This is a genomic window from Agrobacterium leguminum, from assembly GCF_005144435.2.
GTDB classification, from domain to species: Bacteria; Pseudomonadota; Alphaproteobacteria; order Rhizobiales; family Rhizobiaceae; genus Agrobacterium; species Agrobacterium leguminum.
In genome coordinates this window covers 2027608-2140494 of the sequence record NZ_CP120211.1, presented here as the reverse complement: position 1 = coordinate 2140494, position 112887 = coordinate 2027608, and the positions used below count along the sequence as shown (strand labels likewise).

Genomic DNA, 112887 nt, shown 5'->3' with positions numbered 1-112887 from the left:
CTTACCCTTCGCGATCCACAGCAACACTTCCGATTCCCGCGCGGTGAGGGAAAAATGCTCGCGCAGCAGGTGGTCGCCGGATTTCTCATTGGCGGCGGTGAGGCGGAAGAGGAATTCATCCGGCCCCATGGCGCCGAGGAAGGACAGCTGCAGGGCGGGCCGCCCGGCCTCGGTGATCGTCAGCGGCACGTCGCGGCCGGTTTCCGCCGCCGCCCGTTCTGCGAGCCAGCGGCCGATATGGCTGGTGACGATTTCCATGCCGTCGTCGCGGCCGGTGGCGGCGTTGACGAGGCGCGTCGCCTGCGGTGTCGACCAGTGGATGGCGCCATTGGCGCGCACGGCAAGCAGGTGGCGGCCAGCGGCATCGAGCGCGACGCGGGCGCTTTGCGCCGAGCGGGCATTGGAGAGATGGACGCGGATGCGGGCGCGCAGCTCGTCGATGTTGATCGGCTTGGTCAGATAATCGACACCGCCGGATTCGAGCGCCCGCACCACATGTTCGGTCTCGGTCAGCCCGGTCATGAAGATGACGGGCACCTGCGCCACCGCCGCATTGGCCTTCAGGCGGCGGCAGGTCTCGAAACCGTCCATGGCCGGCATGACGGCGTCGAGCAGGATGATATCCGGCGTGATGCGTTCGGCAATGTTGAGCGCGGCCTGGCCGGAGGTGGCGATGAGGGCGGAAAAGCCTGACTGTTCCAGCGCGTCGGTGAGGAACCCCAGTGCTTCCGGGCTGTCATCCACCAGCAATACGATGTCTCTCGGGGCTGCCGCCGCCTGACCGCTCATGCCTTGCCGTCTCCCGTGTCGTTATCCGCAAACCGTTTGAGAAAATGCGCGTAACCGGCCAGATCGAAGGCCTGCACATAGGTGCCGAGCTCCTGCGTGAAGGGCAGGTTTTCCGTGTTGCGGGCAAGATCGGCGAGTTTCGCCTCGATGCCGCGTATGTAGCCTATTTCGCCGAGCCGCTGCAAATCCTGAATGTGGATTGCACCGGGATGGACGATCTGCGCCACGGGCGCTGGCGATGGCGGAGGCGGCATATCCGCCTCGTAGATCCATTTGAGGCCGAGATGCACGGCAAGCCTGTCGCAAAGCTGGCGGATATCGACAGGCTTGGCGATGGCGTCGTTGTGGTTGTCTTCTCCAGCACCCGCCACTGTCCCGTCGCCGATATTGGCCGAGAGCATGATGAGCGGTGCAGTCTGGCCGGCTTCACGCAGTTTCGTCACAAGCTGCCAGCCGGTCATGCCGGGCATGGAAATATCGATGAGAAAGAGGTCGGGCTTCACGCCTTCGATGAGCGTCAGGCATTCCGGCCCGCTTTGCGCCGTCAGCACCACGAAATCCAGCGGCGAAAGCACCTGCCGCATCAGCTCGCGATGATCCTCATTGTCATCGACCACGACGATGGTACGGCGCGGGCCGGAATAGGAGCGGATGGTTTTTTCCGCCGCCGGCGCCGTGCTTGGCCGGTGCACGGCAGAGAGCATGAGGCGGACGCGGAAGGTGGAACCCTCATCCTTTGCGCTGGAAACGGAAATTTCGCCGCCGAGCGTGTTGGTGAGGAGCCTTGTGATGGTGAGGCCAAGGCCGAGGCCCGGCATGGGGCGCACGCTGTCTGCCTCGCCGCGCTGGAAGGGCTCGTAGATGCGGGCGAGGTCTTTTTCGGCAATGCCGCGGCCGGTATCGGAGACGGTGAAACTCGCCACCTGGCTGCGATAACCGACATCGAAGGTGACGGCGCCCTCATCGGTGAATTTGATGGCGTTGGAGATGAGGTTGACGAGGATCTGGCGCAGCCGCTTTTCATCGGTGCGGACATATTGCGGCAGGGCGCGGGAGCGGTCATGGCGGAACTCCAGCCCCTTGGCCTGCGCCTGCGGGCGGAACATGTCGACGATCTGGTCGAGGAAATCCTGAATATTGATCTCGTTGGAATAGACCTGCAGACGCCCCGCCTCGATCTTGGAAATATCGAGAAGCCCGTCGATCAGGCCCGATAGGTGATCGGCCGAGCGGCGGATGACCTTGATCGCCGATTGCCGTGGCGGGGGAATGGTATCGTCGCGCTCGAGAATCTGGGCATAACCCAGAACGGCATTGAGCGGCGTACGCAATTCATGGCTGAGGCCGACGACATACCGGCTCTTGGCGCGGTTGGCGGCCTCCGCCGTTTCCTTGGCGTCCTGAAGCGCGGCGTCGGTCTTCTTGTGGGCGGCGATTTCCTTGAGCAGCAATGTGTTCTGGCGGGAGGATTCCTCTTCCGCCACCACCCGGCTGTCATGGGCAAGCACGAGGAACCAGCAGACGATGCCGGCAATGACGGCGAAGACGAAAAACACGATGAGGATGGTGCGGTTCACCACATCGGCCGTTTCCGGCGAAGCGGTGCCGACCTGATGGGCGATCATCGCCAATATGCCGCCGATGGCGGTGACGGCAATCGCCGCCGCCATGCCGTAGCGTCCGAGCCGGGTGGCAAGCTTCGCCACCAGCTGATCCGGCAGGAAGGATTTCGCGACGGTGGCGACCTGATAGTTGAGCTTGGCCTTCGGCTTGCACATGTCATGGCAGCGGCTGTCCAGCGAGCAGCAGAGCGAACAGATCGGTGCGGCATAGGCGGGACACCAGGCCATGTCCTCCGGCTCGAAAGGGTGCTCGCAGATGGAGCAGGTGATGCTGCTTTCCTCACGCCACTTCTGGCGCGGCTTGCGGGCGAGATAAAATTTGCCCTTCGTGCCCCATGCAATCAGCGGCGAGGCGATGAAAGCGACGATCAGCGTCAGATAGGGCGCGAGCGATGCGGCGAGCGGTCCGAAGGCGCCGAAATGCGCCATCAGCGCGATGGTCGCCGAAAGCGCCATGGAGCCGACGCCGACGGGGTTGATATCGTAAAGATGGGCGCGCTTGAATTCGATGCCGGGCGGAGCAAGGCCGAGCGGCTTGTTGATGAAGAGATCGGCGGAAATGGTGCAGAGCCACGCCATTGCGATGATGGAGAAGATGCCGAGCGTTTCTTCCAGCAGCCGGTAAATGCCGAGCTCCATCAGAAGCAGCGCGATCGCCACGTTGAAAACCAGCCAGACGACGCGGCCGGGGTGGCTGTGGGTAAGCCGCGAGAAGAAGTTCGACCATGCGAGCGAACCCGCATAGGCGTTCATGACGTTGATCTTCAGCTGCGAGACGACCACGAAGGCGACCATCAGCAACATGGCCGCCGTCTCGTTGGGGATCATGTAACCGAAGGCGGTGAGATACATCTGCGCCGGATCGGCGGCGCGATCCACCGAGACGCCGGAGCTGAAGGTGAGCACCACGAGGAAGGAGCCGGCGAGCAGCTTCGGCACGCCGACGACGACCCAGCCCGAGCCCGCCAGGAAAACCGCGATGCGATGGCGCAGGCGACTCTGCCCTTCGGCCGGCAGGAAGCGCAGGAAGTCCACCTGTTCGCCGATCTGCGACATCAGCGCCAGAATGACGGCGGAGGCCGCGCCGAATTCCACGAGGTTGAAATCCGCGACCGTTCCCGGCGGGCCGGAGGCGTGATGAATGCCGGCAAAGGCGCGCCACAGATCGTATTTTTCCCAGTCCATCAAGGCGATGAACACGAAAGGCAGGACGTTGAGGATGATCCAGAAGGGCTGGGTGACGATCTGGAAACGGCTGATGAGCCGCACGCCGTGGGTGACGAGCGGAATGACCATAACGGCCGAGATGATGTAGCCGATCCACAGCGGAATGCCGAGCGCCAGTTCCAGCGCGCCGGACATGATCGACGCCTCGATGGCAAAGAGCATGAAGGTGAAGGCGGCATAGATCAGCGAGGTGATGGTGGAGCCGATATAACCGAAGCTCGCGCCGCGCGTCAGAAGATCGATGTCGACGCCATGGCGGATGGCGTAACGGCTGATCGGCAGGCCGACGGCCAGCATGGCGATGGCGGCGACGAGGATGGCGTAAAAGGCGTTGGTGGTGCCGTAGGAGAGCGTGATGGCCCCGCCGATGGCTTCCAGCGCCAGAAAGGAAATCGCGCCGATGGCGGTGTGGGAAATGCGGTTGGAGGAAAATTGCCGGGCGCTCTTGGCGGTGAAGCGCAGCGCATAATCTTCCAGCGTCTGGTTGGCGACCCAGCGGTTATATTCGCGCCTGACGGGGATGATGCGTTGCCGTGCGGCCATGCCTATCTAGCGCCTTTCCGCAACGGGCCTCTCACAGCCGCACCGACATGCCGCCATCCACCGTCAGCACATGGCCGTTGACGAAGGAGGCCGCGTCGCTCGCCAGAAACAGGGCAGCACCGGCAATCTCATCTGGCCGGCCCCAGCGCTCCAGCGGCACCCGCAGCTTGGCGAAGGCCACCATCTCAGGATTTTCGGCAAGGGCGGCATTGGTTTCGGTGGCGAACATGCCGGGTGCGATGGCGTTGCTGGTAATGCCGCGCGCGCCATATTCCACGGCAATGGCGCGCATCAGCCCGGTCAGCCCCTGTTTGGCGACGGGATAGATCGCGTCCCCCGGCCGGACGATGTGGCCGAGAATGGAGGTGATGGTGATGATGCGGCCGTAACCATTGGCGTTCATGGCCTCCGCCGCATCCCGCGACAGCGAGATGGAGGAGGTAAGATCGGTGCGGATCAATTCCAGCACGTCCTCGTCGCTGAATTCGGCAAGCGGGCGGCGGTCGCGCGCGCCGACATTGTTGACGAGGATATCGAGGTGGCCGAACTCGTCCATGATACGGCGGACGAGGGCGCTGCCGGCTGCGGTATCGGCAATATCGAAGGCAGCGTAATCGGCCTTGCCGCCAGCCTTGCGCAACGTGTCGACCGCCTGTTCCAGCGTTTCGGCATTGCGGCCGGTCAGCCACACATGCGCGCCCGCTTCGGCAAAGGCGCTGGCAATTTCAAAACCGAGGCCGCGGCCGCTGCCGGTGATGATGGCCGTGCGGTTTTCGAGAGAGAATTTCTGGAGAATGCCCATCGCTCACCTTCTTGCTTTAGAGCGTCGGACCGAAAACGACGGTGCGGTTTTCGGAAAATCCGAGGCTGTTGGTCAAAGCCACGCCGCTTGTTTGAGCTTGCGTATGGGAAGACTATGCCGTGTGCGGCGCTCGGCGAAAGGTCGCCTGACCGGCCCGGCCGTTCGGTGGACAGAAAAATGGCGTCGCCCGGTTGCGGGCGACGCCATGTCTTGGCTTATCAGGCAGCAGCCGACTTTGCGAGCGGCACTTCTGCGATCGTCTTCAGAACGACGGAAGCGATCTGGTAAGGGCAGCCCTGCGAGTTCGGACGACGGTCTTCGAGGTAACCCTTGTAACCGTTGTTGACGAAGGAATGCGGAACGCGGATCGAGGCGCCACGGTCGGCAACGCCGTAGGAGAACTTGTTCCACGGAGCGGTTTCGTGCTTGCCGGTCAGGCGCAGGTGGTTGTCCGGACCGTAAACGTCGATGTGCTCTTTCCAGTTCTTGGCGAAAGCGGCCATGAGGGCTTCGAAATAGTCCTTGCCGCCAACTTCGCGCATGAACTTGGTGGAGAAGTTGCAATGCATGCCCGAACCGTTCCAGTCGGTATCGCCGAGCGGCTTGCAATGGAATTCGACGTCGATGCCGTACTGTTCGCAAAGACGAAGGAGCAGGTAACGGGCGATCCAGATCTGGTCGGCGGCGCGCTTGGAGCCCTTGCCGAATACCTGGAATTCCCACTGGCCCTTGGCCACTTCGGCGTTGATGCCTTCGTGGTTGATGCCGGCTTCGAGGCAGAGGTCGAGGTGCTCTTCAACGATTTCGCGGGCAACCGAACCGACATTCTTGAAGCCGACGCCGGTGTAATAAGGACCCTGCGGAGCCGGGTAACCCTGTTCCGGGAAGCCGAGCGGGCGGCCGTCCTGGTAGAAGAAATATTCCTGTTCGAAGCCGAACCATGCGTCCTCGTCGTCGAGGATGGTTGCGCGGCTGTTCGAAGCATGCGGGGTGACGCCATCGGGCATCATGACTTCGCACATGACGAGTGCACCGTTGGAGCGGGCCGGGTCGGGATAGATCGCGACGGGCTTCAGCACGCAATCCGACGAGTGGCCTTCGGCCTGCTGCGTGGACGAGCCATCAAAGCCCCAAAGCGGCAGCTGCTCGAGTGTGGGGAATTCGTCGAATTCCTTGATCTGGGTCTTGCCGCGCAGGTTGGGGACCGGCTTGTATCCGTCCAGCCAGATGTACTCGAGTTTGAACTTAGTCATTACGAACCTCTCATAGGTAACAATGCGAAGCCTTGAGGCCTCCCGTGGCTTTGGCCACCGAAGCGCATTCGCGTTCAAGGGCTGACCCCTTAGATGCATGCCGCGTGCCAGATTGGCGATATCAGGCGATTTTTTCGAAAAATCTTTCAGGGGCCCTGTCGCGCAGGAGCCTGGATATTGCGCAGGGCTGGTTCTGCTGCACTGCGGCGGGCAAATTCACCCCTCATGTTTCATCATTGAATCCTGATAGATAGCCGGCGTCTCCAGGCGAAATGCCCTGCTGCGGTGCAATGATTTCGGTTGCGCGCGAGGGATTGGCATTTGCCCCAAAAACCGGCGCTTTCGGAATGGTTTTTCTTGTAGATGAGACGATTAATGCCTATATTTTTCGCAAGGTGATTTTTTTTTAATCAAACGGAGCGAATCTGGCCTTTGCGGGTTAGCTCCAGACATAAAGTGCTTCGATGCAAACAAAGTGAGATGATCGAAATGGCAACTGGCATTCATCGCGAGACGGCAACGATCTATCAATTCCCGGTCGGCGGGCGTGCGGGTCTTTCCAAGTTCCGCAACAGCAGCCTCAGCGACCTCGAGCGTCAGGCGCAGGAGCCGCATATCGATTTCGGTTCGTGGTATCACGACGATGCGATCCGCGACGAAGAGCGGAACGATAAGCCGCATTCCTGATGTGAGGCCGTGCCGTGCATTTCTTCTCCCCGCCGGGGAGAAGGTGGCCCGAAGGGTCGGATGAGGGGGCAACCCCTCCGTATATCGCGGCGCTCGCCCCCTCATCCCGCTGCCGCGGACTTCTCCCCCTCGGGGAGAAGAAACAAGCTGAGGCCTCCTGCTTCACAGACAAGCCCCTTCAGGTTCAGCTTATTCCCAAACACCCCCCTGCATCTTTCGCCACCCCGCCTACGTCAATTGACGTATACGGTTTCGCTCTCACGAGATCGATAGTCCCTTCCAGCAGCGGCCGCAGATGCCGCTGAGCCTCCACGAGAGGCCAAACAAGGAGAGGGGTTCTTCCGATGATATTCCGCAAGACGCTTAGTGCCGCGCTGCTTGGCGCGATCCTGTCCACCACCGCCTTCCATGGCGCTTTTGCCGCGGACGACACCATCAAGGTCGGCGTGCTGCATTCGCTGTCCGGCACCATGGCCATTTCAGAAACGACGCTGAAGGACGCCATGCTGATGCTCATCGACGAGCAGAACAAGAAGGGCGGCGTGCTCGGCAAGAAACTCGAAGCCGTGGTGGTCGATCCGGCTTCCGACTGGCCGCTTTTCGCCGAAAAGGCCCGCCAGCTGATTTCGCAGGACAAGGTCGCCGCCGTTTTCGGCTGCTGGACGTCGTCCTCGCGCAAATCCGTGCTGCCGGTCTTCGAGGAACTCAATTCCATCCTGTTTTATCCGGTTCAGTACGAGGGTGAAGAATCCTCGCGCAACATCTTCTACACGGGTGCTGCGCCGAACCAGCAGGCCATTCCGGCCGTAGACTACCTCGCCAATACCGAAGGCGTCGAGCGCTGGGTTCTGGCCGGCACGGACTATGTCTATCCGCAGACCACCAACAAGATCCTGAAGGCCTACCTGATGTCGAAGGGCGTCAAGGAAGAGGACATCATGATCAACTACACGCCGTTCGGTCATTCCGACTGGCAGACGATCGTGTCCGACATCAAGAAGTTCGGCTCGGCCGGCAAGAAGACCGCCGTGGTTTCCACCATCAACGGCGACGCCAACGTGCCTTTCTACAAGGAACTGGCGAACCAGGGCATCAAGGCTGAAGACATTCCCGTCGTCGCCTTCTCCGTCGGTGAAGAAGAGCTTGCCGGTCTCGATACCGCACCGCTGGTCGGCCACCTTGCCGCCTGGAATTACTTCCAGTCCGTCGATGCGCCGGTCAATGCCGAATTCATCAAGACCTGGCATGCCTTTACCAAGAACGACAAGCGCGTGACCAACGACCCGATGGAAGCCGCCTATATCGGCTTCAACGCCTGGGTAAAGGCCGTCGAATCCGCCGGCACCACCGATACGGACAAGGTTCTCGACTCGATCATCGGCGTTTCGGTGCCGAACCTTTCGGGCGGTTACTCCACCGTCATGCCGAACCACCACATCACCAAGCCGGTGCTGATCGGCGAAATCCAGGCCGACGGCCAGTTCGAAATCGTGCAGCAGACGCCGCAGGTCGTGGGTGACGAGTGGTCGGATTATCTGCCGGATTCGAAGGATCTGATCTCGGACTGGCGGAAGCCGATGTCTTGCGGCAACTTCAATGTGGCCAGTGGGAAGTGCGGCGGCAAGGGTAGCTGATTAGCGAGGTGGGTGCCGCTCCCGTTGTTGGGGGCGGTTTTATCATTGGAAACTGAACAAGCATGCCCCCCTCTGCCCTGCCGGGCATCTCCCCCACAGGTGGGGAGATCGACTCGTGGCAAGGCCTCGCATTTCTCGTTTGTCGAGATAGAGCGATGCGGGTGCGTCTTGCCGATCTCCCTCCTTGTGGGGGAGATGCCCGGCAGGGCAGAGGGGGTAAACCACATACTCAAGTGGCATTACCCACAAACGCCCTGTCGTAAAACGCCCAAGGAACCCGACATGACGATCCGATCTTTTCTCGGAGCCATCTTCCTCTGGCTCACCCTGGGGATCGCAGCCCAATCCTTCGCGCAAAGCGAGCCGAAGGCGCTGGTCGACCAGCTCGGCACGGCGGATTTCAAGCAGGCCGAAGTGCTGATCGGGCAGATCGCCGCCACGGGCGATGCGCGTGTCGTGCCGGCGCTCGAGGCTTTTGCGGCGGGCGATCTTTACGTGCGCAAGGCCGACAATCTGGTGTTCATGACGAAACCGGCAGGTTCCAATTTTACGCTGATCGACCCGCTGACGGGCGAAAGTGCGGGTGAAGCGCCGAAGGCGGCTGTCAACAAGATCAAGGTCAACAATAATCTGCGCCGGGTCATTCGCGCCGCACTTGGCGGTCTGACCCTGCTCAGCCCGGAAAAATCCGTGCGGCTTTCCGCGGCAGACGCGGTTCTAAAAGCGCCGAGCGCCGAAAATCTCGAATTGCTGGAAGCGGCCATCGCCAAGGAGGCCGATACTGAGGTGCGGACCCGGATGGAGGAGGCGCGGGCTGTTTCGCTGCTCTCCTCCGAACGGTCGCTCGAACAGAAAAAAGAGGCAATCGCCACCATCAAGAGCCTTGGCGGGCGCGATGCCATCGGCATTCTGATGGCGGCCTCATCGTCGGTGGATCAGAGCCTGAAACCGGATATCGACAGCGCCATATCGAGCATCGAAAGCTCCCTTGCCTTCTGGGACTATGCGCAGAATGTCTGGTACGGCCTGTCGCTCGGTTCCGTGCTTTTGCTCGCCGCCATCGGCCTTGCCATCACCTTCGGTGTGATGGGCATCATCAACATGGCGCATGGCGAGATGGTGATGATCGGCGCCTATTCCACCTTCATGGTGCAGGAGGTGATCCGCACGCATTTCCCCGGCCTGTTCGACTGGTCGCTCGCCATCGCTCTGCCCGCTGCCTTTCTGGTGACGGCCTTCGTCGGCCTCGTGATGGAGCGCGGCGTCATTCGTTTCCTTTACGGGCGGCCGCTCGAAACGCTTCTCGCCACCTGGGGCATCTCGCTCATCCTGCAACAGGGTGTGCGCTCCATCTTCGGCCCCACCAACCGGGAAGTCGGCAGCCCGAGCTGGATGTCCGGCTCCTTCAGCGTCGGTTATCTCAATTTCACCTGGAACCGGGTGTGGATCGTCTGCTTCTCGCTTTCGGTGTTCTTCGCGCTGCTGGTGCTGCTGAAACGCTCCGCTTTTGGCCTGCAGATGCGCGCCGTGACGCAGAACCGCCGCATGGCCTCCTCCATGGGCATTCGCACCCCCTGGGTGGATGCCTTCACCTTCGCGCTCGGCTCGGGCGTCGCCGGTCTTGCCGGCGTGGCGCTGTCGCAGATCGACAATGTCTCGCCCAATCTCGGCCAGAGCTACATCATCGACAGTTTCATGGTGGTGGTGTTCGGCGGTGTCGGCAATCTCTGGGGAACGCTGGTTGGCGCCCTGTCTCTCGGCGTGCTCAACAAGTTCCTCGAGCCGACGGTCGGCGCCGTGCTCGGCAAGATCCTCGTGCTCGTTCTCATCATCCTGTTCATCCAGAAGCGGCCGCGCGGTCTCTTCGCACTCAAGGGAAGGGCGATCGAAGCATGATTACCGGCTTCCTCCTGCGCGCGCTCGACCGCCGCATCTCCATCGCCATCGGCATCATTCTGGCCATCGCCGTGCTGGTGCCGGCCTCCAACCTGCTGCTGCCGGCCGACAGCGCGTTCCGCATTCCGACCTATATCATGTCGATGCTGGGCAAATATCTCGCCTATGCGCTGCTGGCGCTAGCGCTCGATCTCGTCTGGGGTTATTGCGGCATTCTCTCGCTCGGCCATGCCGCCTTCTTCGCGCTCGGCGGTTATGCCATGGGCATGTATCTGATGCGGCAGATCGGCACGCGCGGGGTTTATGGCCATCCGGTGCTGCCTGATTTCATGGTGTTCCTCAACTGGAAGGAACTGCCGTGGTTCTGGCAGGGTTTCGACATGTTCTGGTTTGCGGCGCTGATGGTGCTGGTCGTGCCGGGGCTGCTCGCCTTCGTGTTCGGCTGGTTCGCCTTCCGCTCGCGTGTCAACGGCGTTTATCTCTCCATCATCACCCAGGCCATGACCTACGCCCTGCTGCTCGCCTTCTTCCGCAACGACATGGGTTTCGGTGGCAATAATGGTCTCACCGATTTCAAGGATATTCTCGGCTTCTCGGTGCAGGCGGATGGCACGCGCGCCGTGCTGTTCGCCATGACGGCGGTGATGCTGGCGCTCTCGCTGCTGATCGCCTCCGGCATCGTCAATTCCAAATTCGGCAAGGTGCTGGTGGGCGTGCGCGATGCCGAAAGCCGGGTGCGTTTCCTTGGCTTCAGGGTGGAAAACATCAAGCTCTTCACCTTCGTCGTGTCGGCCATGATGGCGGGCATTGCCGGTGCGCTGTTCGTGCCGCAGGTAGGCATCATCAATCCCGGCGAATTTTCCCCCGCCAACTCCATCGAAGTGGTGGTGTGGACGGCCGTGGGCGGGCGCGGCACGCTGATCGGGCCGATTATCGGTGCGCTGCTCGTCAACGGCGGAAAAAGCTATTTCACCGGCGCTTTCCCCGAATTCTGGCTGTTTGCGCTGGGCGGGCTGTTCATCGCGGTGACGCTATTCTTCCCCAAGGGCATCGTCGGCACGCTGCAACACTATCTGGCCCGGCGGCGCGAAAAGCGGGTCGCGCTTGCGGCAGGCGACGTCCAGCCGGGCAATGACAGCGGCTCGACAGTGGCGCAACAGGCGGCGGAGTGAGGCGGACATGAACACAGTTTCCGAAAACAGAACGAAAAGCCTGCTTTATCTCGACGGCGTCTCGGTGTCCTTCGATGGTTTCAGGGCGCTCAATTCCCTCTCCTTCGTGGTGGAACCCGGTGAGCTGCGCGCTATCATCGGCCCGAACGGTGCGGGCAAAACGACGATGATGGACATCATCACCGGCAAGACAAGGCCGGATACGGGCACGGTGCTGTTCGAAGACAGCATCGACCTCACCAAAAAGGACGAGGCGGACATCGCCCAGCTCGGCATAGGGCGAAAGTTCCAGAAACCGACGGTGTTCGAAAGCCATACCGTATGGGACAATCTGGAACTGGCGCTCAACCGCAAGCGCGGCGTGTTCGCGACGCTGTTTTACCGGCTGACGGAGGAAGACAAGGCCCGCATCGAGGAAATCCTCGCCACTGTGCGCCTCGGCCACCGCCGCGGCGATCTCGCCGCCAACCTCTCGCACGGCCAGAAACAATGGCTGGAAATCGGCATGCTGCTGGCGCAGGAGCCGAAGCTGCTTTTGGTGGATGAGCCGGTGGCCGGCATGACGGATGCGGAAACCGCTGAAACCGCCGTGCTTTTGAAGGAAATCGCCAAGACCCGTTCGGTTGTGGTGGTGGAACACGACATGGGTTTCATCCGCGAACTGGGGGTGAAGGTGACGTGTCTTGCCGAAGGCTCGGTGCTGGCGGAGGGATCGATCGATTTTGTGTCGAACGATCCGAAGGTGATCGAGAATTATCTGGGGCGGTGATGGAAGCGTCTGCGTTCGCCATACCCCCCTCTGCCCTGCCGGGCATCTCCCCCTCAAGGGGGGAGATCAGATGCCGCACCCGCCCGTTCCATGGGCAGAGTTTTCGCCGCTTGCCGATCTCCCCCCTTGAGGGGGAGATGCCCGGCAGGGCAGAGGGGGGTAGCGCCTCCCACCAATGCGCCAATGGAGTTTCACCATGCTGAACGTCGACAACATCAACCTCCATTACGGCGCGGCGCAGGCCTTGCGCGGCGTTTCGCTGACGGCGGAGATGGGCAAGATCACCTGTGTCCTCGGCCGCAACGGGGTGGGCAAAAGCTCGCTGCTGCGGGCCGTTACCGGCCAGCACGCCATCAGTGCCGGGACGATCAGCTTTGAAGGGGCGGCGCTGGATGGGCTGGCGCCTTACCACCGGGCCAAGCGCGGTGTCGGCTACGTGCCGCAGGGGCGAGAAATCTTTCCGCTGCTCAGCGTGCAGGAGAATCTCGAAAGCGGCTATGCGCCGCTGCCGCGTAAGGAACGGTTCATTCCCGACGATATTTTCAGCCTGTTTCCGGTGCTGCAATCCATGCTGGGAAGGCGCGGCGGCGATCTTTCCGGCGGCCAGCAGCAGCAGCTCGCCATCGGCCGGGCGCTGGTGACGCGACCGAAGATCCTCGTTCTCGACGAGCCGACCGAGGGCATTCAGCCGTCGATCATCAAGGATATCGGCCGGGCGATCAAATATCTGCGCGATTCCACCGGCATGGCGATCCTGCTGGTCGAGCAATATCTGGATTTCTGCCGCGAGCTTGCCGATTACGTCTACATCATGGACCGGGGCGAAATCGTGCATCAGGGGCTGGCCGAAACGCTGGATACACCGGAAGCGCGGCGTCACCTGACAGTATAAATCGAGACTAAAACCTTTGCGCGCCGATCACGGCGTGCAAACGGCCGATTAATATTTTGAAAGCCTATGCGCCTCGACATGGCTTTCATGCGTAATTTTAGCATTTCATTGAATAATTGCCTGTGATATTGGCAGCGCAAATGCTGCATGCGAGACACAGGAAAAGTCTATTCGCACGCCGCGACAGTTGATCCCTTACATTCCACGCACGTCCGACGTATCGTCGGGAAAACCGTGCCCAATAAAGGCGTGTCAATGCATCAAGACTTTGCCATTGGCCGGACCGCCCGGCTGTTCCGCTCCGCCCGCACCCTGTTTCTGGGTCTTGCGATGTGCGCGAGCGCCGGTGTCGCAGCGTCGGCATCGACCTGCGGTCAGTTGCCCGGACCCGGCATGGAACCGGGCAGGCATGATTTTTCCATTCTCTCCAACGGTGAAAAACGCGACGGCGTCTATTTTGTTCCCTCGGCCTATGATGGAAAAAAGCCGCTGCCTGTCGTGTTCGATTTCCATGGCTCCAACAGCAATCCGCATGGCCAGCTGAACCGCAGCGGCTGGGACAAGCTGGCTGAGCGTGACGGTCTGGTGGTGGTGGCGCTGGCCGGCAGCCTGAACGGCGAATTGCCGGGCACCCATGCCTGGAATGTTCCCGGTGTTACCAAGCGTCCGGGCGGGCTGGACGAGGTCGGCTTCATTCGCGATGCCATCACCATGGTGAAGGGCAAGTTCTGCGTGGATGAGGAGCGTTTTTACGGTTCCGGTTATTCCGGCGGCGGGCGCATGCTGTCGCAATTCATCTGCAATGGCAGCGCGGATTTCACCGCTGCCGGTTTCGTCGCCTCACTGCGCGCGGGTTATCCGCTGGAGACCGAGGGCAAATGGGCACCGGATGCGGCAAGCTGCACGCCGGCGCGGCCGATGTCCATCATCGCCTTTGCCGGACTGAAGGATCCCGCCAACCCCTATCAGGGCGGCGGCAAATCCTATTGGCAATATGGCGGCGAGACGGCGCTGAAGCGCTGGGCCGAGATGGACGGCTGCAAGGGCGCCGCCAAAAGCAAGGTGGGCGAAAGTTTCACGGTCAATTCCTACGATGTCTGCAAGGCTGGCGCACGCATTCAGTCCTATGTCATCAACGACTGGGACCACGCCTGGCCGCGCGCCACCATGAAGGCGGAAGTGCTGGCCGCGAGCGCCGTCGTCACCCGCAAGCCGGGCGGCGAACAGACGCCGAAGGCGGAACCGGCCGTGGAGCGCAAGATGCCCACAGGCGAAGTGACGCGCACGGTTGATGCGGCCGAAAGAATGTGGGATTTCTTCCGCAATACGGAAGGGCAGCTGGTCGTGGATGCCGTCGTCAAGAAGGATTGCGGCGCAAAGGCCTCATCCGCTTCCGCAACCGCTTCGGAGACCGCGTGCAGCCAGAACAGCAAGCCATCGGCCCTTCCGGTCGCCAAGACGCTCAACCTGTCCGGCAGCAGCGCGCCCGTGGCAGAGGACGCATTGTAACCAAAGCGGTTGAAGGGCGCAGCCGGCTGGAGGAACTGTTCCAGGAAGGCTGCGCCAAAATCCGTCTACCGGAAACCTTTTCAAACGAAGCCGAAGCCATTCTCATCAATTCCTCGGGCGGTCTGACCGGCGGAGACGAACTCGAATGGCAGGCGGTTGCCGGCGCCGGCACCTCGCTGGTGGTAACCACGCAGGCCTGCGAGAAGGTCTACAAGGCATCCTCCGGAACCGCCACCGTTACCGCCCGCGTTTCCGCCGGGCCGGGCGCCAGATTGCACTGGCTGCCGCAGGAAACCATCCTTTTCGACCGGGCGTCGCTGACCCGCCGGCTGGAAGCCGATCTCGACCAATCTTCCGAATTCATCGCCATCGAAGCCGTGCTGCTCGGCCGCCAGGCCATGGGCGAGGCGATGGCGTATGGCCTTTTCCGCGACCGCTGGCGCATTCGCCACGGGGGTAAGCTGGTTCATGCCGAAGAGCTTCTGCTGGAAGGCGAGGTAGCGGCGCTGACCGCGAAACCGGCGGTGCTGGCCGGTCAGGTCGCCTTTGCGACGCTGCTTTATATCGGGCCTCTGGCCGAGGCGCTTCTGCCTAAAATCCGGGCTATTGCCGGGGAAAGCGGCGGTGCCAGCGAATGGCAGGGCAAGCTTGTCGTTCGGGTCTCTGCTGAAGATGGTTTCTCCTTGAGAAAATTGCTTTTTCCGATCATTTCGCTCTTGCGAAACGGCGCGCCAGTGCCGAAAGTCTGGAATCTGTAAACCCTTCGGATCGTCGGCAACCGACGTCCTTCGGGGGTCTGTCAAACAAGTCGAATTTGGCCCCGGAAACGCTTTGATTTGCGGGGCAGGTGCGAAAGCTGCGGGACCACGATGAACCTTAGCCCAAGAGAAAAAGACAAGCTGCTGATTTCCATGGCCGCCATGGTGGCGCGCCGCCGGCTGGAACGCGGCGTGAAGCTGAACTATCCCGAAGCGATTGCGCTGATTACCGATTTCGTGGTCGAGGGCGCCCGCGACGGCCGCGCCGTGGCCGAGCTGATGGAAGCTGGCGCGCATGTCATCTCCCGCCATCAGGTGATGGAAGGTGTGGCCGAGATGATCCACGATGTGCAGGTGGAAGCGACGTTTCCCGATGGCACCAAGCTGGTGACCGTTCACGAACCGATACGGTGAGGGGGCGAATATGGCGTTGGAGCTTCGGCCCAATTGCGAATGCTGCGACCGCGATCTTGCCCCCGACAGCCGGGATGCGATGATCTGCTCGTTCGAATGTACCTTCTGCGTCGATTGCGTAACGGATGTGCTTCACGGCGCCTGCCCGAATTGCGGTGGTGAGCTGGTTCGCAGGCCCATTCGCCCGGCGGCGAAACTCGTCAATAATCCCGCGTCGACACGGCGCGTCCTGAAGGCTGAAGGCTGCACGGCGGCCAACGCTGCCTGAGACAAAAGGGGAAATACCATGAAACCAGGCGAAATCATTGCCGCAGAGGGCAGCATCGAACTCAATGCCGGCCAGCCGACCGTGACCATCGAAGTCGCCAATTCGGGCGACCGGCCGGTGCAGGTGGGCAGCCACTATCATTTCTTCGAGACCAATGCGGGTCTCCTGTTCGACCGCGACAAGGCGCGCGGCATGCGCCTCGATATTCCCGCCGGCACGGCGGTTCGTTTCGAACCCGGCCAGAAACGGGAAGTGACGCTGGTGCCGCTTTCCGGCAAGCGCGAGGTTTACGGTTTCCGTCAACAGGTCATGGGGAGGTTATGAAATGGCGACGGCGCATTATCATGGAAGCTGCCAGTGCGGCGATGTGAGCTTCGAGGTCGATGCCGATCTCGACCATACCGTCATCTGCAATTGCTCGCGCTGCAAGCGTCTCGGTTCCACGCTCGCCTTTGCGCCGCGTGAGAAATTCACGCTGCTTTCCGGCGAGGACAAGCTGGCGGAATATCTCTTCAACAAACACAAGATCCATCATCTTTTCTGCTCCACCTGCGGCATCGAGAGCTTTGCTTATGCTGACGGGCCGGATGGAACGCCGATGGTGGCGGTCAATGCCAATTGTCTCGATGGTGTCGATCCCCGGGCGTTGAAGCCGCAGGCTTTCGATGGCGCGGCGGCCTGAGCGATGGAGATGAGCCGAAAAAACGTCCTTATGGCGGCCGTGCTGTTCAGTGCGACCGCCGGCCTGTCCATGCCGGCCGCCGCACAGGGCGAGCCGGATTGCAAGGCCCCGCAGACACAGGCGGACATGACCATCTGCGCCGGCAAGGATTACGAAAAGGCCGACAAGCAGCTCAACGCCGAATATCAGAAGCTGCGCAAGCTGCTCACCGAGCGCGACAAGACGGCGGATGCAGATGGCAAGGGTGCGACCGACGCGCTGGTGACTGCCCAGCGCGCCTGGGTGGCGTTTCGTGACGCCAATTGCGCGCTTTCAGGCTTTCAGGCCCGCGGCGGCTCGATGGAACCGATGTTGATTTCCTCCTGCCTTGCCGAGATGAGCGGCAAGCGGGCGGAAGAGCTGCGTCAGTTGTCGGAAGGTTTCTGAACGCATGGGGCGGCGCATCACGATCGTTGGAAACGGGGAGCTGCCGCCGGGTGCTGCTGATTTCATCGATTGTTCCGATATCGTCATCCGCTTCAATGATTGCCGGTCGCTGGGGCCGGGCGGCACACGCACCGATGTGGTGGCGGTGTGCAATACCGGGCGGCCGGGCCGCGAAATGGCGGAAGGGACAGACTGGCGCGAGAGCGACGGCGTGCGGCAGGCCTCCGCCATCTGGTCGGTGCGCGATCCCGCAAAATTTTCCGAAATGGAACCGGATATCCGCGCACGCTGGCCGGAACTGACCGATTTCTGCGCCGATTATACCGCCGGCTTTGCCGCCATCGCACGAGAAGCCGGCAAGGGGCACATCGTCATCCCGCGCAGTGTGCATGAAAGGCTCGATGCCGCGCTCGAAGCCTATGCGCCCATGCCCTATGTCTGCCCCAGCACCGGCCTTTTCGCCATCGCCCATGTTCTTGAGAGCGTGAGCGACGATGGCGACGAGGTGGCGATTGCCGGTTTCGGTCATCAGGGCTGGAGTGGCCATCCATTTACCGCCGAACAACAGCTGGTCGAAGCCCTCGCGGGCGAGGGCCGGCTGACACGAATTTCTCCCACATCGATTTTCTCCGCGTCCGAAGGAGCCTGAGCCCATGCCCTACAAGATTTCCCGCGCCGCCTATGCCGGCATGTTCGGCCCGACCGTTGGCGACAAGGTGCGTCTTGCCGATACCGAACTCTTCATCGAGATCGAGAAGGACCACACGATCTATGGCGAGGAAGTGAAATTCGGCGGCGGCAAGGTCATTCGCGACGGCATGGGCCAAAGCCAGGCGACGCGGGCCGAAGGCGCGGTCGATACCGTCATCACCAATGTGGTGATCGTCGACCATAGCGGCATCTACAAGGCGGATGTGGGCCTGAAGAACGGGCGCATCCACGCCATCGGCAAGGCTGGCAATCCCGATACGCAACCGGGCGTGACGATTATCGTCGGCCCCTCGACGGAGGCGATTGCCGGCGAGGGCAGGATACTGACGGCCGGCGGCATGGATGCGCATATCCATTACATCTGCCCGCAGCAGATCGAAGAAGCGCTGATGAGCGGCATTACCTGCATGCTGGGCGGCGGTTCCGGCCCGGCCCATGGCACGCTCGCCACCACCTGCACCGGTGCCTGGCACATCGAGCGGATGATCGAAAGCTTCGATGCCTTCCCGATGAATCTTGGGCTCGCGGGCAAGGGCAATGCCTCGCTGCCGGCCCCTCTGGAGGAAATGATCCTTGCCGGCGCGTCGTCGCTGAAGCTGCATGAGGACTGGGGCACGACGCCGGCCGCCATCGACAATTGCCTGACGGTGGCCGATCAATACGATGTGCAGGTGATGATCCACACCGATACGCTGAATGAAAGCGGTTTCGTGGAAGATACGGTCGCCGCCATCAAGGGCCGCACCATCCATGCCTTCCATACCGAAGGGGCGGGCGGCGGGCACGCGCCCGATATCATCAAGGTCTGCGGCAATCCCAACGTCATTCCGTCTTCCACCAACCCGACACGGCCCTATACCGTCAATACGCTTGCCGAACATCTGGACATGCTGATGGTGTGCCATCACCTGTCGCCGTCCATTCCTGAAGATATCGCCTTTGCCGAAAGCCGCATCCGCAAGGAAACCATCGCGGCGGAGGATATTCTTCACGATATCGGCGCGTTTTCGATCATATCTTCCGACAGCCAGGCCATGGGCCGCGTCGGCGAAGTGGCGATCCGCACATGGCAGACGGCCGACAAGATGAAGCGCCAGCGCGGCCGCCTGAAGGAAGAGACCGGCGAAAACGACAATTTCCGTGTCCGCCGCTATATCGCCAAGTATACGATCAACCCGGCCATCGCCCAGGGTGTCAGCCACGAGATCGGCTCCGTCGAAGTCGGCAAGCGCGCCGATCTGGTGTTGTGGAACCCGGCCTTTTTCGGCGTGAAGCCGGAGATGGTGCTGCTCGGCGGCTCGATTGCCGCCGCTCCGATGGGCGATCCGAATGCTTCCATTCCCACGCCGCAGCCGATGCATTATCGGCCGATGTTCGCCGCTTATGGCAAGCTGCGCACCAATTCCTCGGTCACTTTCGTGTCGCAGGCGTCGCTGGATGCCGGCCTTGCCCAGCGCCTCGGCGTCGCCAAGAAGCTGCTGCCGGTGAAGAATGTGCGCGGCGGCATCTCCAAGGCGTCGATGATCCACAACTCGCTCACCCCACATATCGAGGTCGATCCGGAAACCTACGAAGTGCGGGCGGATGGCGAGCTTCTGACCTGCGAACCGGCAACGGTGCTGCCGATGGCGCAGCGTTATTTCCTGTTCTGACGGCATTTCGTGTTGAGACTTCTCACAAGGCGGATCGGCGGCGGCATGCTGCTGATCCTCCTGTTGCTTCTGCTCGGTACTGTCGTGCCGCGCCCGTTTTTCGCCGGGGATGTGAGCGACGGCGTGGTGGGTCGCGAAATCCTGCTGTTATCCAACCCGATTCACACCGATATCGCCCTGCCGGTTGACGACGATCTGCGGCGGGACTTTTCCGAATTGCAGGAGGGCGGCATTGCCGTCAACCATCCGGCGGCGGCCTATCTGGTGTTCGGCTGGGGCGGCCGGTCGTTTTACACCGAAACACCCACCTGGGCCGATCTGAAACCCATGCCGGTCCTGCGTTCGCTGACGCTCGACCGGTCGGTGATGCATGTGGATGTGACGGGGGATTTTCCCGCCGATCTTGCCGGGGTAAAGCGCCTTCGCATTTCCGAAGCGGGCTATCGGCGCCTCGTAGCCGCCATTCGCGCAAGCTTCCTGCGGGACGATGACGGGGGCGGGCCCGGGGGCAAGGTGCGGCTGATACCCGGCGTTTCTTATGGTCTGACGGATGCGTTTTTCGAGGCCAATGGCCGGTTCAACGCCCTTGTCGGCTGCAACACATGGTCGGCCGCCATGTTGCGAGAGGCCGGCATTCGCACCGGCTGGTGGACACCGTTGCCGCCATTTCTGCGCTGGTCGGTGGCGCTGCATAATTGATCCTCGCAAGCCGCGGTTTTCCTCCGGCAAAGCCTATTTTTATGCTGCACCGCAGCGCGTCTTGCGCTATGGAAACGGCAAAAGAATTCCGCGCGGATCGATCCCAAGCGATCCTCGTAAAACGCCAGAACAGGAGACAAGACATGCTCGGCAAAAAAGTGCCCGCCGTAACCTTCCGCACGCGCGTTCGCGATGAGGCCGTCGGTGGCCCCAACCCGTTCCGTTGGCAGGACATGACCTCCGACGATTATTTCAAGGGCAAGAAGGTCGTCCTGTTTTCGCTGCCCGGCGCCTTCACGCCGACATGCTCGACCTACCAGCTTCCCGATTTCGAAAAGCTGGCGGGTGAGTTCCGCGCGCTCGGCGTCGATGACATCTATTGCCTGTCGGTCAATGACGCCTTCGTCATGAATGCCTGGGCAAAGGGCCAGAACCTTGAAAACGTCAAGGTCATTCCGGATGGTTCGGGTGAGTTCACCCGCAAGATGGGCATGCTGGTCGCCAAGGACAATCTCGGTTTCGGCATGCGCTCCTGGCGTTACGCCGCCGTCGTCAACGATGGCGTCGTCGAGCAGTGGTTCGAGGAAGAAGGCTATTCGGACAATTGCGAATCCGACCCCTATGGCGTTTCCGCGCCGCAGAACATTCTGGAAAACCTGAAGGCCCGCGCTGCGGCCTGATTTTGGTTTTGCGATTTTACGAAGGCCCGGCCGCAATGCCGGGCTTTTTCGTTTTCTGGGACGTGATTGTCTTTCGCGATGCCGCCTCATCCGCACATCGTCATCCCGGACTACTCTCACGGCGCAGACGCGCCGTGGCTGGATGCCGGATCCAGTCCGGCATGACGGAGGAGAAGTTGCCGGACGCCTCAAGTCTTTACGCCGGCAATGCCGGCCTTTTTCATACCTTGCATTCATTCACCTTGAAATCACCCCGCCTATCCGGCAAAAATCGGACCCCCAAGACTGTTTCTGAAACGGATCATCCCATGCTGCGCGTCACCTCCTATCATCCGGCCGGAACTCCTGCCGACGAAGCTTCCGGTTATGTCACCCTGGCGCATGACCAGCGGCATCTGCGCCGCAAGCTGCTGCATCTGCAAAATGACGAGATGGTGATGCTGGACCTGAAGGAAGCCGTGCTGTTTGCCCATGGCGATCTTCTGGTGGTGGAGAACGGCGACCTGATCGAGGTTCGCGCAGCGGATGAAAAGCTGTTCGAAATCAAGGCGAAGGACCGTCTTCACCTGATCGAGTTAGCCTGGCATCTGGGCAACCGCCACCTTTCCGCGCAGATCGAGGAAGAGCGTATTCTCATCCTGCGCGACCATGTCATTCGCGCCATGCTGGAAGGTCTGGGCGCCACCGTGCGTGAGGTGGAAGAGCCATTCCAGCCGGCCCGCGGCGCTTACCACGCCCATGGCGGCCATTCCCATGGTCATGACCACGGGCATCACCATCACGATCACGGTTGAGCCGTGAGCGAAGATCGCGGCGTTGCCGCGCTGCTGCGGCTCATGGCCTGGCTGTCGCCGGCCTTTCCCGTCGGTGGTTTTTCCTATTCCGGCGGGCTTGAAAAGGCGGTGGAGGATCGGCGCGTCGGCGATGCGGCGGCCCTGCGCGACTGGCTCGAAACGCTGCTGCGCCACGGCAGCCTGTGGAACGATGTGGTGTTTCTGGCGCATGCCTGGCGCAGCGCCGGGGACGCGGCCATCTTGAGCGAAACGGCCGATCTGGCGCGGGCGCTGGCCGGTTCGGCGGAGCGATACCGCGAGACGGTGCTTCTGGGCGATGCTTTCGTTGCCGCCGCCGGGGCATGGCCGCATGCGGTTCTGGACCTGCTGCCGAAAGACGTTCCCTATCCCATCGCCGTCGGGGCGGTCGCTTCCGGCCATGCGGTGCCGCTCAGGGAAACGATTGCCGCCTTTTTGCATGCCGGGGCCTCGCAGATCGTTTCAGCGGGCATCCGCCTCGGGGTCGCGGGACAGAAGGATGGCGTTACCATTCTGGCCGCAAGCGAGGCGATCATCACGGCGATGGCGGCGCGGGCGATGCAATCCACGCTCGACGATCTCGGCAGCGCGACGATCATCGCCGATACGGCAGCCATGCGCCATGAAACGCAGGGCACGCGGCTTTTCCGCTCCTGATCGCGCTGCATGACGATCGTATTGAACGAGCGGATGCCGCTTGTTTCTTCTCCCCGCCGGGGAGAAGAAACTCGCGGCACGATCCTTGCATATATTGAAGCGTCCCGCTGAGGGACTATGTGAAACAAGACCAAAGCATATCGAAGGGAACAGAGTGATGAAATCGGGTAATGGGCCGCTGCGCGTCGGCATTGGCGGGCCGGTCGGTTCGGGCAAGACGGCGCTGACGGAGAAGCTCTGCAAGGCGATGAGCGCGGATTATTCCGTCGCGGTCGTCACCAACGATATCTACACCAAGGAAGATGCCGAGGCGCTGGTGCGCATGCAGGCACTGCCGTCCGAGCGTATCGTCGGGGTCGAGACGGGCGGTTGCCCGCATACGGCCATTCGTGAGGATGCGACGATCAATCTGCAGGCGATAGCCGGACTCAATGCGCGCTTTCCCGATCTCGATGTGGTCTTCATCGAATCCGGCGGCGACAATCTTGCCGCGACCTTTTCGCCCGATCTGGCCGATATCACCATCTATGTCATCTCCGTCTGCCAGGGCGAGGAAATTCCGCGCAAGGGCGGGCCGGGCATCACCCGCTCGGACCTGCTGGTCATCAACAAGAAGGACCTTGCGCCCTATGTCGGTGCTGACCTCACCGTCATGGACAGCGATGCGACCCGCATGCGCAACGCCATGCCTTTCGTGTTCACCGACATGAAACGCGGCGATGGCGTGGAGCGCATCGTCGGTTTCCTGAAAGAGCAGGGCGGTCTCTGACATATGGCTATCTCCCGCCGTTTCGGCGCTTACGAGGTTTCCCGTTTTGTCGACGGTGTCTACAAGGCGCCGGTCGGCCATCTCATCCACGGTCAGGGCGCCGAAGCGCTGGCTGCGACCCTTGTCAACCATCAGGGCGAAACGGTGGATATGGACGTCAACTGCTTTGCGCTGTCCGGGCCTGAGGGCATCTGGCTGATCGATGCCGGTTGCGGCACGGCCTGGGGTGCAGCCTATGGCCATGCCCGCGCGGCGATGATCGCCGCCGGGATTCAGCCAGCCGATGTGAGGCGCGTCATCCTCACCCATATTCATGGCGACCATGCGCTTGGCCTCATCGACAGTGACCAGCCTTATTTTCCCAATGCCGACATATGGGTTCCCGAGGCCGATCTCGGCTTTTTCAGCAGCGCGGAGGCGCGCAAGAGCCTGCCGCCAGCCCGGCAGGGCGGTTTCGACCTTGCCGCGCGGCTGCTCGACATTTGCGGCCCGATGCTGCGGCCGATCCCCATGGGCGCGGTCGCCGAGGGTATCGAGGCAGTCGCCATGCCCGGCCATACGCCGGGGCACACCGGTTATCTGATCGGCAACGGCGACGAGCGGCTGTTATTATGGGGCGATGTGCTGCATGTCAGCGCGTTGCAGGTGAAGGATCCCGGCGTCGGTTTTGTCTACGATATCGATTCCGCGCTTGCTTATGAAACACGCCTCAAGGCGCTGGCCGAGGCCGCCGATCATGGCTGGCTGGTTTCCGGCGGTCATCTCGGCGGATTTTTCCGTGTCGAGCAGCACGGCGACAGCTTCCGCTTCGTGCCGCAACCGGACTGATTTTCCGATTTCGGACATGCAGAAGGGCGGAATGCCTGATGGCATCCCGCCCTTCATCCTCTCCCGGTATCTTCAGATCTGCTTCAATGCGGCGACGTCATTGACCTGCACGATGCGTCCGCGCACGGTAACGCCAGCCTTTTTGAGTGCCGAAAAGGCGCGCGACAGCGCTTCCGGCGCGAGGCCGAGCTTGCCGGCGAGCAAGCTTTTCTGGAACGGCAGCCGTAGCGAAAAGGATGTCGCGTCGCGCGGGCCCTGATTGATGAGGTAATGGGCGACACGTTGCGGCGCCGTCTGCAGCCGGTCGTTGGCAATGCAGTCCATCGTGGCCAGCAGGCTGTTGGACAGGCAGCGCATGACGGCCTTGGCGATTGCCGGCTCCTGATCGATCAGGCTGCGGATTCTCGTGAGTTCGAACCGCGCCACGGTGCAGCTTTCCGCCGCCTGCGCGCTGTAGCGATAGGTATCGCTGCCGAAAATCAGGCATTCATTGAAGGTATCGCCGGGGCCGCTGACGCGCACATCCGCCTCGCGCCCATGCCGGTCGAGCCGGTAAAGCCTGATATAACCCGACAGCACGCAGTAGAAATGCTGCGCCGCTTCGCCTTCCTTGAAGAGCACATGGCGGGCGTTCACATTGGTGATGGTCGCCGCCTCCATCAGCTTCAATGCCGCCGCATCATCCGCTATCCCGATCAAGGGTGCACGCAGCAGAATGTTCCTGTCCCTGTTGCTCAGCTTCACGGTCTTGTTCACGTCCATCCGGCTCCCGCTCATACCTTTTGCCGGGCTGTCCGAAGCGATACGAAACCGGGGATGTTCGTGTTCCCGCACGCCTATCTGAAAAGAGCTCATCGCATTATCCTTCGACCGGCAATTCCCGATGCGAGGGAGATTAACAGTTCACCTGGAAAGCGAATTGATTTCGATCAAACAGGATTGCAGTCGTTACGGGGAGGAAATGGTTCGTCCATTCGTGCTTCAAAGCACGGTGGAGCAGATGGAGCGGTCGAGTGCCACATATTTCTTCTCCCCGAGGGGGAGAAGGTCGCGGCAGCGGGATGAGGGGGCGAGGGTTGAGATGTTCGGAGAAGGTGCCCCCTCATCCGACCCTTCGGGCCACCTTCTCCCCGGCGGGGAGAAGAAACAGGCGGCGACGTTTTGCTCTTTAAACATTCCCCAAAAGAAAACGCCGGGCACAGGGCCCGGCGTCTCAATCGTTATTCTGCGAGCTTCACTCCGCAGCAAGCGGCGGCAGCCGCAATATGTTGCTGCCCTTGTCCGCGGCCTTGTCGCCGGTGCCCTTTTCCATGCTGGCGACGCGTGCCTCCAGCGAGGAAAGCGCCAGGCTGTTTTCGCGGGCGATCTCCGAGAGTTTTTCGTTGGAGAGGGCCTCTTCCTCCTCTTCCTTCTTGCCGACGAAGCGGCCGAAGAGGTGGGCGAGCAGGCGCGACAGGTCGTCCATGATGAGGAAGAAGGCCGGCACCACGATGAGCGACAGCACCGTCGAGACGATGATGCCGCCGATCACCGCAATCGCCATCGGCGCGCGGAACGAACCGCCTTCGCCGACGCCGAGCGCGGAGGGCAACATGCCCGCCGACATGGCGATGGAGGTCATGATGATCGGGCGGGCGCGCTTGCGGCCGGCCTCGACCATGGCATGCACCCGTTCCATGCCGTGACGGCGCATTTCGATGGCGAAATCCACCAGCAGGATGGCGTTCTTCGTCACGATGCCCATCAGCATCAGGATGCCGATGAGAACGGGCATGGACAGCGCGTTCTGCGTGATGATGAGCGCGACCGCCACGCCGCCGATGGCAAGCGGCAGCGAGAACAGGATGGTGAAGGGCTGGATGACATCCTTGAACAGCAGGATGAGCACCACCAGCACCAGCATCAGACCGAGCAGCATGGCGTTGACGAAGCCCTGCTGCATTTCGCCCTGCACCTTGGCGTCGCCGCTTTCGGCAAGGCGAACGCTCGCCGGCAGGTCGGTTTCCGACACGATGCGCTTGAACTCCGCCGTCGAGGTGTCGAGCGCCGTGCCGAAGGGCACGTCGGAGCCGATGGAGACGACGCGGTTGCGGTCGTTGCGCTTGATAGAGCTTGGACCTTCCGAATAGTCGATATCGGCAACGCTATAGAGCGGCACCAGCGACCCGGAGGCGGTCTTGATCTTCAGCGCGCGGATGGTGGCGAGATCGCGGCGGGTATCGAGCGACGCCTGCACGCGGATCGGAATCTGCCGGTCATCCAGCGAAATCTTCGTCAGCTGCGCATCGATATCGCCGATGGTGGCGACACGCACGGTCTGCGAAATCTGCTGCGGCGTGATGCCGAGACGGGCGATTTCATCCTTGCGCGGGCGGATTTGCAGTTCGGGGCGGGGCAATGCACCTTCCGAGCTGACATTGGCAAGGATGGGCGAAGCGCGCAGGCGGCTTTCGAGAATACCGACGGCGTCGTTCAGATCCTTCTCGTTCGTCGAGAGGAAGTTGAAGGAGAGCTCGCGTTCCGCACGGTCGTTCAGCTTGATGATGCGGACATCCGGAATGCCGCGCACCTGCGCGAAAATATCCCGTTCCACATCCCATTGCGGACGTATGCGACCCTTTTCCTCCACCTTCGGCAAGTATTGGCCGATGAGCGGAATGGAGCCCAGCCCCTTGTTGACCACCAGCTTGAGCAGCGAATGGTCGATGTGCTGGAGGATGACGTTGACGGTGGCGCGGCGAAGCTCCAGATCGCCCTTGGGCGAAGCGCCGCCGAGGATGAAGACGCTTTCGACGCCGTTGATGTCACGCAGGGCATGATAAATCTGCGTCGTCGTGCGGTCGGTTTCGTCGAGCGTCGCATTGGGCGGCAGTTCCACCGAAAGCGTCACGCGTGAGGCGTCGTCCGGCGGCAGGAAGCTCCCCGGAACGCCGGCAAGCAGAATGACGGAAGCGACGAGGAAGCCAATGGCGCCGAGCAGCGTCAGATAGCGCGCCCACCACTTGCGGGTGGTGGCGGTCACCATGCGCGTATAGGCCTTCATCAGCCGGCTGTCATTGTCGTGGTGATCGTCCATCGCATCTTCGGCGCGCATTAGATAGGCCGCCATCAACGGTGTGATGAGACGGGCCACGGCGAGCGAGAAGAACACCGAGAAGGCGACGGTGAGGCCGAACTGGATGAAGTACTGGCCGGGAATACCGGGCATGAACGACACCGGCACGAAGACCGCGATGATGGTGAAGCTGGTGGCGATGACGGCAAGGCCGATTTCATCCGCCGCTTCGAGTGCCGCCCGATAGGGCGTCTTGCCCATCTTGATATGGCGGGCGATATTCTCGATTTCCACGATGGCGTCGTCCACGAGAATACCCGTGGCGAGCGTCAGGGCGAGGAAGCTGACGAGGTTGAGCGAGAAGCCCATGATATCCATGATCCAGAAGGTCGGGATCGCGGAAAGCGGCAGCGCCACGGCGGCAATCAGGGTCGCGCGCCAGTTGCGCAGGAAGAGCAGGACGACGATGACGGCGAGGATCGCGCCTTCGATCAGCGTGTCGAGCGCGGCCTTGTAGTTGCCATAGGTGAAATAGACGGCGTCATCGACCATTTCGATCGACACATCCGGATGATTCTTGCGCACCTCATCGAGGCTTGCCGCCACGGTTTCGGCGACCGATACCTCGCTCGCGCCCTTGGAGCGGAACACCGCGAAGGTGACGGCGGGGTTGCCGTTGAAGCGCGAGAAGGATTTCTGTTCCTGATAGGTGTCGGTGACCGTGCCGAGCTCGGAAAGCTTGACGAAACGGCCGTTGGAAAGCGCAATCGTGGTGTTGGCGAGCTGGCTCACATCGCGCGTGTCGCCGAGCGTGCGGATGGTCTGCTCGTTGCCGCCGACCTGGCCGCGGCCGGAGCCGAGATCGATATTGGTGCCGCGCAGCTGGCTGTTCACCTCGGTTGCGGTGATGCCATAGGCGTCGAGCTTTTCGGGGCTCAGCGAAACGCGCACCTCGCGGTCCGCGCCGCCGTAGCGGTCGACCTTGCCGATGCCGGACTGGCCCTGGAGCGAACGCTTGATCGTGTCATCCACGAACCAGGACAGTTCTTCCAGCGTCATGTTGGGCGAGGAGACGGCGAAGGTCTGGATCGCCTGTCCCTCGACGTCGATCTTGCTGACGACAGGCACTTCGATATCGGCGGGCAGGTCGCTGCGGATCTTGTCGATGGCGTCCTTGGTGTCCTGAACCGCCTCTTCCGTCGGCTTTTCGATGCGGAAGACAACCGTTGTCGTCGACTGTCCGTCGACCACGGTGGACTGGATTTCGTCGACGCCGCTGATGGCGGCGACGGCGTCCTCGATCTCCTTCGTCACCTGCATTTCCAGCTCGGACGGCGAAGCGCCGCTCTGGGTGACCGTGACGGCCACGACGGGAACGTCGATGTTCGGAAAACGGGTGATGGGCAGGGTGTTGAACGCCTGCATGCCGAGGATCATCAAAAGCGCGAAGCCGAGCAGCGGCGCAATCGGGTTACGGATTGACCATGCGGAAAAGTTCATCTCATTCCCTCAGTCAGTTGGACGCAGCCGTCTGGGCTTCCACCGGTCTTATCCGGTCACCATCACGCACGAATGCTCCAGCTTTCTCGACAACCTTGTCTCCAGCGGCAAGACCGCTGACAATCTCGATAAAACCGCCGTCTTCGATGCCGGTCTCGATCTTCACCTGCTTGACGACGTCGCCTTCCACCTTGCGGGTGGTCGAGCCTTCACGCCCGGAGGTGACGGCCGACAGCGGCAAAGCGAGCGCATTCGTCTCCTCGACGATGATCGCCGCGCTGGCATACATGCCGGAACGCGCCGGGCTGTCGGTCGGCAGAACCACATGCACGGAGCCGAGGCGCGTCGTCGGGTCGACGGTGGGTGAAACGAGGCGCACCTTGCCTTCTATTTTCTCAGCTCCGCCGGCAACCGTCAAATAGGCTTTCTGGCCTGCCTTGACCTTCTGGATATCGGTCTCGGAGAGATCGGCGACGAGTTCTATCGCGCCGTCCTTGATGACGGTGAACAGCGGATTGCCCGCACCGCTGGCGATTGCGCCAACCTTGGCGTTCTTGGCGGATACGATGCCGGCGACCGGGGTTTTCACGCCGGTGCGCGTCAGCTTCAGATCGATGTCGTCGATCTGCGCATCGACGACCTTGATGTCGGCTTCGCCGGCGGAAACGGCCTGTTTGGCCGCATCGAGGCGGGCCTGCGCCACCTGAGCGGCCGCTTCGGTCTTTTCCGTCTCGGAGACGGAGCCGGAGCCGCTCTGGCCGAGCTTGGCGGCGCGGTCGCGCTGGCGAAGGGCGTCATTGAGATTGGCCTGCGCTTCCAGCACCTGCGCCTTCGACTGGGTGACGGAGGCTTCGGCCTTGGCCTTGTTGGCCTCAAGCTGGCTCTTTTGCAGCACGAGGCTGTCGGAGGACAGCACGGCCAGAACCGCATTCGCTTCCACCCGGTCGCCGATATCGGCATTCAGCGTGTCGATGGACAGGCCGTCGACCAGCGGCTGGACGTAAATCTCGTCCACGGGGCGGATCGTGCCGGTGGCGATGATGCGGTCCACGAGATCGCGTTTTGCCGCATGGGCGACGATGATGGAAGGCAGGTTCTGCTGTTTGACCGGCGCCTGCGCCTCTCCCTCGGCGGCTGCGGAGAGGGGAAGCGCCGTTGCGGAAAGAAGAAGGAATACAAAGCGGTTAAACGTGACTTTATGCTGCATGTGTCTTGGCTCGCGCAATATCCGATCGCATGTCCTGCAGCCCCAGGGCTCTTTTTTAAAAGGTCATGCGATAGCGAATGTGAAACAAGGGATCACAATACTTCCTTTTCGATCCTCCCGATTCAAACGCCCCTCAACGCGAATCTTAAGCACCTTTGCCCTGTGCTTATTTTACAAGATCAAATTTGGCAGTCTTGTGGGCGGGACTGTAATTCTTGTTGTCGTACAAATCAATCCGCATAGCCGCGATGGTTGATATACATTTTTGTATAGGTCGAGATATTGTAATTCGTCAAATGGGTTACCAGTGGAGTGTCCGGCTGGCTGCATGTTCGCATTGTTCGTAAAGTTTCGCAAAATCTGTGCGTTTTGGCAAAACGTATCATCCGCACACCGTCACCCCGGACGAGATCCGGGGTCCAGCGCGATCAAGTCCTTGATCGCGAGAGACTCTTATAACGGCGCAGACGCGCCGTGGCTGGATGCCGGATCTAGTCCGGCATGACGGAGGAGAGGTTTTAAATTTTCTTCGTGAATCCGAACGCGCGGAAATACCGCGCGTTCGGTGATTTGGCGGTCGGTCCGATTATTTCAGCGCCGCATCGGTGATTTCGGTGGTGTAGGCGCCTGTCGGTTCCTTGGTGATGACCGGATCGGAGCCGCCGCCCAGCAGCGTCTTGACCGTGCGGTCATAGTCCGCCTTGTCGAGCGCACCCTTCGAGCCGGCGGTGAGTTTTGCCACTTCGCCCATCATGCGCTTCTGGTGTTTTTCGGTCTGGGCGCCGGAGGCGTCGTTTTCGAGAACGATATCGGCGGCATCGTCCGGGTTTTCTTCCGCCCATTTCCAGCCCTTCATGGAAGCGCGGACGAATTTGACCATGTCTTCCTTGAACTTGGCGTCCTTCAGCTTGTCTTCCAGAACGTAAAGCCCGTCTTCCAGCGTCGCCACGCCTTCCGCCTCGTATTTGAAGGTGACGAGTTCCTCCGGCTTGATGCCAGCATCGATGACCTGCCAATATTCATTATAGGTCATGGTGGAAATGCAGGCGGCCTGCTTTTGCAGCAGCGGATCGACATTGAAGCCCTGTTTCAGAACAGTCACGCCGTCCGCCCCGCCGGTGGTCGGGATTTTCAGGTGCGCCATCCAGGACAGGAACGGATATTCATTGCCGAAGAACCAGACGCCCAGCGTCTTGCCCTTGAAATCTTCCGGCTTGGTGATTCCGGTTTCTTTCAGGCAGGTCAGCATCATGCCGGAGGTCTTGAACGGCTGGGCGATATTGACCAGCGGCACGCCTTTTTCGCGGGTGGCGAGTGCGGATGGCATCCAGTCGACGATGACGTCAGCACCGCCGCCGGCCAGAACCTGCGCGGGTGCAATGTCCGGGCCGCCGGGCTTGATATCGACATCGAGGCCTTCGGCTTCGTAGAAACCCTTGTCCTTGGCGACGTAATATCCGGCGAATTGCGCCTGGGTGACCCATTTGAGTTGAAGGGTAATCTTGTCGGCGGCCTGCGCTCCGAATGCGGTCAGGAGTGACGCGCCGGCAAGAAGCATGGATGCAAGTTTCATTTTCATCGCTGTTCCCTTTTTCGTTATTACGTTCGTCCCCCACGGACGGACGGATGCCAGAAGGTGACGGCCCGCTCCGCGAGCGCCACGAGACCATAAAAACCGGAGCCGGCGAGCGCGGCGACCGCGATTTCGGCCCAGACCATATCGACATTGCTGCGGCCCATTTCCGCCGAGATGCGGAAACCCATGCCAACGATTGGCGTGCCGAAGAATTCCGCGACGATGGCGCCGATCAGCGCCAGCGTGGAATTGATCTTCAGCGCGTTGAAGATGAAGGGCCAGGCGGCGGGCAGGCGCAGTTTCAGCAATGTCTGCCACCAGCCGGCGGCATAGGTGCGCATCAGGTCGCGTTCCATGTGGCTGGAAGCGGCAAGCCCCTGCACCGTGTTCACCAGCATGGGGAAGAAGGTCATGATGACGACGACGGCGACTTTCGACTGCCAGTCGAAGCCGAACCACATGACCATGATGGGGGCGATGCCGACGACAGGCAGAGCGGAGACGAAATTGCCGATGGGCAGCAGCCCGCGCTGGAGGAAAGGCGACCGGTCGATGAGAATGGCGACGGCAAAGCCGAGGCCGCAGCCGAGCACATAACCCGTCAGTACCGATTTGATGAAGGTCTGGCGGAAATCTGCCCAGAGGATCGGCAGGGAGCCCGCGAGCCGCGCGAGGATGGCGCTCGGAGCCGGCAGCAGGATGGGCGGCACGGAAAAACCTCGCACCACGCCTTCCCAGAGCGCGAGGATGGCCAGCCCGAAGAGGAGCGGCACGGCGATGCGGCCGATACGTTTTGCCGCTGGCGTGGAGACGTGGCGGCGCACCAGCCATTCGTTGAAGGCCCAGGCGGCAAGCCAGAACAGGATCGCGCCGAAAAACCAGCCGGGATGGGTCATGGCCGGGCTCCCATTCTCTTGAGGACGGCGGCATGGGCGATGCCGATGATGGACACCAGCAGCGCTGCCACCCCGGCGGCCATGAACAGCGCCGCCCATATCTGCACCGTCTGGCCGTAATAGGAGCCGGAAAGCAGGCGCGCGCCGAGCCCGGCAACGGCGCCCGTCGGCAATTCACCGACGATGGCGCCGACCAGCGCGATGGCGACGGCGATCTTCAGCGAGGTGAAGAGATAGGGCAGCGCTGCGGGCCAGCGCAGCTTCCAAAATATCTGGCCGGGTGAGGCATTATAGGTGTGCATCAGGTCGAGCTGGATGGTTTCCGGGCTTCTGAGACCCTTCACCATGCCGACGACGATGGGGAAGAAGGAAAGATAGGTCGAGATCAGCGCCTTCGGCAGCAGCCCGGAAATGCCGATGGAGTTCAGGACGACGATGATCATCGGTGCGACGGCGAGGATCGGGATCGTCTGGCTGGCGATGATCCACGGCATGACGGAGCGGTCCATGGCGCGGTTATGCACGATGGCGACGGCAAGCAGGATGCCGAGTACCGCGCCGATGGCGAAACCGAGCAAGGTGGCCGAGAGCGTGACGCCGGCGTGATAAATGAGGCTGCGCTTGGAGGTGATGGCCTTGTTGACGGTGGTGTCCCACAGTTCGGCGGCAATCTGGTGCGGGGCGGGGAGAACCGGGCGTTCCTGCGCGAAGGTTTGCGGCAGGAGTTCGAAGAAGCCCGGTGTTTGACCGGCGCGGGTGGCCTGATCGCGGGCGAAGGGCATGTTGAGGTAGACGACCGCGAGGTGCCAGAGGATGAGGATGGCGAGGAGGACGGTGAGGATGGGGAGGATGCGGTGGCGGAGGAGGGTCATGGGTTTTCGCTCCGTCGCTCACTGCGAGGGTGCGGCTTACCCCCCTCTGCCCTGCCGGGCATCTCCCCCTCAAGGGGGGAGATCGACTCGTGGTTGGGTCTCGCCCATCTCAGCGTTTGCGAATGGAGAGGTGGTAGGGCCTCCTGCCGATCTCCCCCCTTGAGGGGGAGATGCCCGGCAGGGCAGAGGGGGGTGAAGCTTGCGATGACCTCACCCCTCATAGCTATGCCCCGCCTTCAGCCCCTCACGCACCCGATGCGCAATCGCCAGAAATTCCGGTGTCTCGCGAATCTCGAGCGGCCTTTCCCGTGGAAGGGTGGATGTGATCACATCCGTCACCCGGCCCGGCCGGGGCGACATCACGACGATCTTGGTCGAAAGATACACCGCTTCGGGAATGGAATGGGTGACGAAGCAGATGGTCTTGCCGGTCGTATCCCAGAGTTTCAGCAGCTGTTCGTTGAGGTGATCGCGAACGATCTCGTCCAGTGCGCCGAAGGGCTCGTCCATCAATAGCAGGTCGGCATCGAAGGCGAGCGCGCGGGCGATGGAGGCGCGCTGCTGCATGCCGCCGGAAAGCTGCCAGGGATATTTCTTGCCGAAACCGTTGAGGTTGACGAGATCGAGCGTGCGCTCGATGCGCTCGCGCTGCTCGGCCTTGGTATAACCCATGATTTCGAGCGGTAGCGCAATGTTCTTTTCGATGCTGCGCCATGGATAAAGGGCGGCGGCCTGAAAAACGTAACCGTAAGAGCGGTCCCGGCGGGCGTTTTCCGGCGTCGTGCCGTTGACGGTGATGTCGCCGGATGTGTGTTTTTCCAGATCGGCGATGACCCGAAGAAAGGTGGTCTTGCCGCAGCCGGAAGGGCCGATGAAGGAGACGAAATCGCCCTTGCCGACCTCCAGGTCGACATTGGAGAGTGCGTGCACCGGGCCATCGCCCGTTTCAAAGGTGAGGCCGAGATTTCTGGCGGAAACGACGGAATAGGGGGATGCCTGGTTCATCTGGGCTTGGTTTCGCTTTCCGTCAGGGCCGCGCGCGCCAGCGGCAGCATTTGGGTTTCCGTAAGCCTTGCGATCGTTACGCCGGGGTGGCGGTCGAGATCGAGCCAGCGCACTTCCTCTATTTCCGCCTGTGGGGCGACATCGGCATGAAGCCTCGCGATGAATGTATGGGCGACGACGTCGGCCCCCGTCTCATTGGCGGCCTCCTCGCGAAAGACGCCTTCATAACGGGCGGCATTTTCGGGCAGCGTCAGGCCGATTTCCTCGGCAAGTTCGCGGTGAAGCGCCTGTTCCGGCGTTTCGCCCGGATCGATCTTGCCGCCCGGCTGCATGAATTGCGTGGTCCCGCGCTTGCGCACGACAAGCATTTGTCGCCGCTCATTGAGGAGAACGGCTGCGGCGATGACGATTTCGCGTTTCGGCCCGGCGCTCACGGTCATACACCCGATGCCGGAATGCCGCTGCGCTCCACCCTGCGCGGCGCGACGAGTTCCTTCCAGGTGGAGAGCGCCCGGCTGACGGCCGGATAAGGATCGCGGGCGATGAACTGGCCGTGGCCCGGCTGCGTTTCGATGGTGGCCTCCTCGATGCTGACGAGACCGCGCGACAGGGTGTAGCGCGGCAGGCCTTTGACCTTCTGCCCTTCGAACACGTTATAATCGATGGCCGATTGCTGACTCGCCACGCTGATGGTCTTTTCCAGCGCCGGATCCCAGACGACGATATCGGCATCGCTGCCGACGAGGATCGCGCCCTTTCTGGGGTAGATGTTGAGGATCTTGGCGATGTTGGTGGAGGTGACGGCGACGAATTCGTTCATCGTCAGGCGGCCGGTCGCCACGCCATGGGTCCAGAGCAGCGGCATGCGATCTTCCAGCCCGCCGGTGCCGTTCGGAATCCTGCGGAAATCGCCAAGGCCGAAACGTTTCTGCTCGGTGGTGAAGGCGCAATGGTCGGTCGCCACGCATTGCAGCGAGCCGGAGGCGAGACCCGCCCAGAGGCTGTCCTGATGCTGCCGGTTGCGGAAGGGCGGCGACATCACCCGGCGGGCGGCGTGATCCCAGTCGGGATTGGCATATTCGCTTTCATCGAGGATCAGGTGCTGGATCAGCGGTTCGCCATAGACCCGCATGCCGTTTTGCCGGGCGCGGCGGATTGCTTCATGCGCCTGCTCACAGGAGGTGTGGACGACATAAAGCGGCGCACCCGCCATATCGGCGATGATGATGGCGCGGTTGGTCGCCTCACCCTCCACCGAGGGCGGCCGCGAATAGGCATGCGCCTCCGGCCCGACATTGCCTTCCGCCATCAGTTTTTCCTGCATCTGCGCGACGATATCGCCGTTTTCCGCATGCACGAAGGGAATGGCGCCCAGTTCGGCGCAGCGCGAGAAGGAGGCGAACATCTCGTCGTCATTCACCATCAAGGCGCCCTTATAGGCCATGAAGTGCTTGAAGGAGTTGATGCCCTTTTCCCGAACCACCGTCTTCATCTCGTTGAAGACCTGCTCGCCCCACCAGGTGACGGCCATGTGGAAGGAATAATCGCAATTGGCGCGCGTCGCCTTGTTGTCCCATCGCTGCAGGGCATCGAGAAGCGACTGGCCGGGCTCCGGCAGGCAGAAATCCACCACCATGGTGGTGCCGCCGGCAAGCGCCGCGCGCGTGCCGCTCTCGAAGTCATCGGCGGAATAGGTGCCCATGAAGGGCATTTCCAGATGCACATGCGGATCGATGCCGCCGGGCATGACGTAACATCCGGTGGCATCGAGTACCGTGCCGCCCGTCAGGTCGGGCCCGATCTCGGTGATCCTGCCGCCTTCGATCTTCACATCGGCCTTATAGGTGAGGTCGGCGGTGACGATGGTGCCGTTCTTGATGATGGTGGCGGTCATTCCACGATCTCCGCAGTCTCAAGCACCGCATGCAGCAGCACGTCGCAGCCGGCGGCGGCCCATTCCGGCGAAATTTCCTCGGCTTCGTTGTGGGAAAGCCCGTCCACGCAGGGGCAGAAGATCATGGTGGAGGGTGCGACCCGTGCCGTCCAGCAGGCATCGTGGCCGGCGCCGGAGATGATGTCCATGTGGCTATAGCCGAGTTTTTCGGCGGCAGAGCGCACGCGGCCGACCAGAACGGGGTCGAAGGTGACAGGATCGAAATGGCCGATGGCCTCGATCGAGCAGCCGACGCCGAGTTCTTCGGCGATCTGCGGCACTTCGCGCTCGAAGATGGCGCGCATGCTGTCGAGTTTCGCCTGTGAGGGGGTTCTAAGGTCGATGGTGAAGACCACCTTGCCGGGCAGCACGTTGCGGGAATTGGGTGTGAAGATCATCTGGCCGACGCCGGCAACGGCGCCCGGCTGGTGGGCCATGGCCACCTCCTGCACCTTTTCGAGAATGCGGGCGGCGGCGAGGCCGGCATTGACGCGCATGGCCATCGGGGTGGAGCCGGTATGGGCTTCCTTGCCGGTCAGCGTCACTTCCAGCCACCACAGGCCCTGGCAATGGGTGACGACGCCGATCTGTTTGCTTTCGGCCTCAAGGATCGGCCCCTGTTCGATGTGATATTCGAAATAGGCGTGCATCCTGCGTGCGCCCACCTCTTCCTCGCCCAGCCAGCCGATGCGCTTCAGCTCTTCGCCATAGGTCTTGCCGTCGGTATCGGTGCGGCTATAGGCATAATCGAGATTGTGAATGCCGGCGAAGACGCCGGAGGCCAGCATGGCCGGCGCAAAGCGCGCGCCTTCCTCGTTTGACCAGTTGGTGACGGTGATCGGGTGTTTGGTTTTGATGTTCAAGTCATTCAGGCTGCGCACCACCTCCAGCCCGGCCAGCACGCCGAGCACGCCATCGAATTTGCCGCCGGTCGGCTGGGTGTCGAGGTGGCTGCCGATATAAACGGGAAGCGCGTCCGGGTCCTCGCCGGGGCGGGTGGCGAACATGGTGCCCATGCGGTCGACGCCCATCGTCAGCCCCGCCGCTTCACACCAGCGCTGGAACAGGCTGCGGCCTTCCGCATCCTCATCCGTCAGCGTGCGGCGATTATTGCCGCCGGCAATGCCGGGGCCGATCTTCGCCATATCCATCAGACTGTCCCACAGACGGTCGCCATTGACCGTCAAGTTCTTACCCGCCGCCATGAAGTGTCGTCCTCACCTGTTTTGTTTTTATCGAAGCAAAGCTTGTGCCGTTCCCTTTTTTGCCGGTTAAGATAACAGCCATTGCCTTGTGATGGCGATGGGGGATAAATTGACCGGCTGGTAAACATTGCAAATTCGCGGTGGCGTCAGCAAGGGATTTTCGTGACGAATCGCAGTAATTTTGCCTAAACTGTACGCGTAGATTATTTTTTAAGCATACTGTAACGGCAATTGCATCGAAAAGAAACAGAGAGCTGAGAATGGCCATACCGCGCGCAGCGAAAACACAGAAGCGGACCCGCATTCAGGAAGAAAAGCAGGAAGCGATTCTTGAAGCCGCGCTCAGTGTTTTTTCCACAAACGGGTTTCGCGGCTCCACCATCGATCAGATCGCCGAGGCGGCCGGCATGTCGAAACCGAACGTGCTTTATTATTTCCGCACCAAGGAGGCGATGCATCGCGCGCTGATCGAGCGGGTGCTGGACACATGGCTCGACCCGCTGCGCGCTTTCGATGCCGAGGGCAATCCTGAAAGCGAGATTCGCTCCTATATTCGTCGAAAGCTGGAAATGTCGCGCGATTTCCCGCGTGAAAGCCGCCTGTTCGCCAATGAGATCCTGCAGGGCGCGCCGCATATCGAAGATGAGCTGAAGGGGCCGCTGAAACAACTGGTGGATGAAAAGGCCGAGGTGATCCGCGCCTGGGTGAAGGCCGGGCGGATGGCCAAATGCGATCCCTATCATCTTATTTTTTCCATCTGGTCGACCACCCAGCATTATGCGGATTTCGATGTGCAGGTGAGGGCGGTGCTGGGCGAGAAGAATGGCGGCGAGGGTCGTTTTGAGGATGCGGCCCGGCATCTTGAGCAGCTTTTTATGGGCGGATTGCGGATAAACGGCTGAACGGAACCGTTCTCGCGAATATGTGATCGATTCTTTATGTCAAAACATGAGGAAAATTATCACCTTTATACTTTACTCCAAAACTCATCTTTATTATGGTGCCGGCATCCCGAACGTCCGGGGCATTGAAAAATCAACCGGCAGGTGAGGGAATGGCACGTAAGGAAAAGAAGAAGGCCGAACGCGGCGGCAAGCAGGGCAAGGGCGCGCCACAGACCGAAAAGGACGTGGCCGAACAGCAGCTTTCCGGTCCGAAAAGCTTTCTTTATGTCGGCGGCCGTGACTGTCAGGTTGCGCATCTTCGCCAGATCGCCAGCAATTTCGGCGCGGAGCTCATTCATCACGATGGCGGCCTGCGTGAAGCCGTCTCGCGCATCGATACCGTGCTGCCCTCCGTCGACTGCGTTTTCTGCCCGATCGACTGTATCAGCCACGATGCGTGTCTGCGGGTGAAGTCCGGTTGCAAGAAATTCGGCAAGACGTTCATTCCGCTGCGCAACGGCAGCAAATCCAGTCTGGAGCGGGCGCTGCAGACCATGAATGAACGGACCTCCAGCGATGAGCGACGAGCGCAATAATTTTAAGGGTGAAGAGCCGGCGGCGGAAGCCTGCCGTGTGGAACTGCACAAGATGGCCGAGCAGGCTGCCGATCCGGCCCTGACGGATATCTATGAAATCATCGGTGAACGCGAAAGGCGCAACCGCCTTGCCAGAAGCGGCGGCAATGTCGTGACCTTTCCCTATCTGCGCACCCGCCAGCCCGGTGAAACGCCGTCCTTCGAAATCGGCGCGGCGGCCGAAGAGGGCCGCAATATCCTCTCGTTTCGCTGGACGCGGCGTAAGGGCTAAAGCTGAAGCATTTCCAGTCAAAGTGCGATGCGGTTTTGCGTCCGGAAAATGCGTAAAACAAAGAGGCAGGGCATATCCAACGGTTCGGTTTAAACCGGACGCGCTCTAGCCCTTCGGCTTCAGAAACGCTCCGGCGCACAGCACCAGCCATCCGGCAATCATGCCGAGGCCGCCCGTGGGTGCGGCGTAGGGAAACAGGCTGTGGCCGGAAAAATGCCGGGTGACGAGATCGCCGACAAAGACCGCGGTGCCGAGGCCGAGGATCAGGCCTGCCGGAATGGCGGTTCTGATGCGATCCGCGCCGATATGGAGCGCCACCAGCACCGGCGCATGCGCCAGCGCCATGGCCGAAGCATTGCCGAGCATATAGGTTTCGCCGGTATGGGTGGCGGCGGCTGCAAGCATCACACCGGCCGCGCCCAGCAGGCCGCCCAGCAACAGAATGAAGGCCCGCAATCTGTCGCGGGGCAGGCTTGCGATGGTCGCGCTCTGCGTGGTCATTGGCTGTCCGCCTCCTGGTTCTGCATGTGAAAGGCCAGCCGCTCCACCGGTGTCCAGATGATCTCGCGCAGCTTCGGATTTTCGATGGTCTCATCCATGGCGCGGCGGAAGCAGAGCAGCCATTCATCCCGCTCGGCGGGGCCGATGGGGGCGACGAAATGGCGCCGCCGCAACATCGGATGGCCGTGTTTCTCGACATAAACGGGCGGTCCGCCAAGATATCCCGTCAGATAATCGTAAAACTTCGCCTCGCTGCCGGAAAGGTCGGCGGGATGGATGGCGCGGCATCGCGCCGCTTCCGGCAGGGTATCCATCAATTCGTAGAAGCGCCGGGTCAGCGTCCTGACGGTCGCATCGCCACCGATCGCTTCATAAAGGGTAATGGTCTCGCCGCTCATAATCCGCCTCTCGTGGCCCTCCGGTCCTTATCGCTCCATGGAGCCGGAAGAGCAACAGGGTACGGGCGGGGTGCGACATTTGGGACCGGTCAAAGAGGCCAGATGCCGGGCAAGCCCGGCATCGCGCAAAGCGTCACCCAAAATTGCGGATGAGATCGAGTCCCTTGTTCAGAAGCGTTTCGGCCTCATCCTGATTGGCGGCTTCGACGTAGCAGCGCATTTCGGGAGCATTTCCGGAAGGGCGGAAATGGATGGTGCTGCCATCGGTGAGCGCGACGCGCAGGCCGTCGATGTCGCTCAGCGCCTTCACGGTGCCGACCGGTGCGAGGAAGGCCTCGAGATTGCTGCGCGAGGCGCGCAGATGCGTCATCAGGGCGGCGCTCTTTTCCTGCGCGAAATTTTCCAGGCGGTCGGCGGCGGCGACCGGCAGGTTATAGGCGGCGGCGATCTGCGACAGCGACTTTTTCTGTTCTGCCGAGAGAAGCAGCACGGCGAGAACCGGCAGGAAGCTGTCACGCGTCGGCAGCGGCGAAAGCGCCCTGCCGTTAAGTGTGAAGGCGGAGGCCGTCAGCAGACCGCCATTGGCCTCGAAGCCCATGACGCCGTTCTTGCCGGCGGCGAGCGCCTCAGCCATGCCCGCGATCACGAAGGGGGAGCCGACTTTGGTGCGGATGACGTCGAACGAACCGCTCGCCTCGATGCCGGAATTGGAGGTGACGGGGGTGACGACCACGCCGGCGCCGAGGAAATTGGCGGTGATCAGGCCGATGAGGTCGCCGCGCAGCGGCACGCCGTTTTCATCGGTCAGCAGGGGACGGTCGCCGTCGCCATCGGCGGAAACGATGGCGTCGAGACCGTGCTCCGGCGACCATTTTTTGAGAAGGGCCAGCGTTTCCGGCGAGACCGCTTCGGTATCGACAGGGATGAAGGTTTCGGAGCGGCCGAGCGGAACGACATCCGCACCATAATGGGCGAGAACGTCGACAAAGAGATCGCGCGCCACCGTGCTGTGCTGGTAAACGCCGATCTTGAGGCCGGAAAGCGCCTTTTCCGGCAGCAGCGCGATGTTGCGCTCGTAGAAAAGTTCGGCTGCGGTGGCGGAATGGTCTTCGGCGGTCGCCGCCTCGTCGCTGATGCCTTCCGCTTCGATTTCGGCGGCAAGAGCGGCAATCGCCGTCTCGTCCTGCTTGTCGATTTCACCGTCCGGGCGGTAGAACTTGATGCCGTTGCGGTCGGCCGGGATATGCGAGCCGGTGATCATCAGCGCGCCGGCCTTCAGCGACAGGCCATAAAGCGCCAGCGCCGGTGTCGGCACCGTGCCGCAATCGAACGGGGTCAGGCCGGCTTTTTTGAGCGCGGCGATGCAGGTGGCGGAAACATCCGGGCTCGAATCGCGGAAATCGCGGCCGACGAGAATGGGATCGCCCGCCTTTGCCTGGCCCGATGTGAGAAGGTGCCTCGCAAATGCCGTGGCATAAACGGCCGAGGCTTTTCCTTTCAGATCGACGGAGAGGCCGCGAAGGCCGCTCGTTCCAAATTTCAGGCTCATTCCAAACTCCGTTTCGATAAAATCTTTGAGGGTCAAATGGATAATGCAAAAATATAACGGTTGAAAGAACCGTATCGATCCATTCGAGTCAATCATCCCTTTCAACGTGGCCGCGAATAGGCGATGATGGCGGGACTGATGCGGGTAACCTAAAATTCACCCGTCATATTTAAACTTGTCCGTCGATAGCGGCTCTGGCGACGATGGGAACCCTCTGTTGCCGGCCTTTTTGTGGTTCGTTCGAGTTGGATTGGCTGATGTACAGGCTTCAAAAGGCGGGACATAAGCAGGCACGTCCGCTCGATGAAAAAACGGCGCCTGCCGCGAGAACCCATGGTTCCCTGCTGGACGATCTGGTGGATGAGGACGAGGTTTTCGAGCGCACGGTGCTGAAGGAGCATCTGGAGCCGAAACCGGCGAAGACTGTCGCCGAGCCGGCCGCGGCCGAGACGCCGGTGAAGGCGGCTTCGCCGAGCGGCAGTCTGGCGGCTGCGCTGCCGGGCCTGAAACATATCGACAGGATCGGTGTGGATGACGTCATCCTCTGGCTTCGCAAAGGCATCGTCTGGATCGTGCTGGCAATCGTTCTCTGCGTCGCCGGCGCGCTGACCTATGCCTCTATGACGCCGCCGCGCTACAAGGCCTATACGGATATCGTCGTCAATCCCTCCAACCTGAACGTCGTCAATGACGGGGTGTTTTCGCCCAACCAGCAGCGCGACACGCAAATCCTCGAGGTGGAAAGCAAGCTGCGCACCATCACCTCGCGCAACGTGCTGGCGCGGGTGGTGGACGAGCTGAAGCTCGACAAGGACGCCGAATTCATCAGCCCGCCGCCGCTCGCCCGGCTGAAGGCGATGTTCTCATCGAAACCGGAAGATGACGACAACCGGGTCGGCGCGCTTCGTTCGCTCGGCGACCGGGTGGCGGCGGAACGCGACCCGCGCTCCTTTGTCGTGACGCTTTCGGTCTGGACCAATGATGCCGAAAAATCCGTGACTGTCTCCAAGGCCATCGTGAAGGCTTTCGAAAGCGAACTGTTCCAGACAAACTCCGACAGCAGTCAACGCGTCGTTGACGATCTCAGGAAGCGGCTCGAGGAAATGCGCGAGAATGTGACCGCCGCCGAAAAGCGCGTGGCCGATTTCCGCCGCGAGAACGGCCTGCAGGAAAATAACGGCCAGCTCGTCAGCAATCTGGCTTCCGGTGAGCTGAACGCTCAGGTGCTTGCGACCCAGCAGCGTCTCATTCAGGAAGAATCGCGCCTCAAGCAGATGGAAGCGGCGATTGCGCAGAACCGCACCCAGAGCGACGCCATATTCGACAGCCAAACGATGAATACGATCCGCGCGCAATACAGCACGCTGCAACAGCAGATCGGTGCGATGACACTGACCTATGGCGCGCGCCATCCGCGTCTTGCGACCGCGGGTGCGGAGCGGGCGATGCTCGAACAGGGAATGGCGGATGAGGCGCGGCGTATCCTTCAAGCGGCAAAGATCAATGTCGCGGAGGCGCGCTCCTCACTCGATGCCCTGCGGCTGAAAGCGGTGGCGGAACGCGCCAATGTCTTTACCGACAATGAGGCGCAGGTGCGGCTGCGTGATCTCGATCGTGACGCCCGCTCGGCGGCGGCGATCTATGAGACTTATCTCACCCGCTCGCGCCAGCTTGCCGAACAGCAGTCGATCGATTCCACCAATGTGCGGGTGATTTCGCAGCCGGTTGCGCCCAATTCTAGAAGCTGGCCGCCGGGCAAGCTGACGTTCCTGATTGCCGGCGGCATGGGCGGCCTGTTCCTTGGTCTGGCAATTGCCGTGGCGCTCGGCCTCTGGGGTTATCTTCGCCGGGACGATCACGCGGATGGCGCGGCGCGGTAAGACAAAGCGGCTGCGCGTCGCCTTATTCTTCCGAAATCAGACCGTCATAAACCTCGAGCAGCGCGGCGGCGATGGCCGCGCCCAGCGCATTGCCGGCATCGCGAATGCCCGCCTCGTCGCCGTCGCGAACCGAAATGGCAAGATCGGACGCCTCGTTGGCGACGATTTCTTTCGCCCGTTCTATCGCCCAGAGGCCGAAATCGCCGCGATTGTCGATCGAGATTGTTTCCATGGCCGGAGCCCTTCCGTGGTTTGATTTCCGCGTCCCTTAACCCATCGGCTGGAAAACCGGAATAGGCGGAAAATGTGGCGCACAACCTTCAGGCGTGTAAAATGCCTGCCGCATACGGGGATTTATAAAAATATTAATGATAGTTCTTCGTAGTGTTTGAAGCCTTATACCCTAAGCATAAGCGTGAATATAACAATGAAACGATGCCTATCTTGGACACCGGACAGATTATGACAGGGAGAGAGATGCCGGATGCGGAGGGGACTGGTCAGGTCTGGCCGGTTATTCCGCTTGCGGCGTTGCCCATTACCGACGCGACCATCGACGAAACCGCGCGGGATTTCATCCTGCGCGCGACGACGGCGCGTGCGGCCGGTGCAAGACCGTTTTATTCGACATCGGCAAACGGTCAGGTCATCGCGCTATGCCATCATGACCGGGAATTCGACGCCATGCTGCGGCAGGCGGACCAGATTCATGCGGACGGCATGTCGCTGGTGATCTTTTCCCGCAAATTCTGCCCGAAGGCATTGAGAGAACGGGTTGCGACCACGGATCTCGTTCATGCGGTTGCGAAGCGCGCCGAAGAGACGGGCAGCCGGTTCTATTTCCTCGGCGGCTCCGAAGAGGTGAACCGCGCGGCGGTCGAAGAAATGCAGCGGCTTTATCCGCGCCTTATATTTGCGGGGCGGCGCAACGGTTATTTCAGCCGGGCCGAGGAAGAGCCGATCCTCGCCGATATTGCGGCATCCGGGACGGATATTCTCTGGGTGGGCTTCGGCATACCGCTGGAGCAGCGTTTCGTCTCGCGCAATCTGGACAGGCTTTCCGGCATCGCCGTGATCAAGACCTGCGGCGGCCTTTTCGATTTCCTCGCCGGCAAGAACAGCCGGGCGCCGCAATGGATGCAGGATATGGGGCTGGAATGGCTCTACCGGGCGATGCTCGAGCCGAAGCGGCTCGGAAAACGTTACCTGCTGACCAATCCGATCGCCATATATTCGCTGCTGAAGTATCGCTTCGGGGCTTCGGGGCAAGGTCGCTAGATCATCGCGACAAGCTGCTGCTGCGCGAAGAATAAAGCGCGCCTGCGCCTCCTGCCCGACAATATAAGATTTTCCTAACTTATTGAATGGATGCGCTGCGTCGCTGAAATCCGTTGCAACTGCGAACATCTGCGCTACACTGCATCAATATTACAAATTTATTCGAATCATAGATTTAGTGAGGCCACCAATGGTGATTACGTCCATTTCTCTTTTCATATATGGAATTGGCACCGTTACCTCTCTCGCCATGACCTATATCGAAGGCGCCCGCCGCGACAAGGACTGGGATTTTTATCGCGTCACCGGGATTGTCCTTTGTTTCTTCTGGCCGGTGCTCGTGCCGCTCCTCGTCCTCGCGACGGCCTTGTCGTCGTTCGGTTTCCAGAAACGGTTCACGAATACGATCTCGCTCGGCAGGCAAAAAACCCTTAGCTGAGCCGAAGCTATCCTGCTTCAGCTCTTCTTCGCCGGCGCCTTGTAGGGCGTGAGCGTAATGCCGAGGCTTGCCATCACGCGGCCGATGGACATCAGCGGCGGATGCGTTGCTGGCAGCAGGGTTCCGGTTTTCACGAAGGCGGAAACGGCGCGGACAAGAGACAGGCACAGGCTGACGGCGTTTTTGGCGGCAAGCAGCAGCCCACCCTTCAGGCCGGGGCGTCGGGCGCGGTCGATGCTGTAATTGATGATGCCGGTTCGGAGCGAGCGCTCCATGATCCAGCGCGGCGCCATGCGGTTTTCCGGCACATATTCAATGATGAGGGCTTGCGCATTCCAGGCGAATTTGAAACCTGCCTTGCGGCAGCGGGTGAAGAAATCCATGTCGCCGCCGCCGAGGAAGTTGAAGCGCACGTCGAATTCCGGTTTCGCCAGCGTCTCGAAAACCCGCCGTGAGATCAGGCAATTGCCCGATCCGTGGATTTGCTCGACGGGGCCGGTCGGCGCTTCGATGGAGCCGAACAGCGGATGTGAGAGAACCGCCTTCGAAGCCGGCGCGTCGAATTCCCGGTTGACCGGGCCGCCGACGATATCGACGCCGAAGGATTTTGCCGCCGAAACCATTTCGGCAAGCCAGACGGGGGAGGCGGCCTCGTCGTCATCGATCATCAGGAACCACTCAGCCGAAGCATAGCTTTGCCGGGCGGTGCGGAAGGCGGTGTTGATGGCGTAACAATTGCCCTGCGTCGGTTCGACCAATGCCTCGCCGGCCATGCCGCTTTCGGCGAAAAAGGCGCGCGCGACCGCAAGACCCGCCTGGCCCGCGCCGTCATTATCGACCACGACGATGGCGAAGGGAAAATCGACCTTCTGGGCCGCGAGCGATCGAAGCGTCTTTTTCAGGCCTTCCGGCCGGCGGAAACTCGGAATGCACACCACCGCTTCCGGCATGATCTCGGACATGGAAACTCCTAAATTCCGGCAAGCGCTGCGGCGGAAAAAACGACGGCCCTGAGGCTCTGGCGCGGGCGATTGAGGAAGGTATCGGCCAGCGCCGAAAAGGCCTCGCGGTAGCGGCGGGCGCGGAAGGCCTGCGCCACGGTATAGGCATTCATGTGGTTTTCGGACCGGCGGCGAAGCCGCCGCAACTCCGGCGGCGAAACGGCAGCGACGATGGCCGGGTCGGAAAACACGGCCTCGATTGCCGGTTCGCAATCCCGGAAGGTCAAAAGCCGGTTCATCATCACGCTCGTTCTGTGCACGCGGTAATCCAGCACATGGCAGCCGGGCAGGTAAACGAAACGGCCGGCGGCGGCGAGCCTGCACCAGCCATACCAGTCTTCTGCATAACGCAAAGTCTCGTCGAAACCGCCGAATTCCTGAAAGATGCGGGTCCTGACCAGCATGATGCCGCCATTGACGATGAAGTTGCCGCCGAGCAGCGGCTGGAGAATGAAACCATCGGGTTTTTCCCGGCGGCGAATGAGATTGCGCCGGCCGATCTTGACGCCGTTTTCATCGATGCGCTCGTAATCGCCATAAACGGCGACGACATCCGGCCCGGAAATGCCGGCGCAAAGGGCCGCGATGGCGCCCGGTTTCAGGCGATCGTCGGCATCGAGAAACATCGTCCATTCGCCGCGCGCCTGCGACAGGCCGAAATTGCGCACGGCGGAAACGCCCTGCCTTCCCTGCGGCCGGGCCAGCAATTTGACGCGAGGGTCGGAAAAACCTTCCACCTTTTGTGCGGTGGTGTCGGTGGAGCCGTCATCGACCACCAGTACTTCGCCGATGGTCTCGCCCTGCAGCAACACGCTTTCGATCGCTTCCACGATGTAACGCTCGCCATTGCGAACGGGAATGACAATCGAAACGGAAACCAAGACTTCAAACTCCATGCGGCGTGGGCCAAGAATTCGCACAGCGAAGTTACTACCGCATTAAGCGGGTCTGGCCAATTATGACGTGGTATAACGTCGGTTAACCTTGCAAATCTTTAATATCCTTTTCCTATGATCGGAATGTTATGTTTTGGGAATAAAGGTTGCGGAGGCGGGTACATGCGGATCGGGCGGCGGAATTTTATGGGCGGTGCGGCAAGCGCTGGCCTGCTGCATGCCTTGGCCGGCCCGGCCTTTGCCGCGCAGAAGAAAGCGGCGAGCAAAACCGCCCCTTATGGCGCGGCCGTTTACCTGCCGGATCTCACCGCCGATAGCCGCATCGGCGAGGCGGTGGTGAAATATTGCTCGCGCATCACCCCCGTTACCGAAATGAAATGGGAGGTGCTGCGGCCTTCGGCGGAGGCGTTCGATTTCGCCGCTGCCGATGCAATCGCCAATTTCGTCCGTCAGCACAAGCTTTCCATGCACGGCCATCCGCTGATCTGGTATGCCTCCAATGCGCCCTGGCTTGCGAGCATCGGCGGCGGCGTGAAGGTCGAGAAGCTGATGGAGACCCATATCGTCACGGTGATGGAGCGTTATAAGGACGTGATCCATAGCTGGGACGTGGTCAATGAGCCGATCCCCGACGTGCCGGGCAATGTGCGCGCGCGGCGCGATGCCTGGTATTACGGCGCCGGGCCGGACGCCATCAAGAAGGCTTTCGAGATCGCCCATGCCGTCGATCCGAAGGCGCAGCTCGTGCTCAACGAATATGACGTGGAATTTGCCGCCGAGAAATCGCCGGCCAAGCGCGCGGCCTTCCGTAATCTCATTCTCGAACTGCTGGAGAAGGGCGCGCCGATCAACGCCGTCGGCCTGCAGGGGCATTTGCGCGGCGGCTGGCCGATCGCCAAGGACGAGCTTGCCGCCTTCACGACGGAAATGCGCAGTTACGGTCTTGCCGTTCTGGTGACGGAGCTGGATGTGATGGACCAGACGTTGCCCGCGCCGGAAGCCGAACGCGATATGCTGATCAACGGCCAGGTCCGCGAATTTCTGGAGGCGGCTTCCGCGGGCGGCGCGCTTTCCTCCATCACCACATGGGGCATCTCGGATCAATATAGCTGGATCCGCTGGGCCTATCCGCGCCGGGACGGCACCGCCAACCGGCCGCTACCGCTGGACTGGAGTTTCAACCAAAAACCCATGATGGCCATCATCAATGAATTCCGGAACCGTGGTGCATGACTATGAATGCTGAAATGCCGCTTCCTCCCGTGCAAAAGGCGCTGCAAATCAACCTGCACCCCTTCGATGCCCCGCATGCGGCCCTGACCCTGCCGCATCAGCTCAGGGTCTGGGGCGGACAGGTGGACCGCATTCTTCTCACCGTCGATACGGGCCAGGTGGGGGCCGGCCGCTACAAGGGCAACGGTTTCGATGCGGCGCGCCAGCGTCTCTTCGACATGCTGGAGGAAATGCAGACCAATTATCCGCATCTGCATGTGGATGTCGTCGATTACAGCGATGCGGCGCGCAGCGCCGTGTCGGAAACCTTCTTTCCCCGCTCGCCGATCCCCTATCCCGCCAAGGCTTTCGATGGCGGGCCTTTCCATGTCTATTTCTACGGGCTGAAACGCGCCAATGCCCGTTATGTGCTGCATATGGACAGCGACATGATGTTCGGCGGCGGCAGCCAGAGCTGGTTCGGCGAGGCCATCGCGCTCCAGAAGGCCAATCCGGATGCGCTGTGCATCACGCCCTTTTCCGGGCCGCCGACGGTGCGCGGCGATCTGGATATTTCCCGCCATGTCGGCATGCCCGGCGTGAAGAACATACCTGCGCCGCGCAAGCTGCCGTCGCGCATTCCCACTTGGCGTTTCGCCACCGTTTCCACCCGGCTTTTCATGATCGACATGGAACGCTTTGCGAAACGCATCGGGTCGCTGGAACTGCTCAAACCCGATGTCAAACGGCGCATCCGCTCCTATGCCTATAACCAGCAGCCCGTCTCGATGCCCGCCGAGGAGGTGCTGAGCACGAACATGATGCGCACGGGTGTTTATCGTCTCGATTTTCTCGGCACGGGCAAGGGCATGTATTCACTGCATCCGCCCTATCGCTCGCCGGAATTTTATGCCGCGCTCGCCTCCATCGTCGAGCGCATCGAAAAGGGCGATATTCCGGAAGGCCAGCTCGGCGATTTCGATATTAACGGGTCGATGGTGGACTGGACCAGCGCGCTGGCGGCCAAGACGCGCTCCAAACGTTATGCGAAAGCGCTGCGGCATCTCATCTCGGCCAATGTCGGGCGGTTCAGCAAGGCTTGAGGGTCTCGATCCGTCTTCCGTCGTGAGGCGGGGCGGGGGCTCAATAGTCGGTGATGAGCTTGCTCCAGCTCTCCGAGCACAGTCCGCCAATATAGATGTCGCCGGCCAGCGCCCTTTCCCGCAGGGCGTCATCGCGCGTCGCCATGCAGAAATAGCCGTCATGGCGGAAGCTCATGTGGTTCTGGCGGTAAAGCGCGTTGATGAGAAAGGGCTGCGCCATGCCGGTGACATGGGCATAGTTCTCGTCATCGAAATGGCGGAACAGGGTGTTGAGCACATCGTTTTCGCAACCGGCATCGCAGACGAGATTGAGCACATAGGCCGTTCTCCCCCGCTGGCCGAAAAACAGCGCAGCACCCATGGCATGGCCTTCGGCATTCTCGATCAACACGCCCTTCAGTTCGCCGAGACTTTCATTGGCCCTGCTCATCTCTATCAGCCAGTGGAATTCCTCGTGAGACCATTCCGGGCGGATGGAAAAACGCTCGATCATCGCGAGCGCCCTGCGGCGGAAGGTTTCGTAATCCACGGTTTTCACCGTAGCGCCGGCGGCCTCCTGCGGTCTCAGACCCTTTTTCCACCGTCGCAGGATTCCATCCACAAATCCGAGCGCGGTGAGCGCCAGCGTGGTTTTGGCCAGTTTGGAACGGCGCGGCATGCGCAGCGCGATGGTGCAGAAGGGCTTGAGCGCCTTGTGCCATTGCAGGCTTTCAATCGGCAACATGTTGCCGCCGGTTGCCACCCAGTGATCGGCGCTGACGGGTGAAGCCGTATCCGAGAACAACATGTCGTGTTTGGAGGCCCGCATGCCGCGGGACAGACGCGCCGCGCCAAGCGCGCCGCGTTTCCCGTCCGATGCGAAGGCGCAGAGCAGCCGTGCGGTAATGGTTTTTCCATTCGCAACGAAGCGCATGGGCACGGCGAGAATGACGCTGGTGACCCCGTTCTCCCCGGCATCGTAGACAACGCTGCCGTTTTCCGGACTGAAGGCGGGACTGCCGAAAAACAGTTTTTCGATATAGGAGCCGAAATCGAAGTTCCGCTCCTGCCCGGTCTTCCTGAAAGCGCTGTTGAGCACGGCCTCGACAGCCGGAACGTCTTCCCTGCGCATGGGGCGGATGCCGGACACACCGATTTGAACCGGGCGTTGTGTCAAGTGACCGCTATCGCCATCGTCCATATGGGTGTGTATCGGAACGTCCACCGTCGGCCCCCACCTTTTGTGCATTGACGAAATCAACCATAGGCAGCGTATATTTGAATGTATTAATATAGATATAAAACCTGCAATCCGGTGGGATCGAAAGTATCGGATTTGGAATAAATCATATTAATATCAATATATTAATCTGTATCAAGCGTATCGGTTGAGGTTAACAAAATACGCTCAAGCAAGCAACCTTTGGATGAAATATGGATAAATTTTTGTAGGCGATTTTTTGGGGTCTCGCGTCAATTTTGGCAAGCTTCCGTCTTGTCCTTTGTCTCCGGGCTCCGATTTCCCGAGGAAAAGCGCACAATCGCGGTGCTATTTTCCCGTGCATCATGGATAACTAAAAATAGGATTTGCGCGGACCATCCCGGTGGAGGACGAGGTGGAGGCGGAACAGGAGAGACCCGGCGGCGGAGCAGGCATCGCCCCGACGTCCTTGCAAGGGCGTTCGCTCCAGATGATATTTTGAAATGATTTTTCGTCATAAATATGTAAAAGAGCCGATTGTTGCGCGCGTCTGCGGCTATTTTCGCTAAACATGCGCGGCTCAAGTCTTTGTTATTGTGCACGTCGCACCGCGAAACCCCGGCTATTGGCGCGGCGGCACTGAAAAAACAGATCGGCTAGGTCAATCGATGGCAGATACAGGCGCCTGCGCGCTCGAGGCGGATGACATCCACAAGAGCTTCGGCACGCATGAAGTTTTGAAGGGCGTTTCGCTGCAAGCCCACAAGGGCGATGTCATCTCGATCATCGGGTCCTCCGGTTCCGGCAAAAGCACCTTTCTGCGCTGCATGAATTTTCTCGAAACGCCGGATCGCGGCCGCGTCATCGTCAATGGCGAGGAAATCGCCACAAAAACCGGCCGGGACGGCAAGGCCGTGCCGAAAAGCTGGCGGCAGGTGGAAAAACTGCGCACCGGCCTTGGCATGGTGTTCCAGAATTTCAATCTCTGGGCCCATCGCACCGTTCTCGAAAACGTCATCGAGGCGCCCGTTCATGTTCTCGGCGTCAGGCGGCAGGAGGCGGTCGAAAAGGCCGAAGCCCTGCTGAACAAGGTTGGGCTTTATGACAAGAAAAACGCCTATCCGGCATTCCTGTCCGGCGGGCAGCAGCAACGCGCCGCCATTGCGCGTGCTCTGTGCATGGAGCCGGCGGTGATGCTGTTCGACGAGCCCACTTCGGCGCTCGATCCGGAACTGGTGGGCGAGGTGCTGAAGGTCATCCGCGATCTGGCCGAGGAAGGCCGCACCATGCTGCTCGTTACCCACGAAATGCGCTTTGCGCGCGATGTATCCTCGCAGGTCGTGTTTCTGCATCAGGGCCGGGTGGAGGAGGCGGGGCCGCCGGCGCAGGTGTTCGGAAACCCCTTGAGCGCCCGTTGCCGGGAATTCACCGGCGCGCTCGCCAATTGACCCTTTTGCCTGACAGTCCGTTTTAACAGGAGAGACTTGAATGAAATTCTTCGCCACGCTGCTTGCCGGAACGGCATTTGCGTTTTCCGCCTTCACCGCCAGCGCCGAGGTGCGCTTCGGCATCATGAACGAGGCCTACCCACCCTTCTTCGCCAAGGATGCCAGCGGCAAATGGCAGGGCTGGGAAATCGACCTCATGGACGCCGTCTGCGCGGAAATGAAGGAAAAATGCTCGATCGTGGAGCTCTCCTGGGATGGCCTCATCCCGGCGCTGCAGACGAAGAAATTCGACGTTATCTGGTCGTCCATGTCGAACACGGAAGAGCGTCAGAAGATCATCGATTTCACCGATAAATATTACAACACGCCGAGCAAGCTGATCGGCGCCAAGGGCGAAAAGGCGGGTGCGACGGCCGAGGACGTCAAGGGCAAGACCATCGGCATTCAGGTGGCCACCATCCAGTCCGAATATTACAAGAAATATTTCGCCGGTGTCGCCGATGAGAAGACCTATCAGACGCTGGACGAGGCGTTTCAGGATCTCGCGGCCGGCCGTATCGACTACGTCTTCGGCGACTCCATCGTTCTCGACGCTTTCGTGAAGAGCGATGCGGGCAAGGATTGCTGCGCCGACATGGGCGATGTCGCCGACGACAAGGAAATCCTCGGTCTCGGCGTTTCGGGCGGCCTGCGCAAGGAAGACACCGAACTCAAGGCCAAGCTGAATGCGGCAATCGCCGCCGTGCGCGCCAGCGGCAAATATGACGAGATCACCAGGAAGTACTTCAGCTTCAATATTTACGGGCAGTAATTCGGTCTGATCGGTCACGCATATGGCAAGCCTTGAAACCACGTTGCAACTTCTGTCTCCCTATCCTCCGGGATGGGGCGGCACCCTGTTGAAGGGTGCGGCATCGACGCTTGCCATTTCCGCCGGCGCCTATCTGATCGGCCTTGCCATCGGCATGGCCGGGGCGCTCGGCAAGCTTTCGGGCAACAGGCCTCTAGGCCTGCTGCTCAACCTCTATACCACTGCGATCCGCGCCGTTCCCGAGCTGATCCTTATCGTCGGGCTTTATTATGCCGGGACTGACGGCCTCAACCGGCTGCTGCTGCTGGCCGGCATGCCGCCGCTGGAGGTGAACGGTTTCGTCGCCGCCGTTGCGGTTCTGGGTTTCGTGCAGGGCGCCTATATGACCGAGGTGCTGCGCGGGGCGATCCTTGCCATTCCGAGCGGGCAGATCGAGGCGGCGCGCGCCTTCGGCATGTCGCCGGCCTTACGTTTCCGCCGGGTGGTCTTGCCGGCGCTTTTGCCGAACGCCTTGCCGGGGCTCGGCAATCTCTGGCTTGCGGTGACCAAGGACAGCGCCCTGGTGGCGGTCGTCGGTTATCAGGAACTGGCGCTGGCGACGCGTCTCGCCGGTGCCAGCACCAAGCAATATTTCCTGTTCTTCCTTGCCGCCGCCCTGCTTTACCTCGCCATCACGCTTGTTTCGAACCTCGTTTTTTCGCTGATCGAGCGCCGCGTGCGGCGCGGCCAGCCGGCCCTGGCCTGAGGAGGGAACGGCATGGATTTTTCATGGGTCGCGAAATATTGGCCGCTGCTTCTTTCGGGTGCATGGCAGACGGTGGCGCTGCTCGTCATCTCCGTCAGCATCGGGTTTCTTCTGGCCATCGGGCTTGCGTTTGCGCAGGTGAGCGGCGGGCGGATGACGAAAATCCTGGCGCGGGCCTATTGCACCTTCTTCCGGGGCACGCCGCTGCTCATCCAGCTCTGGCTGCTTTATTACGGCGTCGGCTCGCTTCTGCCGATGATCCCCGGCCTGCGCCAGAGCTTCATGTGGCCGGTGCTGCGCGAAGGGTTCTTCTTTGCGGCCGTCAGCTTCACGCTGAATTATGCGGCCTATGAGGCGGAAGTTCTGCGCGGCGCGCTGCTGGCGGTGCCGAAAGGCGAGCTGGAGGCGGGCAGGGCGTTCGGCATGGGCCGTTTCACCCTCATTCGCCGCATCTGGCTGCCGCGCGCGATCCGCATCGCGCTGCCGACCATTGCCGGCGAGGTGGTGATGCAGCTGAAGGCCACGCCGCTTGCTTTCACCGTGACGGTGATGGACCTCTACGCCGTCGCCTACAAGGTGCGGCAGGATACGCTTCTGGTCTATGAACCGCTGATCGTCGTCACCGTCTTTTATCTCATTCTCACCGCCATCATCGCCCGCTGTTTCGGCCTTGTCGAACAGCAGGTGCCGGTCAGGCGATAAACATTCAGGGAGTATGACCATGAGCACAATCCGTATCCTCGACGGCGGCATGAGCCGCGAATTGCAGCGGCTCGGGGCCGAGCTGAAACAGCCGGAATGGTCGGCGCTGGCGCTTATCGACGCGCCCGAGATCGTGCGGCAGGTGCATGCGGAATTCATCGAAGCCGGCGCCGATGTCGTCACCACCAATTCTTATGCGCTGGTGCCCTTCCACATCGGCGAAGAGCGTTTCCAGAAGGATGGCGCATCGCTGATCGCCCTTTCGGGCAGGCTGGCGCGCGAAGCGGCGGATGCTTCCGGCCGCAGGGTGCTGGTGGCGGGTTCGCTGCCGCCGATTTTCGGTTCCTATGAGCCGCAGAATTTCGATGCCACGCGGGTGCAGGCTTATCTGAAGGTGCTGGTCGACAATCTCGCGCCTCATGTCGATGTCTGGCTCGGTGAGACCCTCAGTCTGATCGCCGAGGGCGAAGCGGTGCGCGAGGCCGTTGCCGCGACCGGCAAACCGTTCTGGATTTCCTTCACGCTCAACGACGATGCGGCTGCGGCCGGCGGTGAGCCCGCGCTTCGCTCCGGTGAAACGGTCAGGGCCGCCGCCGAATGGGCGGCGCAATCGGGTGCCGCCGCCCTTCTGTTCAATTGCAGCAAGCCGGAAGTCATGAAGGCTGCCGTCGAGACGGCCGCCGCCGTCTTTGCGGAAAAGGCTGTGTCGCTGGAAATCGGCGTCTATGCCAATGCCTTTGAAGGCGAGCAGGGCGATTCCGCCGCCAATGAAGGGCTGCATGGCACGCGCGCCGATCTGACCGGCGATGTCTATTCCCGTTTTGCCTGCTCCTGGGCGGATGCGGGCGCGACCATGATCGGCGGCTGCTGCGGCATTGGTGCGGCGCATATCCACAAGGTTGCGACAGCGCTGCGACGCGCGGCGGCCTGAAGCGCCCCACGCCACTGCAAGAGACGGATGCGGCAGGTTTTGAACCTGCCGCTTTTTTTATGCGCAGCTATTGACCTCAACTATAGTTGAGGAATTATCAGGACATGGAACACACTGTTGAAGGACGTTCCATGAGCGACAATACACTTTCCATCCGCATCATCTTCGGCAGCGCCCGCAATCCGCGCTTCTGCGATGTCATCGGCAAATGGCTACTGGAGCGGCTCGACGCCCGGCCGGGACTGGAGCTTGCGGTCATCGACCCGCGCGAACTCGATTTGCCGCAGGACCACGCGCCCGAGGGCGCCGCGGTGCGGGAGCTTCGGCAAAGCCTCGATGGCGCCGATGCCTTCATCGTCGTCACGCCGGAATATAACCGCAGTTACCCCGGCGCGCTGAAGGTGCTGATCGATTCCGCCTATGACGAATGGGGCGCCAAACCGGTGGCTTTCGTATCCTATGGCGGGATTTCCGGCGGCCTGCGCGCCGCCGAGCAGCTTCGTCCCGTCTTTGCGGAACTGCATGCGGTGACGATCCGCGATGTCGTCAGCTTCGCCAATCCCTGGGATCGTGTCGATGCCGCCGGCCAGTTCGACGCCGGCGCGCCGGCTGCGGGCGCGCTGGAGACGATGATGAACAAGCTTGGTTGGTGGGCGCGGGCGCTGAAACAGGCGCGGTCCGTAACGCCTTACAAGGGGGCGTGAGAATGGCCGAAAAATCCTTCGCCTTGAAAGTGACGCTGCTGTTCGTCGCCACGCTCACCATCATGGCCGGAACCACGGTCGCACCTTCGCTGCCGGCCATCGAGCAGACTTTCCTGTCGACGCCGCATGTGGATATCATGAGCCGCATGGTGCTGACGCTGCCCTCGGTCTTCGTGGCTTTCTGCGCGCCCATTGCCGGGGTGCTGGCGGATCGCTTCGGCCGCAAGCGGTTGCTGCTCGGCGCGATCCTGCTCTACAGCCTTTCCGGCATGTCCGGCCTTTTTGCCGAAAGTCTTACCGGCCTGCTCGTCGGGCGCGCCTTTCTGGGGCTGGCGATCGGCGCCATCATGACGATCGGCACGGCGCTGGTGGGCGATTATTTCGAAGGCCCGGCTCGGGAGCGTTATCTCGGCCTGCAACAGGCCTTTACCCAGATTGGCGGCGTGGTTTTTGTAGTGGCGGGCGGTTTGCTGGCGGATCTGCACTGGCGCGCGCCCTTCGCGGTCTATGCCGTCGCCCTGCTCATTCTGCCGGCGGCCCTGTTCTTTCTGACGGAACCGGTGAGGAGCGACAGCCGTATAAAAGCCGGCGGCGAACAGGACTTTGCGGTCAACTGGCTGCTGGTGGGTGTGCTGGCGTTGGCAGTATTCCTCGTCAATGCCCTGTTTTACACCATTCCCTCGCAATTGCCGTTCTTCCTGCGGGAGCTCGGAGTGTTTTCCGGCAGCATTGCGGGATACGCCATCGGCATTTTCAATCTGGCCGGGGCGCTGGCGGCGCTCAATTTCGGGCGATTGCGGGCAAGGGCCAGCGTGACCGCCATCATTGCCGCCGGGCTGGTGTCGATGGCGACGGGCTTTGCGCTGCTCGCCATGGCCGAAGGGCTGGTCGCCATGCTGTCATCGCTTGCGGTGGTGGGATTTGGCCTTGGCGTGGTGATGCCGGGCATCATGTCCACCACCATCATGCTGGCGCCGCTCGGACTGCACGGGCGTATCGCCGGCATCGTGACCGCTTCGATGTTTCTCGGGCATTTCATCTCGCCGCTGGCAAGCCAGCCATGGATTGCCCGCTTCGGTTTTGCCGCCGCCTATCGCGACATCGCCATGATATTCGCCGCCATGGCCGGACTGGCCGTCATGGCCGCCATCTTGCAGCGATGGATGGCCACGCGAAGGGCGCGGCCCTTTGCGCCGGGCGGTTGACGACCGGTCTCCGGGGCCAAAAAACACCCGTGCTTTGCCCGCCGTGGCGTGAAGGAATTGTAAAGTTTTTGACTATAATCATTTTATTGGAAAATAAACCGGGAGCGACGGCTGAAAATTCGCTCGCTTCCGCTTTTTTTCAGGGAATTTGGCCTGGCGTTTCCGCCTGCTGGCGGGCCACCGCGCCAACCGTGGTGAGCGGCCTCCCCGTATTGGAAGGGACAGGCGGTTTTCTGCGGCGCATGCATGATGCAGATGCGGCCAGAGCCTATGATGCGGCTAGCGAAGTCTCGATGATCGGGGCGTTCGACGTGCAATGTCAGTCTTGCCGAACACCTCCGGCACGGGGAAGGAGCGGTTTTTTTCAATGACGTGAGGCTTTCCGTGTCTTTTCTTCAAAACGCCAGTATCCGCACCAAAATCCTGTCGCTCATTCTTCCGCTCTGCATCGTCGGCCTTGGCGCCACGGCTTACATGGCCACCCACTACAAGCAAGCGGACACGGCCTACTCGTTTTTTATCGCCAATGACAACGCCGCTCTGGTGGAGCTTTCCCGTGCGAACCGTAACCTGCAGGCCATGGCCTATGGCGCCTATCAGGTCATGGCTTATGACGCCGGCAATCCTGACTTCAAGGTCGTCAAACATGAATATGAGACGGACCGGACGGCGTTGATATCGCGCCTGAAAGGGGTCAAAACCATTTTCCCGGAGGAAGCTCCGGCGCTGGACAAGCTGTTGAGCCAGGCTCAGGGCATTATCGCCTTGACCGACAAGGCCGTGGAATTCGGTTCGGCCAACCGTAATGCGGAATCCGCCGCCGAACTTCTGAAGGCCGACATCGTGATCCGCTCGACCGGAAACGAAATCGCCGCCCTCCTGGAAAAGCTTTCCAAGGGCGTCGTCGAAGGAAGCGACGAGCTGACGGACCAGACCAATTCCACCATCTTCACCTCGCTGGTGGTTGTCGGCATCGCTTTTGCGGTCGGCATCATTCTGGCGCTGTTCGTGGCGTCCCGTGGCATCACCACCCCTATCGCCCGCCTGCGCGAGCGGATGGTGTCGCTTGCCGGCGGCGAGACGGCAGCGGAAATCGACGGCATGGCGCGCCGGGATGAAGTGGGCCAGATGGCGAAGGCCGTGCAGGTCTTCCGCGAAAACGCCATCGAGCGCATTCGTCTCGAACAGGAAACCGAAGCCAATCGCAGCCTCTCGGAGAAAGACCGGATGGAGCGCGAACAGCAGAAGGCAAGGGAAGCGGCCGACGTCAAGTTCGCCGTCGACAATCTCGCAGCCGGTCTCTCCAAGCTTTCGGAAGGCGATGTTTCCTATCGCATCGGCCAGCCGTTCACCGCCACGCTCGACGCTGTTCGTAACGATTTCAACATGTCCGCCGAAAAGCTGCAGGCGGCCCTGACCAAGGTGGCCCAGAACGCCAGCGGCATCGGCGCGGGTGCGGACGAGATCAAATCGGCCGCCGACGATCTGGCCAAGCGCACCGAGCAGCAGGCTGCGGCTGTCGAAGAAACCGCCGCCGCTCTGGAAGAAATCACCACGACGGTCAGGGATTCCACCAAGCGTGCGCAGGAGGCGGGCCTGATCGTCAGCCGTGCCAAGGCGGGCGCCGAACAATCCGGCGAGGTGGTGCGCCGCGCCGTGGTCGCCATGGAGCAGATTGCGAAATCCGCCAATGAGATCAGCAATATCATCGGCGTCATCGACGAGATCGCCTTCCAGACCAACCTTCTGGCGTTGAATGCCGGCGTGGAAGCTGCCCGTGCGGGCGAGGCCGGCAAGGGTTTTGCCGTCGTCGCACAGGAAGTGCGCGAGCTTGCCCAGCGCTCCGCCCATGCCGCCAAGGAGATCAAGGCGCTGATCAACACCTCGAACGATCAGGTGCAGCAGGGCGTTCAGCTTGTGGGCGACACCGGCAAGGCGCTGGCGACCATCGTTTCGGAAGTGCAGGAAATCAACCGGCACGTCGTCTCCATCGTGGAGGCCGCGCAGGAACAGTCTTCCGGCCTGCAGCAGATCAATACGGCGGTCAACCAGATGGATCAGGACACGCAGAAAAATGCGGCCATGGTGGAAGAAACCAATGCCGCAAGCCACAGCCTCGCCAAGGAAGTGGCGTCGCTCAACCAGCTGCTCTCCCAGTTCAGGCTTGCTGACGGCGCCTATCAGCCAAAGAGCCAGCCTGCACCGGTCCGCGGCGCCGGTGGCAGCGACAAATATGTCGCCTCTCCGGTCCGCGCGCTGGGACGCAAGATCGCCTCGGCGTTTTCGGGCAACGCTGCTGTGGATACGGCAAAGGGCGACTGGCAGGAGTTCTGAGCGGCGATCCGCTTCCAGCATGCGTTTCGGCGGGGAGGCATCCCCGCCGGCGTTCAACGACGATGTGGTGCAATCGAAAGCCGTTCTGGCAAAATCGATGTCCACCGTGCGAAACGTAACATCTTCGCGACGGCTATATCATCCGCATCGGCAACCATCACCATGGGGTTCCCCGACACCGGTTCACGCGCGAAAACATCCATCTGATGAAATCTGAACTTTCCGCTGCCCGACCGGCGGGCGCTTACGGGCCGCTGGGGCCCTTTTCCTTCTTCGCCTGATCGTGATGCCACTTGATGGCGAAGAACATGCCCGTGCCCAACACGATAATCTTGAACGGAAAGAAGACCAAGGGGAACAAATCTACCCAATCCCATTCCATCATTTGAGTATTTCCAGTCTGTTACTTGATACAATCTATCGAGGATAGGGCTACCTCAAAACGGCTGCTTCAACAACGCCAATTCATGCCATCGGGCAGGGGCCTTTTGACGCAGCCCCAGCCGGATCGTTTCATCCGGCGCTCTCAATGTTACCCGCGAAACCGCAGGGTCTCGACGAACAGGCTGAAGGCGGCGGATGGATGCCGCCGGTGGGGATAATAGAGGTGATAGCCCGGCAGGTCGGGCGTGAACTTGCCGAGCACCCGCATCAGTCGGCCAGCATCCAGATGCGGCTGAACCTGATCGAGCGGCAGATAGGCGAGGCCGTGCCCGTCGAGTGTCGCGTCCAGAATAAGGTCGATGGTGTTGAGGACCAGAGGTCCGTCGATGCGAACGCGCGTCTCCCGGCCGCCGGGTGTGAGACGCCAGCCGTTCAGCGTGCCGGATGTCGGCAGACGCAGATTGATCGCACGATGATCGACGAGTTGCGATGGCGACGTTGGCGCCGGATGTTTCAGAAAGTAATCGGGTGAACCGGCAATCGCCATCGGCGTGTCCGGTCCGATGCGCATAGCGATCATGTCCTTCGCAATGTCGCCGCCGAGCCTGACACCCGCGTCGAAGCGGTCGGCAACGACATCGGCCAGACCGTAGTCGATGGTGATCTCCACCTTGATGTCGGGATTGTCCGGCAACAGCCGCTTCATTGCCGGAACGATGATTGTCTTGGCCGCGTGCTCCACGGTGGTGATGCGGATCGTGCCAGACGGTCGATCCCGCAGATCGCCGAGCGACGCGACGGCCACATCGAGATCGTGCAGCATGGGACCGAGCGTCGCGATCAGTCGCTCGCCCGCTTCGGTCGGCGCGACGCTCCGTGTCGTGCGCGACAAGAGCCGCACACCCAGCCTTTCCTCGATCCGCCGCACGATCTGGCTGAGGGCGGACTGCGCCATGCCGAGACGCGCCGCCGCCTTGGTGAAGCTGCGCTCCTCGGCGACGACGACGAACGCCGTCAGATCGGCAATCTCATCCCGCCTCATTCATCACTCCAGTGATAGGCCCAATATGAATTCCTTGTCTAATCGACACAATCTTTCTGACGTAGATTACCTCCATCGGCAAGCGGATACCCGGAAAGAATTTCAAACGGCCGCTGGCTCAACAGAAGGAGACTGGAAATGGGCAAGATCAGCTTCAGCAATTCGAACAACCCGACCATCGTCATGTCGGCCGTGATCAATTTCCCCGAAGGTTTCGATGAAACGAAAACCTGGCCGGCTATCGTCGTTTCGCATCCCGGCGGCGGCGTGAAGGAGCAGACCGCTGGCACCTACGCCAGCAAGCTCGCCGAACAGGGTTTCGTCACCATCGCCTTCGACCGCTCCTATCAGGGCGAGAGCGGCGGCGAACCGCGCCAGCTCGAAAATCCCTATGTCAGCACCGAGGATATCAGCGCCGTCATCGATTATCTGACCACGCTGCCTTACGTCGCGAAGGATCGGATCGGCGCGATGGGCATCTGCGCCGGTGCGGGCTACACCGCCAATGCCGCCATTCAGGATCGCCGCATCAAGGCGGTCGGCACGGTGAGCGCGGTCAATATCGGTTCGATGTTCCGCAATGGCTGGGAAAACACCGTCAGGTCTATCGACGCGCTGCCCTATGTCGAGGCGGGATCGAACGCCCGCACGACGGACGCCGCAGGCAAGGGTTACGCCACCATGCCGCTCGCGCCGCTGACCGAAAAGGACGCGCCGAACGAAGAGCTGCGGCAGGCCTGGGAATATTACCACACGCCGCGCGCCGAGTGCGCGACCGCGCCGGGCTTCGCAACGCTGCGCAGCCTCAATCAGATCATCACCTACGATGCCTATCACATGGCCGACGTTTATCTGACGCAGCCGATCCAGATCGTCGCCGGCAGCGTGGCGGGCAGCAAGTGGATGAGCGACGACCTCTTCGACCGTGCTGCGAGCACGGACAAGGCGTTTCACATCGTCGAAGGGGCCAATCACATGGACCTCTATGACGGACAGACATTCGTCGATGAGGCGGTTTCGGTTCTGGCGCCGTTCTTCAAGGCGAAGCTCTCCGCCAACGCCACGGCTGCGCAGGCCGCCGAGTGACGAAACTGGCGTGCATCGGGACGGGCTTACCCCCCGATGCCGCCCTCACCGAGAGGAAACGATCATGGAATCCGTGAAAATCCAGAACCGCGACATGGCCTGGCACATCGCCGCCAATATCCAGTTCCCGCCGAATTTCGATGCAGCCAGGAGCTGGCCGACGATCATCGCCGTTCATCCATTCGGAAGCTGCAAGGAGCAGACTTCAGGCAATGTCTACGGCAAGGCGCTCGCCGAACAGGGCTTTGTCGTCATTGCCTATGACGCGAGCTTCCAGGGCGAATCCGGCGGTGAGCCGCGCTGGATCGAGGATCCGACCCAGCGGGTCGAGGACATCAGCCACGTTATCGACTATGCGGTTACACTGCCCTATGTCGACGCCGACCGGATCGGCGTGATCGGCATCTGCGGCGGCGGTGGCTATGTGTTGAACGCCACGCTGACCGAAAAGCGCATCAAGGCCGTCGTCGCGATCACCCCGGTCAATATCGGCCGGCTGTTCCGCGAGGGCTTCAGCAATTACGATCCGCTCGGAGCGCTTGAAGCGATGGCGGCGCAGCGAACCAAGGAAGCGCGCGGCGGCGAATTGCAGGTCAACGAACTTCTCCCCGCCAGCCCCGATGCGGCGCGGGCCGCTGGCCTTACCGAACGCGACGTGTTCGAGGCGACCGACTACTACAAGACGCCGCGCGGCCAGCAGCCCGGCGGCTGGACGCGCATGCTGTTCAGCCATGCCCAGAACACGCTCGGTTGGGACGCCTTCGCCTTTGCCGAGATGCTGATGACCCAACCGATGATGGTGGTGATCGGCCAGAAGGTCGGCGCCTTTGGCGCCTATCGTGACGGGATGGAAATCTACGGCCGTGCCACAGCCTCAAGGGACCGGCAGATCGTCTCGCTGGAGAACTGGTCTCACTACGATCTTTACGACAAGCCCGAGCCCGTCGACCTCGCACTGCAAAAGCTGGTGCCGTTCTTCAAGACGCATCTGAACGGGGCGGCAGGGCAATGACCAAAACTCTCATTCTGGGGGCGAGCGGCCAAATCGCTCGCCACGTCGTTCAGGATATTGCGGGCGATGATGGTATCGGCATGACACTGTTCATGCGCGATGTCGGCCAATCCTCGTGTCAGCGCACCGGTACGGCTTGGTCTTGCCGGCGCGGTCCGCTGCCATACCTGCGTCTGAAAAGCTTGATCAGCGGCCGTTCGAACAGGAAATGCGCAAAGACCGACACCGTCAGCGCAACGACGATGATGACGACCCCTGCGAGAAGTCCAGGCGCCAGTATCTTATGGACGATTGAAATCACCAGGCCATGCAGAAGATAAAGGGCGTAGGATGAATCCCCGACAATCTCGATGGGTTTAAACAGGCGTTTTGGCCACAATCCGGCGTTCTCAAGCCACACGCATCCGGCCACAAGGAAAAAGGCAGGCACGCCCCACGTCATCAGGCGCAGCATTCCGGATTGCTCGCTTATCAGGGCTGCGGCAACGAAACCCGTCAATGACACGACAAGCGCAGCGATACCCGCTTGCATTCCCTGGAACATGAAGCGCGACAGCAGGAGGCCGCCAAGAAATTCCAGCAAAAGCGGCGATGTCCAGGTCTGCATGAAGGGGGATTGCCAGTTGAAAACCTGTCCTGCCAAAGCCATGGCGGACAGGATGCCGACCGTCACAGCCAGCGGCGCGCGCAAAGCAAGTCCAAGCGCGAAGACAATATAGAAGAACATTTCCAGATTTAGGGTCCAGCCCACGACCAACAGGGGAACCACCTCGCCGTTGTCGCCTGCATATGGAATAAAAAACAGCGATTTCCATAAATGTTCGAGCGTGAAGGTGAAGGTTGAGAAAACGCCCGCCATCGCACCGACACACATTACCAGGGTCACGGCCCAGTATAGGGGCACAATACGGACCAGCCTATGATATAAAAACGCTCCCGGCCCCGCCGTTGCCGCGAACGATCCCATGATGAGGCCGGAGATGACAAAAAAGACATCCACACCGGCCGCTCCAATCGTAAACGGTTCGCCGATTATATGAAACAGCAAGACCGAAAACGCCGCGAGCGCCCTCAGAGACTGGATGGAATAAACCTTTTGCATTGCCACTCCTGAAGTACTCAACCGTTCACGTCCTTCGCTTCAAGTGCAGACAGAGGCAACGCGGCGCATCATGTCGAAAAAGTCACCGGATTGTCGTAGTTACGATGCTCACAAGAATTTATGATGTATACGTTCAAAAAATACCTAAAATCTGAAGAGCACGTGATTAGAGTTGTTCTTCCTGGATACAGCCATCGCACATGCAATTGAATAAACGTACCGGTCATGGACGTTTATATGCCGCGACATAGTCGATTTTGACAGTGTTGGGATAATCTGCGGGATCTGGTGTCCCCGGCCAATCGCGTCCCACCGACGGGTCGTCGAGTTGAGTTGCCCCACATATTCAAGAATGTCGGTTTCGCCTCCGCAGGGCCAGTACATGCCGCAGGTTCCCCAAGTCTCGAATGAAAGCAGCCTCTAGTTGAAATTCAATAAGCCCGAACTGGTATCTTCCAGTCAAGTGATGAGTTGGGAGTTCGTCGCAAAGGCTCCGCTTTTTATCTAGAGGCCCCAAAAGGGCTAACTCGACTCCTGATCCGCACACTGTTTGATTGCAAGAAAGCGCCTGCTTCTCCGCTTACGCTCCTTTCTTTCATGAAGGCATTGCTATTCATCCGTGCATTCGGAATAACTAAAAAATAGGATTTTGGCGGGATATTCATGTTACCGGAATGAAGCATCGGGTACGATGTGGCACGCATGAAAAAAGACAGAGAAGCCCCCCTTATGGCTGCAGCGCACGAAGAACAGGCGCGTGGATATTGGCGGAATACACTGTTCTATGTGACGTTCCTTTATTTCACGGTCGGCTTCTCGCCCTATGTTTCGCTTTCCTCGACCTATCAGGGCTCCGCCATGGCGGCTGGGTCCAACCTGCTGAACCAGCTCACCGCGATCATTCTGCTTTTCAGTTTCATGGTATTCATGGCGAGGGAACGTTCGCTTTCCCTCGCCTTCACGCCGCGTCTGCTGATGGCGGCGATTTTCGGCTGGTTTGTCTTCACCTCGCTGGTGGGCGAGGCGCCGGCGTTTTCGCTGCGGCGGCTTGCCATGTGCGCCATCATCTGTGTGCTTGCCGGCGGCTTTCTGCAATTGCCACGCACGGAGCGGCATTTCACCACGCTGCTTGCCGGGTGCGTGATGATTATCCTGTTTCTGTGTTACTTCGGCGTCATCGTCCTGCCGTCGCGATCTATCCATCAGGCAAGCGACGCGCTGGAGCCGCTTCTGGCGGGTAACTGGCGCGGGGTTTTCCAGCACAAGAACGAGGCTGCCTCGGTCATGGCGGTGCTGATTATCGTGGCGATTTATCTCTGCCGGCGCTGGTCCTTCGTCGGCGGCCTGCTGGTGCTGCTGTTATCGCTGTTCTTCCTGATCAAGTCAGGCGGCAAGACGGTGCTCGGCCTGATGCCGATCGTCGTCGCGTCGGGCTGGTTTATCGTGCACTGGCCCCAGTGGCGTTATGTGGTCTTGGCCCTGCTTCTGTTGGTCTTCACCGTCGTGACCGTCGGCACCACGGTCGACCCGGTGTTTTCGCAGATGCTGACGAGGATGGGTGTCGATGCCAGCTTTACGGGCAGAACCGATATCTGGGTCGTCGCCATCGATTACATCCGCAAAAGTCCGATCCTCGGATATGGCTATCAGGCCTTTTGGCGCAGCGACGCCCTGATGTCGAGCTTCACCGAAAACAATAGCTGGGCGACGACCGCGCCGGCTTCCCACAGTGGCTATTTCGACCTGCTGCTTGCAGGCGGCATCCCAGGCCTTGGGCTAGTGCTGATGTGGATTTGCCTGCTGCCGCTTCACTATCTCGGCAAAATGGATGACACCACGCGCAATAGCCCGCTGACGCGGCTTTATGTCGGCGTCTGGCTTTATGTTCTACTCTACGGCTTTCTGGAAACGCTATTCTTGCTCAGCTCGGGCTTCGTCTGGTTTTTTCTCCTCGTGGCGGTAATGGGCCTGCATCTGCAGGCGAACGCCAGCCTTGCCGAAGACGAGGTGGAGGCGAAACCTGTCCTGACCGGCAGCGACGCGGTTATGTAATTAAAAGCTTGATTCAATGTCGCCTGGATCACGCGGCGCGGCTTCGAGCAGATGCGACCCATCGGCTGTGTCGAGCGCGAGCGCGTACAGTAAATGTGCGATCGGCGATGTTGCCTGAAGCCATATGACGATGTCTGAAATTGCTTATACCATGGCCTCAGAAGCGTTGGCCTCCAAGCGTATCGAAGAGCAAGCTGCTCAAGGCTTCATGCTTGGTTACTCGAAAATCAATAGATAGTTGATTTCTGCGTCGACACATAAGCGCGGATTCGTGATCCCTGAAGACATTAGATTTTTTCGCGCTACCCGCACTCATAAAGCCGGATTGTGAAACCATAAACGCGGACTAAGAGAGATCCAGAACCCATAAGTGCGGATTCGGCATTTCGCCCTCGAATCGCAGGGTTTTCTTTCAAAAGGGTGATCCAATCAGGGGGAGCAATCAAGTCCCGACGGAGGGGGCCGAGGGGTTGGCAACCGAAGCTAGCCGAGCCCTGTTACGCTGACTACGGATCCAATCAGACTGGAATGGGGATCAAATCAATATCGCCGAACCCTCTGAGCCAAAGCCGTTTGAAACCGAGTTTCGCCAAATCGACGTTAATTTCCGACGTGAACGGCCCCAGGTAAGTCGCGGCATCGAAGCCTGTGAATCCTACATTGGCGGCCTTCATCGCCTTGAAGACTTTGCAGACTGCCGAAACGGATACGGGCAACAGATCAAGGTAGACTTGATGCGAGGGGTAACGCTCCCGCGACGCCCGCTCACGAATGTTTGGTAGGGCCAGTCCCTCGTTTATCAGCTTGAAACGCTTCTCCGCTCTACTGCTGTTGCCGAAGGTATCGAGAAACGGTGAGCCGACCGCGGGATCCAGACGTGAGTCCAAGTCATCTAGCCGCACGTAATGCGACATCATAATCGCACCGCCGTGGGTAGTTGGGTGACTTGCAAGCAGAAACGACGCGCCGCCCCATCGTTGCAGTCCGTCTTGAATATGCAGGCGATGGTTAAGTGTGCGAAAAAGCGGGTGGTTGCGGTGATGGATTGCATTCCGGATCGCGATCAGAAGCGAAGTGTCGGCATGATCGAAGTACGGAAAGAGATCCTTCGACACGTCGTAGAGGGTGTGAAATGTCTCCAGCTTCATTTCGAATGCGCGATCCACATTGTCGATCGCTTCCTCTCGGTCGACTTTGAATATCCCTGGAAAGTGCAGGGTCGTTTCGCCGAATATGCGCATGGAGTTTGCAAGGTTACTAATCGCACCCTCGATGATGCTATTCTCGGTCAAAGCTGCCTCATCCATTTTACCGGCCGCTCGGATTCTCCCAACTAGGCTCGAATCCTTGAAGGCCTGCGTCGCATTTCCAGCGATACCCGGATGGATCCCTCGCCGGCGCAAATGCACTAAATGATCATCTATCGGGTTCTGGGCGGAACTTCCATAGGTGCCGATAGGACGCTCGGTGTGTCTTGGCTCATACCCATAATCCCGCTTCGCCTTATGTGGCGAGTTAGAAGAAGATTCATGCTGATGTCGGGAAGGGAAGCGGGCAACTTGTCTGTCGATATTTACCTGCCGTGATTCATCTGGGTCGCAACGCCCGAAGCAAAGGAAGCATAATAGCCTATCGGATTGTCCCTGCTGACGAGTCCATGCTTGCAGAGATCGAAGCTTGGTTGGACATAGAGGAAGCCAACTACCAGCGGGCGTCTCAAGAATGGGAAGAGGCAGATTATGAGGGCAAGGCACCCGTGCGCGGTTTCCGGTGCAACTGGGACTCTGCCGTCAAGGGATGGAGAATGATTTTAGTGGCGCACCCGACAGGATTCGAACCTGTGACCTTTGGAATCGGAATCCAACACTCTATCCAGCTGAGCTACGGGTGCAGCGGTCACGCTTGAATCGCGTGCAGCGGTTGGTTCATACCCCAGCTTTGTTTTCGCATCAATGTCTAAAAATCAGAGATTTGCGAAACGTTGCCTGTTTTTGGGCGGAGCCCGGCGTGGGGGCTGTTTTGGGGTGGTCGCGGGTCTTTCAGCGGTGGCAGGGCGATGCGTCGTTTGACGTATTGTCTTTTTGCCGCAATAGGGTTTCCCTTATAAGTAGTATGTTATTCCCGGGTCGGGCCGCTGTTTTGCCGCTTTCACGAAGAGACGGTCGGATGAGGGCAACGCCTTTCAAATACGGCGCGGGACGCGATTTTATCCCCTCAAAATTGGCGGGTAAATAGTCATACTTTTTTCGTTCGCCGGGTGGCGATCCGGAGTCCGGGTTTGCTTTGCCGGCGATTAACTGTCAAATTATTATACAATATTAGTATCATCTACATTTATTTGGGATACAGTTTCGTGACGTTGTCGGTTATGATTTCGACAAGGTAAAGGAACGAATCAGGCGGGGGATCGGATGGCTTTGCGATTGGCACACAGCAACGGGCCGCGGACGGAAAAGGCCGAAAGCGGCAGCGCGGAAGCGGCGCATATCACGGCTATCGACTATGGGTTGCTGACGACTGCGATCAGCTATCATTTGCGGCACTCGCAACTTGCCGTGGCAAACGGTTTTGCCGATGTGCTGGCGGAGCAGGGATTGCGGCCGGCCGATTTTTCCGTTCTCGTCATCGTCGGCGGCAATCCGGGCCTCAAGCAGAGCGATGTGGCGGAAGCGCTCGGCATACAGCGCGCCAATTTCGTCGCCATCGTCGACAGCATGGAAGAGAAGGGACTGCTCGTCCGCCGCAAATCGGAAGAGGACAGGCGCGTTCATTTCCTCGACATGACGGAGGAGGGCAGCAGCCTTCTCGACCGGCTTTCCAACACCTGGCGGGATCGTGAGGAAAAGCTGATCGACAGGATCGGCGGCAAGAAGGCCCGCGATCAGCTTCTGGCGCTGCTCGGACGCCTGCGCGACTGACCTTCGGCGAGAGCGGGGGCAATCCAGGCACAGGCCGCCGCAGGGTGCTGCCTGTGACGCAGATGTTGCGTCTTGCCATTGCCTTCGGCACCGGCGACGGTCTTCCTGCGCGGGTCTTTCACGCCAGCCTGATCGGCAGCGGGGCTGAATTGCGTTGCAATTTTCCTGTGAAACCGCCAAGACGCATAAGCATCTTCACGCCTTTGGGTGTGGAACCGCAATCATGCGATCGACTGGAAAGGCCCGGGACGGGAACGCCATGCTGAATATCGATACGAGTCATCCGCTTTATCGTCCCCTGTGGGTCCGGTTGCTCATCGTCGGCTTTTGCGCCGCATGGGCCGTCATCGAATTCGTCAATCGCGAGTTTTTCTGGGGAACCATCGTTGCCGGCATCGGCGCCTATGCGGCGTATGAATTGCTGCTGAAGTTCAAACCCGCAGGCGATGCTCCCAAAAGCGGAAATGGCGCGGATGAGCCTGCCGCCGAAAGCGCGCCCACCGACAAGAACGATGCGGGCTGAAGCGCCGCCTGTCTTTCGTTTCATGTATTTTGCGAGATAAGGCCGTCCGGCACTTTTACCGGAAATGCTCCCGCGCCCGCAGCATCCGTATCGCCTGGTCGATCAGGAGATTGGCCGCTGTCATGCGCAGCGTCGCGTTGTGCCGGAACTGCGGTTTCACCCGGTCGGGATGATTGAGGCGGGCAAAGGCGCGGCGCTTTTCCGCAAGCGTTGCGGCCGTGTCGGTGTCGTGGATCGCCAGTTCCGCCGAAACATCGGCAAGCGACGTCTTTTCGAGATGGGCCGGCATCGGTTCCGGTTCGGGCTTCGGCTCCGGTTCGGGCGGTGGCGCGGGGTCGGCCAGGAAGGCGAGATAGGCATCGAGATTGCCGTTCGCGGGCGGCGGCGTTTCAATATGTGTATCGATGACGAAGCCCGAGCTGAAACCGGCAATGCGGTGACCGGCGGGCGGTGGCGGCTCCGCGCCTTCCTCTTCCGTTTCTTTTTCGTGTTTCAGCCTGTCGACGACCGACTGGAAAACGGATTGTCCGAAGAGCATGCGGCTTTTCCCTCGCCGGTCTGACTATCCGGCCTTTATGGATCATGAAGGTGGTGTCTGGCTTGCCGCCGTCACGGGCCGGTCAGCTTGCGGCTTTCATCCAGAACCAGATCGTAAAGCAGGCGGGCGCTGGGCGGCAAAACACGGCCCTTGGTCGTAATGATGCTGTATGGCTTTACGACGAGTTCGAAATCCGTCGGCAATATCCGGGTTCGGCCGATATCGGCCTGCTGGCCGGCAACGAATTCGGCCATGTCCTGCGCGATTGGGGCGATGGCATCCGTGTTGCAGACTAGCGCAAGGGTGAGCACCACGGATGGTGTGTTGATGACGTTGCGCGGCATGGCGACGCCGTGGGTGAGGAACACATCCTCCATGGTTCTGCGCAAGAGCGCGCCGGGCGGCTGGAAGACCCAGTCGTAACCGGAGAGATCCTGCAGTGTCACGGGCTCGCCGCGAAGCAGCGGGTGGCCTTCGCGCACCACGAGACAGGCGCGCTCTATGCCGATTTCATGGATGGAAAAGAGGCCGGGATCGAAATCGTCCGGTATCCGGCCGATGATGAAATCGTGCCGGGCCGCCAGCAGTTCGCGGGCCAGCACGTTGCTGCTTTCCACCTGCACGTTGATTTCGATGCCGGGATAGGTGTCCATGGCGCGCCTGATGGCGGGAACCACGAGGCTGATCGCCGGCGCGGTGACGGCGCCGATATAGACCGAGCCGCCGCTGCCGGATTTCATCTGGTTCAGCTCGCGGCTCGCCTCGCGCAGTTCCAGCAATATGGTGCGCGCCCGCCGCGCCAGCGCCTCGCCGAATTTCGTCAGCACCACGCCGCGCGAGGCTCGCTGACAAAGGGGTGATTTGACGATCGCCTCCATTTCCGAGAGCATGCGCGAGGCTGCGGGCTGCGTCATGTTCATGGCGGCGGCGGCCGCGCTGACCTGCCCGTGCTCCTCGATCATGACCAGCATGCGCAGGTGGCTCATCTTCAATCCGGCCCGCAGCAAAGGGTTGTCCTCAAAGACGAAAAGGGCATCCGTTGTTTGCGCCTGCTCATACACTTTTTGGTTGTTCATCCGTGGTTTTATACCCCTCATCGGTTTTTGTATCGATTTAATATATCATAATTGATATATGGAAACTGATTTATTCTATTTGACAGTTATATGGATTCAGAACAATTTGCGGAATGCCGGGGAGGAGCGGCAGCTGTTCTGTTTCGCAATTGCGAAATCGGAGTGAGCGCAATGCGGCTTCTTCCTCTGACGGCATGAATTTCATGGTGCACCGCAGCACGCGGGCTCCAGAGAAGGGCTCAAGGGAGAGAGTTAATGAAGTCCATTATTTCGCTGATGGCAGCTTGTGCCATCGGTGCTGCTTCTTTCGCAGTGCCGGCTTTCGCACAGGACAAGGGTTCCGTTGGTATCGCCATGCCGACCAAGTCGTCCGCACGCTGGATCGACGACGGCAACAACATCGTGAAGCAGCTTCAGGAAGCCGGTTACACGACCGACCTGCAATATGCCGATGACGATATTCCGAACCAGCTTTCCCAGATCGAAAACATGGTCACCAAGGGCGTCAAGGTCCTGGTGATCGCATCGATCGACGGCACGACGCTGTCGGACGTCCTGAAGCAGGCCGGCGAGCAGGGCATCAAGGTCATCGCTTATGACCGCCTGATCCGCAACAGCGGCGACGTCAGCTACTACGCCACCTTCGACAACTTCCAGGTTGGCGTTCTGCAGGCGACTTCGATCGTCGACAAGCTCGGCCTGAAGGATGGCAAGGGCCCGTTCAACATCGAGCTCTTCGGCGGCTCCCCGGACGACAACAACGCCTTCTTCTTCTATGACGGCGCGATGTCGGTTCTGCAGCCTTACATCGACAGCGGCAAGCTCGTCGTGAAGTCCGGCCAGACCGGCATGGACAAGGTCGGTACGCTGCGTTGGGACCCGGCAACGGCCCAGGCCCGCATGGACAACCTGCTGTCGGCCTATTACACCGACGCCAAGGTTGACGCCGTTCTGTCGCCTTACGACGGTCTCTCCATCGGCATCATCTCCTCGCTGAAGGGCGTTGGTTATGGCACGAAGGACCAGCCGCTGCCGGTCGTTTCCGGTCAGGACGCTGAAGTTCCTTCCGTCAAGTCGATCATTGCCGGCGAACAGTATTCCACCATCTTCAAGGACACCCGCGAACTCGCCAAGGTGACCGTGAACATGGTCAACGCCGTTCTGCAGGGCAAGGAGCCGGAAGTGAACGACACCAAGACCTATGAAAATGGTGTCAAGGTCGTTCCGTCCTACCTGCTGAAGCCGGTTGCAGTGACCAAGGAGAACTACAAGCAGGTTCTCGTCGATGGCGGTTACTACAAGGAAGACCAGCTGAAATAAGCTCGACACACATGCGGGGATGGCTTGGCGTCATCCCCGTTTTTCCATAAAAATAAAAACGCCGGAATTAATCGGGCGCTGGATTGCGATATGGCCAATACCATTCTCGAAATGCGGAACATCACCAAGACGTTTCCGGGCGTGAAAGCGCTTGAGAACGTCAACCTCAAGGTTAAAGAGGGTGAGATCCACGCACTCGTCGGTGAGAACGGCGCGGGGAAGTCGACCTTGATGAAGGTCCTTTCCGGTGTTTACCCCGCCGGCACCTATGAGGGCGAAATCCACTATGAAGGCGCTGTGCGGAATTTTCGCGCCATCAACGACAGTGAAGATATTGGTATCATCATCATTCACCAGGAGCTGGCGCTTGTGCCGCTTCTGTCGATTGCGGAAAACATCTTCCTTGGCAACGAGGTCGCTTCGAGCGGCGTCATCAGCTGGCAGCAGACCTTCAACCGTACCCGCGAACTTTTAAAGAAGGTGGGCCTGAAGGAATCGCCGGAGACGCTGATCACCGATATCGGTGTGGGCAAGCAGCAGCTGGTCGAAATCGCCAAGGCGCTGTCGAAGAGCGTGAAGCTGCTCATCCTCGATGAGCCGACGGCTTCGCTCAACGAAAGCGATTCCGAGGCGCTGCTGAACCTGCTGATGGAATTCCGCAAGCAGGGCATGACCTCGATCATCATCACCCACAAGCTGAACGAAGTGCGCAAGGTGGCCGACCAGATCACCGTTTTGCGCGACGGCATGACGGTGAAGACGCTCGACTGTCATCAGGAAGAAATCAGCGAGGATGTCATCATCCGCAACATGGTGGGGCGCGATCTCGAGGATCGTTATCCGCCGCGCGACGTGCCGATCGGCGAGACCATTCTCGAAGTGAAGAACTGGAACGCCTATCACCAGCAGCACCGCGACCGCCAGGTTCTGCACGATATCAACGTTACCGTGCGCAAGGGCGAAGTCGTCGGCATTGCCGGTCTGATGGGTGCCGGGCGCACCGAATTCGCCATGAGCGTGTTCGGCAAGTCCTATGGCCACAAGATCAGCGGCGAAGTGCTGATCGACGGCAAGCCGGTCGATGTCAGCACCGTGCGCAAGGCCATCGATGCCGGTCTGGCCTATGTCACGGAAGACCGCAAGCATCTCGGTCTCGTGCTCAACGACAATATTCTGCACAATACCACGCTTGCCAATTTGGCCGGCGTGTCGAGTGCCAGCATCATCGACGATATCAAGGAAATGAAGGTAGCGAGCGATTTTCGCACGCGCCTGCGCATCCGCTCGTCGGGGATTTTTCAGGAAACGGTCAATCTTTCGGGCGGCAACCAGCAGAAGGTCGTGCTCTCCAAGTGGCTGTTCTCCAATCCCGACGTGCTGATCCTCGATGAACCGACCCGCGGTATCGATGTCGGCGCGAAATACGAAATCTACACCATCATCAACCAGCTCGCTGCCGACGGCAAAGGCGTTCTGATGATCTCATCGGAAATGCCCGAACTGCTCGGCAATTGCGACCGCATCTACGTCATGAACGAAGGCCGCATCGTCGCTGAATTGCCGAAGGGAGAGGCGAGCCAGGAAAGCATCATGCGCGCTATCATGCGCTCAGGGGAGAAGAACTCATGAGTTCGGCAAACACAACAAACGAAGAAAGTAACGTCATCTCGGTCGGGTCGTATATTCGCTCCAATATCCGCGAATACGGCATGCTGATCGCGCTCGTCGCCATCATGGTTTTCTTCCAGTTCTACACCGGCGGCATCCTGTTTCGCCCTGTGAACCTGACCAACCTCATCCTGCAGAACTCGTTCATCGTCATCATGGCGCTGGGCATGCTGCTCGTCATCGTGGCCGGGCATATCGACCTTTCGGTCGGCTCCATCGTCGCCTTCGTCGGCGCGATAGCGGCCATATTGACCGTGCAATGGGGCATGAACCCGTTCCTTGCGGCGCTGATTTGTCTCGTTATCGGCGGCATCATCGGTGCTGCACAGGGTTACTGGATCGCCTATCACCGCATTCCGTCGTTCATTGTGACGCTGGCGGGCATGCTGGTGTTCCGCGGCCTGACGCTGTTCGTGCTCGGCGGCAAGAACATCGGTCCGTTCCCGACCGATTTCCAGATCATCAGCACCGGCTTCCTGCCCGATATCGGCGGCATTGAAGGTCTCAACACCACCTCGATGATCCTGACGGTACTGATTACCGTCGTGCTGTTCTATCTCGCATGGCGCCGTCGCGTCGTGAATGTGAAGCACGGTATCGATGTCGAGCCTTTCGGTTTCTTCATCGCCCAGAACGTGCTGATCTCGGCCGCGATCCTGTTCCTCGGCTACCAGCTTTCCACCTATCGCGGCCTGCCCAACGTGCTGATCGTGATGCTTGTTCTCGTTGCGCTCTACAGCTTCGTGACCCGCCGCACCACCATCGGCCGTCGCATCTACGCCATGGGCGGCAATGAAAAGGCGACCAAGCTTTCCGGCATCAATACCGAGCGCCTGAGCTTCCTCACCTTCGTCAACATGGGCGTGCTGGCCGGTCTTGCCGGCATGATCATCGCGACACGCCTCAACTCGGCGACGCCGAAGGCGGGTGTGGGCTTCGAGCTTGACGTTATCGCGGCCTGCTTCATCGGCGGCGCTTCGGCATCCGGCGGCGTGGGCAAGATCACCGGCGCGGTCATCGGCGCCTTCATCATGGGTGTCATGAACAACGGCATGTCGATCGTCGGCCTCGGCATCGACTTCCAGCAGATGGTCAAGGGCCTCGTGCTGCTCGCCGCCGTGTTCTTCGACGTTTACAACAAGAACAAGGGCTGATTGCCCAACCCACATAGCAAGTCAAAAAAGTGGCCGGTTTCCGGCCACTTTCATAAGATGCAGGCGTTATGCGCCGCGTAGAAGAGATAAAGGCGCGTTGCGCCGGAGGAAGGAAATCCCGTGCTTATTTCACAGATCAAGGATGCCAGTGGCAAGATCACCGTAGCCGTTCGCGAAGAAGGCGGACAGGCGCACGCCGTCAAGGGTGCGGCGTCGGTTTATGCGCTTGCCATGGAAGCCGCCAATGGCGGCAAGAGCCTTGCCGATGTCATTTCCGCTTATGGTCTTGGCGATGCCGTCGATCTCGAAAAGGCCTATGCCGAAGGTCGTTTCCTGCCGCCGATCACCCATCCCGATCCGGCGCATCTGCATCTGACCGGCACGGGCCTTACCCATCTGGGTTCGGCCGCGACCCGCGACAGCATGCACAAGAAGACCACGGAAGCGGCGGAAGAAAGCCTGACGGACTCCATGAAGATGTTCCGCATGGGTCTCGAAAACGGCAAGCCCAAGGCCGGTGAAAAGGGCGTTCAGCCCGAGTGGTTCTACAAGGGCAACGGCCATGTGGCGGCAGCACCGGGCGCGGCGCTCACCTCTCCGTCCTTCGCGCTCGATGGCGGCGAAGAGCCTGAGATGGCTGGCATCTACGTGATCTCCGATAAGGGCGAAGCGGTGCGCATCGGTTTTGCCGTTTCGAACGAGTTTTCCGATCACGTCACCGAGCGGATCAACTATCTCTACCTCGCCCATTCCAAGCTGCGCCCGGCAAGCTTCGGCCCGGAAATCCGCGTCGGCGCCCCGCCGTCGGATATTCGTGGCACCTCGCGCATCCGCCGCGGCGACAAGGTTATCTTCGAAAAGCCGTTCGTTTCGGGCGAGGACAACATGTCCCACACCTTCGCGAACCTCGAATATCACCACTTCAAATACGGCCTGTTCCGCGCGCCCGGCGACGTGCATGTGCACATGTTCGGCACTGCGACGCTTTCCTTCGCAGAAGGCATCAAGCCGGAAGCGGGCGACGTCTTCGAGATCGAAGCCGCCGGCTTCGGCCTGCCGCTGAAGAACCCGCTGGCCGTGGATTCGGAAGAAGAGATCACCGTTCGCCAGATCTGATCTGCGGACTGCGCGTGAAAAATGGTCGGGGGTGGGTCATCCCTCCCTCGACGTCATCCTCGGGCTTGTCCCGAGGATCTGCGACCTAGTGATTTTACGCGACCTGGATAGATCGTCGGGACGAGCCCGAGGATGACGCCAGATGATAGCTCTTTCATCCCGTTATCCCTTTGTGTGTCGGGCAACTTTCAGGCGCTTGCCTCACCCGAACCCCCACAGCTTGCCTTCCCCAACCTCCACCGAATTACCAGCGGGATCGCGGATATATACGGAATAGCTGTCATTCGGCCAGCGGTGATAATGTTCGATGGGAATTCCGAGCGCTTCGAAGTGCGCCTTCCAGCCGTCCACCCCCGACTTGTCCCTGGCGTAAAAGCAGAAATGACCTTGCCCCACCGCACCGTGGCGGGGGATCGGATTGTCGGGGTCGGCCCGGCGGGATTGCTCGGGGTCGAAGAGCAGCAGCATCTGCTGCCCGCATCGGAAGAAGATGAATTGCCCCGGCAGCTTGCGCACCACTTCCAGCCCGAAAACATCCCGGTAAAAGGCTTCGGCGGCGTCGAGATCGTCGGTGTAGAGCGCGGTTTCCATAATGGCGGTTGGCGGTTGCATGGTTCCTCCCGGCGGTTCAGGGGTTTCCGGCGGCGGATCGCGGCGGAAACCTATTTGTCTGTTGTGTAGGTCAGCACCGTCAGGTCGTGTTTGCCGACGCCACGTTCCAGAACGGTCCAGCCGCAGTTGACATAATAGGCTTCGAGACCCCGTTGGCAGCAGAGATAGCTGGTCTCGTGGCCAAGTTCGGCTGCCCTTTGCGTCGCGGCCTGCATCAAGGCTCGCGCCACGCCCGAGCGCCGGCGGTCTTCTTCCACCCACAGGGCTGCGACCCAGGGCAGATATTGCGGACGCTCTTCCAGATCGCAATGGATGAGGAAGGCGGAGCCGACATAATCGCCGCCGTCATGGGCGACGAAGCCGGTAGGCAACGTATGAGGGTTGGTCATGTCCTTCAGGTGATCGGCGACGTCGCCTACCTGAAGGCCGCTATCCTGCCACCATGCCGTCCAGACCCGTTCGGCGATGACGGGTCCATGCGACTGGCAGTCGCGATAGTCGGAAATGCTGTACAAGGCCGTCTCCCGGCCGGCTTTCCTCCCGCAGGCTGAAGCCGGATCATGCTTTCAAATCGATGCGGGGATTAAACCGGGTGGGACGGGGTTTCGCAACCGTCAAGTTGTCGCGCCGGATCAGGGTTTCGTTGCCGTCACATGCAGCCATGCGGTCGGGAGCTGGTCGTAACCGCTGCCCTGCCGCGCTTCGATCTCCACCGCCGCCCAGTCAAACCGTCCGTAAACGTCTTCCAGCCAGGGCTTCGAAGGGTAATTATAATAACGGCCGAACATGTCGCGGCCTTCCGCTTCTCCGGCCTTGAAGCTGGCATAAAAGACGCCGCCCTTCCTCAGCGCGGTGTGGATGCGGCCGATAATGCCCGGCAGGGCAGGGCGAGGCACATGCAGCAGGCAGGCATTGGCCCAGACGCCGTCATATCGCGCACTCTCATCGATATCCTCGAACAGCAATGTCCGGACGGGAATGCCGAGTCGGGCTTGCGCCGCTTTGGCGATTTCAGGCGTTCCGTCGGTGGGGTGGACATCGTAACCGGCGGCCAGCATGAATTCGCTGTCCTGTCCACCGCCGCATCCCAGTTCGAGAATGCTTGCACCCTCTTGTAGCCGCGCCAGGAATGTTTCCAGATGCGGGCGATCCGCCGCCTGCCCGCGCGACGTGTAGGCCGCGGCGTTACCCGTATAAAAGCCGATTGTGTCGTCGTCCCTGCCGGCCATCGTCTCAGCTTTGCGACTGGCTCTGGCCCTGCGATTGCTGCACGGTGACCGACACATTCAGGGTCTCACCGGCCGGGCCGATCCGCATGCCCGATATCGGCGCGCAATCGCGGTAGCAGAGGCCCGATGCGATGCGGACATAGCGGTCGTCGGGGCAGATATTGTTGGCGGCGTCGAAGCCCACCCAGCCCAGCCCCTGAAGATGGACTTCGGCCCAGGCATGGGTGGCCGTCTGTTCCTCCACCTCTTCCATCATCAGATAACCGGAAACGTAACGGGCGGGCAGGCCCATCAGCCGGGCAGCGGAAATCAGGATATGGGCGTGGTCCTGGCAGACGCCCTTGCCCGCTTCCAGCGCCGTTTCCGCGGTGGTTTCGATATCGGTCGCGCCCGGCACATACTCCACCTTGCGGTGAATATTTTCCATGAGGTCGTGCAGGCGGGCCAGCTCGCTGTCGCCGGCGCTCACCTTCACCAGTTCGCGCACGAGCTTTCCCGGTTTGGTGCGCGGCGTCTCGCGCAGGAAAAGCCACAGCGGCGCATTGCCGATGTGGTAACCGAACACGCCGGCCTTGTCCTCGGTGTTTACGGTGCCGCTCGCCACCACCTTCACCCGCTGCTGCGGGCCTTCCGTTTCCACCAGCGCAACGCGGTTGCCGAAATGGTCGTCATAGGTCACTTCGACGGTGGCGCCATCGACCGAGACATCCCAGTTCTCCACCGTCTGGCCCGGGCCGGTCTGCGGCGTCAGGCGCAGCCGCTGCAACGCATAGGGCATCGGCTCGTCATAGACATATTCCGTCGTATGGGTGATTTTCAGACGCATAAGCTGTCCCCGTCCACGCGCTTATTGATAGAAGCGGTAGCCTTCCGTGATTTCCTGTCCCAATTGTCCGTTGCGGTTGACAAATCTCTCAAGAAATTCGTGCAAGCCTTCATCCATCACCCGGCTGATGGTGGTCGCGCGCAGGCTGTCGCGAATGCTCTCGGCCGTGTCGTGCGCCTTGTGCCTCTCGCTGTAATCCTCGGCGATGTAATTGAGGTTGCTGGCGATCTTTTCATAACAATAGGCCAGCGAGCGCGGCATGCGGCCATTGAGAATGAGAAAGTCGGCAATGTTGGAGGGCTTGTATTCCGCATCGTAGACCCAGCCATAGGAGCGGTGCGCCGAGACCGAACGCAGGATGGATTCCCACTGCGCATTGTCGAGCGAGGAGCCGACATGCGCCACCGCCGGCAGCAGCACGTAATATTTCACGTCCAGAATGCGGGCGGTGTTATCGGCGCGCTCGATGAAGGTGCCGATGCGGGAGAAATTATAGAGATCGTTGCGCAGCATCGAACCGTGGAAGGCGCCGCGCACCAGACCGGCGCGATGCTTGATGACATCGATGGTCTGCGGCAGTTCGGCATGATTGAGCTTGCGGCCGAGGATGTTTTTCAGCTCGATCCAGAATTCGTTGGTGGCTTCCCATGTCTCGCGCGTCAGCGCCGTGCGGACCATGCGGGCATTGTTGCGGCCTGCCTCGATGCACGACATGACGCTGGACGGGTTTGCCTTGTCCCGCAGGAGGTAATCGATCGCATTGGCTGCCGTTACCTTCTCGCGCGTTTCGAGAAAGGCTTCATGAACGCCCGCACTTTGCAACACGCCGTCCCAGTCCTCATCGCCGCTGCCGCTGCGCGTCAATGAAACGCGCAGGCCCGCATCGATCAGCCGGGCGATGTTTTCAGCGCGCTCGATGTACCGGAACATCCAGTAGAGCCCGTTTGCCGTTCTGCCCAGCATGGCTTAATCCTCCAGTACCCAGGTATCCTTGGTGCCGCCGCCCTGGCTGGAATTGACCACCAGCGAGCCCTTTTTCAGCGCCACGCGGGTCAGGCCGCCGGGAATGATCTGCACCTTGTCCGAGACGAGCACATAGGGGCGCAGATCGACATGGCGCGGCGCGATGCCGTTCTTCACCATGATCGGCACGGTGGACAGCGACAGCGTCGGCTGCGCGATGTAATTGGCGGGACGGGCTTTGAGCTTTTCCGCAAACAGCGCCCGTTCGCGTTTCGTCGCCGTGGGGCCGACCAGCATGCCGTAACCGCCCGAACCGTGAACTTCCTTGACGACGAGGTCGGCGAGGTTGTCCAGCACGTATTTCAGGCTGTCCGGCTCCGAACAGCGCCAGGTCGGCACGTTTTCCAGAAGCGGCTTGCGGCCGGTATAGAACTCGACGATTTCGGGCATGTAGGAATAGATCGCCTTGTCGTCGGAAATGCCGGTGCCCGGGGCATTGGCGATGGTGATGTTGCCGGCGCGGTAGACATCCATGATGCCGGGAACGCCAAGCGCCGAATCCGGCCGGAAGGTCAGCGGGTCGAGGAAGTCGTCATCGACGCGACGGTAAAGCACGTCGATGGCCTCATAGCCACGTGTCGTGCGCATCTTCACCTTGCCGTCCATGACGCGAAGGTCGGAACCTTCCACCAGCTCCACGCCCATCATGTCGGCGAGGAAGGAATGTTCGTAATAGGCGGAATTATAGATGCCGGGGGTCAGCACCGCGACGCGTGGTTTGCCGGTGCAGCCGGGCGGGGCGAGCGAAGCAAGCGACTGGCGCAGCAGATAGGGGTAATCCTCCACCCGCCGCACGCGGTTTTCGTGGAAGAGTTCCGGGAACATCTGCATCATCGTCTCGCGGTTTTCCAGCATGTAGCTGACACCTGACGGCGTGCGGGCATTGTCCTCCAGAACGTAGAACTGGTCTTCGCCGGTGCGGACGATATCCGTGCCGACAATATGGGTGTAGACGCCGCCGGGCGGGGTGAAACCGATCATTTCCGGCAGGAAGGCTTCGTTTTTCTCGATGATTTCGCGGGGGATGCGGCCGGCGCGGATGATTTCCTGTTTGTGGTAGATATCGTCGAGGAAAGCATTGAGGGCGAGGACGCGCTGTTCGATGCCCTGGGCCAGTTTGCGCCACTCCCGTCCGGAGATGATGCGCGGGATGATATCGAAGGGGATCAGTTTTTCTGAACTGTCGGCGTGGCCGTAGACTGCGAAAGTAATACCGGTTTTTCGAAAGATGTTTTCCGCGTCTTTTGATTTCTGGATCAGGTGCGCCCTGTCCTGTCGGCTGTACCACTCGTTATAGTTTTCATATGGGCTTCGCGGCGTGTCGTCCGCATTTATCATTTCGTCAAATGCCAACTTCGATGTCCCCTTTTTTGCCATATGAATACAACGCCAAATGCAATGCAAGAACTATGCGGAGCTCCTTGCGAAGATTTTTCACCACTCTAGAGTTTTAAAAAAGAAGCGTTTTTTCGGTTTCAGCCTATAAATGCGGCATTGGCAAATTGGTTGCGCGCGGATGAGGCGCGTATTGGGGTGACGGTGCTGTGTGCGCCGTGGGCGAATGCATAAATTTTAGTCGGTCGCTTTCGGTTGATGAATATCGGGCGTCGCATCAGAAAATCTGAAAGATGCGATCACGAAAACGCCTTTGACCTTTCGTCGGGATGCGGATACCGCCTTGCTGAATGCCCGGTTCGATCTTTCGCCGGTTTGCGTGAAGCCGCAGAAATATCAATTCGCCGCCTTTCCCGCACCGTGTCCGGTTACGGGCATCGTGCGGCACAGGGGATGTTCCCATGTCGCTCGACCGTCTGGCTCCGGCCATCTTCGTCTTTCTCTGGTCGACCGGCTGGGTCACCGCCAAATATGCGGTCTATTATACCGGACCGCTGACCTTTCTCTGTCTGCGCTATCTGCTGGCGGGGGCGTTGCTGTGGGCGATCTGCCGCTTTTCCTCCATCCAGTGGCCTGAGCGGCGTGCCGATCTCTTCCGGGCGATCCTGTCCGGCGTCTTCCTGCACGGTCTTTATCTCGGCATGATCTGGTGGGCGATAGGGCAGGGTGTGCCGGCGGCGATCGGCGGCATCATCGCCGGTCTGCAGCCGCTGATGACGGCGGTGGCCGCCCGCTACATGATCGGCGAAAGGATCTCGTCCTTGCAGCGCGCCGGCCTGCTCATCGGCTTTGCCGGCATCGCCATTGCCGTGCTGCCGAAGGTCATGGCCACCGGTGCTGTCGGCCTGTCGGTGCCGCTCTACGCCGTGGCGGTGAATGTGCTGGGCATGACTTCGGTTACCTATGGCACGCTCTACCAGAAGAAATATGTCCATGGCGGAAACATCATGGCGGTGGCCACGCTGCAATATGTCGGTGCGCTGCTGGTCACCGTGCCCTTCGCGCTTCTGCTGGAGGATGGGCATGTGGACTGGAGCCTCGGCCTTGCCGCCACGCTCGCCTGGTCGGTGGGTGCGATCTCCATCGGCGCCGTGGCGTTGCTTCTTTATCTCATCCGGCGCGGGCAGGTCTCGCGGGCCGCCTCGCTGATCTATCTCGTGCCGCCGCTTGCGGCGGTGGAAGCAGCACTGCTTTTTGGGGAAACGCTGACACCCGCCATGATTGCCGGCACCGTTCTGGCGGTGACGGGGGTTTATCTCGCCAATCGCAGACCTGCCGCAGCGGTTGTCGCACGTTAGAGCGTTTTCGCTTTTCTTCGCGTAGCGAAAGCGCTCTAACTCTTTGTTTTGCTGCGTTTCCGGACGGAAAACCGGGCTCCACTTTTCCTGGAAATGCTCTAATTACCACAACCTCATATTAGGGGTTTGTTAACCATAAAATTATACCTCTCGTTAATCCAAAGATTTGGCGGGGGTTACATGTCTATTTCACGTCGTGGTGTTCTGTTCGGATTGCCGCTGTTTCTGGCTGGCTGCGCGAATACCGGCATCGGCCAGCAGAGGCTGAATTATGCGGCAAAGCCGGAGGAGAAATTCCCGCTTCCCGCCATGCATCTCGACAAGGTCAAGCCGGAACTGCGCCGGCAGGAAGTCACCTACGATACCAGGCACCCGGCCGGAACGGTTGTGGTGGATACGCCGGCGCGGCGGCTTTATTACGTTATGGGCGATGGTCGCGCCATGCGTTACGGCGTCGGTGTCGGCCGGCAGGGTCTTGCGCTGAAGGGCGATGCCTATATCGGCCGCAAGGCGGAATGGCCGTCCTGGACGCCGACCGCGAACATGATGCGCCGCGATCCGCGCAATCTGAAATTCGCCGGCGGTATGGCGGGCGGCCCGAACAATCCGCTCGGCGCACGCGCGCTCTATCTCTATCGCGGCGGCAACGACACCATGTTCCGTCTGCACGGCACCAACCAGCCGCAATCCATCGGCCACGCCATGTCGAGCGGCTGCATCCGCATGCTGAACCACGACATCATCGATCTTTACAGCCGCGTGCCGGTCGGTTCGAAGGTCGTCGTCTTGCAGGCGTGAGGAAGAGGCGGATTTTTCCGCCTTTGCCACGCCAGAAAATGCTTGTATCCTTGAGTTGATTTTTTCGGCAGACGGTCAATTTTATGCTTGAAAATCAACCATGTGTAGAATGCCTCCCTTTCTGTATTTAAGGGAGTTCTGCTATATCGGAAACGTGATTTCCGGTGTTCGAGACGTGTATCCATAAAGGCATAAATGCACTGTATCGAGCGCGGCACCACTTCAACGGGGACACATGAACATGGCAACTTTCGACTCTCTCTCCCGCTATCGCCCGCAGGCACTCGGGGCGCTGCGCATCATGACGGCGCTGCTTTTTATGGCGCATGGAACGCAGAAGCTGTTCGGCTTTCCGGCATCGCAGATGGAAGGCTCGCTGCCGACCCTGATGCTTGTAGCCGCACTGCTGGAATTCGTCGGCGGCATTCTCGTGCTGATCGGCCTGTTCACGCGTCCCGTCGCCTTCATCCTGTCCGGCCAGATGGCGGTCGCCTATTTTATGGCGCATGCGCCGAGCAATTTCTTCCCGACCCTGAACGGTGGTGATGCCGCCATCCTGTTCTGCTTCATCTTCCTCTATCTGTTCGTTGCCGGTCCGGGCGCCTTCTCGGTGGATGAGCGCCGGGCCTGATTGCCCGACCCGTCATCGATCTCTTTTGCAGAAGCTCCGCATGGTCACGCCGTGCGGAGCTTTTTTTAGAGAATGATTGAAACTTCGGCCGTGGCCGAAGCATAGATGCTTGTTTTCGGGTTAAGAACGGGTCATCCTGAACGCAGTTGGAAAATCGATCCGTGACCTCCCAGAACCCCATCGCCCGCGAATTGCTGTTTCTCGCCCTGTTGTCCACGCTGTGGGCCGCATCCTATACTTTCATCAAGATCGGGGTGGAGACGATACCGCCGATCACCTTCATCGCATCGAGAACCCTGATCGCCGGTCTGCTGCTCTTTGCGGTGATCCGGCTGCGCGGGCTACGCCTGCCCACGGATTTGGCGACGTGGCGGCTGTTCTTCATTCAGGCCTGCATCAACAGCGTTCTGCCCTTCACGCTGATCGCCTGGGCGGAACAGAGCATCGATGCCGGTCTTGCCGTCATTCTCAATGCAACGACACCGATCTTCACCTTTCTTCTCACCGCACTCGTTATCCGGCACGAGCCGGTCAGCGGGCGCAAGCTGTTCGGCACCATTGCCGGCATGACGGGTGTGTGCCTCATCATCGGCGTCGAAGCGCTGAGCGGCGCGGGCGAGGCGATATGGAGCCAGCTCGCCGTGCTGACGGCGGCTTTCTCCTATGCCTGCGCGGCCATTTTCAGTAAAAATTTCAAAGGGCTCGATCCGATCATGCCGGCCGCCGGCTCGCTTATCTGTGGCGCTGTTTTCCTGTTGCCCGTGAGCCTGATCGTCGACCGGCCCTGGACATTGTCGCCTTCGGCGGCGTCACTGACGGCGCTCCTGTGCCTCAGCGTGTTTTCGACCGCGCTCGCCTTCATGATCTATTTCCGGCTGATGCAGACGCTGGGCTCCGTCGGCACCACCTCGCAGGCCTATCTCAGGGTGCCGGTCGGCGTCGCCATCGGCATGGCGTTTCTGGGGGAAATGCCGACGCCTGCCATGTGGGTCGGTCTCGTCTGCGTCATTGCCGGCGTGTTGGCCATGACCCTGCCGTCACGGCGTCGTCCGGTCGCGCAGGGTGGGTGAGGGGAAAGCAAAGCCCCGCTGGCCGGCTGTGGCTGCGGGGCTTGATTATTGGCGAGCGCGTGCCGCTTGTTTCTTCTCCTCGCCGGGGAGAAGGTCGCGGCAGCGGGATGAGGGGGCAAGGGTGGTGAGATACGGCAACGTTACCCCCTCATCCGACCCTTCGGGCCACCTTCTCCCCGGCGGGGAGAAGAAACGCCCGGCAATGCCGGGCGTCCTTAATCCACTCAGTGCAACTTAGCGGTTGCGGCCACGATGACCGTTGCCGGAAGCGCGCTTTTCCTGGCCGTTGCCGCCGGCAGGGGCGTGGCGGTTGGCGCCGCTGCCGCCGGGCTTGCGGGCCGGGCGGCGGTGCTTGCGCGGGCCGGCCGGGCGGCCAGCGTCGCCTTCAGCCTGCTTGACGCGCTTGAAGTCGGAGGTGACTTCCAGATCGTTGTCCGCGTCGCGCGGAGCATGGTGGCGCGACGGGCGGGATTCGCCGTTGTGACGTCCGCCTTCGCGGGGACCGCGCTGATGGCCGCCATTGTTGTTGCGGCCGCCGCGGTTGTTGTTGGGGCGCGTTGGGCTCGCAAGACCGGCCGGGCGTTCGCCGGAGGCGACCGGAATATCGATCTTCATCAGCTTTTCGATGTCGTGCAGCAGGCGGGTTTCGTCCGGTGCGCAAAACGCAATGGCGATGCCGTCGCGGCCGGCGCGGGCGGTACGGCCGATGCGGTGAACATAGGCGTCGGGCACTTCCGGCAGATCATAGTTGAAGACGTGCGTTACGGCCGGAATGTCGATGCCGCGGGCAGCGACGTCGGTTGCCACCAGCACCTTGATCTCGCCGTCCTTGAAGCCCTTGAGAGCGCGCTCGCGCTGGCCCTGGCTCTTGTTGCCGTGGATGGAGGCGACCTTGAAGCCGATATGTTCGAGATGCTTGTAAAGCTTCTCGGCACCGTGCTTGGTGCGCAGGAACACGATGGCGCGGCCATCCGGGTTTTCGTTGAGCGACTTCTTCAGAAGCTCGGTCTTGTCGTTCTTGCCGGCGACGAAGTGAACATATTGCTCCACCTTGTCGGCTGCCTTGCCGGGCGGGGTCACTTCCACCTTGAGCGGATCGGTCAGGTAGCTGTGGGCCAGATCGGCGATCGCCTTCGGCATGGTGGCCGAGAAGAGCAGCGTCTGGCGCTTGGCCGGCACCATCTTCGAAATCTTGCGCAGATCGTGGATGAAGCCGAGGTCGAGCATCTGGTCCGCTTCATCGAGCACCAGATAGGTGACCTTGGAGAGCGAGATGGCGTTGCGGGCGATGAGGTCCAGCAGGCGGCCGGGGGTCGCCACCAGAATGTCCGTGCCCTTTTCGAGCTGGAGCTGCTGCTTGTTGATCGATGCGCCGCCAACCACCTGGTTGATGCGCAGCGGCGTCTTCTTCACGAAGGAGCGCAGGTTTTCGCCGATCTGGTTCACCAGCTCGCGCGTGGGGGCGAGGATGAGCGTGCGGCAGGTGCGGTTTGCCGGGCGGTCCGCCTGCTTCATCAGCATTTCGATGATGGGCAGGCCGAAAGCGGCGGTCTTGCCGGTGCCGGTCTGTGCGAGGCCGATCAGGTCACGGCCTTCGAGCAGCAGCGGAATGGCCTTTGCCTGAATGGGAGTAGGGGTCGTATAGCCAAGCTGGGTAACGCTGGCCACGATCTTTTCGGAGAGGCCGAGTTCGCTAAAACTGGTCAATATAATGCCTTTCGGGGCGCCAAAAACCAATCGTCCGGAACAGGGCTGCTGTCCGGCGGTTTCGGCGTCAAGAACCCCGCGTGAATTGGGAACTTGTGGGTTGGAATAACTTTCTGCGCATCAGTGCGGCACATGCCGTCTTCTGTATTCTTTGCGCTTTTCCTTCATGCGGGCCAGATTCCTTTTTTAAGGACGTCTTTCCGGTCATACGCTGCAGCTCACGCGGCTGCCGAAGGTGAAAGCTTGAGGGCCATGTGGGCGTTTTGCGCGTCAAAGTCAAGCGATAGTTTTGTAACGCCGCCGCTTGAGGGCGCATGGCAGCCATGCGCACCGGTAGCCGGCGATTGCGGGGACGGTGCGGGTGCCAGCGAAGAATTATGGTTAAAAAAGGGTAACGGCACGCTCGGATACATAGCAAAGATCGATTTTCTCACATAACGTTTTTTGCGACGGCGTCCGGAAATATTTGATTCGATAGGAATGGACTGCAAGGTGTGGAGTATCGATTGACCGAAGGCTGCGGGTTGCTGGAAAAGGCTTGCAGGGCCGTGGCTGCCCTGGACCTGCCCGCGTGCATCAAGGACAGCGAACTTCGCTATATCGCGGTCAATTCCGCCTATGCCCGGATCATGGGGCGTCCGTCCGGGGCATTCAAAGGACACACCAGCTTTTCCCTTTCCGCCGATATTCGCGATGCCGAGCGTGAGGACAGGGAGCGCCGTTCGCTGGTCTTCGCCACGGATGAGATGATTGCCTGCCATGGTGGGGGCGCGTCCGGGCCATACACGCTTCGCTGCGAACGTTTCACCGGTGACGACGGCAATCTGTTCCTGTTCGAAGCGTTCGAGGATATGCCGTCCGCCGCCGTGGAGGTTTTTCCGCAAGCCGACAGCGCTTCGGACCTGCTGTTCGGCAGCGGCGTGATCGATCTCGTCGATGCGGGTATCGTGATTTATGACCGCGAAAACCGGCTGGTCTACTGCAATACCCGCTTCAGGGAATTCTACAGTGCGCTCGGTGTCGACCTGAAGGCCGGCGTCCCGCTCGAGACGCTGATGAGGGCGATTTATTTTTCGAGCGGCTACCGCGATGCGAAGGACGGCGATCCGGCGTTCGAAGGGTGGATGCAGGAGCAGCTACGGGATTTTTCACTGCCCTATCTCGAAAGGGTGGAGCAGTTTGCCGATGGCCGCTGGGTGCGCATGGTCAACAAGCGGCTGGAAAACGGCATGCTGGTGGGGCTGCGGGTGGATGTCACCGAGTTCAAGGCGCATGAGACGCTTCTGAGCACGCAGATCCGCGAGACCTGGCTTCTGCGCGCCGCGCTTGAGCAATTGCCGGTCGGCGTGTTCCTGAGAGATCAGGACAGGCGGCTGACCTTTGCCAATGCGGCCTATGAGAAATTTCTGGGCGGCAGCCTCGCCGACCATATCGGCAAGACCGAATGCGAGATGTTTCCGGAGGAGGGCCCGCAGTTCCAGCGGGAAAACGAGCATATTCTGCAAACCGGGGAAGCCATTGAAAAGACCGGAAGCGTTCCGCTTTCGGATGGCGGCGCCATTCCCGTCATCACAAGGCTCGGCCGGGTCGCGACGCCGGACGACGACTATTATCTGGTGGGCTCGGTCACCGATGCCAGCCTGCTGCAGGACCGGGAAAAGGCGCTGATCGCCGCGCAGGCCGAGGCTGAGGCGCTGCACCGTCAGCTCGAAGCGGTTCTCCATGCCCTGCCGGTGGGCGTGCTGCTGCTCAGCGCCGATCTCGTCATCGAATATGTCAATCCGTTCTTTTATGAGGTCTGGGGCGAGATCGGCGGCGAGAAGTCGCTTGTCGGCAAAAGTTATCGCGAATTCATGGAGATGAATTTCGACAGCGGCCTTTATGACTATGGCGACAGGCCTTTCGATGAGGTCTATGGCGAGCGGGTGCAGCGGCTTCTGAAGGAGGAGGTCTTTGCGCCCCGCGAGGTGCGCAGCAAAAGCGGCAAGGTCACGGTCATTTCGAAAACCCGGCTCGAAGGCGGGAAAATCCTCAGCACCTATGCCGACGTCACCGATGTGCGCATGCGCGACGTTGAGATCAGCAAGGCGAAGGCCGAACTGGAGCGGGTCGGCGAATATATGCAGGGCGCTACCCGCGCCATGGCGCAGGGGCTGGTGCTGGTCGAGCAGGGCACCATCATCATGTCCAACGAGGCGATGGCGCGTATGTTCGACGTGCCGCCGCATCTTCTGGAAAAGGGTTGCAACTGGTCGGGTTTCTTCGCCCATTGCGCCGGGCGCGGCGATTTCGGCACGGCCGGGGAGGCTTCCGAGACGCTGCGCGCCTGGAGGGAGAATATCGCCGCCAACCGGCCGTTTTCCTGGCTCATCCATGTCGCCGGCAAAAGCTGGCTCAATCTGGAGGCCACCAACAGTTCCGGCAATTACTGGCTCATCATCGTCACCGATGTGACCGAGATGAAGCTGCGTGAAGAGGAATTGCAGCGGCTGCTATCGCGTGCGGAAGCGGCGGATCGGGCCAAATCGGAATTCCTGGCCAATATGAGCCATGAAATCCGCACACCGATGAACGGCGTTCTCGGCATGGCGGAGCTTCTGGCCAAGTCCAATCTCGATACGCGCCAGAAGACCTTCACCGATATCATCGTCAAATCCGGTAATGCGCTTCTGACGATCATCAACGACATTCTCGATTTCTCGAAGATCGAGGCCGGGCAGATGAGGCTGCGCAGCGTGCCCTTCGATCCGGCGGAGGCGGTCGAGGATGTGGTGTCGCTGCTGTCCTCGGCGGCGCTTGAGAAGGACATAGAGCTGATCGTCCGGATCGATGCTTCCGTCTTCGGCAAGGTCATCGGCGATGCCGGCCGCTTTCGGCAGATCGTCACCAATATCGTTGGAAACGCCGTCAAGTTCACGGAAATGGGGCATGTGCTGGTCGAGCTTTCGGCGCGTTCGGCGGAAGCTTCCGAGGCCATCCTGTCGCTGCGTGTCGAAGACAGCGGCATCGGCATTCCGGCCGACAAGCTCGAAACCATCTTCGACAAGTTCAGCCAGGTCGACGGCTCCGCCACGCGCCGGCACGAGGGAACGGGGCTGGGGCTGGCGATCACGGTCGGTCTCGTCGGCCTGTTCGACGGCGCGATCAAGGTCGTCAGCGATGTCGGCAGGGGATCGACCTTCGAGGTCAATATTCCGTTTCAGGTGACCGAGAGACAGCGCGACCTTCCGCTTCTTTCCGTGGCGATCGACGATATCCGCGTGCTCGTCATCGACGATAACGACGTCAATCGCCGCATATTGACGGAGCAGTTGCGCAGTTGGGGCATAGACGGCCACGCGGTGGAGGATGGGCCTTCCGGCATCGCCGTGCTTGAGGAGGCGGCGTCGCTCGGTTTTTCCATCGACGCCATCGTTCTCGATTATCATATGCCTGTGATGAACGGGCTGGATGTGGTGGAGCGAATCCGGGCGGATGCGCGCTTTGACGACATTGCCATTGTTTTCCTGACCTCCATGGATGTCGTCGGCGACGAGACGCTGTTCACCGATCTCAATGTGCAGGCGCATCTGATGAAGCCGGCGCGGGCACGGCTCCTGCGCTCCACGCTGTTCGATGTGGTAAGGGATGTGCGGCTGAAACGCGCCCGGCAAGCGCCGGTCCCGCGTGAAGGTCGCCGTGATGGCGCCGTCCGGCCGGAAAAAGGCTCCGCCGAAAGAAAGCAGCGCGATGCCGCATCGACGGCGGTGCCGGCGCGGCACCGGCCCAGCCTTGTCGATGTGCTGGTGGCCGAGGACAATGACGTCAATCAGATTGTCTTCACCCAGATATTGCAGCAGGCGGGTCTGCGCTTTTTGATCGTCGGCAATGGCAAGAAAGCCGTGCAGGCATGGCAGGAGAACAATCCCGCCATCATCCTGATGGATGTCTCGATGCCGGTCATGAACGGACATCAGGCGACGCAGGCCATCCGCGCCGCGGAGCAGACCGCCGCCGACGGCCGGCATGTGCCGATCATCGGCGTTACCGCCCATACGCAGGAGGCGGATCGGGAACTATGCCTGGAGGCGGGCATGGATGATTATCTGTCGAAGCCCATCAGCCCGGAAACGCTCGAAGACAAGATCGCGCAATGGCTGGGCGAAAACATGCCGCGCCGCGACGTGCCGGGCGTGTGACTATCCGCAGCGACTGCGGGTCTCCGAATTGCTTCAGCCGGAGCGCTATTTCCATGACGCATTTTCAGACGCAAAACCGCTTCACAGTTTTGCTGAAAATGCTTTGGTCCCGCAGAGCATTTCCCGCTTTCCGGCAAAACCTTTCCGGCGTTCCAGCTCAAAACCGGCGGCGATGAGGTTGCGGCGAACGAAGCCGGCGGCGGCATAGGTGGCGAATGTGCCGCCCGGCGCCGTCTTTGCGAAAAGCGCCTGCATGATTTCCAGCGACCACATGTCCGGATTGCGCGCGGGTGCGAAGCCATCGAGAAACCAGGCGTCGAAACTTTCCTCGCTTGCGGAAATGCCGGCGAGCGCCTCGCCGCAAACCACTGTCAGGCGCGTTTCGTCATCGAGCTGGATTTCGACCCGTCCTTTCGGCTCGGCGGGCCAGAGGGCGGTGAGCGCCTTGCGTTCGGCATCCACTTCCGGCCAGCGGGAAAGAGCCCGGTCGATTTCCTCCGCCTTCATCGGATAGAGTTCGAAGGAGATGAAATGTAGTCTGGAGCGGCCGTTGCGCATCTCTTTCCATTGGCGCCATGTCTCGCAGAGGTTAAGCCCGGTGCCGAAGCCCAGTTCGCCGATGCGGAAGGCGCCCTCCCGTTCGAGCCAACGCTCTGGCAGGCCGTTTCCGGAGAGGAAGACATGTCCGCATTCCAGCCGGCCATCCGTCTGGCAATAAAAATGGTCGTCAAAGGCCAGTGAATAGGGCATATCCCCGTCACGCCAGTCGAGCGCGGTGACTTCCCCGGCCGGTGAACCGGCCGCTGCGCCGGTCTCTGTGATATTTTCGTTGGAATGTTTCATGGCTAAAGCCGATAATCCCGCTTTCGAACAGGGTCAATCTCCAAGATTGCCGGCCTCCGTGCCGCTTCTCATCGTCGGCGGCGGCATCATGGGGCTGTGGGCCGCTGTCAAGGCGGAACGGCTCGGCATCGATACATTGCTGGTGGAGGCGGATCACCCCGGCGGCGGCGCCAGCGGCGGGCTGCTGGGCGCGTTGATGCCGCATATGCCGGACCGCTGGTCGGACAAGAAGCAGTTCCAGTTCGATGCCCTCGTTGCGCTGGAAAATGAGATTGCCGGGCTGGAGGCGGAGACCGGGCTTTCCGCCGGCTATCGCCGTTCCGGCCGTATCATTCCGCTGCCGAAGCCGCATCTGCGCGCCATTGCCGAACGGCACGAACGGGATGCGCTGGAGAACTGGGTGTCGGGCGAGTGCCGGTTCCATTGGCATGTCGGCGACAGGCCTTCGGTCGCGGGCTGGGTGGATGATGCGGCGGGTGAGGCGGGTTTCGTGTTCGATACGCTGGCGGCGCGGGTCTCGCCACGTGCGATGATCGCCCTTCTTTCGGCTTTTCTCGGCAAGGCGCGGCATGTGCGGCTGGCGGAAGGTTGCCGCGTTCTTTCGCTCGACACGGATGCCGGGCGGGCGGTGCTGTCGTCGGGCGACGAGGTTTCTTTCGGCCATGTCATCGTCGCCAACGGCCATGGTTCCTTCCCCCTGATCCGCGACGCCCTCGACCTGGATGCCGGCCTGACGCTGGGGCAGGCGGTGAAGGGGCAGGCGGCGCTTCTCGATGCGGCAGCCAACCCGGCGATGCCGGTTGTGTTCCTGAACGGTCTTTATATCGTGCCGCATGAGGATGGCACGGTCGCGATCGGCAGTACCAGCGAAGATTGTTTTTCCGATCCCTTCGGTACCGATGAAAAGCTCGAAAAACTGCTTGCGGATGCATGTGCGGTCGTGCCTTTGCTTGCCCGTGCGCCGGTGCTGGAACGCTGGGCCGGGCTGCGCCCGAAGGCGGTGGGGAGGGACCCGATGGTGGGCACGATCCCCGGCCATCCGAGGCTCGTTGCGCTAACCGGCGGCTTCAAGGTCAGCTTCGGGCTTGCGCATTTTCTTGCCGATGCGGCGTTGCAGACCGTGTGCGGTCACACGCCTGCCATCCCCTCGGGCTTTCACCTTCAACAACATGTGAGTATTGCCGCCGCGGACTTTAGAAAGTTCTGATTAGGCCGCCCACGTCGTTAATCTGTCACGCAAATCACTTATCTGCTGGCCTGCAACGAGGCCGGTTTGTCCGCTTTTGCGGCGAGGTGACAGCGCATGCGATACGCCATTCATTTCACGCCTTCCCCCAATGACCCCCTGACGCAGGCGGCCGCCGCGTGGTTGGGGCGCGATGCCTATTCCGGTCAGGCGGTGGAGCCGCCGGGCATGATCGATCTCGGCATGCAGGAGATTTCCTACCATACGGCGCTGCCGCGCCGTTACGGTTTCCATGGCACGATCAAGGCTCCCTTCCGTCTTGCGGAGGGCCATTCCGAGGCCGCGCTTCTGCGCGACCTGATGTATTTTTCCGGCAGGCAGGAGCCCTTCACGCTACCGCAACTGGTGGTGGCAAGGCAGGAGAATGTCTTCAGCCTCGTTCCCGAGCGCCCCTGCGAAGTGCTGCATTTTTTTGCCGCCCGCGTGGTGCAGGAATTCGACCGTTACCGGGCGCCGCTCTCCGACGCGGAAATCGAGCGCGCGGATCCGGACCGGCTTTCGGCCTCGCAGCTCACCAATCTGCATCGCTGGGGCAGCCCGCATGTGATGGATGAGTTCCGGTTCCAGATGTCGCTGACCGGCGGTGTGGAAGCTTCCAGCAGCCAGAGGATAGAGCGGGCCGTGCGCAAGGTTTTCGAGCCGCTGCTCACCCGGTCCCTGCAGTTTTCCAGCCTTGCGCTTTTTATCGAGGATGAACCGGGCGCGCCTTTCCGGGTACATTCGCTTCACCCCATGGGTCGCGTTTCCGCCCGAAAGATCGCCTGAAGAGAGCGCTGGCGCAATCGTATACAAAAAAGCATCGGAATGTCGGCAAGATTGATCTCGACATTCCGGATGCGGATGCTACCGTTCGGATATCGCATATCTGAAGCGTCTGTTGCGCCCCTTCCGGGTCATCGCGCTTCGGAGGTCTGTTTTATGTCTCCCGAAATCGGTTTCCGCCTTGGGAGAGATGTTCTGGGTGGCTGCATGATTTCCGAAAATTACTCCCGCAATCTGGTGGGCTATGGCCGCAATGTTCCCGATCCGAAATGGCCGGGCGGCGCGCGCATCGCCGTGCAATTCGTCATCAATTACGAGGAGGGTGGTGAGAGCTGCATTCTCGACAATGACAAGGCGTCGGAATCGCTGCTGTCGGAAATCGTCGGCGCCCAGCCCTGGCCCGGCCAGCGCAACCTGAACATGGAATCGATCTATGAATATGGCTCGCGCGCCGGCTTCTGGCGGCTGTGGCGCATGTTCACCGGCCTTGGCGTTACCACCACCGTTTATGGCGTGACCGCCGCCATGGCCCGTAACCCGGAAGCCGTTGCGGCGATGAAGGAAGCGGGCTGGGAAATCGCCAGCCACGGTTATCGCTGGCTGGAGTACAAGGATTTTTCCGAAGAGGAAGAACGCAAGCATATAGTCGAAGCCGTGCGCCTGCACACGGAGGTTACCGGCGAGCGTCCTTACGGCATGTATCAGGGCAAGCCTTCTGACAATACGCTGCGCCTTGTCATGGAAGAGGGCGGTTTCCTCTATTCGTCGGATTCCTATGCCGACGATCTGCCCTATTGGGTGAAGGGTGCGAAGGACGAGCCTTTCCTGATCATTCCCTATACGCTCGAAACCAACGATATGCGTTTCGCCACGCCGCAGGGCTTCAATTCCGGCGACCAGTTCTTCACCTATCTGAAGGATGCTTTCGACGTGCTTTATCAGGAAGGTGTCGAGGGCGCGCCGAAGATGATGAGCGTCGGCCTGCATTGCCGCCTTGTCGGCCGTCCCGGCCGCGCCGCAGCCCTTCGCCGTTTCATCGAATATGTGCTCGGCCATGAGAAAGTGTGGATCCCGCAGCGCATCGAGATTGCCCGTCACTGGCATGAACATCATAAGCCGGAGGTGCTTTGATGGTGACGCGTGAGGACTTTGTCACCCGTTTCGGCGGCGTGTTCGAACATTCGCCTTTCATCGCCGAGCGAGCCTATGATGCTGGTGGAGCCGGCCTGGAACTGACGGCGAAGGCGGTTCACGCCGCGCTTAGCGCGCAGTTTCGCGCCACTTCCGAGGCGGAAAGGCTCGGCGTATTGCGGGCGCATCCCGATCTTGCCGGCAAGCTGGCGATTGCGGGCGAGTTGACGGTCGACAGCCGCAACGAACAGGCCGGTGCGGGGCTGGACCGTCTTACCCCGGAAGAGCACGCCCGTTTTACCGCGTTGAATGGCGCCTATACCGAAAAATTCGGCTTTCCTTTCATCATCGCGGTCAAGGGGCTGAACAGGCACGATATTCTAGCTGCCTTCGAGACGCGCATCGGTAACGGTGCAGCCGAAGAGTTTGAGACGGCGACGGCGCAGGTGGAAAAGATCGCCTGGCTTCGCCTTTCCTCGATACTGCCGGAAGGCTGAATTGGCGAGTGGTGGCCGTTCTGCTAGAATCGTGCCGTCTGGAGATGAAGATCATGAGACCTTCCGAGGTGCTGGAAAAGAACAGGGAAGCGATCCGCGAAGCGACGAAACGCTTCAACGCGGCAAACCCGCGCGTGTTCGGCTCCGTCGCCCGCGGCGAGGACCGGCCGGACAGCGATCTCGACATTCTGGTGGATGCGCTGCCGGGGGCGACCTTGTTCGACCTGGGCGGCCTGTTGGAAGAGCTATCGGCCATCATGCGCGGCACAGAAATTCATCTGTTGACGCCGGGGGACTTTCCCGAGCGCGTCCGTGTGAAGGTTCTGCAGGAAGCGAAGCCTGTATGAGCGTCGAGCGGCTGCACGTTTATCTTCAGGATATCAGGCAAGTTGCTTCGGAAACCATCGACTTCGTTCGACTGAAAACGAAGGATGAATTTTTGGCTGATCTCGTCCGCCAACGGGCGGTCGCGATGAACCTTCTGATTATCGGCGAAACGACCGCGCGGATAATGGAAGAGTTCCCCGCTTTCGTGGCGGATTTTCCCGATATTCCGTGGGTCAAGATGCGCGGAATGCGAAACAGGATCGCGCATGGTTATATGAGCATCAATCTGGAAACGGTCTGGGATACGACACAGACGGCCATACCGGACCTTCTGGACAAACTCTCCCTCCTCCGAAACTGGCATGCCCAAGGTGAATGACATTTGACTGATTTTCTCGACATAAAACCTCTCACCAAAGAGGCGTTCGCATCCTTCGGCGATGTGATCGAAACGACATCCTCTTCCATGCGGCATATCAATGGCGGCCAGACCGAGCGGCACCATGCGCTCGCAGCACCGGAAGCGGCGGGTGAGGGGGCGCGTGTCATCCTCAATATTTTCCGCGGGCAGCCGCGCGCCTTTCCGCATCAAATCGAGATGATGGAGCGGCATCCGCTCGGCAGCCAGAGTTTTTCGCCGCTTTCCGGCCGACCCTTCCTCGTGGTCGTCGCCGATGACGATGGCGGCCGGCCCGGCCGGCCGCAGGTGTTTCTGGCGCGGGGCGATCAGGGCGTGAATTACCGCCGCAATGTCTGGCATTATCCGCTGATGCCGTTGCAGGCGGTTTCGGATTTTCTGGTTGCCGACCGCGATGGGCCGGGTAACAATCTGGAAGAGTATTTTTTCGATAAGCCCTATATGATCGCGGAGCCCAAGCCATGACCGGTTTGACCACCCATGTCCTCGATGCCGCCCAGGGCACGCCCGCCGAAGGGTTGACGATTGAGCTTTACCGGCTCTCCGGCGATCGCCGCGAGAAGCTGAAAACGGTGCAGACCAATAGCGACGGCCGTGTCGACGGCGGGCCTCTGCTCGCCGGCGACAGTTTCAAGGTGGGTCAATACGAGCTGGTTTTCCATGCCGGCGATTATCTGCGCGGCAAGGGTGTGGCGCTGCCGGAGCCGGCCTTTCTCGATATTATCCCGATCCGCTTCGGCATTGCCGATGAGAGCGGCCATTACCATGTGCCGCTTCTGCTTTCGCCCTATAGTTACTCCACCTATCGAGGAAGCTGATTGCCATGATCTTTGCCGCCATTGCCGATATTCACGGAAACTGCGCCGCGCTCGAAGCCGTGCTGGAGGATATCGTGAGGCTTGGCATCAAGGACATCGTCAATCTCGGCGATTGTTTCAGCGGCCCGCTGGAAGCGGGGTTTACCGGCGACGTGCTTGTTAGCAACTGGATTCCCAGCATCCGCGGCAATCATGATCGGGAACTGATCGACCGTGCCCCGGAGGAGATGGGAAGCTGGGAAAGGCCGGCGCATGCGCAGCTGAGCGCCGCCCATCTGGACTGGCTGCAAACCCTGCCGTTCAGCATGGTGTTCAAGGATGTCGCCTATTGCTGCCATGGCTCGCCGCGTGACGATCTGGAATATTGGCTGGAAACGCTGTCACCGGAAGGCGTTCTGAAATTGCGGCCGCTGGCCGAAATCGAAGCCATGGCGGAAGGCATCACGCAGCCGCTGATGCTATGTGGCCACACCCATATTCCCCGCACCGTGCAGCTTTCCGATGGCCGGCTGATCGTCAATCCCGGCAGCGTCGGCTGCCCCGGCTGGAAGGACGACACGCCTTTCGACCATCACGTCGAGGCGGGTCATCCGCTTGCCACCTATGCCGTGCTGGAAGAGACCGGGCGCGGCTGGCAGGTCTATTTCCGCAACATCCGTTACGACAATATGGCCATGGCCGAGATGGCGAAGGTCAACGGCATGCCTCGTCTCTCCGATGCGCTGGCGGGCGGTTGGCTTGGCAAACGGGCTTGAATTGCCTAGGGAGTTGTACTATTTATTGTACAACTTTCATCGGGGTTCATCCATGCGTACCGTTATGTTTTCAAAAGCACGCGAATCCCTTGCATCGCTTCTGGATGAAGTGTCGCAGGACCGGGTGACTGTGGAAATCGTGCGCCGCGACAAGCCGTCCGCCGTTCTTATCGATAAGGACGAGTATGAAGGCTTGATGGAAACCTTGCATCTCTGCTCGTCGCCGGAGAATTTCGCCAGACTTAGAAAGTCGATGTCCGATGTGGACGCGGGTACTTTCGAAAGCCATGATCTTATCGACTGATTTTTCAAACCCATCGCGCATGAGTGCGAGCTTCCATCAGGAGAAACTCTCATGCAGCAAAAGGGCGCGATTGCTCTCGGCTGGAGCCATCAGGGCTGGGAAGACTATCTTCACTGGCAGCAATATGATCGCAAGATGCTCGAACGCATCAATGAACTCATCAAGGATTGTCGACGGCATCCATTTGAGGGGATCGGAAAACCTGAGCCACTGCGTTTTCAGTTGAAGGGTCTATGGTCACGCAGGATTTCGCAGGAGCATCGGCTTGTCTACGAGTTGCGCGGCGAAGCGGAAAAGACGGTTCTGATTATTCACCAATGCCGTTTCCACTACTGATCCTCACCCCTCGCTGGTCATCACCACGCAGGAATAAGATTGCGCCTTCAGTTCCTTGCAGGCGGAAACCGCCGAAGACTGGTCTTCGAAGCCGGTGAAACGGGCGCGGTAGAGGGTTGCCGATCCGCTTTGCACGGCTTCGGTATAGGGAGCGATCCCGGCATAATTTCCGGCGATGTTGGAGCGGGCATTGGCGAGCAGCGTGCGGGCGGCGGCTTCGCTGTCGGTGGCGGCGATCTGCACTTCCCAGCGGCTTCTCTGGCCGGCGGAGACGGCAGCGGGGGCCGGCCGCGGGATGGCCGAAACCTGCATCATGTCGGCCATCTGGTTATTCGCCGTGGCGATCTGCATGGCGACCGGATCCTGGCGGCGTTCGGCGAACATCGGCAATGGTACAGAGGCGGGGGGTACTGAAGCGGTGGGCGCGGCTGCGGGCGTCACAGCAAAGGTGCGGCTGACATTGGCGCTGGCGACGAGCTGTTCGGTGTTGCGGCTTCTCGATGCCTGCGGCACGGCCTTGTCGAGAAGGGCGGCCATCTGCGCATCGCGGCTGCGCGCGGTCTTGCCGCCCAGCACGACACCGACGACGCGGCGGCCATTGTGATTGACAGCGCTGACGAGATTGAAGCCGGAAGCATTGGTATAACCGGTCTTGATGCCGTCCATGCCCTGATAGCGATACATCAGATTGTTATGGCCACGAATGCGTTTTCCCCGGAAACTGAAGGATTCCATGGCGAAGAGGTCGTATTCCTTGGGAAAGTCGCGCTGCAGCGCCAGGCCGAGTTTCGCCATGTCGCGCGCCGTCGTCACCTGCGATTTGCTGGGCAGGCCGGAAGCGTTGCGGAAGACCGTTTTCGTCATGCCGAGCTGGCGGGCCTTGCGGGTCATCATCTCGGCGAACCTAGCCTCGGAGCCGCCGAGATGATCGCCCATGCCTTCCGCCATGTCATTGGCGGATTTGACGATCATGCCGTAGACCGCCTCGCGCACGGTGAAGGTCTGCCCCTGGCGCACATAAAGCTTCGAGGGGATAACGGCCGCACCGTTCTTGGACATCTTTATCTTCTGGTCCCAGCGAAGCCGGCCAGCATGCAGCGCCTCGAAGGTCATGTAGAGCGTCATCATCTTGGTGAGCGAAGCGGGGTGGTTCAGCACATCGGCATTGCGCGCGGCCAGAACCTTGCCGGTATTGGCGTCCATGATGAAATGGGCGTAACCGGCCTGGGCAGGCGATACCTGCAATGAGAGGATCGCGCAAAAGAAGGCGAGTGCGAAGACCCATGCGCCCGCCATTCCCCGTTTGATCGTTCCCGACATAATCCACCCCTTTTGTTCGGCCGCCGCGATGAGCGAAGTTTTACTGACACTTTCCGGCAACAAAACCGCTAAAACTTTAGAGATCGCTTTCATGCTTAATTAAGTATGAATTTCAAGCTGGCGGCAGCCCTCACAATTTCCTTGCAAAGAAACCAACCGTCCGGTATGTTCCGAAACATGAAAAATGCACATGAACGTAAAAAGCAGCCTGAGATCGTGCGCCGCAGTCTTCTCGATTGCGCGGCGAAACTCGCTGCCGAACAGGGTGTTGCAGCACTTTCCGTGCAGGCGGTGGCGGATGCCGCCGGGGTGACGAAGGGCGGGTTGTTTCATCATTTCGCTTCCAAGCAGGCTTTGCTGGAGGCAGTGATGGCGGACCTTCTTTCGGCGCTGGACGCGGAAATCGATGCGCTCATCTCACAGGATTGTGAAGCTTACGGATGCTTCACGAGGGCCTATGTGAACGCGGTTTTCGCCGATCGCGACCGGGAATCAGGCAGGCAATGGGCGGCGTTATCGGTGTCGATGGTCGGTGAACCGTCGCTCAGGCGCATGTGGACCAGCTGGTTCGAAGGGCGTCTCATCCGTCATAAGGAAACGGATGAGGGGGTGGTATTGGAACTCGTAAGGCTTGCGGCGGACGGTATCTGGTTTGCCGATCTTCTGGCCGATGACGGCAGGGCAGGTGGCGACAGGGCGGCTCTCAGAGCCCGGATGATCGCGCAGACGAAAAAGGAAATGGAACAATGAACGCGGCAATCTTCACCTACGGGGCGCTCGTCGCGGCCATTGTCTGCGAGGTCATCGCCACCTCGTTCCTGCAGCAGTCGCAGCAGTTCACCCGGCTGTTGCCGACGGTGCTGATGGCGCTGTTTTACGGTGCGGCCTTTTATCTGCTGTCGTTCACGCTGCGGGCGCTGCCGGTCGGCGTGGCCTATGCGATCTGGAGCGGGCTCGGCATCGTGCTGATTTCCGGTATCGGTTATTTCGTGTTCCGCCAGGCGCTGGATATCGCCGCCGTGGTTGGTCTCGGGTTTATCGTGACGGGGGTGGTGATCGTCAACGTGTTTTCGAAGACGGTGGGGCATTGATAGGGCATCTCCACCTCATTCCTGTGCCTGTCACAGGAATCCAGCCGGCGCGCGTCTGCGCGACGGAAGGAGTCATTTCAGCCCAAGGACTTGGGCTGGCTGGATCCCTGTGACAAGCACAGGGATGAGGGAGGCAGCGTACGGGACTTTCTGAGACGCCGGCTCTGAGGCATCACCTCACCTGCTACAGCGTCACCATCAAGCCAGAACGCTGCGGTCCACATCCGTAATCAGCCGCTTGCCGCAAAGCGCCATGCTGACATCCATCTCCTTGCGGATGATCTCCAGCGCCGTCGTCACGCCCTGCTTGCCATCGGCACCGAGGCCATAAAGGAAGGGGCGGCCGATATAGGTGCCTTTAGCGCCGAGTGCGACGGCCTTCAGCACGTCCTGACCGGAGCGGATGCCGCCATCCATGTGCACCTCGACCCTGTCGCCGACGGCATCGACGATCTTCGGCAGCATGGCGATCGAGGAATGCGCGCCGTCGAGCTGGCGGCCGCCATGGTTGGAGACGATGATGGCGTCAGCGCCGGTATCGAGCGAGGCGCGTGCATCTTCCTCGTCAAGGATGCCCTTGAGGATGAGCTTGCCGCCCCAGCGCTGCTTGATCCATTCGACATCCTTCCACGACAGGCGCGGATCGAACTGCTCCGCCGTCCAGGAAGAGAGCGAGGAGAGGTCGGAGACATTCTTGGCGTGGCCGACGATGTTGCCGAAGCTGCGGCGCTTGGTGCGAGCCATGTCCATGCACCATTTCGGCCGGGTCGCCATCTGCCAGATATGTTTCGGGGTGAATTTCGGCGGTGCGGAGAGGCCGTTGCGCAGATCCTTGTGGCGTTGGCCGAGAATTTGCAGGTCGAGCGTCAGCACCAGCGCCGAGCAGCCGGCGGCCTTGGCGCGGTCGATGAGATTGTTGACGAAGTCCCGATCCTTCATCACGTAAAGCTGGAACCAGAAGGGTTTCGAGGTGACGGAAGCGACATCCTCGATGGAGCAGATGCTCATGGTGGAGAGCGTGAAAGGCACGCCGAATTCTTCGGCTGCTTTGGCGGCCAGCATTTCGCCATCGGCGTGTTGCATGCCGGTCAGTCCGGTGGGGGAGAGGGCTACCGGCATCGAAACCTTCTCGCCGACCATTTCGGTGGCAAGCGACCGGTCGGTCATATCCACCAGCACGCGCTGGCGCAGCTTTATCTTTGCAAAATCATCCTCATTGGCGCGGTAGGTGCCTTCCGTCCATGCGCCGCTATCGGCGTAGTCGAAAAACATTTTTGGCACACGGCGCTGAGCCTGTTGCTTCAGGTCCGCTATGGTCAGGATTTTGCCCATGGATAAAGCCTTCACATTTGAATGATGGCTTCACATAACATGAATGGGACGGCTGCGACATTAAAATCGACGGGGGTGATCACCAGAAAGCCCGCAAAAACAGCTCGGCTCCCAATAAAAGCAGGCAGATGAGGAACCAGCGCCGGAATGTTGCCGGGCTGACGATGTTACGGATCTTCTGGCCGAGCCACATGCCGAGAAGCGCGGGCAGCACGGCGAGTGCGGAAACCGACAGGTGCTCGACGCGGAAGGCGTTCTGATAGGCAAGGCCTGCGGCAAGCGCAATGGTCGAAACGGTGAAGGAAAGGCCGAGCGCTTGCACGAGATCGTTGCGGTTGAAACCGAGCGACTGGATATAGGGCACGGCGGGCACGACGAAAATTCCGGTGCCGCCGGTCAAAAGGCCCGTTATCAGTCCCATGACGGGAGAGAGTTTTGGTTCCAGCCTTGCCGGAATCGAGACCGGTCTGGCAAGCAGGCTGTAGGCTGCGTAAGCCGCAAGGCACAGGCCGAGTGCCGAGGTGGCCCAGACGCCGGTGCCCGCCGTCATCAGCCGGATGCCGATGAGTGTGCCGACCGCGATGGCGATCATCATCGGCCACAGCCGCTTCACGATGGCCCGAAAATCAGGCCCCGCCAGCAATTGCCAGATATTGGTGATGAAGGAGGGCAGGATGAGCAGCCCTGCGGCAATGACCGGGGGCATGAAGAGGCCGAGCACGCCCATGGCGACAGTGGGCAGCCCCATGCCGGTCACGCCCTTGACGATGCCGGCAACGATGAAGGTCGCGAGGATCATGAGCAGGGTGGTTGTGTCTAAGTTCGGCACCGGGCACTCCAGAGGTCATTCGCATTTCGGCCGGGTGATGCCAGCCAGTCATTTGAAGCGAGCGGGTGCGACACGGTTTCTTCTCCCCGCCGGGGAGAAGGTGGCCCGAAGGGTCGGATGAGGGGGCAACGTCGGTGATAAATCGAGAGCTGGCCCCCTCATCCCGCTGCCGCGGACTTCTCCCCGGCGGGGAGAAGAAACAAGCGGCACCCGCTCGATTTGATAGGCCACTGATACATGAGGCCATGAGCAAATGTTTCGGCCGCAGCCGAACTATGCAAGCGTGCTCTTCATCGCCCTGCCGGCCACATAGGTCTCAACCACCGTGCGATCGTCGCCCATGGTGAGCATCAGGAAGAGTTCTTCCGTCAGGCTGTTCACCACTTCCATCTTCAGCGCCATGGCGGGGGTGGAGGAAGCGTTCAGCACGGTGATGTCCGCGTCCGTGCCGGCCTCCAGCGTGCCGATGCGGTCGACCATCGAGAGGGCCTCGGCATTGCCGCGGGTCATCAGATACCAGCTTTCCAGCGGGTTGAGGCGCTCGCCCAGCAATTGCTGGATCTTGTAGGCCTCGTCCATGGTGCGCAGCATGGAATAGCTCGATCCGCCGCCGATGTCGGTCGCAACCGCGATGCGCACCGGCTTTTCACGCCGCTGCAGTTTTTTCATTGGGAACAGGCCGGAGCCGATGAAGAGGTTCGAGGTGGGGCAATGCACGGCCACCGCGCCGGTTTCCGAGAGTACGTCCGCCTCGCGCTCGGAGAGGTGGATGGCGTGGCCGAGCAGGGTCTTTTTTCCCATCAGTCCGTAGCGCACATAGATATCGGTATAGTCGGTCGCTTCCGGGTAAAGCTCACAGGTATATTTGATCTCGTTCAGATTTTCCGAGAGATGCGTCTGGATGAAGAGATCGGGAAATTCCTGCGCCAGCGCCTGGGCGGCTTCCATCTGCTTCGGGGTGGAGGTGATGGCGAAGCGGGGGGTGATGGCGACGTGGTTGCGGCCCTTGCCGTGCCAGTCGGCGATGACCTGGCGCGTCTCGTCATAGGAGGTTTCCGGCGTGTCCAGCAGGCCCTGCGGGGCGTTGCGGTCCATCATCACCTTGCCGCCCACCATCAGCATGTTGCGCTTCATGGCCTCAGTAAAAAAGGCGTCGGCGGAGGTCTTGTGCACGGAGCAATAGGCGGCGGCCGTGGTGGTGCCGTGGCGCAGAAGCTCGTCGTAGAAATGCGTGGCGATGCGCTGGGCATGGGCGCTTTCGACGAAACGGCATTCTTCCGGGAAAGTATAGGTGTTCAGCCATTCCAGCAGGTTGGCGGCATAGGAGCCGATGACCTGCATCTGCGGGAAATGCAGGTGCATGTCGATCAGGCCCGGCACGATGAGGTGCGGGCGGTGATCCTTTTCCTCGAGGTCTTCGGGGGCTTGCTTGCGGATATCGGCGTAGTCGCCGATGGCAGCGATCTTGCCGTCTTCGATCAGCAGGCCACCGTCTTCGATATAGAGATAACTTTGCGTATCGTCGATTGCGAGCGGCGCGCGGCGGAAGCTCAGCAGGCGGCCACGCAGCAGAACCATGCTCATTCAGTCTTTCCTTCGGCTTTTCCTGCCCCGGAAACCGCGCTTTCATACCAGGCGGTCAGCAGCTTGCGCTCATCCGGGGTGATGGCGGTGATGTTGCCGGGAGGCATGGCATGGCTGCGGCCGGCTTGCAAATAGATTTCACGAGCATGGGCGGCGATCTGCTCGTCGGTTTCGAGCTTCACCGATTTTGGCGTGAAGGGCACGCCTTCCCACACCGGCTCGGCCGCATGGCACATGGAGCAGCGGCCCTGAACCACATCGCGCGCCTTGGCGAAATGGGCGTCGGCAACGAATTGCTGCTGCATCGGCGAAAGTGTCGCCGCTTTCTGTTCTTCTTCGCCGGTCAGCACCTTCGGCACGGTGGAAAGCCACATGATGACGATGAAGATCAGCGCGGTCAGCAGCCAGGTCCATGTCGGCTTGCCCTTGCGGGCATGGGTGGTGTTGAACCAGTGGCGGATGGTGACGCCCATCAGGAAGACGAGTGCGGCGATGATCCAGTTAAACTGCGTGGCAAAGGCCAGCGGATAATGGTTCGACAGCATGAAGAAGATGACGGGCAGCGTCAGATAGTTGTTGTGCAGCGAGCGCTGCTTGGCGATGCGGCCATATTTCGGGTCCGGCGTGCGCCCGGCGATCAGGTCGGCCACGACGATCTTCTGGTTGGGGATGATGATGAAAAACACATTCGCCGACATGATGGTGGCGGTGAATGCACCGAGATGCAGGAAGGCGGCGCGGCCGGTGAAGACCTGCGTATAACCCCATGCCATCGCCACCAGCGCGACATAGAGCACGATCATCAGGCCCCAGGTATTGTTGCCGAACGGCGATTTGCAGAGGAAATCGTAAAACAGCCAGCCGATGGCAAGCGAAGCGAGCGACAGACAGATGGCCTGGAACTGGGTGAGCGCCAGCACGGAATGATCGATGAGGAAGAGATCCGCGCCGCCATAATAAACGATGCAGAGCATGGCGAAGCCGGACAGCCAGGTGACGTAGCTTTCCCATTTGAACCATGTCAGGTGCTCGGGCATCTGGGCAGGCGCAACCAGATATTTCTGGATGTGATAAAAGCCGCCGCCATGCACCTGCCATTCCTCGCCATAGGCCCCCGGCGGCAGATGCGGCCGTTTGACCAGCCCGAGATCGAGCGCGATGAAATAGAAGGATGAGCCGATCCAGGCGATGGCGGTGATGACGTGGAGCCAGCGGACGGCAAAGGCCATCCATTCCCACGCAATGGCATATTCGTACATGCGGTTCCCCTGATCCTTGTGCAGCGCACCTTGCGAGAAATTTGACCTTTAGGAAAGGGAAAAGCAGAGGGCAGGCGGCGATTGTTCACAATCTGACGCCTTTGTGTCCGCAATCTCAGTTGAGTTCGCCCGTGTATGTGGGTTGGCCCGGTAAAGTTGCAGCCGCTCATTCCTGTCGCATAGTTTGTGCTTAGCTGGCTAACGCGACTCAGCTATTATCCTTTGTGCAGTCTGCCGATGTGCTAAAATATAAGGCTGCGGAGTCCTGCGGGGCGCCTTGCCGGAAATCCATTCCGGTTTTACGCCGATGCGCAGGGCTTCCATGACATGTTTCGCTGGCGGTTCTTCCGAAAGCGGGCGCTGCGAACCCTGGGTGGGGGCAGATCAGGGGGCAGGTATCGCAGTTCCCGGTGCCGTTGTGTCCGGGTGGGTGTTGATGTGAAATTTGAATAAAGGGACGCAATGATCTTCCGGCAGCCGCCGTTGTTTCAACGGAGACCATGCCGATGCGCCTTGTTCTGACGGTCCTCTTCTTATCTCTGGCGTTCAGCGCCACCGCGCTTGCCCATGAATCCCACAAGGGGTTCAAATATGAAAGCTATTGCTGCAATGGCGACGCCGAAACCGGCGACTGCCAGATGATTCCCACGCGCAGTGTTCGTGTCACGCCTGACGGTTACGAGGTCTCGCTCGCACCCGGCGATCACCGCATGGTCACCCGACGCCATGTCTTCAACTGGTCGCAGCGCGAGGCAAGACGATCCGAGGACGGCGAATATCATCTCTGTCTGTTTCCGGATGAGGACACGCCGCGCTGTTTTTATGCGCCGGACATGGGGTTTTGAGGCAGTTGCTGCGGCCGGCTTTCCTCGATCCGCTTCAATATCCAGTCGCGGAACAGCCTGATCTTGCGAATGTTCCGGCGGTTTTCGGGGTAGACCAGCCAATAGTTCTTGCCTTCGCTGCTGAGGTGCTCGAAGGGTTGATAAAGGCGGCCGAGCGCAATCTCATCGGCATAGAGCTCAGGGGTGAGCATGGCCACCCCCTGGCTGGCAATTGCGGCGGCGGCTTCGAAGGCCTGCACATTGAGGCGGCTGCGGGGATAACGGTCGAGGCCGGGATTTTCAACACCCACTTCCCGAAACCATTGGCTCCACCAGATATCGCCGGGATCGATGATGCGCAGGCGCAGCAGGTCTTCCGGCTTGTGCAATCCGCCGATGCTGTCGGCAAGGCCCGGATGCAGCATCGGCGTATAAACGCCGCGCAGCAGTTGATGATAGATCAGCCCTTTGCCGTTATCTTTGCTCCAGCGAATGGCGACATCGCAGTCCGACTGGGAAAAATCGATCAATGCGCTTGATGTGTCGAGCCGCACGGCAATCGAGGGATGTTCGAGCTGGAAAGCACCCAGATGCCGCGAAAGCCAGCGTGAGGCGAAGGTAGCGGTGGAATGGATTGTCAGGGTCGCGTCGGACGTGTCGCGCACATTGTCCACGGCCTCCCGCAGATTGTTGAAGGCTTCCGCGACTTTCGGCGCGAGTTTCTGCCCGGCCTCGGTCAGCGAGACCTGCCGCGCCTTTCTGATGAAGAGCGGCTCGCCGATATTCTCCTCCAGCAGCTTCACCTGATAGCTCACCGCCGTCTGCGTCATGCCCAGCTCTTCGCCGGCCTTGGTGAAGCTCAGATGCCTTGCGGCAGCTTCGAACACCCGCAGGGCGTTCAGGGGAAACTGGCGGGACATTTTCATGGATAAGTTCTCTTTATGCCAATTGCCGAAGGTTTCATTGGTTTTTCTCCGGAAAACAGAGCATTTTTAGCTCAATTCATCAACTGAGCTTCTGACATTTTTGAATGGAGACGAACATGCGCACAGCACTCTTGCGCGCGTGGTCCCGCCTGCGTGCGGGCCTGCGGACAGCGGAACGGTTTACCCTTGAAAGCCTCGCACCGGACAATCTGGCGGATGAAAGCCTGCCGGACGGGCTCAGGCGTGATCTTGGCCTTGAGGATGGCCGTGTCGATTTTCGCTGCGACGGATTTCGGCAGCGGAAAATGCTTGCAACAACTCGGCTGCCACAAGGGCCGCTATGATCGCAGGCCGCTTGTCCCTGACGCTGTTGCCGCCGATGGGCAGGATGAGCTTTGCAAGGCGGGACATGGGCTCTCCCTCCCGCTCCAGCCAATGGGCGAAGGTGGCGCGTTTGGTCTTCGAGCCGATCATGCCGACATAGGCGAGATCGTCGCGGGCGAGCGCTTCCTTCGCGATGAGGAAATCGAGCGCGTGATCGTGGGTGACGATGATGGCCGCCCCGTTTGCCGGGATTTTCGCGACGAGCGCCTCCGGCATGGGGGTCAGCACGGATGCGATCTTCACTGGAAGATCGTGCAGCTCGTTTTCCCGCGTTTCCACGATTGTCAGGGTCAAGGGCAGGAGGGACAGCGCCTCGGCCAGCGCCTTGCCGACATGGCCCGCCCCGAAAATGAAGACGGCCGGCTGCTGCTCGGCCTCGCCCTTCACTCTCGCTTCCAGCGCTGCCGTGATTTCCGCGGTTATCAGCCGGAACCGGAGCAGGGTGCGGCCGCCGCAGCACTGGCCGATTTCCGGGCCCAGCGGAATATCCATGCGGTCTTCGGTAGCACCGCTCCGCAGCATGGCTCGGGCGTGGTCTATGGCCATATATTCGAACTGCCCGCCGCCAATGGTTTCCCACAGGCCGTCTTGCGAGACCAGCATGAAGGTTCCGGCCTCACGCGGGGAGGACCCTTTCACGGCCTCGATTTCCACGAGGATCGTGGCTGGATATTGCGTGAGGAAGCTGGAGAGGGAAGTCATGGGTCTCCCCTCACACCTTCTTCAGCCGTTCCACCGCCATCAGAACCCGTTCGGGCGTTGCCGGTGCATCGAGGCGCGGGCAGACCTTGTAGTCGGCGACGGAGGCGACGGCCATGGAGAGGGCTTCGAGAACCGAGATCGCCAGCATGAAGGGCGGTTCGCCCACGGCCTTGGAGCGGCCAATGGTGGGTTCGGCATTTTCCGCCCATTCCGCCAGCTTGACGTTGAAATTCTTCGGCCGGTCGGAGGCGAGCGGGATCTTGTAAGTGGAGGGAGCATGGGTGCGCAGCCGGCCCTTGCCATCCCACCACAATTCTTCCGTCGTCAGCCAGCCCATGCCCTGCACGAAGGCGCCTTCCACCTGACCGATATCGATGGCCGGGTTCAGCGACTTGCCGACATCGTGGAGGATATCGGTGCGTTCCATCATATATTCGCCGGTCAGCGTATCGATCGACACTTCCGAGCAGGCCGCGCCATAGGCGAAATAATAAAACGGCGTGCCACGGCCGGCGGCGCGGTCCCAGTGGATTTTCGGCGTCTTGTAAAAACCGGCGGCGGAAAGCTGCACGCGGGCGAAATAGGCCTTTTTGATGAAATCATTGAAGGCGATTTCCTCAAGGCCGATGCGCACCCGGTTCGGCAGGAAGACGACTTCCTCTTCCGGCACGTTCCAGTTCTCGGCGGCGAATTTGACAAGCCTTTCGCGGATCTGGCGGGCGGCGTCATAGGCCGCCATGCCGTTAAGGTCCGTACCGGAGGAGGCGGCGGTGGCCGAAGTGTTCGGCACCTTGCCTGTGGTCGTTGCGGTAATTTTCACCCGGCCGATATCCACCTGGAAGGCATCGGCCACCACCTGCGCCACCTTGGTATAAAGGCCCTGGCCCATTTCGGTGCCGCCATGGTTCAGGTGGATGGAGCCGTCATTGTAGATATGCACCAGCGCGCCCGCCTGATTGAAGGCGGTCATGGTGAAGGAGATGCCGAATTTGACGGGGGTGAGCGCGATGCCCTTGCGGATGATCGGGCTCGTTTTGTTGAACTCGATGATCGCCTCGCGTCGCGCGCGATAGTCGCTGGAGGTTTCCAGCTCCTCGACGATGCGGGCGATGATGTTGTCCTCGACCTCCTGATGATAGGGCGTCGTGGTGCGGCCAGAGCCGGTCTCGCCGTAGAAATTCAGCTTGCGGATATCGAGTGGGTCCTTGCCCACCGCATAGGCGATTTCCTCGATGAAACGTTCCGCGCCGAGCATGCCCTGCGGGCCGCCGAAACCGCGAAAGGCGGTGTTGGAGACGGTGTGGGTTTTCAGCGGCCGCGAGGTGAGGTGCACATGCGGATAGAAATAGCTGGAATCGGCGTGGAACAGGGCGCGGTCCGTGACCGGGCCGGACAAATCGGAGGAAAAACCGCAGCGCGCAGCATAGGTGGCGTCGACGGCGTGGATACGGCCTTCCTCATCGAAACCCAACTCGTAATCGACGCGGAAATCGTGGCGTTTGCCGGTGGCCGTCATGTCCTCGTCGCGGTCGGGGCGGATTTTCACGGCCCGGTTCAGCTTCTTGGCGGCGATGGCGCAGAGGGCGGCGAACTGGTTGCCCTGCGTTTCCTTGCCGCCGAAACCGCCGCCCATGCGGCGCACCTGCACCGTAACGGCATTGGACGGCACCTGTAGCATATGGCTGACAATGTGCTGGATTTCGCTCGGATGCTGGGTGGAGCTCCACAGCGTTACCTCGTCATCCTCGCCCGGCACGGCCATGGCGATGTGACTTTCGAGATAAAAATGCTCCTGTCCGCCGATCCGCATGGTGCCGGTGAGACGGCGGGGCGCGACATCCATTTCCAGCTTGGCATCGCCACGCTTGAGTGTCATCGGATCGATGACCAGCGCGCCGCCATTTTCAATCGCCGTGTCGATATCGGTGAAATGCGGCAGGTCCTTATAGGTGATCTTCGCCTTGCGGGCCGCCTTTCTGGCGATATCGCGGGTTTCGGCAAAAACCGCGAAGATCGGCTGGCCGTGGAATTCCACCTTGGTTTCGGCAAGCAGCGGCTCGTCGTGACGGCCGCCGGAAGAGATGTCGTTTTCGCCGGGCACGTCCTTGGCAACCATGACCCAGAGCACGCCGGGTGTTTTTTCGACTTCCGAGAGGTCCATCGAGACGATTTCGGCATGTGCCCGGTCAGCAAGGCCGAGAGCGCCGTGGATCAGTCCGGCGGGTTCGGGAATATCGTCGATATATTCGGCGCTGCCGGTCACATGCTTATGGGCGGAATCGTGCCGGAGCGAAGCGTGCATCGGGCCGTCGATTTCGGTTTTGGTCTTGTCGAAGCTTGTGGTGTCCATGGTTCAAGCTCCTCCTTGGTGAATTACGGCACATGACAGCGATAATAGTCCCTCATTCCTGTGCTTGTCACAGGAATCCAGCCAGCCCAAGTCTTTGGGCTGAAAAGAGTCTTTCGCCGCGCAGACGCGCGTCGGCTGGATTCCTGTGACAAGCACAGGAATGAGGGAGGGTGCGGGTGTCGCCATCGCCATCATCACGCCTCCTCCAGCGAGAAACGGCTGAGTTCCTGTTTTTGCCCCGAAGTCTCGAGGAAAAACCGCGTCAGCAGGTTCTTGGCCGTCAGTTGCCGATATTCGGCAGTCGCCCGCCAGTCGGTCAGCGGGGTAAAGTCCTCGTCCAGCACATCGCGCGCCGCATCGATCGTTTCTTGGCGCCAGGGCTTGCCGAGAAGCGCCGCCTCCAGATGCGCGGCGCGTTTGGGCGTGCCGGCCATGCCACCGAAGGCGATGCGGATGTCTTCGACCGCGCCGTCGGCATCGAGCGTCAGGTTGAAGGCGCCGCAGAGCGCGGAAATATCCTCGTCGCGCCGTTTGGAAATCTTGTAGACGGCATAGAGGCTTTCCGGCTTCCGGAACGGAATGAAGAGCTTTTCGACGAATTCGCCGCTTAGCCGGTCCTGTTTGCCGTAATCGATGAAATAGCTTTCCAGCGGCAGGCTGCGGTTGCCGGAGGAGGAGCGCAGGGTCAGCGTCGCGCCGAGTGCGATCAGCGCCGGCGGCGTATCGCCGATGGGCGAACCGTTGGCGATATTGCCGCCGATGGTGCCCATATTGCGCACCTGCTCGCCGCCGAGGCGGTCGAACAGCCGGGCAAGCGGCGGGAAGTGTTCCGCAATGGTCTTGAAGGCCTGGCTGTAGGTGACGCCGGCGCCGAGTGTCACGCCGTCCTCATCCACGGCGATGGTTTGCAGATCCCCGAGATTGTTGATGAAGATCACCGGGTTCAGCGCCCGCATCTGCTTCGTCACCCACAGGCCGACATCGGTGGAGCCAGCAACGATGGTTGCCTTTGGTTCAGCAGCGTAAATCTCGGTCAGTTCGGCCAGTGTCGCCGGAATGATGGTGCGGTCCTCGCCTTGGGTGACGATGATCGTCTCATTGGCGCGGATCGCCCAGAGCCTTGCCATGATATCGGTGCGGTCCCGTTGCAGCGGGTCGAAGAGGGCGCTCGGGCGGGCAGCGGCGATTTTTTCGGCGGCGCGCACGATCGGCTCATAACCCGTGCATCGACAGAGATTGCCTTGCAGCGCTTTTTCGATGTCGGCGCGGCCGGGATTTTCACTGGCAAGCCAGAGGCCGTAAAGCGACATGATGAAGCCCGGCGTGCAGAAACCGCATTGCGAGCCGTGGAAATCCACCATCGCCTGCTGCACGGGGTGCAGCGTACCGTCGCGCGCGGCCAGATGCTCGACCGTCACGATATGGGTGCCGTGCAGCGAACCTAAAAAGCGGATGCAGGCATTGACGCTTTCATAACGCAGCGAGCCATCCAGCAGCCGCCCGACCAGCACCGTGCAGGCGCCACAGTCGCCTTCGGCGCAACCTTCCTTGGTCCCGGTCAACCGCTTGCTGATGCGGAGATAATCGAGAAGCGTGTCTGTCGGTCCGAAATCCTTCAGCGAG

At 60.5% G+C, this 112887-nt stretch carries 108 protein-coding genes, 1 tRNA gene and 1 pseudogene (2 of these 110 cut by a window edge); 65 read left to right on the top strand and 45 right to left on the bottom strand.

What is annotated here, in order from left to right:
• From CFBP4996_RS10465 to CFBP4996_RS10450, 4 genes are all read right to left on the bottom strand, one after another.
• Positions 1 to 789: the 5' portion of a response regulator gene (locus CFBP4996_RS10465; RefSeq protein ID WP_065656763.1), read on the bottom strand. 141 nt of this gene lie to the left of the window's left edge; the window shows 789 of its 930 coding nt (coding positions 1-789); it begins with the start codon at positions 787 to 789; its stop codon lies off the left edge, out of view.
• Complete coding sequence (locus CFBP4996_RS10460; protein ID WP_080850984.1) at positions 786 to 4181, bottom strand: hybrid sensor histidine kinase/response regulator; 3396 nt, start codon at positions 4179 to 4181, stop codon at positions 786 to 788. Before CFBP4996_RS10460 ends, CFBP4996_RS10465 begins: the two co-directional genes overlap by 4 nt.
• A 31-nt stretch (positions 4182 to 4212) precedes the next feature.
• Entirely contained in the window at positions 4213 to 4983 is a 771-nt protein-coding gene (locus CFBP4996_RS10455; protein WP_035260389.1) for an SDR family oxidoreductase, read from the bottom strand.
• Between the two features lie 218 nt (positions 4984 to 5201).
• On the bottom strand, positions 5202 to 6236 hold the full coding sequence (locus CFBP4996_RS10450) for a glutamine synthetase beta-grasp domain-containing protein (RefSeq protein ID WP_003520621.1): 1035 nt from the start codon (positions 6234 to 6236) through the stop codon (positions 5202 to 5204).
• Between the two features lie 480 nt (positions 6237 to 6716).
• Between CFBP4996_RS10450 and CFBP4996_RS10445 the strand changes: the two genes are divergently transcribed.
• The 21 genes from CFBP4996_RS10445 (at position 6717) to aidB (ending at position 24151) form a co-directional block, all read left to right on the top strand.
• Positions 6717 to 6923 (top strand): DUF2735 domain-containing protein, encoded by a 207-nt coding sequence (locus tag CFBP4996_RS10445; protein WP_003520619.1) that lies wholly within the window; start codon positions 6717 to 6719, stop codon positions 6921 to 6923.
• Between the two features lie 344 nt (positions 6924 to 7267).
• A complete protein-coding gene (gene urtA, locus CFBP4996_RS10440; RefSeq protein ID WP_035219970.1) occupies positions 7268 to 8557 on the top strand; it encodes an urea ABC transporter substrate-binding protein in 1290 nt (429 codons plus the stop codon).
• Between the two features lie 282 nt (positions 8558 to 8839).
• The gene (gene urtB / locus CFBP4996_RS10435; RefSeq protein ID WP_080850986.1) at positions 8840 to 10453 is read left to right on the top strand and encodes an urea ABC transporter permease subunit UrtB; all 1614 of its coding nucleotides are present in this window, start codon (positions 8840 to 8842) and stop codon (positions 10451 to 10453) included.
• Complete coding sequence (gene urtC / locus CFBP4996_RS10430; protein ID WP_080850987.1) at positions 10450 to 11625, top strand: urea ABC transporter permease subunit UrtC; 1176 nt, start codon at positions 10450 to 10452, stop codon at positions 11623 to 11625. The genes urtB and urtC overlap by 4 nt, the downstream gene beginning before the upstream one ends.
• A 7-nt stretch (positions 11626 to 11632) precedes the next feature.
• Positions 11633 to 12394 (top strand): urea ABC transporter ATP-binding protein UrtD, encoded by a 762-nt coding sequence (gene urtD / locus CFBP4996_RS10425; RefSeq protein WP_080850989.1) that lies wholly within the window; start codon positions 11633 to 11635, stop codon positions 12392 to 12394.
• Positions 12395 to 12590: 196 nt separating this feature from the next.
• The gene (gene urtE / locus CFBP4996_RS10420) at positions 12591 to 13286 is read left to right on the top strand and encodes an urea ABC transporter ATP-binding subunit UrtE (protein WP_031233384.1); all 696 of its coding nucleotides are present in this window, start codon (positions 12591 to 12593) and stop codon (positions 13284 to 13286) included.
• 255 nt (positions 13287 to 13541) lie between these two features.
• Complete coding sequence (locus CFBP4996_RS10415; protein ID WP_080850992.1) at positions 13542 to 14795, top strand: CE1 family esterase; 1254 nt, start codon at positions 13542 to 13544, stop codon at positions 14793 to 14795.
• Complete coding sequence (locus CFBP4996_RS10410) at positions 14702 to 15553, top strand: urease accessory protein UreD (RefSeq protein ID WP_162935819.1); 852 nt, start codon at positions 14702 to 14704, stop codon at positions 15551 to 15553. The genes CFBP4996_RS10415 and CFBP4996_RS10410 overlap by 94 nt, the downstream gene beginning before the upstream one ends.
• 111 nt (positions 15554 to 15664) lie before the next feature.
• Positions 15665 to 15967 (top strand): urease subunit gamma, encoded by a 303-nt coding sequence (locus tag CFBP4996_RS10405; protein WP_031233386.1) that lies wholly within the window; start codon positions 15665 to 15667, stop codon positions 15965 to 15967.
• A gap of 10 nt (positions 15968 to 15977) precedes the next feature.
• Positions 15978 to 16235, top strand: coding sequence for a DUF1272 domain-containing protein (locus CFBP4996_RS10400; protein WP_080850995.1), 258 nt, complete (start codon positions 15978 to 15980; stop codon positions 16233 to 16235).
• 18 nt (positions 16236 to 16253) lie between these two features.
• The gene (locus CFBP4996_RS10395) at positions 16254 to 16559 is read left to right on the top strand and encodes an urease subunit beta (RefSeq protein ID WP_020808767.1); all 306 of its coding nucleotides are present in this window, start codon (positions 16254 to 16256) and stop codon (positions 16557 to 16559) included.
• Between the two features lies 1 nt (position 16560).
• Positions 16561 to 16917, top strand: a complete 357-nt coding sequence (locus tag CFBP4996_RS10390; RefSeq protein ID WP_020808768.1) for a GFA family protein — start codon at positions 16561 to 16563, stop codon at positions 16915 to 16917.
• A gap of 3 nt (positions 16918 to 16920) precedes the next feature.
• Positions 16921 to 17343, top strand: a complete 423-nt coding sequence (locus CFBP4996_RS10385) for a lysozyme inhibitor LprI family protein (protein ID WP_162935820.1) — start codon at positions 16921 to 16923, stop codon at positions 17341 to 17343.
• Between the two features lie 4 nt (positions 17344 to 17347).
• On the top strand, positions 17348 to 17992 hold the full coding sequence (locus CFBP4996_RS10380; protein ID WP_080850997.1) for a Urease operon accessory protein: 645 nt from the start codon (positions 17348 to 17350) through the stop codon (positions 17990 to 17992).
• Positions 17993 to 17996: 4 nt separating this feature from the next.
• A complete protein-coding gene (gene ureC, locus CFBP4996_RS10375; RefSeq protein ID WP_080850999.1) occupies positions 17997 to 19706 on the top strand; it encodes an urease subunit alpha in 1710 nt (569 codons plus the stop codon).
• A 9-nt stretch (positions 19707 to 19715) separates the two neighbouring features.
• Positions 19716 to 20405, top strand: coding sequence for a TIGR02117 family protein (locus CFBP4996_RS10370; protein WP_162935821.1), 690 nt, complete (start codon positions 19716 to 19718; stop codon positions 20403 to 20405).
• 143 nt (positions 20406 to 20548) lie between these two features.
• Positions 20549 to 21085, top strand: coding sequence for a peroxiredoxin (locus CFBP4996_RS10365; RefSeq protein ID WP_003520599.1), 537 nt, complete (start codon positions 20549 to 20551; stop codon positions 21083 to 21085).
• A gap of 308 nt (positions 21086 to 21393) precedes the next feature.
• A complete protein-coding gene (gene ureE, locus CFBP4996_RS10360) occupies positions 21394 to 21879 on the top strand; it encodes an urease accessory protein UreE (protein ID WP_003520598.1) in 486 nt (161 codons plus the stop codon).
• 3 nt (positions 21880 to 21882) lie between these two features.
• Positions 21883 to 22554 (top strand): urease accessory protein UreF, encoded by a 672-nt coding sequence (locus CFBP4996_RS10355; protein ID WP_162935822.1) that lies wholly within the window; start codon positions 21883 to 21885, stop codon positions 22552 to 22554.
• Between the two features lie 157 nt (positions 22555 to 22711).
• A complete protein-coding gene (ureG, locus tag CFBP4996_RS10350) occupies positions 22712 to 23323 on the top strand; it encodes an urease accessory protein UreG (protein WP_020813394.1) in 612 nt (203 codons plus the stop codon).
• Positions 23324 to 23326: 3 nt separating this feature from the next.
• A complete protein-coding gene (gene aidB, locus CFBP4996_RS10345) occupies positions 23327 to 24151 on the top strand; it encodes an AidB family quorum-quenching N-acyl homoserine lactonase (RefSeq protein ID WP_080851004.1) in 825 nt (274 codons plus the stop codon).
• A gap of 72 nt (positions 24152 to 24223) precedes the next feature.
• On the opposite strand, the gene CFBP4996_RS10340 is transcribed toward aidB, so the two are convergent.
• The 10 genes from CFBP4996_RS10340 to CFBP4996_RS10295 form a co-directional block, all read right to left on the bottom strand.
• Positions 24224 to 24913 carry a Crp/Fnr family transcriptional regulator gene (locus tag CFBP4996_RS10340; RefSeq protein ID WP_003510124.1) on the bottom strand — a complete coding sequence of 230 codons (690 nt, stop codon included), beginning with the start codon at positions 24911 to 24913 and terminating at the stop codon, positions 24224 to 24226.
• Positions 24914 to 25385: 472 nt separating this feature from the next.
• Positions 25386 to 28706, bottom strand: coding sequence for an efflux RND transporter permease subunit (locus CFBP4996_RS10335; protein ID WP_080851006.1), 3321 nt, complete (start codon positions 28704 to 28706; stop codon positions 25386 to 25388).
• 13 nt (positions 28707 to 28719) lie between these two features.
• Positions 28720 to 29913, bottom strand: a complete 1194-nt coding sequence (locus CFBP4996_RS10330) for an efflux RND transporter periplasmic adaptor subunit (RefSeq protein WP_003520590.1) — start codon at positions 29911 to 29913, stop codon at positions 28720 to 28722.
• 586 nt (positions 29914 to 30499) lie between these two features.
• Positions 30500 to 31492: an ABC transporter substrate-binding protein gene (locus tag CFBP4996_RS10325; RefSeq protein ID WP_080851009.1), complete on the bottom strand. Its 993-nt coding sequence runs from the start codon at positions 31490 to 31492 to the stop codon at positions 30500 to 30502.
• 20 nt (positions 31493 to 31512) lie between these two features.
• Positions 31513 to 32385 carry an ABC transporter permease gene (locus CFBP4996_RS10320; RefSeq protein WP_080851011.1) on the bottom strand — a complete coding sequence of 291 codons (873 nt, stop codon included), beginning with the start codon at positions 32383 to 32385 and terminating at the stop codon, positions 31513 to 31515.
• Entirely contained in the window at positions 32382 to 33257 is an 876-nt protein-coding gene (locus tag CFBP4996_RS10315) for an ABC transporter permease (protein ID WP_059754454.1), read from the bottom strand. Before CFBP4996_RS10315 ends, CFBP4996_RS10320 begins: the two co-directional genes overlap by 4 nt.
• Positions 33258 to 33467: 210 nt before the next feature.
• Entirely contained in the window at positions 33468 to 34262 is a 795-nt protein-coding gene (locus CFBP4996_RS10310) for an ABC transporter ATP-binding protein (protein WP_003520586.1), read from the bottom strand.
• Positions 34259 to 34702 carry an NUDIX hydrolase gene (locus CFBP4996_RS10305; protein ID WP_162935823.1) on the bottom strand — a complete coding sequence of 148 codons (444 nt, stop codon included), beginning with the start codon at positions 34700 to 34702 and terminating at the stop codon, positions 34259 to 34261. Before CFBP4996_RS10305 ends, CFBP4996_RS10310 begins: the two co-directional genes overlap by 4 nt.
• Positions 34699 to 36156 (bottom strand): dihydropyrimidinase, encoded by a 1458-nt coding sequence (hydA, locus tag CFBP4996_RS10300; RefSeq protein ID WP_080851012.1) that lies wholly within the window; start codon positions 36154 to 36156, stop codon positions 34699 to 34701. The genes CFBP4996_RS10305 and hydA overlap by 4 nt, the downstream gene beginning before the upstream one ends.
• Entirely contained in the window at positions 36153 to 37400 is a 1248-nt protein-coding gene (locus CFBP4996_RS10295) for a Zn-dependent hydrolase (RefSeq protein WP_162935824.1), read from the bottom strand. The genes hydA and CFBP4996_RS10295 overlap by 4 nt, the downstream gene beginning before the upstream one ends.
• A gap of 260 nt (positions 37401 to 37660) precedes the next feature.
• Here CFBP4996_RS10295 and rutR point away from each other — a divergent pair, with 260 nt between their 5' ends.
• The 3 genes and pseudogenes from rutR to CFBP4996_RS10280 all read left to right on the top strand — a co-directional run bounded on the left by rutR (position 37661) and on the right by CFBP4996_RS10280 (position 39151).
• A complete protein-coding gene (gene rutR / locus CFBP4996_RS10290; protein WP_003520582.1) occupies positions 37661 to 38302 on the top strand; it encodes an HTH-type transcriptional regulator RutR in 642 nt (213 codons plus the stop codon).
• A 254-nt stretch (positions 38303 to 38556) separates the two neighbouring features.
• Positions 38557 to 38880, top strand: a pseudogene (locus tag CFBP4996_RS10285) (DUF2325 domain-containing protein); the annotation flags it as partial.
• A complete protein-coding gene (locus CFBP4996_RS10280) occupies positions 38861 to 39151 on the top strand; it encodes a hypothetical protein (RefSeq protein WP_020813661.1) in 291 nt (96 codons plus the stop codon). The pseudogene CFBP4996_RS10285 and the gene CFBP4996_RS10280, both read left to right, overlap by 20 nt.
• 105 nt (positions 39152 to 39256) lie before the next feature.
• Here the strand turns inward: CFBP4996_RS10280 and CFBP4996_RS10275 are convergent, their stop codons facing one another.
• The 3 genes from CFBP4996_RS10275 to uppO all read right to left on the bottom strand — a co-directional run bounded on the left by CFBP4996_RS10275 (position 39257) and on the right by uppO (position 41599).
• Entirely contained in the window at positions 39257 to 39652 is a 396-nt protein-coding gene (locus CFBP4996_RS10275; RefSeq protein ID WP_080851014.1) for a DUF423 domain-containing protein, read from the bottom strand.
• Positions 39649 to 40050, bottom strand: coding sequence for a group II truncated hemoglobin (locus CFBP4996_RS10270; RefSeq protein WP_080851016.1), 402 nt, complete (start codon positions 40048 to 40050; stop codon positions 39649 to 39651). Before CFBP4996_RS10270 ends, CFBP4996_RS10275 begins: the two co-directional genes overlap by 4 nt.
• A gap of 133 nt (positions 40051 to 40183) precedes the next feature.
• Positions 40184 to 41599: a polysaccharide biosynthesis phosphomannomutase UppO gene (gene uppO, locus CFBP4996_RS10265; RefSeq protein WP_080851018.1), complete on the bottom strand. Its 1416-nt coding sequence runs from the start codon at positions 41597 to 41599 to the stop codon at positions 40184 to 40186.
• A gap of 257 nt (positions 41600 to 41856) precedes the next feature.
• Between uppO and uppM the strand changes: the two genes are divergently transcribed.
• Positions 41857 to 43479: a polysaccharide biosynthesis protein UppM gene (uppM, locus tag CFBP4996_RS10260; RefSeq protein ID WP_162935825.1), complete on the top strand. Its 1623-nt coding sequence runs from the start codon at positions 41857 to 41859 to the stop codon at positions 43477 to 43479.
• A 22-nt stretch (positions 43480 to 43501) separates the two neighbouring features.
• Here the strand turns inward: uppM and CFBP4996_RS10255 are convergent, their stop codons facing one another.
• The gene (locus CFBP4996_RS10255) at positions 43502 to 43711 is read right to left on the bottom strand and encodes a hypothetical protein (RefSeq protein WP_003509414.1); all 210 of its coding nucleotides are present in this window, start codon (positions 43709 to 43711) and stop codon (positions 43502 to 43504) included.
• Between the two features lie 245 nt (positions 43712 to 43956).
• Here CFBP4996_RS10255 and uppL point away from each other — a divergent pair, with 245 nt between their 5' ends.
• Both uppL and CFBP4996_RS10245 read left to right on the top strand, forming a co-directional pair.
• Positions 43957 to 44757: a polysaccharide biosynthesis UDP-hexose transferase UppL gene (uppL, locus tag CFBP4996_RS10250; RefSeq protein WP_080851020.1), complete on the top strand. Its 801-nt coding sequence runs from the start codon at positions 43957 to 43959 to the stop codon at positions 44755 to 44757.
• A gap of 190 nt (positions 44758 to 44947) precedes the next feature.
• Positions 44948 to 45196, top strand: coding sequence for a hypothetical protein (locus CFBP4996_RS10245; RefSeq protein ID WP_003520570.1), 249 nt, complete (start codon positions 44948 to 44950; stop codon positions 45194 to 45196).
• Between the two features lie 17 nt (positions 45197 to 45213).
• Here CFBP4996_RS10245 and uppJ read toward each other — a convergent pair whose 3' ends face one another.
• Complete coding sequence (gene uppJ / locus CFBP4996_RS10240) at positions 45214 to 46158, bottom strand: polysaccharide biosynthesis UDP-hexose transferase UppJ (protein ID WP_003520569.1); 945 nt, start codon at positions 46156 to 46158, stop codon at positions 45214 to 45216.
• Between the two features lie 8 nt (positions 46159 to 46166).
• Positions 46167 to 47078: a polysaccharide biosynthesis endo-1,4-beta-xylanase UppH gene (gene uppH, locus CFBP4996_RS10235; protein WP_233283546.1), complete on the bottom strand. Its 912-nt coding sequence runs from the start codon at positions 47076 to 47078 to the stop codon at positions 46167 to 46169.
• Positions 47079 to 47255: 177 nt separating this feature from the next.
• On the opposite strand from uppH, the gene uppI reads away from it, so the two are divergent.
• Together uppI and uppG are read left to right on the top strand one after the other, a co-directional pair.
• Positions 47256 to 48326, top strand: coding sequence for a polysaccharide biosynthesis UDP-hexose transferase UppI (gene uppI, locus CFBP4996_RS10230; RefSeq protein WP_080851022.1), 1071 nt, complete (start codon positions 47256 to 47258; stop codon positions 48324 to 48326).
• 2 nt (positions 48327 to 48328) lie between these two features.
• Positions 48329 to 49408 carry a polysaccharide biosynthesis glycosyltransferase UppG gene (uppG, locus tag CFBP4996_RS10225; protein ID WP_162935975.1) on the top strand — a complete coding sequence of 360 codons (1080 nt, stop codon included), beginning with the start codon at positions 48329 to 48331 and terminating at the stop codon, positions 49406 to 49408.
• Between the two features lie 40 nt (positions 49409 to 49448).
• Here uppG and CFBP4996_RS10220 read toward each other — a convergent pair whose 3' ends face one another.
• Positions 49449 to 50519: a GNAT family N-acetyltransferase gene (locus tag CFBP4996_RS10220; RefSeq protein WP_162935976.1), complete on the bottom strand. Its 1071-nt coding sequence runs from the start codon at positions 50517 to 50519 to the stop codon at positions 49449 to 49451.
• Positions 50520 to 51256: 737 nt separating this feature from the next.
• On the opposite strand from CFBP4996_RS10220, the gene CFBP4996_RS10215 reads away from it, so the two are divergent.
• From CFBP4996_RS10215 to CFBP4996_RS10180, 8 genes are all read left to right on the top strand, one after another.
• Positions 51257 to 52036: an ABC transporter ATP-binding protein gene (locus CFBP4996_RS10215; RefSeq protein ID WP_020808861.1), complete on the top strand. Its 780-nt coding sequence runs from the start codon at positions 51257 to 51259 to the stop codon at positions 52034 to 52036.
• A gap of 40 nt (positions 52037 to 52076) precedes the next feature.
• Positions 52077 to 52847 (top strand): transporter substrate-binding domain-containing protein, encoded by a 771-nt coding sequence (locus tag CFBP4996_RS10210; protein WP_020808862.1) that lies wholly within the window; start codon positions 52077 to 52079, stop codon positions 52845 to 52847.
• Between the two features lie 22 nt (positions 52848 to 52869).
• Positions 52870 to 53592, top strand: a complete 723-nt coding sequence (locus CFBP4996_RS10205; RefSeq protein WP_078051708.1) for an ABC transporter permease — start codon at positions 52870 to 52872, stop codon at positions 53590 to 53592.
• A 12-nt stretch (positions 53593 to 53604) separates the two neighbouring features.
• A complete protein-coding gene (locus tag CFBP4996_RS10200; protein WP_020808864.1) occupies positions 53605 to 54294 on the top strand; it encodes an ABC transporter permease in 690 nt (229 codons plus the stop codon).
• Positions 54295 to 54313: 19 nt separating this feature from the next.
• Positions 54314 to 55225 carry a homocysteine S-methyltransferase family protein gene (locus CFBP4996_RS10195; protein ID WP_080851027.1) on the top strand — a complete coding sequence of 304 codons (912 nt, stop codon included), beginning with the start codon at positions 54314 to 54316 and terminating at the stop codon, positions 55223 to 55225.
• Between the two features lie 131 nt (positions 55226 to 55356).
• Complete coding sequence (locus tag CFBP4996_RS10190; protein WP_080851029.1) at positions 55357 to 55929, top strand: NADPH-dependent FMN reductase; 573 nt, start codon at positions 55357 to 55359, stop codon at positions 55927 to 55929.
• 2 nt (positions 55930 to 55931) lie between these two features.
• Complete coding sequence (locus CFBP4996_RS10185) at positions 55932 to 57134, top strand: MFS transporter (protein ID WP_080851031.1); 1203 nt, start codon at positions 55932 to 55934, stop codon at positions 57132 to 57134.
• A gap of 384 nt (positions 57135 to 57518) precedes the next feature.
• On the top strand, positions 57519 to 59468 hold the full coding sequence (locus CFBP4996_RS10180) for a methyl-accepting chemotaxis protein (RefSeq protein WP_080853106.1): 1950 nt from the start codon (positions 57519 to 57521) through the stop codon (positions 59466 to 59468).
• Positions 59469 to 59712: 244 nt separating this feature from the next.
• On the opposite strand, the gene CFBP4996_RS10175 is transcribed toward CFBP4996_RS10180, so the two are convergent.
• Together CFBP4996_RS10175 and CFBP4996_RS10170 are read right to left on the bottom strand one after the other, a co-directional pair.
• Positions 59713 to 59853: a hypothetical protein gene (locus CFBP4996_RS10175; RefSeq protein ID WP_104679577.1), complete on the bottom strand. Its 141-nt coding sequence runs from the start codon at positions 59851 to 59853 to the stop codon at positions 59713 to 59715.
• Positions 59854 to 60000: 147 nt separating this feature from the next.
• The gene (locus tag CFBP4996_RS10170) at positions 60001 to 60894 is read right to left on the bottom strand and encodes a LysR family transcriptional regulator (RefSeq protein WP_080851033.1); all 894 of its coding nucleotides are present in this window, start codon (positions 60892 to 60894) and stop codon (positions 60001 to 60003) included.
• Between the two features lie 138 nt (positions 60895 to 61032).
• On the opposite strand from CFBP4996_RS10170, the gene CFBP4996_RS10165 reads away from it, so the two are divergent.
• Positions 61033 to 61980 carry an alpha/beta hydrolase gene (locus tag CFBP4996_RS10165; protein WP_080851034.1) on the top strand — a complete coding sequence of 316 codons (948 nt, stop codon included), beginning with the start codon at positions 61033 to 61035 and terminating at the stop codon, positions 61978 to 61980.
• Positions 61981 to 62044: 64 nt separating this feature from the next.
• Positions 62045 to 62992 carry an alpha/beta hydrolase gene (locus CFBP4996_RS10160; RefSeq protein WP_080851036.1) on the top strand — a complete coding sequence of 316 codons (948 nt, stop codon included), beginning with the start codon at positions 62045 to 62047 and terminating at the stop codon, positions 62990 to 62992.
• Between the two features lie 118 nt (positions 62993 to 63110).
• On the opposite strand, the gene uppZ is transcribed toward CFBP4996_RS10160, so the two are convergent.
• Positions 63111 to 64094, bottom strand: a complete 984-nt coding sequence (uppZ, locus tag CFBP4996_RS10155) for a polysaccharide biosynthesis acyltransferase UppZ (protein ID WP_080851038.1) — start codon at positions 64092 to 64094, stop codon at positions 63111 to 63113.
• Positions 64095 to 64823: 729 nt separating this feature from the next.
• On the opposite strand from uppZ, the gene uppW reads away from it, so the two are divergent.
• Positions 64824 to 66146 carry a Wzy-type polysaccharide biosynthesis protein UppW gene (uppW, locus tag CFBP4996_RS10150; RefSeq protein ID WP_162935826.1) on the top strand — a complete coding sequence of 441 codons (1323 nt, stop codon included), beginning with the start codon at positions 64824 to 64826 and terminating at the stop codon, positions 66144 to 66146.
• 518 nt (positions 66147 to 66664) lie between these two features.
• On the opposite strand, the gene CFBP4996_RS10145 is transcribed toward uppW, so the two are convergent.
• Entirely contained in the window at positions 66665 to 67453 is a 789-nt protein-coding gene (locus tag CFBP4996_RS10145) for a hypothetical protein (protein ID WP_233283545.1), read from the bottom strand.
• 507 nt (positions 67454 to 67960) lie between these two features.
• A tRNA-Arg gene (locus CFBP4996_RS10140) sits at positions 67961 to 68037 on the bottom strand.
• A 520-nt stretch (positions 68038 to 68557) separates the two neighbouring features.
• Between CFBP4996_RS10140 and CFBP4996_RS10135 the strand changes: the two genes are divergently transcribed.
• Together CFBP4996_RS10135 and CFBP4996_RS10130 are read left to right on the top strand one after the other, a co-directional pair.
• Positions 68558 to 69064, top strand: coding sequence for a MarR family winged helix-turn-helix transcriptional regulator (locus tag CFBP4996_RS10135; RefSeq protein ID WP_003520548.1), 507 nt, complete (start codon positions 68558 to 68560; stop codon positions 69062 to 69064).
• A 259-nt stretch (positions 69065 to 69323) separates the two neighbouring features.
• Positions 69324 to 69587, top strand: a complete 264-nt coding sequence (locus CFBP4996_RS10130) for a hypothetical protein (RefSeq protein ID WP_080851043.1) — start codon at positions 69324 to 69326, stop codon at positions 69585 to 69587.
• A gap of 55 nt (positions 69588 to 69642) precedes the next feature.
• Here the strand turns inward: CFBP4996_RS10130 and CFBP4996_RS10125 are convergent, their stop codons facing one another.
• On the bottom strand, positions 69643 to 70125 hold the full coding sequence (locus tag CFBP4996_RS10125) for a hypothetical protein (protein WP_080851045.1): 483 nt from the start codon (positions 70123 to 70125) through the stop codon (positions 69643 to 69645).
• 71 nt (positions 70126 to 70196) lie between these two features.
• Complete coding sequence (locus CFBP4996_RS10120) at positions 70197 to 71201, bottom strand: LysR family transcriptional regulator (RefSeq protein WP_020808912.1); 1005 nt, start codon at positions 71199 to 71201, stop codon at positions 70197 to 70199.
• 255 nt (positions 71202 to 71456) lie between these two features.
• Between CFBP4996_RS10120 and chvE the strand changes: the two genes are divergently transcribed.
• The 4 genes from chvE (at position 71457) to araD1 (ending at position 76459) form a co-directional block, all read left to right on the top strand.
• Entirely contained in the window at positions 71457 to 72521 is a 1065-nt protein-coding gene (chvE, locus tag CFBP4996_RS10115; protein ID WP_003520542.1) for a sugar ABC transporter substrate-binding protein ChvE, read from the top strand.
• Positions 72522 to 72611: 90 nt separating this feature from the next.
• On the top strand, positions 72612 to 74150 hold the full coding sequence (gguA, locus tag CFBP4996_RS10110; protein ID WP_003520541.1) for a sugar ABC transporter ATP-binding protein GguA: 1539 nt from the start codon (positions 72612 to 72614) through the stop codon (positions 74148 to 74150).
• A complete protein-coding gene (gene gguB, locus CFBP4996_RS10105; RefSeq protein ID WP_080851050.1) occupies positions 74147 to 75343 on the top strand; it encodes a sugar ABC transporter permease GguB in 1197 nt (398 codons plus the stop codon). The genes gguA and gguB overlap by 4 nt, the downstream gene beginning before the upstream one ends.
• Before the next feature lie 120 nt (positions 75344 to 75463).
• Positions 75464 to 76459, top strand: a complete 996-nt coding sequence (gene araD1 / locus CFBP4996_RS10100) for a 2-keto-3-deoxy-L-arabinonate dehydratase AraD1 (protein WP_080851052.1) — start codon at positions 75464 to 75466, stop codon at positions 76457 to 76459.
• Between the two features lie 201 nt (positions 76460 to 76660).
• Here araD1 and CFBP4996_RS10095 read toward each other — a convergent pair whose 3' ends face one another.
• The 6 genes from CFBP4996_RS10095 to CFBP4996_RS10070 all read right to left on the bottom strand — a co-directional run bounded on the left by CFBP4996_RS10095 (position 76661) and on the right by CFBP4996_RS10070 (position 81502).
• Positions 76661 to 77071 (bottom strand): VOC family protein, encoded by a 411-nt coding sequence (locus tag CFBP4996_RS10095; protein WP_080851055.1) that lies wholly within the window; start codon positions 77069 to 77071, stop codon positions 76661 to 76663.
• A gap of 50 nt (positions 77072 to 77121) precedes the next feature.
• Positions 77122 to 77586: a GNAT family N-acetyltransferase gene (locus CFBP4996_RS10090; protein WP_080851058.1), complete on the bottom strand. Its 465-nt coding sequence runs from the start codon at positions 77584 to 77586 to the stop codon at positions 77122 to 77124.
• Positions 77587 to 77703: 117 nt separating this feature from the next.
• Positions 77704 to 78300, bottom strand: a complete 597-nt coding sequence (locus CFBP4996_RS10085; RefSeq protein WP_080851061.1) for a class I SAM-dependent methyltransferase — start codon at positions 78298 to 78300, stop codon at positions 77704 to 77706.
• Positions 78301 to 78304: 4 nt separating this feature from the next.
• A complete protein-coding gene (locus CFBP4996_RS10080) occupies positions 78305 to 79126 on the bottom strand; it encodes a transglutaminase family protein (RefSeq protein WP_003520534.1) in 822 nt (273 codons plus the stop codon).
• Positions 79127 to 79147: 21 nt separating this feature from the next.
• Positions 79148 to 80089 carry an alpha-E domain-containing protein gene (locus CFBP4996_RS10075; RefSeq protein WP_059754302.1) on the bottom strand — a complete coding sequence of 314 codons (942 nt, stop codon included), beginning with the start codon at positions 80087 to 80089 and terminating at the stop codon, positions 79148 to 79150.
• A 3-nt stretch (positions 80090 to 80092) separates the two neighbouring features.
• Complete coding sequence (locus tag CFBP4996_RS10070; RefSeq protein ID WP_162935827.1) at positions 80093 to 81502, bottom strand: circularly permuted type 2 ATP-grasp protein; 1410 nt, start codon at positions 81500 to 81502, stop codon at positions 80093 to 80095.
• A 443-nt stretch (positions 81503 to 81945) separates the two neighbouring features.
• Here CFBP4996_RS10070 and CFBP4996_RS10065 point away from each other — a divergent pair, with 443 nt between their 5' ends.
• From CFBP4996_RS10065 to CFBP4996_RS10050, 4 genes are all read left to right on the top strand, one after another.
• The gene (locus tag CFBP4996_RS10065) at positions 81946 to 82842 is read left to right on the top strand and encodes a DMT family transporter (RefSeq protein ID WP_080851066.1); all 897 of its coding nucleotides are present in this window, start codon (positions 81946 to 81948) and stop codon (positions 82840 to 82842) included.
• 180 nt (positions 82843 to 83022) lie between these two features.
• Complete coding sequence (locus CFBP4996_RS10060; RefSeq protein ID WP_003520529.1) at positions 83023 to 83640, top strand: L,D-transpeptidase; 618 nt, start codon at positions 83023 to 83025, stop codon at positions 83638 to 83640.
• Between the two features lie 241 nt (positions 83641 to 83881).
• A complete protein-coding gene (locus tag CFBP4996_RS10055) occupies positions 83882 to 84271 on the top strand; it encodes a DoxX family protein (protein WP_162935828.1) in 390 nt (129 codons plus the stop codon).
• Between the two features lie 161 nt (positions 84272 to 84432).
• Positions 84433 to 85341 (top strand): DMT family transporter, encoded by a 909-nt coding sequence (locus CFBP4996_RS10050; protein WP_080851070.1) that lies wholly within the window; start codon positions 84433 to 84435, stop codon positions 85339 to 85341.
• A gap of 234 nt (positions 85342 to 85575) precedes the next feature.
• Here the strand turns inward: CFBP4996_RS10050 and CFBP4996_RS10045 are convergent, their stop codons facing one another.
• Positions 85576 to 87048 carry a DEAD/DEAH box helicase gene (locus tag CFBP4996_RS10045; RefSeq protein ID WP_035261393.1) on the bottom strand — a complete coding sequence of 491 codons (1473 nt, stop codon included), beginning with the start codon at positions 87046 to 87048 and terminating at the stop codon, positions 85576 to 85578.
• A 506-nt stretch (positions 87049 to 87554) separates the two neighbouring features.
• On the opposite strand from CFBP4996_RS10045, the gene CFBP4996_RS10040 reads away from it, so the two are divergent.
• Positions 87555 to 91226 carry a response regulator gene (locus CFBP4996_RS10040; protein WP_162935829.1) on the top strand — a complete coding sequence of 1224 codons (3672 nt, stop codon included), beginning with the start codon at positions 87555 to 87557 and terminating at the stop codon, positions 91224 to 91226.
• Positions 91227 to 91307: 81 nt separating this feature from the next.
• Here the strand turns inward: CFBP4996_RS10040 and mnmC2 are convergent, their stop codons facing one another.
• Positions 91308 to 92069, bottom strand: coding sequence for a tRNA (5-methylaminomethyl-2-thiouridine)(34)-methyltransferase MnmC2 (gene mnmC2, locus CFBP4996_RS10035; protein ID WP_080851075.1), 762 nt, complete (start codon positions 92067 to 92069; stop codon positions 91308 to 91310).
• Between mnmC2 and CFBP4996_RS10030 the strand changes: the two genes are divergently transcribed.
• The 11 genes from CFBP4996_RS10030 (at position 92068) to CFBP4996_RS09980 (ending at position 98663) form a co-directional block, all read left to right on the top strand.
• Positions 92068 to 93276, top strand: a complete 1209-nt coding sequence (locus tag CFBP4996_RS10030) for an NAD(P)/FAD-dependent oxidoreductase (RefSeq protein WP_080851076.1) — start codon at positions 92068 to 92070, stop codon at positions 93274 to 93276. The genes mnmC2 and CFBP4996_RS10030 overlap by 2 nt on opposite strands.
• 96 nt (positions 93277 to 93372) lie before the next feature.
• A complete protein-coding gene (locus CFBP4996_RS10025) occupies positions 93373 to 94080 on the top strand; it encodes a DUF1045 domain-containing protein (protein WP_003524263.1) in 708 nt (235 codons plus the stop codon).
• A 204-nt stretch (positions 94081 to 94284) separates the two neighbouring features.
• Entirely contained in the window at positions 94285 to 95208 is a 924-nt protein-coding gene (gene puuE, locus CFBP4996_RS10020) for an allantoinase PuuE (RefSeq protein ID WP_003524262.1), read from the top strand.
• On the top strand, positions 95208 to 95705 hold the full coding sequence (gene uraD / locus CFBP4996_RS10015; RefSeq protein WP_080851077.1) for a 2-oxo-4-hydroxy-4-carboxy-5-ureidoimidazoline decarboxylase: 498 nt from the start codon (positions 95208 to 95210) through the stop codon (positions 95703 to 95705). The genes puuE and uraD overlap by 1 nt, the downstream gene beginning before the upstream one ends.
• 53 nt (positions 95706 to 95758) lie before the next feature.
• Positions 95759 to 96052: a nucleotidyltransferase family protein gene (locus CFBP4996_RS10010; RefSeq protein WP_003509513.1), complete on the top strand. Its 294-nt coding sequence runs from the start codon at positions 95759 to 95761 to the stop codon at positions 96050 to 96052.
• The gene (locus CFBP4996_RS10005; RefSeq protein WP_059754283.1) at positions 96049 to 96411 is read left to right on the top strand and encodes a HepT-like ribonuclease domain-containing protein; all 363 of its coding nucleotides are present in this window, start codon (positions 96049 to 96051) and stop codon (positions 96409 to 96411) included. The genes CFBP4996_RS10010 and CFBP4996_RS10005 overlap by 4 nt, the downstream gene beginning before the upstream one ends.
• A 3-nt stretch (positions 96412 to 96414) precedes the next feature.
• Positions 96415 to 96915, top strand: a complete 501-nt coding sequence (locus CFBP4996_RS10000) for an ureidoglycolate lyase (RefSeq protein WP_080851078.1) — start codon at positions 96415 to 96417, stop codon at positions 96913 to 96915.
• Positions 96912 to 97268: a hydroxyisourate hydrolase gene (uraH, locus tag CFBP4996_RS09995; protein ID WP_003524255.1), complete on the top strand. Its 357-nt coding sequence runs from the start codon at positions 96912 to 96914 to the stop codon at positions 97266 to 97268. The genes CFBP4996_RS10000 and uraH overlap by 4 nt, the downstream gene beginning before the upstream one ends.
• A gap of 5 nt (positions 97269 to 97273) precedes the next feature.
• Complete coding sequence (locus CFBP4996_RS09990) at positions 97274 to 98023, top strand: metallophosphoesterase family protein (RefSeq protein WP_080851079.1); 750 nt, start codon at positions 97274 to 97276, stop codon at positions 98021 to 98023.
• Between the two features lie 52 nt (positions 98024 to 98075).
• Positions 98076 to 98327, top strand: a complete 252-nt coding sequence (locus tag CFBP4996_RS09985; RefSeq protein ID WP_035260938.1) for a type II toxin-antitoxin system Phd/YefM family antitoxin — start codon at positions 98076 to 98078, stop codon at positions 98325 to 98327.
• A 51-nt stretch (positions 98328 to 98378) separates the two neighbouring features.
• Positions 98379 to 98663, top strand: coding sequence for a Txe/YoeB family addiction module toxin (locus CFBP4996_RS09980; protein ID WP_206696310.1), 285 nt, complete (start codon positions 98379 to 98381; stop codon positions 98661 to 98663).
• Between the two features lie 3 nt (positions 98664 to 98666).
• On the opposite strand, the gene CFBP4996_RS09975 is transcribed toward CFBP4996_RS09980, so the two are convergent.
• Positions 98667 to 99959 carry a D-alanyl-D-alanine carboxypeptidase family protein gene (locus CFBP4996_RS09975; protein ID WP_162935977.1) on the bottom strand — a complete coding sequence of 431 codons (1293 nt, stop codon included), beginning with the start codon at positions 99957 to 99959 and terminating at the stop codon, positions 98667 to 98669.
• Positions 99960 to 100148: 189 nt separating this feature from the next.
• On the opposite strand from CFBP4996_RS09975, the gene CFBP4996_RS09970 reads away from it, so the two are divergent.
• The gene (locus CFBP4996_RS09970) at positions 100149 to 100733 is read left to right on the top strand and encodes a TetR/AcrR family transcriptional regulator (RefSeq protein WP_080851082.1); all 585 of its coding nucleotides are present in this window, start codon (positions 100149 to 100151) and stop codon (positions 100731 to 100733) included.
• Positions 100730 to 101074, top strand: coding sequence for a DMT family transporter (locus tag CFBP4996_RS09965; RefSeq protein ID WP_003524247.1), 345 nt, complete (start codon positions 100730 to 100732; stop codon positions 101072 to 101074). The genes CFBP4996_RS09970 and CFBP4996_RS09965 overlap by 4 nt, the downstream gene beginning before the upstream one ends.
• 198 nt (positions 101075 to 101272) lie before the next feature.
• On the opposite strand, the gene CFBP4996_RS09960 is transcribed toward CFBP4996_RS09965, so the two are convergent.
• From CFBP4996_RS09960 to puuD, 4 genes are all read right to left on the bottom strand, one after another.
• The gene (locus tag CFBP4996_RS09960; protein ID WP_162935830.1) at positions 101273 to 102406 is read right to left on the bottom strand and encodes an alpha-hydroxy acid oxidase; all 1134 of its coding nucleotides are present in this window, start codon (positions 102404 to 102406) and stop codon (positions 101273 to 101275) included.
• A gap of 79 nt (positions 102407 to 102485) precedes the next feature.
• Entirely contained in the window at positions 102486 to 103205 is a 720-nt protein-coding gene (locus tag CFBP4996_RS09955) for a sulfite exporter TauE/SafE family protein (protein ID WP_080851088.1), read from the bottom strand.
• A 303-nt stretch (positions 103206 to 103508) separates the two neighbouring features.
• Positions 103509 to 104819, bottom strand: a complete 1311-nt coding sequence (gene guaD / locus CFBP4996_RS09950; RefSeq protein WP_080851091.1) for a guanine deaminase — start codon at positions 104817 to 104819, stop codon at positions 103509 to 103511.
• Positions 104816 to 106078, bottom strand: a complete 1263-nt coding sequence (puuD, locus tag CFBP4996_RS09945) for a urate hydroxylase PuuD (protein ID WP_080851096.1) — start codon at positions 106076 to 106078, stop codon at positions 104816 to 104818. Before puuD ends, guaD begins: the two co-directional genes overlap by 4 nt.
• Before the next feature lie 506 nt (positions 106079 to 106584).
• On the opposite strand from puuD, the gene CFBP4996_RS09940 reads away from it, so the two are divergent.
• Positions 106585 to 106923, top strand: coding sequence for a hypothetical protein (locus tag CFBP4996_RS09940; RefSeq protein ID WP_003524238.1), 339 nt, complete (start codon positions 106585 to 106587; stop codon positions 106921 to 106923).
• On the opposite strand, the gene CFBP4996_RS09935 is transcribed toward CFBP4996_RS09940, so the two are convergent.
• The 4 genes from CFBP4996_RS09935 to xdhA all read right to left on the bottom strand — a co-directional run.
• The gene (locus CFBP4996_RS09935; protein WP_080851099.1) at positions 106899 to 107828 is read right to left on the bottom strand and encodes a LysR substrate-binding domain-containing protein; all 930 of its coding nucleotides are present in this window, start codon (positions 107826 to 107828) and stop codon (positions 106899 to 106901) included. The two genes, CFBP4996_RS09940 and CFBP4996_RS09935, sit on opposite strands and share 25 nt — an antisense overlap.
• A gap of 237 nt (positions 107829 to 108065) precedes the next feature.
• Entirely contained in the window at positions 108066 to 108914 is an 849-nt protein-coding gene (gene xdhC, locus CFBP4996_RS09930) for a xanthine dehydrogenase accessory protein XdhC (protein ID WP_080851101.1), read from the bottom strand.
• A gap of 10 nt (positions 108915 to 108924) precedes the next feature.
• Positions 108925 to 111264: a xanthine dehydrogenase molybdopterin binding subunit gene (xdhB, locus tag CFBP4996_RS09925; RefSeq protein ID WP_162935832.1), complete on the bottom strand. Its 2340-nt coding sequence runs from the start codon at positions 111262 to 111264 to the stop codon at positions 108925 to 108927.
• Positions 111265 to 111458: 194 nt separating this feature from the next.
• Positions 111459 to 112887 carry the 3' portion of a xanthine dehydrogenase small subunit gene (xdhA, locus tag CFBP4996_RS09920; RefSeq protein WP_080851103.1) on the bottom strand. 41 nt of this gene lie beyond the right edge of the window, so the window shows 1429 of its 1470 coding nt (coding positions 42-1470); the start codon falls outside the window, past its right edge; the stop codon is at positions 111459 to 111461.

Bases quoted from the DNA above. Each gene is read 5' to 3' on its own strand.
- CFBP4996_RS10460 (WP_080850984.1), bottom strand. From the start codon at position 4,181: ATGGCCGCACGGCAACGCATCATCCCCGTCAGGCGCGAATATAACCGC.
- CFBP4996_RS10455 (WP_035260389.1), bottom strand. From the start codon at position 4,983: ATGGGCATTCTCCAGAAATTCTCTCTCGAAAACCGCACGGCCATCATC.
- CFBP4996_RS10450 (WP_003520621.1), bottom strand. From the start codon at position 6,236: ATGACTAAGTTCAAACTCGAGTACATCTGGCTGGACGGATACAAGCCG.
- CFBP4996_RS10445 (WP_003520619.1), top strand. From the start codon at position 6,717: ATGATCGAAATGGCAACTGGCATTCATCGCGAGACGGCAACGATCTAT.
- urtA (WP_035219970.1), top strand. From the start codon at position 7,268: ATGATATTCCGCAAGACGCTTAGTGCCGCGCTGCTTGGCGCGATCCTG.
- urtB (WP_080850986.1), top strand. From the start codon at position 8,840: ATGACGATCCGATCTTTTCTCGGAGCCATCTTCCTCTGGCTCACCCTG.
- urtC (WP_080850987.1), top strand. From the start codon at position 10,450: ATGATTACCGGCTTCCTCCTGCGCGCGCTCGACCGCCGCATCTCCATC.
- urtD (WP_080850989.1), top strand. From the start codon at position 11,633: ATGAACACAGTTTCCGAAAACAGAACGAAAAGCCTGCTTTATCTCGAC.
- urtE (WP_031233384.1), top strand. From the start codon at position 12,591: ATGCTGAACGTCGACAACATCAACCTCCATTACGGCGCGGCGCAGGCC.
- CFBP4996_RS10415 (WP_080850992.1), top strand. From the start codon at position 13,542: ATGCATCAAGACTTTGCCATTGGCCGGACCGCCCGGCTGTTCCGCTCC.
- CFBP4996_RS10405 (WP_031233386.1), top strand. From the start codon at position 15,665: ATGAACCTTAGCCCAAGAGAAAAAGACAAGCTGCTGATTTCCATGGCC.
- CFBP4996_RS10400 (WP_080850995.1), top strand. From the start codon at position 15,978: ATGGCGTTGGAGCTTCGGCCCAATTGCGAATGCTGCGACCGCGATCTT.
- CFBP4996_RS10395 (WP_020808767.1), top strand. From the start codon at position 16,254: ATGAAACCAGGCGAAATCATTGCCGCAGAGGGCAGCATCGAACTCAAT.
- CFBP4996_RS10390 (WP_020808768.1), top strand. From the start codon at position 16,561: ATGGCGACGGCGCATTATCATGGAAGCTGCCAGTGCGGCGATGTGAGC.
- CFBP4996_RS10385 (WP_162935820.1), top strand. From the start codon at position 16,921: ATGGAGATGAGCCGAAAAAACGTCCTTATGGCGGCCGTGCTGTTCAGT.
- CFBP4996_RS10380 (WP_080850997.1), top strand. From the start codon at position 17,348: ATGGGGCGGCGCATCACGATCGTTGGAAACGGGGAGCTGCCGCCGGGT.
- ureC (WP_080850999.1), top strand. From the start codon at position 17,997: ATGCCCTACAAGATTTCCCGCGCCGCCTATGCCGGCATGTTCGGCCCG.
- CFBP4996_RS10365 (WP_003520599.1), top strand. From the start codon at position 20,549: ATGCTCGGCAAAAAAGTGCCCGCCGTAACCTTCCGCACGCGCGTTCGC.
- ureE (WP_003520598.1), top strand. From the start codon at position 21,394: ATGCTGCGCGTCACCTCCTATCATCCGGCCGGAACTCCTGCCGACGAA.
- ureG (WP_020813394.1), top strand. From the start codon at position 22,712: ATGAAATCGGGTAATGGGCCGCTGCGCGTCGGCATTGGCGGGCCGGTC.
- aidB (WP_080851004.1), top strand. From the start codon at position 23,327: ATGGCTATCTCCCGCCGTTTCGGCGCTTACGAGGTTTCCCGTTTTGTC.
- CFBP4996_RS10340 (WP_003510124.1), bottom strand. From the start codon at position 24,913: ATGGACGTGAACAAGACCGTGAAGCTGAGCAACAGGGACAGGAACATT.
- CFBP4996_RS10335 (WP_080851006.1), bottom strand. From the start codon at position 28,706: ATGAACTTTTCCGCATGGTCAATCCGTAACCCGATTGCGCCGCTGCTC.
- CFBP4996_RS10330 (WP_003520590.1), bottom strand. From the start codon at position 29,913: ATGCAGCATAAAGTCACGTTTAACCGCTTTGTATTCCTTCTTCTTTCC.
- CFBP4996_RS10325 (WP_080851009.1), bottom strand. From the start codon at position 31,492: ATGAAAATGAAACTTGCATCCATGCTTCTTGCCGGCGCGTCACTCCTG.
- CFBP4996_RS10320 (WP_080851011.1), bottom strand. From the start codon at position 32,385: ATGACCCATCCCGGCTGGTTTTTCGGCGCGATCCTGTTCTGGCTTGCC.
- CFBP4996_RS10315 (WP_059754454.1), bottom strand. From the start codon at position 33,257: ATGACCCTCCTCCGCCACCGCATCCTCCCCATCCTCACCGTCCTCCTC.
- CFBP4996_RS10310 (WP_003520586.1), bottom strand. From the start codon at position 34,262: ATGAACCAGGCATCCCCCTATTCCGTCGTTTCCGCCAGAAATCTCGGC.
- CFBP4996_RS10305 (WP_162935823.1), bottom strand. From the start codon at position 34,702: ATGACCGTGAGCGCCGGGCCGAAACGCGAAATCGTCATCGCCGCAGCC.
- hydA (WP_080851012.1), bottom strand. From the start codon at position 36,156: ATGACCGCCACCATCATCAAGAACGGCACCATCGTCACCGCCGACCTC.
- CFBP4996_RS10295 (WP_162935824.1), bottom strand. From the start codon at position 37,400: ATGGCGGCGGGTAAGAACTTGACGGTCAATGGCGACCGTCTGTGGGAC.
- rutR (WP_003520582.1), top strand. From the start codon at position 37,661: ATGGCCATACCGCGCGCAGCGAAAACACAGAAGCGGACCCGCATTCAG.
- CFBP4996_RS10280 (WP_020813661.1), top strand. From the start codon at position 38,861: ATGAGCGACGAGCGCAATAATTTTAAGGGTGAAGAGCCGGCGGCGGAA.
- CFBP4996_RS10275 (WP_080851014.1), bottom strand. From the start codon at position 39,652: ATGACCACGCAGAGCGCGACCATCGCAAGCCTGCCCCGCGACAGATTG.
- CFBP4996_RS10270 (WP_080851016.1), bottom strand. From the start codon at position 40,050: ATGAGCGGCGAGACCATTACCCTTTATGAAGCGATCGGTGGCGATGCG.
- uppO (WP_080851018.1), bottom strand. From the start codon at position 41,599: ATGAGCCTGAAATTTGGAACGAGCGGCCTTCGCGGCCTCTCCGTCGAT.
- uppM (WP_162935825.1), top strand. From the start codon at position 41,857: ATGTACAGGCTTCAAAAGGCGGGACATAAGCAGGCACGTCCGCTCGAT.
- CFBP4996_RS10255 (WP_003509414.1), bottom strand. From the start codon at position 43,711: ATGGAAACAATCTCGATCGACAATCGCGGCGATTTCGGCCTCTGGGCG.
- uppL (WP_080851020.1), top strand. From the start codon at position 43,957: ATGCCGGATGCGGAGGGGACTGGTCAGGTCTGGCCGGTTATTCCGCTT.
- CFBP4996_RS10245 (WP_003520570.1), top strand. From the start codon at position 44,948: ATGGTGATTACGTCCATTTCTCTTTTCATATATGGAATTGGCACCGTT.
- uppJ (WP_003520569.1), bottom strand. From the start codon at position 46,158: ATGTCCGAGATCATGCCGGAAGCGGTGGTGTGCATTCCGAGTTTCCGC.
- uppI (WP_080851022.1), top strand. From the start codon at position 47,256: ATGCGGATCGGGCGGCGGAATTTTATGGGCGGTGCGGCAAGCGCTGGC.
- uppG (WP_162935975.1), top strand. From the start codon at position 48,329: ATGAATGCTGAAATGCCGCTTCCTCCCGTGCAAAAGGCGCTGCAAATC.
- CFBP4996_RS10220 (WP_162935976.1), bottom strand. From the start codon at position 50,519: ATGCGCAGGGAAGACGTTCCGGCTGTCGAGGCCGTGCTCAACAGCGCT.
- CFBP4996_RS10215 (WP_020808861.1), top strand. From the start codon at position 51,257: ATGGCAGATACAGGCGCCTGCGCGCTCGAGGCGGATGACATCCACAAG.
- CFBP4996_RS10210 (WP_020808862.1), top strand. From the start codon at position 52,077: ATGAAATTCTTCGCCACGCTGCTTGCCGGAACGGCATTTGCGTTTTCC.
- CFBP4996_RS10205 (WP_078051708.1), top strand. From the start codon at position 52,870: ATGGCAAGCCTTGAAACCACGTTGCAACTTCTGTCTCCCTATCCTCCG.
- CFBP4996_RS10200 (WP_020808864.1), top strand. From the start codon at position 53,605: ATGGATTTTTCATGGGTCGCGAAATATTGGCCGCTGCTTCTTTCGGGT.
- CFBP4996_RS10195 (WP_080851027.1), top strand. From the start codon at position 54,314: ATGAGCACAATCCGTATCCTCGACGGCGGCATGAGCCGCGAATTGCAG.
- CFBP4996_RS10190 (WP_080851029.1), top strand. From the start codon at position 55,357: ATGAGCGACAATACACTTTCCATCCGCATCATCTTCGGCAGCGCCCGC.
- CFBP4996_RS10185 (WP_080851031.1), top strand. From the start codon at position 55,932: ATGGCCGAAAAATCCTTCGCCTTGAAAGTGACGCTGCTGTTCGTCGCC.
- CFBP4996_RS10175 (WP_104679577.1), bottom strand. From the start codon at position 59,853: ATGATGGAATGGGATTGGGTAGATTTGTTCCCCTTGGTCTTCTTTCCG.
- CFBP4996_RS10170 (WP_080851033.1), bottom strand. From the start codon at position 60,894: ATGAGGCGGGATGAGATTGCCGATCTGACGGCGTTCGTCGTCGTCGCC.
- CFBP4996_RS10165 (WP_080851034.1), top strand. From the start codon at position 61,033: ATGGGCAAGATCAGCTTCAGCAATTCGAACAACCCGACCATCGTCATG.
- CFBP4996_RS10160 (WP_080851036.1), top strand. From the start codon at position 62,045: ATGGAATCCGTGAAAATCCAGAACCGCGACATGGCCTGGCACATCGCC.
- uppZ (WP_080851038.1), bottom strand. From the start codon at position 64,094: ATGCAAAAGGTTTATTCCATCCAGTCTCTGAGGGCGCTCGCGGCGTTT.
- uppW (WP_162935826.1), top strand. From the start codon at position 64,824: ATGGCTGCAGCGCACGAAGAACAGGCGCGTGGATATTGGCGGAATACA.
- CFBP4996_RS10145 (WP_233283545.1), bottom strand. From the start codon at position 67,453: ATGGATGAGGCAGCTTTGACCGAGAATAGCATCATCGAGGGTGCGATT.
- CFBP4996_RS10135 (WP_003520548.1), top strand. From the start codon at position 68,558: ATGGCTTTGCGATTGGCACACAGCAACGGGCCGCGGACGGAAAAGGCC.
- CFBP4996_RS10130 (WP_080851043.1), top strand. From the start codon at position 69,324: ATGCTGAATATCGATACGAGTCATCCGCTTTATCGTCCCCTGTGGGTC.
- CFBP4996_RS10125 (WP_080851045.1), bottom strand. From the start codon at position 70,125: ATGCTCTTCGGACAATCCGTTTTCCAGTCGGTCGTCGACAGGCTGAAA.
- CFBP4996_RS10120 (WP_020808912.1), bottom strand. From the start codon at position 71,201: ATGAACAACCAAAAAGTGTATGAGCAGGCGCAAACAACGGATGCCCTT.
- chvE (WP_003520542.1), top strand. From the start codon at position 71,457: ATGAAGTCCATTATTTCGCTGATGGCAGCTTGTGCCATCGGTGCTGCT.
- gguA (WP_003520541.1), top strand. From the start codon at position 72,612: ATGGCCAATACCATTCTCGAAATGCGGAACATCACCAAGACGTTTCCG.
- gguB (WP_080851050.1), top strand. From the start codon at position 74,147: ATGAGTTCGGCAAACACAACAAACGAAGAAAGTAACGTCATCTCGGTC.
- CFBP4996_RS10095 (WP_080851055.1), bottom strand. From the start codon at position 77,071: ATGCAACCGCCAACCGCCATTATGGAAACCGCGCTCTACACCGACGAT.
- CFBP4996_RS10085 (WP_080851061.1), bottom strand. From the start codon at position 78,300: ATGGCCGGCAGGGACGACGACACAATCGGCTTTTATACGGGTAACGCC.
- CFBP4996_RS10080 (WP_003520534.1), bottom strand. From the start codon at position 79,126: ATGCGTCTGAAAATCACCCATACGACGGAATATGTCTATGACGAGCCG.
- CFBP4996_RS10075 (WP_059754302.1), bottom strand. From the start codon at position 80,089: ATGCTGGGCAGAACGGCAAACGGGCTCTACTGGATGTTCCGGTACATC.
- CFBP4996_RS10065 (WP_080851066.1), top strand. From the start codon at position 81,946: ATGTCGCTCGACCGTCTGGCTCCGGCCATCTTCGTCTTTCTCTGGTCG.
- CFBP4996_RS10060 (WP_003520529.1), top strand. From the start codon at position 83,023: ATGTCTATTTCACGTCGTGGTGTTCTGTTCGGATTGCCGCTGTTTCTG.
- CFBP4996_RS10055 (WP_162935828.1), top strand. From the start codon at position 83,882: ATGGCAACTTTCGACTCTCTCTCCCGCTATCGCCCGCAGGCACTCGGG.
- CFBP4996_RS10030 (WP_080851076.1), top strand. From the start codon at position 92,068: ATGGCTAAAGCCGATAATCCCGCTTTCGAACAGGGTCAATCTCCAAGA.
- mnmC2 (WP_080851075.1), bottom strand. From the start codon at position 92,069: ATGAAACATTCCAACGAAAATATCACAGAGACCGGCGCAGCGGCCGGT.
- CFBP4996_RS10025 (WP_003524263.1), top strand. From the start codon at position 93,373: ATGCGATACGCCATTCATTTCACGCCTTCCCCCAATGACCCCCTGACG.
- puuE (WP_003524262.1), top strand. From the start codon at position 94,285: ATGATTTCCGAAAATTACTCCCGCAATCTGGTGGGCTATGGCCGCAAT.
- uraD (WP_080851077.1), top strand. From the start codon at position 95,208: ATGGTGACGCGTGAGGACTTTGTCACCCGTTTCGGCGGCGTGTTCGAA.
- CFBP4996_RS10010 (WP_003509513.1), top strand. From the start codon at position 95,759: ATGAGACCTTCCGAGGTGCTGGAAAAGAACAGGGAAGCGATCCGCGAA.
- CFBP4996_RS10005 (WP_059754283.1), top strand. From the start codon at position 96,049: ATGAGCGTCGAGCGGCTGCACGTTTATCTTCAGGATATCAGGCAAGTT.
- uraH (WP_003524255.1), top strand. From the start codon at position 96,912: ATGACCGGTTTGACCACCCATGTCCTCGATGCCGCCCAGGGCACGCCC.
- CFBP4996_RS09990 (WP_080851079.1), top strand. From the start codon at position 97,274: ATGATCTTTGCCGCCATTGCCGATATTCACGGAAACTGCGCCGCGCTC.
- CFBP4996_RS09985 (WP_035260938.1), top strand. From the start codon at position 98,076: ATGCGTACCGTTATGTTTTCAAAAGCACGCGAATCCCTTGCATCGCTT.
- CFBP4996_RS09980 (WP_206696310.1), top strand. From the start codon at position 98,379: ATGCAGCAAAAGGGCGCGATTGCTCTCGGCTGGAGCCATCAGGGCTGG.
- CFBP4996_RS09975 (WP_162935977.1), bottom strand. From the start codon at position 99,959: ATGGCGGGCGCATGGGTCTTCGCACTCGCCTTCTTTTGCGCGATCCTC.
- CFBP4996_RS09970 (WP_080851082.1), top strand. From the start codon at position 100,149: ATGTTCCGAAACATGAAAAATGCACATGAACGTAAAAAGCAGCCTGAG.
- CFBP4996_RS09965 (WP_003524247.1), top strand. From the start codon at position 100,730: ATGAACGCGGCAATCTTCACCTACGGGGCGCTCGTCGCGGCCATTGTC.
- CFBP4996_RS09960 (WP_162935830.1), bottom strand. From the start codon at position 102,406: ATGGGCAAAATCCTGACCATAGCGGACCTGAAGCAACAGGCTCAGCGC.
- CFBP4996_RS09955 (WP_080851088.1), bottom strand. From the start codon at position 103,205: ATGATCCTCGCGACCTTCATCGTTGCCGGCATCGTCAAGGGCGTGACC.
- guaD (WP_080851091.1), bottom strand. From the start codon at position 104,819: ATGAGCATGGTTCTGCTGCGTGGCCGCCTGCTGAGCTTCCGCCGCGCG.
- puuD (WP_080851096.1), bottom strand. From the start codon at position 106,078: ATGTACGAATATGCCATTGCGTGGGAATGGATGGCCTTTGCCGTCCGC.
- CFBP4996_RS09940 (WP_003524238.1), top strand. From the start codon at position 106,585: ATGCGCCTTGTTCTGACGGTCCTCTTCTTATCTCTGGCGTTCAGCGCC.
- CFBP4996_RS09935 (WP_080851099.1), bottom strand. From the start codon at position 107,828: ATGAAAATGTCCCGCCAGTTTCCCCTGAACGCCCTGCGGGTGTTCGAA.
- xdhC (WP_080851101.1), bottom strand. From the start codon at position 108,914: ATGACTTCCCTCTCCAGCTTCCTCACGCAATATCCAGCCACGATCCTC.
- xdhB (WP_162935832.1), bottom strand. From the start codon at position 111,264: ATGGACACCACAAGCTTCGACAAGACCAAAACCGAAATCGACGGCCCG.